The organism is Borreliella californiensis (genome assembly GCF_014205885.1).
Lineage (GTDB): Bacteria > Spirochaetota > Spirochaetia > Borreliales > Borreliaceae > Borreliella > Borreliella californiensis.
The window spans coordinates 57,672-173,014 of record NZ_JACHFB010000001.1 but is presented as its reverse complement, the minus strand read 5'-3'; the positions used below and the strand labels follow the sequence as shown (position 1 = coordinate 173,014).

At 28.4% G+C, this 115,343-nt stretch carries 109 protein-coding genes and 3 tRNA genes (2 of these 112 cut by a window edge); 35 read left to right on the top strand and 77 right to left on the bottom strand.

All coding sequences use genetic code 11. The features are described 5' to 3' along the window. Window positions 1-1,754 carry the 5' portion of an AMP-binding protein gene (locus tag HNP67_RS00870; protein ID WP_184124119.1) on the bottom strand. Its footprint begins 184 nt before the window's first position, so the window shows 1,754 of its 1,938 coding nt (coding positions 1-1,754); its start codon is at window positions 1,752-1,754; its stop codon lies off the left edge, out of view. A 26-nt stretch (window positions 1,755-1,780) separates the two neighbouring features. After that, window positions 1,781-2,494 (bottom strand): CPBP family intramembrane glutamic endopeptidase, encoded by a 714-nt coding sequence (locus tag HNP67_RS00865; protein ID WP_184124118.1) that lies wholly within the window; start codon window positions 2,492-2,494, stop codon window positions 1,781-1,783. Between the two features lie 115 nt (window positions 2,495-2,609). Here HNP67_RS00865 and HNP67_RS00860 point away from each other — a divergent pair, with 115 nt between their 5' ends. Then, complete coding sequence (locus tag HNP67_RS00860; RefSeq protein WP_184124116.1) at window positions 2,610-3,860, top strand: ComEC/Rec2 family competence protein; 1,251 nt, start codon at window positions 2,610-2,612, stop codon at window positions 3,858-3,860. A gap of 35 nt (window positions 3,861-3,895) precedes the next feature. Continuing rightward, a complete protein-coding gene (gene rsmA / locus HNP67_RS00855) occupies window positions 3,896-4,741 on the top strand; it encodes a 16S rRNA (adenine(1518)-N(6)/adenine(1519)-N(6))-dimethyltransferase RsmA (protein WP_184124540.1) in 846 nt (281 codons plus the stop codon). Here the strand turns inward: rsmA and pta are convergent. Both pta and HNP67_RS00845 read right to left on the bottom strand, forming a co-directional pair. Then, window positions 4,724-5,761 (bottom strand): phosphate acetyltransferase, encoded by a 1,038-nt coding sequence (gene pta / locus HNP67_RS00850; protein ID WP_184124114.1) that lies wholly within the window; start codon window positions 5,759-5,761, stop codon window positions 4,724-4,726. The two genes, rsmA and pta, sit on opposite strands and share 18 nt — an antisense overlap. Window positions 5,762-5,810: 49 nt before the next feature. After that, a complete protein-coding gene (locus HNP67_RS00845) occupies window positions 5,811-6,608 on the bottom strand; it encodes a 5'-methylthioadenosine/adenosylhomocysteine nucleosidase (RefSeq protein ID WP_184124112.1) in 798 nt (265 codons plus the stop codon). A gap of 164 nt (window positions 6,609-6,772) precedes the next feature. On the opposite strand from HNP67_RS00845, the gene metG reads away from it, so the two are divergent. Both metG and HNP67_RS00835 read left to right on the top strand, forming a co-directional pair. Further along, window positions 6,773-8,977 (top strand): methionine--tRNA ligase, encoded by a 2,205-nt coding sequence (metG, locus tag HNP67_RS00840; RefSeq protein ID WP_184124110.1) that lies wholly within the window; start codon window positions 6,773-6,775, stop codon window positions 8,975-8,977. A 9-nt stretch (window positions 8,978-8,986) separates the two neighbouring features. After that, complete coding sequence (locus HNP67_RS00835; protein WP_184124108.1) at window positions 8,987-10,030, top strand: lipid II:glycine glycyltransferase FemX; 1,044 nt, start codon at window positions 8,987-8,989, stop codon at window positions 10,028-10,030. Here the strand turns inward: HNP67_RS00835 and murD are convergent. The 3 genes from murD to HNP67_RS00820 form a co-directional block, all read right to left on the bottom strand. Beyond that, entirely contained in the window at window positions 10,027-11,382 is a 1,356-nt protein-coding gene (gene murD, locus HNP67_RS00830; RefSeq protein WP_184124106.1) for a UDP-N-acetylmuramoyl-L-alanine--D-glutamate ligase, read from the bottom strand. The two genes, HNP67_RS00835 and murD, sit on opposite strands and share 4 nt — an antisense overlap. 18 nt (window positions 11,383-11,400) lie before the next feature. Next, window positions 11,401-12,747: an MATE family efflux transporter gene (locus HNP67_RS00825; protein WP_184124104.1), complete on the bottom strand. Its 1,347-nt coding sequence runs from the start codon at window positions 12,745-12,747 to the stop codon at window positions 11,401-11,403. A 67-nt stretch (window positions 12,748-12,814) separates the two neighbouring features. Next, window positions 12,815-14,164: an MATE family efflux transporter gene (locus HNP67_RS00820; RefSeq protein ID WP_184124102.1), complete on the bottom strand. Its 1,350-nt coding sequence runs from the start codon at window positions 14,162-14,164 to the stop codon at window positions 12,815-12,817. A 108-nt stretch (window positions 14,165-14,272) separates the two neighbouring features. On the opposite strand from HNP67_RS00820, the gene HNP67_RS00815 reads away from it, so the two are divergent. Next, window positions 14,273-15,061 carry a M15 family metallopeptidase gene (locus tag HNP67_RS00815; RefSeq protein WP_184124100.1) on the top strand — a complete coding sequence of 263 codons (789 nt, stop codon included), beginning with the start codon at window positions 14,273-14,275 and terminating at the stop codon, window positions 15,059-15,061. Here HNP67_RS00815 and recG read toward each other — a convergent pair. The 5 genes from recG to HNP67_RS00790 all read right to left on the bottom strand — a co-directional run bounded on the left by recG (window position 15,058) and on the right by HNP67_RS00790 (window position 23,291). Further along, window positions 15,058-17,118, bottom strand: coding sequence for an ATP-dependent DNA helicase RecG (gene recG, locus HNP67_RS00810; protein WP_184124098.1), 2,061 nt, complete (start codon window positions 17,116-17,118; stop codon window positions 15,058-15,060). The two genes, HNP67_RS00815 and recG, sit on opposite strands and share 4 nt — an antisense overlap. Before the next feature lie 9 nt (window positions 17,119-17,127). After that, window positions 17,128-17,706: a YggT family protein gene (locus HNP67_RS00805; RefSeq protein WP_184124096.1), complete on the bottom strand. Its 579-nt coding sequence runs from the start codon at window positions 17,704-17,706 to the stop codon at window positions 17,128-17,130. Window positions 17,707-17,717: 11 nt separating this feature from the next. Next, entirely contained in the window at window positions 17,718-21,161 is a 3,444-nt protein-coding gene (gene dnaE, locus HNP67_RS00800; protein WP_184124093.1) for a DNA polymerase III subunit alpha, read from the bottom strand. A gap of 130 nt (window positions 21,162-21,291) precedes the next feature. Next, on the bottom strand, window positions 21,292-22,461 hold the full coding sequence (locus HNP67_RS00795) for a methyl-accepting chemotaxis protein (protein ID WP_184124091.1): 1,170 nt from the start codon (window positions 22,459-22,461) through the stop codon (window positions 21,292-21,294). Between the two features lie 242 nt (window positions 22,462-22,703). Then, entirely contained in the window at window positions 22,704-23,291 is a 588-nt protein-coding gene (locus tag HNP67_RS00790) for a hypothetical protein (RefSeq protein ID WP_184124090.1), read from the bottom strand. 140 nt (window positions 23,292-23,431) lie between these two features. Here HNP67_RS00790 and HNP67_RS00785 point away from each other — a divergent pair, with 140 nt between their 5' ends. Continuing rightward, window positions 23,432-23,956, top strand: a complete 525-nt coding sequence (locus HNP67_RS00785) for a DUF1761 family protein (RefSeq protein ID WP_184124089.1) — start codon at window positions 23,432-23,434, stop codon at window positions 23,954-23,956. A gap of 16 nt (window positions 23,957-23,972) precedes the next feature. Here HNP67_RS00785 and pyrG read toward each other — a convergent pair whose 3' ends face one another. The 4 genes from pyrG to HNP67_RS00765 form a co-directional block, all read right to left on the bottom strand. After that, window positions 23,973-25,574: a glutamine hydrolyzing CTP synthase gene (pyrG, locus tag HNP67_RS00780; RefSeq protein ID WP_184124088.1), complete on the bottom strand. Its 1,602-nt coding sequence runs from the start codon at window positions 25,572-25,574 to the stop codon at window positions 23,973-23,975. A gap of 187 nt (window positions 25,575-25,761) precedes the next feature. Then, the gene (locus HNP67_RS00775; protein ID WP_184124538.1) at window positions 25,762-26,613 is read right to left on the bottom strand and encodes a hypothetical protein; all 852 of its coding nucleotides are present in this window, start codon (window positions 26,611-26,613) and stop codon (window positions 25,762-25,764) included. 24 nt (window positions 26,614-26,637) lie between these two features. Further along, on the bottom strand, window positions 26,638-27,444 hold the full coding sequence (locus HNP67_RS00770) for an ATP-binding cassette domain-containing protein (RefSeq protein ID WP_184124087.1): 807 nt from the start codon (window positions 27,442-27,444) through the stop codon (window positions 26,638-26,640). Window positions 27,445-27,506: 62 nt separating this feature from the next. Beyond that, window positions 27,507-28,583, bottom strand: a complete 1,077-nt coding sequence (locus HNP67_RS00765) for a glycosyltransferase family 2 protein (RefSeq protein ID WP_184124086.1) — start codon at window positions 28,581-28,583, stop codon at window positions 27,507-27,509. Between the two features lie 200 nt (window positions 28,584-28,783). Between HNP67_RS00765 and pyrH the strand changes: the two genes are divergently transcribed. Both pyrH and HNP67_RS00755 read left to right on the top strand, forming a co-directional pair. After that, window positions 28,784-29,473, top strand: a complete 690-nt coding sequence (pyrH, locus tag HNP67_RS00760) for a UMP kinase (protein ID WP_184124085.1) — start codon at window positions 28,784-28,786, stop codon at window positions 29,471-29,473. 8 nt (window positions 29,474-29,481) lie between these two features. Beyond that, window positions 29,482-29,565, top strand: a tRNA-Leu gene (locus HNP67_RS00755). Window positions 29,566-29,722: 157 nt separating this feature from the next. On the opposite strand, the gene HNP67_RS00750 is transcribed toward HNP67_RS00755, so the two are convergent. The 6 genes from HNP67_RS00750 to HNP67_RS00725 are packed head-to-tail and all read right to left on the bottom strand — an operon-like array spanning window position 29,723 to window position 36,156. Further along, on the bottom strand, window positions 29,723-30,097 hold the full coding sequence (locus HNP67_RS00750; RefSeq protein ID WP_002557158.1) for a response regulator: 375 nt from the start codon (window positions 30,095-30,097) through the stop codon (window positions 29,723-29,725). A gap of 39 nt (window positions 30,098-30,136) precedes the next feature. Next, on the bottom strand, window positions 30,137-31,912 hold the full coding sequence (locus HNP67_RS00745) for a BB0569 family chemotaxis protein (RefSeq protein WP_184124084.1): 1,776 nt from the start codon (window positions 31,910-31,912) through the stop codon (window positions 30,137-30,139). 2 nt (window positions 31,913-31,914) lie between these two features. After that, entirely contained in the window at window positions 31,915-33,072 is a 1,158-nt protein-coding gene (locus HNP67_RS00740) for a CheB methylesterase domain-containing protein (protein WP_184124082.1), read from the bottom strand. Between the two features lie 57 nt (window positions 33,073-33,129). Then, a complete protein-coding gene (locus HNP67_RS00735) occupies window positions 33,130-35,274 on the bottom strand; it encodes a chemotaxis protein CheA (protein WP_184124080.1) in 2,145 nt (714 codons plus the stop codon). 15 nt (window positions 35,275-35,289) lie between these two features. Then, on the bottom strand, window positions 35,290-35,601 hold the full coding sequence (locus tag HNP67_RS00730; protein ID WP_071983507.1) for an STAS domain-containing protein: 312 nt from the start codon (window positions 35,599-35,601) through the stop codon (window positions 35,290-35,292). Window positions 35,602-35,613: 12 nt separating this feature from the next. Then, entirely contained in the window at window positions 35,614-36,156 is a 543-nt protein-coding gene (locus HNP67_RS00725; protein WP_184124078.1) for a chemotaxis protein CheW, read from the bottom strand. A 216-nt stretch (window positions 36,157-36,372) separates the two neighbouring features. Here HNP67_RS00725 and HNP67_RS00720 point away from each other — a divergent pair, with 216 nt between their 5' ends. The 3 genes from HNP67_RS00720 (at window position 36,373) to HNP67_RS00710 (ending at window position 38,277) form a co-directional block, all read left to right on the top strand. Next, window positions 36,373-36,975 (top strand): BAPKO_0422 family outer member beta-barrel protein, encoded by a 603-nt coding sequence (locus HNP67_RS00720; protein ID WP_184124076.1) that lies wholly within the window; start codon window positions 36,373-36,375, stop codon window positions 36,973-36,975. Between the two features lie 81 nt (window positions 36,976-37,056). Continuing rightward, window positions 37,057-37,581: a DUF3996 domain-containing protein gene (locus HNP67_RS00715; RefSeq protein WP_184124074.1), complete on the top strand. Its 525-nt coding sequence runs from the start codon at window positions 37,057-37,059 to the stop codon at window positions 37,579-37,581. A 153-nt stretch (window positions 37,582-37,734) separates the two neighbouring features. Further along, on the top strand, window positions 37,735-38,277 hold the full coding sequence (locus HNP67_RS00710) for a DUF3996 domain-containing protein (protein ID WP_184124072.1): 543 nt from the start codon (window positions 37,735-37,737) through the stop codon (window positions 38,275-38,277). 26 nt (window positions 38,278-38,303) lie between these two features. Here the strand turns inward: HNP67_RS00710 and gnd are convergent, their stop codons facing one another. Then, entirely contained in the window at window positions 38,304-39,698 is a 1,395-nt protein-coding gene (gnd, locus tag HNP67_RS00705) for a decarboxylating NADP(+)-dependent phosphogluconate dehydrogenase (RefSeq protein WP_184124070.1), read from the bottom strand. 112 nt (window positions 39,699-39,810) lie between these two features. Here gnd and htpG point away from each other — a divergent pair, with 112 nt between their 5' ends. Next, window positions 39,811-41,661, top strand: a complete 1,851-nt coding sequence (gene htpG, locus HNP67_RS00700) for a molecular chaperone HtpG (RefSeq protein ID WP_184124068.1) — start codon at window positions 39,811-39,813, stop codon at window positions 41,659-41,661. A gap of 38 nt (window positions 41,662-41,699) precedes the next feature. Here the strand turns inward: htpG and crr are convergent, their stop codons facing one another. From crr to HNP67_RS00670, 6 genes are all read right to left on the bottom strand, one after another. Beyond that, on the bottom strand, window positions 41,700-42,269 hold the full coding sequence (crr, locus tag HNP67_RS00695; protein ID WP_184124066.1) for a PTS glucose transporter subunit IIA: 570 nt from the start codon (window positions 42,267-42,269) through the stop codon (window positions 41,700-41,702). A gap of 2 nt (window positions 42,270-42,271) precedes the next feature. Beyond that, window positions 42,272-43,993, bottom strand: coding sequence for a phosphoenolpyruvate--protein phosphotransferase (ptsP, locus tag HNP67_RS00690; protein WP_184124064.1), 1,722 nt, complete (start codon window positions 43,991-43,993; stop codon window positions 42,272-42,274). A 20-nt stretch (window positions 43,994-44,013) separates the two neighbouring features. Next, on the bottom strand, window positions 44,014-44,274 hold the full coding sequence (locus HNP67_RS00685; protein ID WP_184124063.1) for an HPr family phosphocarrier protein: 261 nt from the start codon (window positions 44,272-44,274) through the stop codon (window positions 44,014-44,016). A gap of 136 nt (window positions 44,275-44,410) precedes the next feature. Continuing rightward, complete coding sequence (locus HNP67_RS00680) at window positions 44,411-45,280, bottom strand: FAD binding domain-containing protein (protein WP_184124061.1); 870 nt, start codon at window positions 45,278-45,280, stop codon at window positions 44,411-44,413. Beyond that, on the bottom strand, window positions 45,273-45,740 hold the full coding sequence (locus HNP67_RS00675) for a hypothetical protein (RefSeq protein WP_184124059.1): 468 nt from the start codon (window positions 45,738-45,740) through the stop codon (window positions 45,273-45,275). Before HNP67_RS00675 ends, HNP67_RS00680 begins: the two co-directional genes overlap by 8 nt. Then, the gene (locus tag HNP67_RS00670; protein WP_184124057.1) at window positions 45,727-47,589 is read right to left on the bottom strand and encodes a hypothetical protein; all 1,863 of its coding nucleotides are present in this window, start codon (window positions 47,587-47,589) and stop codon (window positions 45,727-45,729) included. Before HNP67_RS00670 ends, HNP67_RS00675 begins: the two co-directional genes overlap by 14 nt. A 279-nt stretch (window positions 47,590-47,868) precedes the next feature. On the opposite strand from HNP67_RS00670, the gene HNP67_RS00665 reads away from it, so the two are divergent. Then, window positions 47,869-49,362: a coiled-coil domain-containing protein gene (locus HNP67_RS00665; protein WP_184124055.1), complete on the top strand. Its 1,494-nt coding sequence runs from the start codon at window positions 47,869-47,871 to the stop codon at window positions 49,360-49,362. Window positions 49,363-49,384: 22 nt separating this feature from the next. Here HNP67_RS00665 and ligA read toward each other — a convergent pair whose 3' ends face one another. Beyond that, window positions 49,385-51,367, bottom strand: a complete 1,983-nt coding sequence (gene ligA, locus HNP67_RS00660; protein ID WP_184124053.1) for an NAD-dependent DNA ligase LigA — start codon at window positions 51,365-51,367, stop codon at window positions 49,385-49,387. 240 nt (window positions 51,368-51,607) lie between these two features. Here ligA and HNP67_RS00655 point away from each other — a divergent pair, with 240 nt between their 5' ends. Genes HNP67_RS00655 through HNP67_RS00630 form a run of 6 tightly spaced genes read left to right on the top strand, consistent with a single transcriptional unit; the run spans window position 51,608 to window position 56,853 of the window. Next, on the top strand, window positions 51,608-51,988 hold the full coding sequence (locus tag HNP67_RS00655) for a response regulator (RefSeq protein WP_184124535.1): 381 nt from the start codon (window positions 51,608-51,610) through the stop codon (window positions 51,986-51,988). A gap of 8 nt (window positions 51,989-51,996) precedes the next feature. Then, entirely contained in the window at window positions 51,997-52,416 is a 420-nt protein-coding gene (locus HNP67_RS00650; protein WP_184124051.1) for a flagellar export chaperone FliS, read from the top strand. Beyond that, a complete protein-coding gene (locus tag HNP67_RS00645; protein ID WP_184124049.1) occupies window positions 52,406-52,804 on the top strand; it encodes a hypothetical protein in 399 nt (132 codons plus the stop codon). The genes HNP67_RS00650 and HNP67_RS00645 overlap by 11 nt, the downstream gene beginning before the upstream one ends. After that, entirely contained in the window at window positions 52,801-55,527 is a 2,727-nt protein-coding gene (gene polA / locus HNP67_RS00640) for a DNA polymerase I (protein ID WP_184124047.1), read from the top strand. Before HNP67_RS00645 ends, polA begins: the two co-directional genes overlap by 4 nt. Further along, on the top strand, window positions 55,509-56,126 hold the full coding sequence (gene coaE / locus HNP67_RS00635) for a dephospho-CoA kinase (protein ID WP_184124045.1): 618 nt from the start codon (window positions 55,509-55,511) through the stop codon (window positions 56,124-56,126). The genes polA and coaE overlap by 19 nt, the downstream gene beginning before the upstream one ends. Continuing rightward, window positions 56,110-56,853: an SPOR domain-containing protein gene (locus HNP67_RS00630; protein WP_184124043.1), complete on the top strand. Its 744-nt coding sequence runs from the start codon at window positions 56,110-56,112 to the stop codon at window positions 56,851-56,853. The genes coaE and HNP67_RS00630 overlap by 17 nt, the downstream gene beginning before the upstream one ends. On the opposite strand, the gene HNP67_RS00625 is transcribed toward HNP67_RS00630, so the two are convergent. The 5 genes from HNP67_RS00625 to HNP67_RS00605 all read right to left on the bottom strand — a co-directional run bounded on the left by HNP67_RS00625 (window position 56,836) and on the right by HNP67_RS00605 (window position 61,393). Next, window positions 56,836-58,200, bottom strand: a complete 1,365-nt coding sequence (locus tag HNP67_RS00625; protein WP_184124041.1) for an FGGY-family carbohydrate kinase — start codon at window positions 58,198-58,200, stop codon at window positions 56,836-56,838. The two genes, HNP67_RS00630 and HNP67_RS00625, sit on opposite strands and share 18 nt — an antisense overlap. A gap of 3 nt (window positions 58,201-58,203) precedes the next feature. Beyond that, on the bottom strand, window positions 58,204-59,424 hold the full coding sequence (gene prs / locus HNP67_RS00620; RefSeq protein WP_184124039.1) for a ribose-phosphate diphosphokinase: 1,221 nt from the start codon (window positions 59,422-59,424) through the stop codon (window positions 58,204-58,206). Between the two features lie 200 nt (window positions 59,425-59,624). Further along, window positions 59,625-60,275, bottom strand: a complete 651-nt coding sequence (locus tag HNP67_RS00615; RefSeq protein WP_184124037.1) for a hypothetical protein — start codon at window positions 60,273-60,275, stop codon at window positions 59,625-59,627. A gap of 121 nt (window positions 60,276-60,396) precedes the next feature. Continuing rightward, entirely contained in the window at window positions 60,397-60,924 is a 528-nt protein-coding gene (locus HNP67_RS00610) for a tetratricopeptide repeat protein (protein WP_184124035.1), read from the bottom strand. A 241-nt stretch (window positions 60,925-61,165) separates the two neighbouring features. Beyond that, on the bottom strand, window positions 61,166-61,393 hold the full coding sequence (locus HNP67_RS00605; RefSeq protein ID WP_014023757.1) for a KTSC domain-containing protein: 228 nt from the start codon (window positions 61,391-61,393) through the stop codon (window positions 61,166-61,168). A gap of 306 nt (window positions 61,394-61,699) precedes the next feature. Between HNP67_RS00605 and fusA the strand changes: the two genes are divergently transcribed. From fusA to HNP67_RS00575, 6 genes are all read left to right on the top strand, one after another. Then, window positions 61,700-63,781: an elongation factor G gene (fusA, locus tag HNP67_RS00600; RefSeq protein ID WP_184124033.1), complete on the top strand. Its 2,082-nt coding sequence runs from the start codon at window positions 61,700-61,702 to the stop codon at window positions 63,779-63,781. A 23-nt stretch (window positions 63,782-63,804) separates the two neighbouring features. Beyond that, the gene (locus HNP67_RS00595) at window positions 63,805-64,503 is read left to right on the top strand and encodes a Bax inhibitor-1/YccA family protein (protein WP_184124031.1); all 699 of its coding nucleotides are present in this window, start codon (window positions 63,805-63,807) and stop codon (window positions 64,501-64,503) included. A gap of 34 nt (window positions 64,504-64,537) precedes the next feature. Continuing rightward, window positions 64,538-64,936, top strand: a complete 399-nt coding sequence (locus HNP67_RS00590; RefSeq protein ID WP_184124029.1) for a bactofilin family protein — start codon at window positions 64,538-64,540, stop codon at window positions 64,934-64,936. After that, on the top strand, window positions 64,933-65,577 hold the full coding sequence (locus HNP67_RS00585) for a tetratricopeptide repeat protein (RefSeq protein ID WP_184124027.1): 645 nt from the start codon (window positions 64,933-64,935) through the stop codon (window positions 65,575-65,577). Before HNP67_RS00590 ends, HNP67_RS00585 begins: the two co-directional genes overlap by 4 nt. 48 nt (window positions 65,578-65,625) lie before the next feature. Further along, a tRNA-Lys gene (locus HNP67_RS00580) sits at window positions 65,626-65,698 on the top strand. Between the two features lie 109 nt (window positions 65,699-65,807). Next, a tRNA-Lys gene (locus HNP67_RS00575) sits at window positions 65,808-65,880 on the top strand. Between the two features lie 171 nt (window positions 65,881-66,051). Here the strand turns inward: HNP67_RS00575 and HNP67_RS00570 are convergent. From HNP67_RS00570 to HNP67_RS00555, 4 genes are read right to left on the bottom strand one after another with little or no spacing between them, the layout of a single operon-like run. Further along, on the bottom strand, window positions 66,052-68,853 hold the full coding sequence (locus HNP67_RS00570) for a M16 family metallopeptidase (protein ID WP_184124025.1): 2,802 nt from the start codon (window positions 68,851-68,853) through the stop codon (window positions 66,052-66,054). After that, window positions 68,834-69,610, bottom strand: coding sequence for a hypothetical protein (locus HNP67_RS00565; protein WP_184124023.1), 777 nt, complete (start codon window positions 69,608-69,610; stop codon window positions 68,834-68,836). Before HNP67_RS00565 ends, HNP67_RS00570 begins: the two co-directional genes overlap by 20 nt. A 13-nt stretch (window positions 69,611-69,623) precedes the next feature. After that, window positions 69,624-70,391: an exodeoxyribonuclease III gene (gene xth / locus HNP67_RS00560; RefSeq protein WP_184124021.1), complete on the bottom strand. Its 768-nt coding sequence runs from the start codon at window positions 70,389-70,391 to the stop codon at window positions 69,624-69,626. Between the two features lie 20 nt (window positions 70,392-70,411). After that, window positions 70,412-71,170, bottom strand: a complete 759-nt coding sequence (locus HNP67_RS00555; protein ID WP_184124019.1) for an MBL fold metallo-hydrolase — start codon at window positions 71,168-71,170, stop codon at window positions 70,412-70,414. Window positions 71,171-71,365: 195 nt separating this feature from the next. Between HNP67_RS00555 and HNP67_RS00550 the strand changes: the two genes are divergently transcribed. From HNP67_RS00550 to HNP67_RS00535, 4 genes are all read left to right on the top strand, one after another. Continuing rightward, the gene (locus HNP67_RS00550) at window positions 71,366-72,667 is read left to right on the top strand and encodes a hypothetical protein (protein WP_184124017.1); all 1,302 of its coding nucleotides are present in this window, start codon (window positions 71,366-71,368) and stop codon (window positions 72,665-72,667) included. A 2-nt stretch (window positions 72,668-72,669) separates the two neighbouring features. After that, window positions 72,670-73,284 (top strand): glucosaminidase domain-containing protein, encoded by a 615-nt coding sequence (locus HNP67_RS00545; RefSeq protein ID WP_184124015.1) that lies wholly within the window; start codon window positions 72,670-72,672, stop codon window positions 73,282-73,284. Next, window positions 73,268-74,077 (top strand): TIGR02757 family protein, encoded by an 810-nt coding sequence (locus HNP67_RS00540; RefSeq protein ID WP_184124012.1) that lies wholly within the window; start codon window positions 73,268-73,270, stop codon window positions 74,075-74,077. Before HNP67_RS00545 ends, HNP67_RS00540 begins: the two co-directional genes overlap by 17 nt. Before the next feature lie 88 nt (window positions 74,078-74,165). Further along, the gene (locus tag HNP67_RS00535) at window positions 74,166-75,113 is read left to right on the top strand and encodes an aldo/keto reductase (RefSeq protein WP_184124010.1); all 948 of its coding nucleotides are present in this window, start codon (window positions 74,166-74,168) and stop codon (window positions 75,111-75,113) included. Window positions 75,114-75,132: 19 nt separating this feature from the next. On the opposite strand, the gene HNP67_RS00530 is transcribed toward HNP67_RS00535, so the two are convergent. Together HNP67_RS00530 and HNP67_RS00525 are read right to left on the bottom strand one after the other, a co-directional pair. Further along, window positions 75,133-75,921 (bottom strand): type III pantothenate kinase, encoded by a 789-nt coding sequence (locus HNP67_RS00530; RefSeq protein WP_184124007.1) that lies wholly within the window; start codon window positions 75,919-75,921, stop codon window positions 75,133-75,135. Then, complete coding sequence (locus HNP67_RS00525) at window positions 75,914-77,737, bottom strand: hypothetical protein (RefSeq protein ID WP_184124004.1); 1,824 nt, start codon at window positions 77,735-77,737, stop codon at window positions 75,914-75,916. The genes HNP67_RS00530 and HNP67_RS00525 overlap by 8 nt, the downstream gene beginning before the upstream one ends. 103 nt (window positions 77,738-77,840) lie before the next feature. Between HNP67_RS00525 and HNP67_RS00520 the strand changes: the two genes are divergently transcribed. Next, window positions 77,841-78,263, top strand: a complete 423-nt coding sequence (locus tag HNP67_RS00520) for a hypothetical protein (protein WP_184124001.1) — start codon at window positions 77,841-77,843, stop codon at window positions 78,261-78,263. 914 nt (window positions 78,264-79,177) lie between these two features. On the opposite strand, the gene nadE is transcribed toward HNP67_RS00520, so the two are convergent. Beyond that, window positions 79,178-80,716 (bottom strand): NAD(+) synthase, encoded by a 1,539-nt coding sequence (gene nadE / locus HNP67_RS00515; RefSeq protein ID WP_184123998.1) that lies wholly within the window; start codon window positions 80,714-80,716, stop codon window positions 79,178-79,180. 381 nt (window positions 80,717-81,097) lie between these two features. Between nadE and grpE the strand changes: the two genes are divergently transcribed. Genes grpE through rlmB form a run of 4 tightly spaced genes read left to right on the top strand, consistent with a single transcriptional unit; the run spans window position 81,098 to window position 85,425 of the window. Next, a complete protein-coding gene (grpE, locus tag HNP67_RS00510; RefSeq protein ID WP_008882627.1) occupies window positions 81,098-81,661 on the top strand; it encodes a nucleotide exchange factor GrpE in 564 nt (187 codons plus the stop codon). A gap of 22 nt (window positions 81,662-81,683) precedes the next feature. Continuing rightward, complete coding sequence (dnaK, locus tag HNP67_RS00505; protein WP_184123995.1) at window positions 81,684-83,591, top strand: molecular chaperone DnaK; 1,908 nt, start codon at window positions 81,684-81,686, stop codon at window positions 83,589-83,591. After that, complete coding sequence (gene dnaJ, locus HNP67_RS00500; protein ID WP_184123992.1) at window positions 83,591-84,685, top strand: molecular chaperone DnaJ; 1,095 nt, start codon at window positions 83,591-83,593, stop codon at window positions 84,683-84,685. Before dnaK ends, dnaJ begins: the two co-directional genes overlap by 1 nt. Further along, window positions 84,685-85,425: a 23S rRNA (guanosine(2251)-2'-O)-methyltransferase RlmB gene (gene rlmB / locus HNP67_RS00495; RefSeq protein WP_184123989.1), complete on the top strand. Its 741-nt coding sequence runs from the start codon at window positions 84,685-84,687 to the stop codon at window positions 85,423-85,425. The genes dnaJ and rlmB overlap by 1 nt, the downstream gene beginning before the upstream one ends. Window positions 85,426-85,480: 55 nt before the next feature. On the opposite strand, the gene trxB is transcribed toward rlmB, so the two are convergent. From trxB to der, 7 genes are all read right to left on the bottom strand, one after another. Beyond that, window positions 85,481-86,461: a thioredoxin-disulfide reductase gene (trxB, locus tag HNP67_RS00490; RefSeq protein ID WP_184123986.1), complete on the bottom strand. Its 981-nt coding sequence runs from the start codon at window positions 86,459-86,461 to the stop codon at window positions 85,481-85,483. Window positions 86,462-86,531: 70 nt separating this feature from the next. Next, window positions 86,532-88,232, bottom strand: coding sequence for a phenylalanine--tRNA ligase subunit beta (gene pheT, locus HNP67_RS00485; RefSeq protein WP_184123983.1), 1,701 nt, complete (start codon window positions 88,230-88,232; stop codon window positions 86,532-86,534). Next, window positions 88,210-89,781: a phenylalanine--tRNA ligase subunit alpha gene (gene pheS, locus HNP67_RS00480; RefSeq protein ID WP_184123980.1), complete on the bottom strand. Its 1,572-nt coding sequence runs from the start codon at window positions 89,779-89,781 to the stop codon at window positions 88,210-88,212. The genes pheT and pheS overlap by 23 nt, the downstream gene beginning before the upstream one ends. Window positions 89,782-89,792: 11 nt before the next feature. Next, the gene (locus HNP67_RS00475; protein WP_184123977.1) at window positions 89,793-96,293 is read right to left on the bottom strand and encodes a SpiroCoCo family coiled-coil protein; all 6,501 of its coding nucleotides are present in this window, start codon (window positions 96,291-96,293) and stop codon (window positions 89,793-89,795) included. Between the two features lie 19 nt (window positions 96,294-96,312). Next, window positions 96,313-96,999 carry an HAD family hydrolase gene (locus HNP67_RS00470; RefSeq protein WP_184123974.1) on the bottom strand — a complete coding sequence of 229 codons (687 nt, stop codon included), beginning with the start codon at window positions 96,997-96,999 and terminating at the stop codon, window positions 96,313-96,315. Further along, the gene (locus HNP67_RS00465; protein ID WP_184123972.1) at window positions 96,996-98,255 is read right to left on the bottom strand and encodes a hypothetical protein; all 1,260 of its coding nucleotides are present in this window, start codon (window positions 98,253-98,255) and stop codon (window positions 96,996-96,998) included. Before HNP67_RS00465 ends, HNP67_RS00470 begins: the two co-directional genes overlap by 4 nt. Then, entirely contained in the window at window positions 98,252-99,553 is a 1,302-nt protein-coding gene (gene der, locus HNP67_RS00460) for a ribosome biogenesis GTPase Der (protein ID WP_184123969.1), read from the bottom strand. The genes HNP67_RS00465 and der overlap by 4 nt, the downstream gene beginning before the upstream one ends. An 86-nt stretch (window positions 99,554-99,639) precedes the next feature. Here der and HNP67_RS00455 point away from each other — a divergent pair, with 86 nt between their 5' ends. Next, window positions 99,640-100,386, top strand: coding sequence for a GerMN domain-containing protein (locus HNP67_RS00455; protein ID WP_184123966.1), 747 nt, complete (start codon window positions 99,640-99,642; stop codon window positions 100,384-100,386). Here HNP67_RS00455 and HNP67_RS00450 read toward each other — a convergent pair. The 28 genes from HNP67_RS00450 to rplD form a co-directional block, all read right to left on the bottom strand. Further along, complete coding sequence (locus HNP67_RS00450) at window positions 100,383-101,174, bottom strand: TlyA family RNA methyltransferase (protein ID WP_184123963.1); 792 nt, start codon at window positions 101,172-101,174, stop codon at window positions 100,383-100,385. The genes HNP67_RS00455 and HNP67_RS00450 overlap by 4 nt on opposite strands. Beyond that, the gene (locus HNP67_RS00445) at window positions 101,155-101,943 is read right to left on the bottom strand and encodes a TIGR00282 family metallophosphoesterase (protein ID WP_184123959.1); all 789 of its coding nucleotides are present in this window, start codon (window positions 101,941-101,943) and stop codon (window positions 101,155-101,157) included. Before HNP67_RS00445 ends, HNP67_RS00450 begins: the two co-directional genes overlap by 20 nt. Continuing rightward, complete coding sequence (gene rny / locus HNP67_RS00440) at window positions 101,933-103,465, bottom strand: ribonuclease Y (protein ID WP_184123956.1); 1,533 nt, start codon at window positions 103,463-103,465, stop codon at window positions 101,933-101,935. The genes HNP67_RS00445 and rny overlap by 11 nt, the downstream gene beginning before the upstream one ends. 70 nt (window positions 103,466-103,535) lie before the next feature. After that, window positions 103,536-103,907 (bottom strand): 50S ribosomal protein L17, encoded by a 372-nt coding sequence (gene rplQ / locus HNP67_RS00435; RefSeq protein ID WP_184123953.1) that lies wholly within the window; start codon window positions 103,905-103,907, stop codon window positions 103,536-103,538. A gap of 21 nt (window positions 103,908-103,928) precedes the next feature. Further along, window positions 103,929-104,963, bottom strand: a complete 1,035-nt coding sequence (locus tag HNP67_RS00430) for a DNA-directed RNA polymerase subunit alpha (RefSeq protein ID WP_184123950.1) — start codon at window positions 104,961-104,963, stop codon at window positions 103,929-103,931. 17 nt (window positions 104,964-104,980) lie between these two features. Continuing rightward, entirely contained in the window at window positions 104,981-105,373 is a 393-nt protein-coding gene (gene rpsK / locus HNP67_RS00425; protein ID WP_002557092.1) for a 30S ribosomal protein S11, read from the bottom strand. Window positions 105,374-105,400: 27 nt separating this feature from the next. After that, on the bottom strand, window positions 105,401-105,778 hold the full coding sequence (gene rpsM / locus HNP67_RS00420) for a 30S ribosomal protein S13 (RefSeq protein WP_002557091.1): 378 nt from the start codon (window positions 105,776-105,778) through the stop codon (window positions 105,401-105,403). A gap of 17 nt (window positions 105,779-105,795) precedes the next feature. After that, window positions 105,796-105,909, bottom strand: coding sequence for a 50S ribosomal protein L36 (rpmJ, locus tag HNP67_RS00415; RefSeq protein ID WP_184123946.1), 114 nt, complete (start codon window positions 105,907-105,909; stop codon window positions 105,796-105,798). A 12-nt stretch (window positions 105,910-105,921) separates the two neighbouring features. Next, window positions 105,922-107,226, bottom strand: coding sequence for a preprotein translocase subunit SecY (gene secY, locus HNP67_RS00410; RefSeq protein WP_184123943.1), 1,305 nt, complete (start codon window positions 107,224-107,226; stop codon window positions 105,922-105,924). A gap of 12 nt (window positions 107,227-107,238) precedes the next feature. Beyond that, window positions 107,239-107,676: a 50S ribosomal protein L15 gene (rplO, locus tag HNP67_RS00405; RefSeq protein WP_184123940.1), complete on the bottom strand. Its 438-nt coding sequence runs from the start codon at window positions 107,674-107,676 to the stop codon at window positions 107,239-107,241. Then, window positions 107,676-107,981 (bottom strand): 50S ribosomal protein L30, encoded by a 306-nt coding sequence (gene rpmD / locus HNP67_RS00400; RefSeq protein ID WP_002661415.1) that lies wholly within the window; start codon window positions 107,979-107,981, stop codon window positions 107,676-107,678. Before rpmD ends, rplO begins: the two co-directional genes overlap by 1 nt. Before the next feature lie 3 nt (window positions 107,982-107,984). Next, a complete protein-coding gene (rpsE, locus tag HNP67_RS00395; protein ID WP_184123937.1) occupies window positions 107,985-108,482 on the bottom strand; it encodes a 30S ribosomal protein S5 in 498 nt (165 codons plus the stop codon). A gap of 12 nt (window positions 108,483-108,494) precedes the next feature. Then, the gene (rplR, locus tag HNP67_RS00390) at window positions 108,495-108,854 is read right to left on the bottom strand and encodes a 50S ribosomal protein L18 (protein WP_184123934.1); all 360 of its coding nucleotides are present in this window, start codon (window positions 108,852-108,854) and stop codon (window positions 108,495-108,497) included. 17 nt (window positions 108,855-108,871) lie between these two features. Continuing rightward, window positions 108,872-109,414: a 50S ribosomal protein L6 gene (rplF, locus tag HNP67_RS00385; RefSeq protein WP_184123931.1), complete on the bottom strand. Its 543-nt coding sequence runs from the start codon at window positions 109,412-109,414 to the stop codon at window positions 108,872-108,874. Between the two features lie 16 nt (window positions 109,415-109,430). Then, entirely contained in the window at window positions 109,431-109,829 is a 399-nt protein-coding gene (gene rpsH / locus HNP67_RS00380) for a 30S ribosomal protein S8 (protein WP_184123928.1), read from the bottom strand. 9 nt (window positions 109,830-109,838) lie between these two features. Beyond that, complete coding sequence (locus tag HNP67_RS00375) at window positions 109,839-110,024, bottom strand: type Z 30S ribosomal protein S14 (protein ID WP_002557082.1); 186 nt, start codon at window positions 110,022-110,024, stop codon at window positions 109,839-109,841. Window positions 110,025-110,040: 16 nt separating this feature from the next. Beyond that, a complete protein-coding gene (rplE, locus tag HNP67_RS00370) occupies window positions 110,041-110,589 on the bottom strand; it encodes a 50S ribosomal protein L5 (protein ID WP_184123925.1) in 549 nt (182 codons plus the stop codon). Window positions 110,590-110,594: 5 nt separating this feature from the next. Beyond that, the gene (gene rplX / locus HNP67_RS00365; protein WP_184123922.1) at window positions 110,595-110,900 is read right to left on the bottom strand and encodes a 50S ribosomal protein L24; all 306 of its coding nucleotides are present in this window, start codon (window positions 110,898-110,900) and stop codon (window positions 110,595-110,597) included. A gap of 14 nt (window positions 110,901-110,914) precedes the next feature. Beyond that, window positions 110,915-111,283 carry a 50S ribosomal protein L14 gene (rplN, locus tag HNP67_RS00360; RefSeq protein WP_002557079.1) on the bottom strand — a complete coding sequence of 123 codons (369 nt, stop codon included), beginning with the start codon at window positions 111,281-111,283 and terminating at the stop codon, window positions 110,915-110,917. 27 nt (window positions 111,284-111,310) lie between these two features. Then, on the bottom strand, window positions 111,311-111,565 hold the full coding sequence (gene rpsQ, locus HNP67_RS00355) for a 30S ribosomal protein S17 (RefSeq protein ID WP_184123919.1): 255 nt from the start codon (window positions 111,563-111,565) through the stop codon (window positions 111,311-111,313). Between the two features lie 2 nt (window positions 111,566-111,567). After that, complete coding sequence (rpmC, locus tag HNP67_RS00350; RefSeq protein ID WP_184123916.1) at window positions 111,568-111,768, bottom strand: 50S ribosomal protein L29; 201 nt, start codon at window positions 111,766-111,768, stop codon at window positions 111,568-111,570. Window positions 111,769-111,770: 2 nt separating this feature from the next. After that, on the bottom strand, window positions 111,771-112,187 hold the full coding sequence (rplP, locus tag HNP67_RS00345; protein WP_002656214.1) for a 50S ribosomal protein L16: 417 nt from the start codon (window positions 112,185-112,187) through the stop codon (window positions 111,771-111,773). A 4-nt stretch (window positions 112,188-112,191) separates the two neighbouring features. Next, a complete protein-coding gene (rpsC, locus tag HNP67_RS00340) occupies window positions 112,192-113,070 on the bottom strand; it encodes a 30S ribosomal protein S3 (protein ID WP_184123914.1) in 879 nt (292 codons plus the stop codon). A gap of 3 nt (window positions 113,071-113,073) precedes the next feature. Beyond that, window positions 113,074-113,436 carry a 50S ribosomal protein L22 gene (gene rplV / locus HNP67_RS00335; RefSeq protein WP_071983452.1) on the bottom strand — a complete coding sequence of 121 codons (363 nt, stop codon included), beginning with the start codon at window positions 113,434-113,436 and terminating at the stop codon, window positions 113,074-113,076. A 6-nt stretch (window positions 113,437-113,442) separates the two neighbouring features. Beyond that, window positions 113,443-113,721 carry a 30S ribosomal protein S19 gene (rpsS, locus tag HNP67_RS00330; protein ID WP_002557073.1) on the bottom strand — a complete coding sequence of 93 codons (279 nt, stop codon included), beginning with the start codon at window positions 113,719-113,721 and terminating at the stop codon, window positions 113,443-113,445. Between the two features lie 9 nt (window positions 113,722-113,730). Next, complete coding sequence (rplB, locus tag HNP67_RS00325) at window positions 113,731-114,564, bottom strand: 50S ribosomal protein L2 (protein ID WP_184123912.1); 834 nt, start codon at window positions 114,562-114,564, stop codon at window positions 113,731-113,733. Window positions 114,565-114,585: 21 nt separating this feature from the next. Next, a complete protein-coding gene (gene rplW / locus HNP67_RS00320) occupies window positions 114,586-114,882 on the bottom strand; it encodes a 50S ribosomal protein L23 (RefSeq protein WP_184123910.1) in 297 nt (98 codons plus the stop codon). Between the two features lie 24 nt (window positions 114,883-114,906). Next, window positions 114,907-115,343, bottom strand: partial view of a 50S ribosomal protein L4 gene (rplD, locus tag HNP67_RS00315; protein ID WP_184123908.1) — the 3' portion only. 193 nt of this gene lie beyond the right edge of the window; the window shows 437 of its 630 coding nt (coding positions 194-630); the start codon falls outside the window, past its right edge; the stop codon is at window positions 114,907-114,909.

Sequence of the window (115,343 nt, the reverse complement as noted above, 5' to 3'; positions counted from 1 at the left end):
TTAATAGTGTCTGAGATATGCTTAGAATAAAGTTTATTAACGTCCTCATTGGCCAATAAATCACTTCTAGAAGAAAAAGACACTCCACTAGAATTTGCCCACTTTTCAAGATTATCAAAATTAGGCACAATAACGGCTCCCAAAAATTTTTGATCTTGGCCAACAATCATAATATTTTCAATAAACAAAGATTTACCCAAAACTCTTTCAAGAGGCTCGGGCTCAATATTTTCCCCACCTCTAAGAACAATTGTATCTTTGCTTCTACCAACAATTGAAATTTCATTATTAATTGTTAATCTAACCAAGTCTCCAGTGTTAAACCAACCATCTTCTGTTAAAACTTCATTGGTCTTAGCCTTATCCTTAAAGTAGCCATTCATTATCTGTGGTGACCTTACCCAAAGCTCGCCTTTTTCTCCATAAGGCAAAACATTACCATCAACTCCGACTACTTTGTATTCAATATCTGGCAAAATAGGCCCTACAGTTCTTGCTACGGGGCCCTTAAGACGCCTAACACTCAAAATAGGGCCCATTTCAGTAAGACCATAACCTTCAAGGACCTTAATCCCTACAGCCTTAAAAAAATAATCAACATAATCAACCAACGCTCCACCACCAGAAACTCCAAATTCAAAATTTTGTCCAAGGGCATTTTTTATTTTTTTAAATACTAAAATATCGCCTAATAATTTAATAGGAAAAATTAAAACAATCCCAACAAATAAAAATAATTTTGAAAAAAGTGAAATAAATAAATTGGTTTTTTTATAAATAGGAGAAAGCCCTAAAAATCTCTCCTTAAGCTTTGCATAAACAATTCCAATTTTTAAAAACCCTCCAAACACAAGCTTCTTAATAAAAGATTCTGATACCTTTTTAATAATACCTATTCTTATACCTTCCCAAATTCTAGGTACAGAAATAATCATTTGAGGATTTAAAAGTAAAAAATCTTTTAATAAAATAGGACCTATAGGCTTTGAATATGCAATCGCTATACCCTTTAAAGCAACTATATACTCACAAGCCCGCTCAAAAGAATGCCAAAGGGGAAGAATAGAAATCATTATCTTGCCGGGTTTAAGCGTTGGAAGATAATCATAAAGCCTATCTAATTGAAAAATAAAAGATTCATGTCTCAACATTACTCCCTTTGGCATACCTGTTGTACCAGAAGTATATATTATAGTTGCAATGTCTTTTAAAGAACCTTTTTCAATCTCTATATCAAATGATTTTGGATTAGCTCTTAAATACTCAGCTCCAAGTTCTAGTAATTTTTTATAAGAAAATACAGCAATATTGCCTATTTTTTCATCATAAGATTTATCATCATCAATAACAACAATGCATCTCACCAATCTAAGATCATGTTTTTTGGATAAAACTTTGTGAAGTTGCTTATTGTTTTCAACAAAAATAAAAGTGGATTCAGAATGGTTAATAATATAAGTTAATTCATCCTCAGAAGAATCATTTCCCCTAGGAACATCAATGCAGCCCAACCCCAAAGTAGCAACGTCGATTATTATCCATTCTCTTCTAGAATCAGAAATAATTACAACCTTTTCTCCCCTTTTAATGCCACAATGCAAAAGTCCAGAAGCCACTCTTTTTGTCTCATTCCAAAAATCAGCGTATATTTGCTTCTTAAAACTTTTCGATTCCCCTTCCTTATATATAAAAATATCAAGCTCACTATAAAGAGCCACCACCTCTTTAAAACGCTTGGGCACAGTATCACTCATAAAATCCCCCTCATAACATTTTAAAATTAATTTAAAAAAAGCAACAGACTGCTAACAATAATATTATAAAAACTATGTATAAAAATCACATAATATACATTTTTATACCTTAAATAGATAAAAGCAAAAATTATCCCTAATATAAATGTAATCAAAAATCCCAAAATTCCATAATATAAATGCCCATAAGCAAAAAACATGCTACTAAGAATAGCAGCAACTACAACAGAAAATCCCATTTGTGTAAACTTAGTAATAACAAAAGCCCTGTAAAAAAGCTCTTCAAAAGCCCCTGTAAAAAAAGAGGTAAAAGACATTAAAAAAAATGTTTTTTTACTGCTAATCTTCCAATTAAATCCAGTATTGTTTTGGAAATAATAGACAAGTACCGATTCTGGCAACAGATATTCAAGTAACAAAGCTAGTAAAAAAATAACTATCATTGCAGTCAATACTGTTTTAATAAAAATTAAAACAGACTCCCAAATAAAAATAAATTTAAATTTAGGAATAAAAAACTCTACTCTAAAATCATCATAAGAACTGGTAAGTTTGAAAAAATAAATTATAAAAATAATTAAAAAAGATCTTGAAAGCCAAAAATAAAAATGATTTTTATCAACATTCCAAAATTCTGAATTAACATTTTCAAAAGGAGATGCCAAATAAACAATCGTGTAAGCCAAAAAAAGATCAAGCAAAGCCCGATTTAATGAATATTTATTTTTTAACAATTGCATAAAGTATTCTAATTAAATAATTATTAATTGTCAACGAATGAGTATTGATTGATTAATAAAAACAAATTAAAATTCAAAATATAATTATTTCTAAATAAAAATAGGAATATTATAAATGATTTTAATATTTGTACTTATTTCACTTAACTTATCAATTCAATACTATTTAAAACTCAATTTAATTTATTTTAACACAATAATAGCATTATTTTTTATTATAAAAAATAACAAACACTTAGCACTTAGTTTTATTTTTTGCACAATATTATTATTGGGCTTTCAAGCTAGATTAAATTTCAAAACATTTAAAAAAAATATTTACCAAATAACAACTATTAAAAATTTTAAAAAATATTCAAAAACCATTATAGAAGTAATTGATAATAAATCAAATATATATAAATTTAGCTTCAAAAATATTGAAAATATTTACAAAATAGGAGATATCATTAAAATTGAAAATCGAAAAATAAAACTTATTAAAAGACCCTTTTTTGCCAAGCTTAGAGAAAAATACATAAATACATTAAACAATTTTTTTACTACATTAAATCCTAGTTATTCCCATTTTTCAAAAGCAATAATTTTGAACATAAAATCAGAAATAACAAAATATGAAAAAACATTATTTCAAAATGCAGGAATTGCCCACATTTTAGTAGTATCTGGACTGCATTTTTATCTAATAAGCTTAATAAGTTACTATTTGCTTTTAATAATCACAAATGAAAAATTAAAATACTTAATACTAAGCATAATTTTATTAAATTATCTAATATTAGCTGGATTTGCACCCTCAACGCTAAGAGCATTTCTAATGACAGAATCTCTTATAATATACAAACTAATTTACGGCAAAATTAATTTAATAAGCTGCACATCTATTAGTTTTATAATAAATGCTTTTGTATTCCCTGAAACACTAAATTCAATAGGATTTAAGCTCTCCTATCTTGCAACAATAGGGATATCAGCATCAGTTCATCTAAAAAATAGATATGGTCTTAACAGGCTAGCATCATCAATGCTTACAACATTTTTTATTCAAATATTCACCTCACCAGTAATTTATGTTAATAATTTTGATCTAACACCAATATCAATATTGTCAAATTTAATAATTATTCCATTAATATTAATTTTCTTAGCAATAACAATATTAAGCCTAATAACTTACTTTTTAAGCTTAAATTTGTTTTTTCTCCTTGACCTTATAAATGCCTACATATTCCAAACAATAAAAATTACAGCAACATTTTTTAGCAAATTCTTTATAGTCAAGCACCACCAAATACCTTTATTTTTAATATTAAGTATTCTTCTTATAACTTACATTATTTATAATAACGAAACTAAAAAAAATTAAAATAATTTTAAAATAGCTGCATTATGGAAAATAATATGGTACTATCTCTTTTATCTATGAACATCAACTATAACAGCATAGCTAGCATAAAACAAACATTAAAAGAAAGAAAAATCGCCCCAAGAAAATTGTGGGGACAAAACTATCTAATAAACGAAAGCATAAGGCAAAAAATAATAGAAAGCTTAGATATAAAAGAAAATGAAAAAATCTGGGAAATTGGTCCAGGCCTTGGCGCAATGACTGAGATTTTACTAAAAAAACCTAATCTTTTAACCGTATTTGAAATTGACTTAAAATATTCAGAAATATTAAATGAAAAATTCGGAAAATTAAAAAACTTTAAATTGATAAAAGGGGATTTTTTAAAAAAATACAAAAACGAAAATCAAAACATTGATAAAATATTTTCAAACCTGCCATACAATATTGCATCAAAAGTAATATCTAAATTAATTGAAGAAAACTTTTTAAAAGAAATGGTATTCACAGTGCAAAAAGAATTAGCCGACAGAATAACTGCAAAAATAAATAGCAAAAATTATTCTTCATTTACAGTCTTAGTACAATCACACTTCAGGACAATTAAAATATTAGATATAGGAGAAAACAATTTTTATCCTACACCTAAAGTTAAGTCTACAACACTAAAATTAATTCCTAAAAAAAACAACATAAAAGACTTCAAAGAATTCAACAAATTGGTTAGAACTGTATTTTCAAGCAGAAGAAAGAAATTAAAAAACACCATTATTAATTTCGTCGCAAATAAAGCTACTCTAAGGGAAAATTTTTTAGAAAAATATCTAGACAAAAGGCCTGAAAACATTTCTGTTGAAGAATTTATACAAATTTCCAACACTTTAAATGCTTATCATTAAAGCACTTGCAAATACAATTTCATCAACAGAGCAGCCCCTTGAAAGATCGCTAATGGGTTTGGAAAAACCTTGTAAAAAGGGACCGTAGGCTTTAGCAAAAGCGAATCTCTCTACTAATTTATAACCAATATTGCCTGCATCTAAATTAGGAAATATTAAAACATTAGCAGAACCTGCTACCAAAGATTTGTTACATTTTTTCTCTGCAACGTCTTTTATTATGGCTGAATCAAGCTGAAGCTCACCATCAATAAGCAAATCACTCTCTTTATTCTTAACAATATTTAAAGCATTCTTTACTTTTTCAGTTTCTTTAGCTCTAGAAGACCCTTTTGTTGAAAAACTTAAAAGAGCAACCTTGGGCTTGGCATTTAAAATATCTTTAAAAGATTTAGCACTTTGCAATGCAATTTCTGCAAGCCCTAAAGAATCGGGATTGACTACTACAGAACAATCTGCAAAGAATAAGATTCCATTATGTCCAAAACAAAAATCAACATTACGAGCAATACTTAAAGTATCCATAATCATAAAAGATGATATAATCTTAACACCTTCTAACTTGGGGATTATTCTTAAGGCATTAGACAAAACCTTGGCAGAAGTTGAAATCGCTCCACAAACACAAGATTTAGCATAACCAAATCTTACCATAAGCATAGCAAAAGTAATTTCATCTAAAACCTGGGCCCTTAAGCTTTGCTTAGTAGCGCCTTTTAGCTTTAGCAAAGTCCAATATTCATCCAAATACATTTCAATATCTGAAAAAGAATTTGGATCAACAACTTCTATTCTTTCTAAAATACCATTACAATTAGAAAATTCTTTTAAAGAATTAATAACAGGATCTTTTTTGCCTATCAAAATAATCGAATCTGCAAGATTTTTTTGCAAAATAACAACAGCTGCCTTTAAAACTCTAGAATCACTACTTTCAGGGAAAACTATATTGGCCCTGGACTTATTCTCTTTTACGAATATCCTTGCCTTCTTAAAAACATAATCTTTTAAACAAAACACCTTTAAAAAAATACAATATAAATTATAAATGCAAGAATTTTAATATTTTTTAAAGAATTCTTAAAATTTCTTGTACAACTTTAGCTGCATTAAAAGCTGCCAATTTAGTAAATTTGCTATACTCAACTTCATTTCCTTCTTTATTTACAATGTCAGATATTGACCTAATAACTATAAAAGGTACATTAAACATATGAGCAACATGCCCTATTGCTGCACCTTCCATCTCAACAGCTATTACATCTTTAAAGTTTCCTATAATTTTATTAATATAAGCCGGGTCAATAAACTGATCTCCTGTTAGTATTAATCCTGAATATGCATTAGAATCTCCAACCTTTGATTTAACGGCCTCTGTAGCTTTCTTGATTAAATTCTTATTGGCAATAAATTTTTGAGGGAATCCTCCCGCAAGCTGTCCCACTTTGTATCCAAATTTAATCAAATCAACGTCATGATATGCAACCTCTGAAGACACTACCACATCTCCCACTTTAATATCTTTGTATTTAGCACTAACAACACCACCAGCAACCCCAGAATTAATTATATGACTTATATTGTATTTTGACAAAATATAGCTAGTCCACACGCCTGCATTAACCTTACCAATCCCACAAACAATAGTCATAACATTACGATTAGACAACTTTCCCTTTACAATCTTTTTATTAAGACCATACTCCTTAAACACTATTTCTTCCTTATTAGACATAAGCTTATTTATCTGCTCAGCCTCAGAGTCCATAGCAGTTATTATTAAAACATTAATATTTTTAGAAAAAGCAACATAACCGTTTGAAAAAACTAATAAAAAAAGAAAAAGTTTTATTAAATAATTATTCATAAAATTGCACTCCTTATAAATAATAGTAAAAGAATATTTATATCAATTTTATACAAAAACAAGTCAAAACAAAATTGCTTTTTAAAGAATTTTTGTAAAAGGTATTGAAAAAAAATATCCTATCCGTATTACAATATTAATAACCTAAAAAAGGGGAAAACTGAATGAAAAAAATAAATCTAGTTACAGCTGCTCTACCCTATGTTAATAACATACCTCATCTTGGAAATTTAGTCCAAGTACTATCAGCTGATGCTTTTGCAAGATATTCGAAAATGTCAGGAATTGAAACTCTTTATATATGCGGAACAGATGAATATGGAACAGCCACAGAAACCAAAGCCTTAATTGAAAAGACTACCCCTTTAGAACTTTGCAATAAATATCATGAAATACATAAAACAATTTACAAATGGTTCAATATTGAATTTGATATTTTCGGTCGCACAACTAACAAACACCATCAAGACATTGTACAAAATTTTTTCCTGCAATTAGAAAAAAACGGTTATATAAAAGAGAGAGAAACTGAACAGTTTTTTTGCAATACAGATTCAATGTTCTTAGCTGATAGATATGTAATAGGAGAATGCCCAGAATGCCAAAGCATGGCAAAAGGAGATCAGTGCGACAACTGCTCTAAGCTTCTAAATCCAACAGACCTAATAAATCCAAAATGCATAATTTGCAATAATAAACCTATTTTAAAAAAAACCAATCATCTTTATTTAGATCTTCCTAAAATAAAAACAAAACTTGAAAAATGGATAAAAAATCCAGATACTAGTAAAAATTGGAATACTAATGCCCTTAAAATGACAAAAGCTTTTTTAAGAGATGGGCTTAAAGAAAGAGCAATTACAAGAGACCTGAAATGGGGAATTCCCGTGCCTAAAAAGGGTTATGAAAATAAAGTATTTTATGTATGGTTTGATGCTCCAATAGGATACATTTCAATTACCAAAAACATTATCAAAAATTGGAAATCTTGGTGGAAAAACAATGATCAAGTAAATCTTGTACAATTTATTGGGAAAGATAATATATTGTTTCATACAATTATATTCCCTTCCATAGAAATTGGAAGTGAAGAAAATTGGACAACATTAAATCAACTCTCATCAAGTGAATACTTAAATTACGAAAATCTTAAATTTTCAAAATCAGAAGGAACAGGAATTTTTGGAAACGATGCTATTACCACAGGAATCCCTTCTGATATTTGGAGATTTTACATTTATTATAACAGACCTGAAAAATCTGATTTTCAATTTATGTGGCAAGATCTCATGGAAAGAGTAAATACAGAGCTTATTGATAATTTTTCAAACCTTGTAAACAGAGTGCTAACATTTCAAAGAAAATTCTTTGGAGATGTAATAGAAACAATAGAAATTCAAAATAAATTTTGGAAACAAATAACACCAAAATATAGTAAAATACTAAATCTTTTTAAAAAAACAGAACTAAAATCCGCACTCAAAGAAATACTTAAAATTTCATCCCTTGGAAACAAAATATTTCAAGATAACGAACCATGGAAAAGAAAAGACAACTCTCCACAAGAAACAAAAGAACTAATCTCAAACTTAATATACCTAATCAGAGACTTATCTATTTTAATGATGCCATTTATTCCCGAAACAAGCAAAAAGATACAACAATTCTTTGGCAACAGTTATCAATTTTCAACCAAAATTCTTGGAACTAAATCGGGAATTAACAAAATTGAATTTATAGAAATATTATTCAATAAACTAGAGCAAAAAAAAATTAACAATTTAAAGCTAAAATATTCAGGAGAGAAAAACATGAAAGAAAAAGAACAAGCGGAAAGCCTGCTTAGAGAAAAAGAACAGCCAGAAAACTTATTTAGAGAAAAAGTGCTCTTAAGAGTTGTAAAAATAAACAAAATAGAAAGAAACCCCGAGGCTAAAAACTTATTCATATTAAAACTAGATGACGGAACTAACAAGGACAAACAAATAGTAAGCAGTCTTGAGGGGTATTACACAGAAGAAGAGCTTTTGGAAAAACATATAATAATAGTAGATAATTTAAAGCCTGCAAAGTTCAGAGGAATAAAATCTGAAGGAATGCTAATAGCTGCTGAGGACAAAAATAAAAATTTTAAAGTTATAATTGTAGAAGATTCAATCAAAAATCCTATTGCTGGAGAGAGAATAATACTCGAAAACGATCAGAATAAAGATCTTGCCTACCCACCTAAAATTGACATAAATAAATTTTTAAAAGCTAATATAGTAACAGAAAACGGAGAGCTTAAAATAAACGGAATAAATTTAATATTAGAAAATTCTAAGCACAAAATTTTATCTAAAGATATTCCAAACGGAACAGTTTGCTAAGAGCTATTAATGACTATTAAAAAAATAAAAACAAAAGAAATGGAAGAAAATTATCTTCAAAGCGAACTGTGGGCATTAATAAAAACAACAAAAAACAACAATTGGAAAGCCTTAGCATTTGAAAGTAATGTTCTTGGTAAAATTGTTGTAATGCAAAGAAGACTGTTTAAAAATTTTTACTTAGCATATATTCCACATCCGGAATTCTCAAACAAAACTCTTGAGAACATTAATATTGATAAAATCAGCAAAAGTATTAAAGAATTTAGCATAAAAATAAAACCATACTTACATAAAAATACAATTTTTTTAAGATTCGATTTAATGTATTACTATCAAAGAACACTAAATGACAAATACTTTCCACTAAAAATTAAAATCAAATACCTAAAAAAATCATTCGATGACATACAGCCTTCAAACACAACAATACTAAACTTAAATAATTCTCTTGAGAATATTTTGCTTAACATGAAAAAAAAAACAAGATACAATATAAAGCTCAGCACAAAAAAAAATCTGAATATAATAATAGATGATAAATTTGTATATTTAAATGAATTTTACAAACTTTACAAAGAAACTAGCGAAAGAGATAAATTTACTATTCACTCAAAAGAATATATACAAAACCTCATTAAAATATTCAAACAAGACAAAAATGCCCAAATAAAATTGATAATTGCATTTTACAACAACATAATTATTTCTGGCATAATAGTTGGAATTTACAAGGAAAAAGCAGTCTATCTTTACGGGGCTTCAAGCAAAGAATACAGAAATTTAATGCCCAATTACGCAGTGCAATTTAAAGCAATACAAATCTTAAAAAATTTAGGAATAAAAGAATATGATTTATTAGGAATTCCCCCAATTGCAAATAAAAAACACCCCTTATATGGGCTTTATGGTTTTAAAACAGGATTTGGAGGAAATATTATTCACAGAATTGGCTGTTATGATTTTACTTACAAAAATTTTATTTATAAGATTTATGCAAATCTTGAAAAACTCAGATACTTTTATTACAAAGTAATAAGAAAAAAAATTTAACCAAGCATATTAACCAAATTTTTGAATTGCAAGCCTCTATCAAACTCATTATTAAAAAGCTCAAAAGAAGCACTAGCGGGGGAAAATAATACAATGTCACCTGGAATTGAAATTTTTAGAGAATAATTTACTGCACCTTTTAAAGAATCAAATACAAAATATTGTATACTACTTTTTTCTAAAATCTTAATAATTTTTACAGTTGCACTACCTTCTATTAAGATCCAAGTTTTCACAACATTTATTATCTTGCTAAAACTTGAAAAATCAAGTTCTTTATCAGTTCCCCCAACAATTAAGTTAATGTGATTATCATTTGTTTTTAAACTTTTAACAGACAAAACCGTAGACTCAGGAATAGTTGAAGCTGTATCGTTATAAAACATTACATTTTGAAATAATCTAACAAACTCTAATCTATGCTCAATGCCTTTAAAATTATTTAAAATTTGAGATGTATGATTAAGGTCTATATTTAAATAATGCGAAGCAAAAAAAGTAATAAACTTGGGGATCATAAAAATAACTTGTGACTCAGAAAAACTTCCAATTAAATTGTCATTAAAATATACTTTGCCTTTACTACAATAAAAAATATCTTGATCAAAATCACAAGGATTGGATTCGGAAAATAAAATAACTTTGGCTTTTGATTTAAATTTTGAAAAATATTTGTAATAAGCCTTATCCTGAATAATAACAATTCCTGAAGTTTGATTTACAAAAATTTTCGACTTATCGATAATATAGTCATCAAAATTTAAATAGTAGTTTTGGTGATCGTTGTAAACATTTGTAATAATGCTAAGAATAGGATTAAAATTATCTAAAGATTGCAATTGCCAAGAAGAAAGCTCTAAAATCACGGGAGATCTTCCATCAAGTTGATCAAAAAAATTCAAAGGAGACACACCAATATTTCCTCCAAGTTTTGCTCTTGGATATTTTTTTTTCAAAACCTGATACAAAAGAGACACAAGAGTTGATTTGCCTTTAGTACCCGTTACTGCTATTATAGGATTCTTGTTAAATATTAAAAATAAACTAATATCTGTCTCAACTCGTTTTGCAAACTTTAAATATTTGTTATTGGGCTTAACACTAGGATTTTTCACAACAATATCAGCGTTTTTAAAATCGTTTATATCGTGCTTACCTAAAGCATACCTAATTTGATTATCAAAATCTTTTAAAGAATCAATACTTAAAGCTAATTCTGCCTCACTTTTAAGATCAGTAATTACCAACTTTGCCCCACGCTTTAATAAAAATCTAGAAAGAGCTACTCCTCCCCCATTAATACCTAACCCCATTACTAAAAATTTTAAATTTTTAATTTCGTCTAAGCGCACAATAAGATTATATCAAACCTACCAACCTGTTTTAATAGATTTAATCCACCTTTCACTATAAAAATAAGGAAGTGAAATAGCAAGTTTGATTGCATCCTCAAGAGCTGGAATAAAAACAATAATTTCAAAAGGCAAATTTGTATAATTTGCTAAAACAAAAGCAATAGGAATAGTATAAACAAAAGTTACAGAACCTTCCATAATAGCACCAAAACTTGGAGATGCTCCTGCACGGAAAAATCCAAAAAGATACTGAAAAGCAAGGGCCATAAAAAAGGCAGAAACAGAAGAATACCTTAAAATAGTTCCTATAAGGTGTGAATATTTTAATGTATAAAAAATATAAGGAGCAAAAAATGAAAACAAAAACAATGCAAAAGATGTTAAAAAAGCAAGTTTTAAACCAATTTTACCTAAATAAATTGCAACTTTCATGACTTCTTTTTTACTATTATGCATTTCATACCCCATCATAATATTTAAAGAAATACAAAAGGAATTAATTATATTAAAGATAATAAAATAAACAGAAAAAGATATGCTGTAAGCAGCATATCTATGAATATCAATTCCTATAAAAATTGACGTCAACACAAGATATCCAAAAAACCAAATAAAATCATTTAAAAGGATTGGAATAAAAAATTTAATTAACTGAACAAAGAGCTTAATGTTAATATTTAAATCATTAAGCTTAAGGTTTAAAATTGATTTCTTGTTAAATACTGTATAAACAAGATAAACAACAAGCTCTAAGGTACGAACAACTGTTGTTGCAATAGCAGCCCCAACGACACCCATATGAAAAACAAAAATAAAAATATAATTAAATATAAAATTCAAAAAAACTGCAAAAACAGAAATGTATACTTGAAATTTAACAATTTCAACAACCTTAAGAGCATTAGCAACAAGCCCTTTTATAATTGCAAATACGAAAGAAAAAATAGCTATGTTTAAATAAATAGCACCATAATAAACTGCCTGCACATCATTAGAAATAAATCTAAGTAAAAAAAAAGGGTTTGCTCTAGAAATAAATACAAACGGTAAAGAAAATAAAATAATAGTAAATATACTAATAAAAAATGTATTTCTAAAGCTCTTAAAATCCCCCTGATTGTATTGCCTTGTGGCTATTATATTGTAAGCCCCCACCATAGCAAACCCAATAGTAACAAACAGCTCAAAAAATTTATTTGCAAGAGAAACTCCTGCAACAGGATAATCACCAAGATATGCAACCATAGCATTATCTGTAAGGGAAATAAAATTAAATAAAAAAAACTCAATAGCAGTTGGAATTGCAATTTTTAAAAGATCTTTATAAATTTTATCCTTTTTTGATGCACTTAATGAATACATAAACTTCTCCAAATAAAAAATCAATTTTTATTAACACTAAATACACCAAGCTGCCATTCCTCCATACTCAAGCAAGCTTTTCATACTCAATCTCTCGTATCCAATCATCATGAAAAAATTCAATTATTATAAATATATTTTTAATGATCTCTTCCAAATTTACAATAAAAACCACTATTGGCAAACTTAAATTTGTATAAAACACTAATAAATAAGCAACCGGAAGCGTATAAAAAACAATTACCCCTGATTCAATAAAAAAACAAACATTTGGTATGCCACTAGCTCTAAAAACTCCAACAAGAACCTGTGCTGTAAAAGCTTTAAAAACTACAATACTTGCAAAAACATAGATAAACACGCTAACAAGTTCGGGAGAATCTAAATTACTAAAAATATAAGGTGCAAAACCCGATATTCCAATAAGCAAAATAACTACAAAAATACCTAAAAGAAATCCTAAAAAAGATAAAAAAAATCCAACCGACCTGACATGTTTCTTATCATAAATCATTAAATGGCCAATAACAACCCCTGTTGCAAGTCCCATGCCATGAAGCAACACAAAACAAATGTCAAAAAGATTTGATGCAACAGCAAATGAAGCGTATTCAATGCTCCCAACACGGGCATAAAATGCATGTAAAATAGTTATACTCAAAACCCAAAAAATCTCGTGAGACAAAATAGGTATAATCAGTTTTAAATTAGCTCTAGTAACTACCTTTGAAGCAAAAAAATCACTAAACTTAATCCTATAATATGAATTACTGTTTATCAGACTATATAAAAAATAAAAAACAAACTCAACAATTCTAGCAAGCACAGTGGCATATGCAGCACCTTTTATTCCCATGCCAAAACCAAAAATAAAAATATAATTAAAAATAATATTTATTAAAACAACAATGGAAGTAACATATAAAGGTATTTTTACTTCTTTAGCACTTTTAAACCCCATAGCCGATAAAAAAGAATATGCCATTAACACATAAGATAATGAAATAATTTTTAAATACTCTGATCCAAAATTTATAGAATTCTGATTAGCTGTAAATAGTTTGATAATGTTTTTTGGAAAAAGAAATGAAAATATAAAAAAAATTATTCCTATTGTGGTTCCAATTGATAATATATAAGCAAAAGATTGTCTTATTTGAAGAAACTTCTTTTTTGCAATTGCTTGAGACACATAAGCGCTTAAAGCTGTGCCAAGTCCAAATACAATAATAAAAAAAAGAAAAGTTACTCTATTTGCTAAAGAAACTCCTGTAACATGAAAAGAACCCAAATAAGAGATCATGAAATTATCAAAAAAAGTTACCATTTGAAATAAAAGCGATTCAAAAGCTGTAGGAATAGCTATAATAAATAGCTCTTTTATTATCTGGTCATAATTTTTAAACTTTTTTATCATATTCCTTATATACAATCTCCTTTATTTATTACTTTCAACTAAATTTAATCCAATCTAGAATATATAATTAACTATTAATTATACTAAAATACATTATAATTAAATAATATGAAATCCATTTATGTTTTATTGCTTCTATTTATTAACCTATCTTTGTTGGCCAACAATATTTCAAAAAAAGATTTAAAAATACTGCTAAATATTACCAAAACAATGAATAAAGAGTTTGAAAATTTTATTGAAAAAAATCCTATTCATTTCTTAAAAGAATTAAAGCCTTTAGTAGATGCAGAAAAAAATAACCTATTAACTCTAATAAACAAAAAAATACCAATTCCTGGAGATTATAAAATACCTGATCTGGTATATGTTAATGATTTTAAAGATCTTAAGAATCTTGGAGCAAAGAATATTAAAGTAAGAAAAATATTAATCAAAGATTTAATTCAATTAATAAAAGATGCAAAAAAATTTGGAATTGAAATTAAAATCAAATCCGCTTACAGAACTAAAGAATACCAAAAATTTTTATTTGATTACAATGTCAAAACTTATGGAAGAAAAGTTGCAGAAACTCAATCAGCAATTCCAGGCCATTCTCAACATCATATGGGAACAGCAATAGATTTTATAAATATAGATGATAATTTACTAAACACAAAAGAAGGAAAATGGCTTTACGAAAATTCTCTAAAATATGGATTTTCTATTTCATACCCAAAAGGATATGAAATAGAAACTGGATATAAAGCAGAGCCTTGGCACTATTTATACATAGGGCCTAAACCATGCTCTATTCAAAAAAAATATTTTAATAATTTACAACATAAGCTTCTTGAATTCTGGAACCATAACAAAACAATCCTTATTGGGCTAATTGAAAAATACGCAAGCTAAATACTTCTTCCAACATTCAAATAAGAACAAAAAAGATTATCTAATAAATCAATATCAAGCTTGTCATAAACAGAATTATCATAAAAAAATAAATCGAGTTCTTCTCTGATCAACACTATGACATCTCTATCATCAACAAAATTAGCTATTTTTAATTTCAAATATCCTGCTTGCTCAAGTCCAAATAAATTGCCAGGCCCTCTTAATCTTAAATCTTCCTCTGCTATTTTAAATCCATCCAAATTTTCTTTTATAGTTTTTAATCTAAATTTTCCAGAACTTGTCAAAGGCTCTTTATAAAGTAAAAAGAAAAAAGATTTTAAATTACTTCTACCAACACGACCTCTAATTTGGTGTAAAGTAGAAAGTCCAAAACGCTCAGCATGCTCTACCACCATACAAGTTGCATTTGGACAATCAATTCCAACCTCAATAACACTAGTAGCCACCAAAATATCTACTTTTTTTAAATAAAAATTTTTCATAATTTCTTCTTTTAAATCGGATGGCAACTTAGAATGAAGCATATCTACGACATATTCGCCAAATACTTCCTTCAATTTTAAACACATATTATTAACATCTTTTAATTCAAATTTCTCTGAAGACGAAATTAATGGATAAACAAAATAAACCTGATGACCTTTTAAAAGCTCTTTTCTTAAAAACTCATAAACTTTATCTTCATTGCCATGCTTTGCTAAATAAGTCGTAATGGGCAAACGACCCTCAGGCAAGGTTTTAATAAACGAAATTTCAAGATCACCAAAAAGTGTTAACGCAAAACTTCTAGGAATAGGCGTTGCAGACATTAAAAGTATATCAACACCTTCTCCTTTGTTTTTAAGCTCTTCTCTTTGGATAACTCCAAACTTATGCTGCTCGTCAATGATAACATATGCTAATCTTTTAAATTCTGTGCTTTCATAAAAAATAGCATGTGTTCCAACTATTAAACCGGAAGTTCCATTTCTAATACTTTCTAATGCTTGCTCCTTATCCTTCTTTTTTAAACTACCAGTCAAAAGAGTTACTGAAATGTTAAAAGACGACAATATGTTGGATAAATTATCATAATGTTGACGAGCCAAAAGATCAGTAGGTGCCATAAACGCTATCTGATATCCCGCTTCAATTAAAGGAAGTCCCGAAAGCAAGGCAACAAGGGTTTTACCGCTTCCAACATCACCTTGAAGCAATCTATTCATTGGCTTAGAAGAGCTAAGATCAAAGAATATCTCATCAACAGAATTTTTTTGATCTTCTGTAAGTTCAAAGGGCAAACTTGAAACAACCCTTTCAAGCAAATCTCTTGATAAATTCTTTTTCTCTCGGAAAAGAACCCTAGAAGATCTATACCTTGAAAAAAACTGAAGCAAGAAAATTTCTCTGTAAATTAAAGTTTTTTTTGCCTTTTCAAGCATTTCTAATGAACTTGGAAAGTGAATCTCTTTTAAAGCATCGCTTAACGACAATAAAGAATACTTTTCTATTAAAAATTTAGGAATATCTGCTTGCCCAAACTTAAAAAAATATTCAAGAGCTTCCTTTACATATAATGAAACTTTCTTTGATGTTAATCCCTCTGTCAAAGAGTAAACCGGAAAAATTTTCTTAAACCTTTCGGGCTTGTCACTGTAAACTTCACTGTCAAAATTAGAACAACTCCATAAACCACTATAATCGTTATAAGTAAATTTAGAATAAATATAGAATTTTTTATCTATTTTAAAAACATTCTCTAAAAAAGCTCTATTAAAAAGCAAAATTTCAAAAGGCTCATCATTTACACTTCTAGCCGTTAACTTTAAATTTTTTTTAGAACTATCCCCAAATTTTTTTTGCCCCACAACAGTAAACACCGTCATCATATCACAACTTTTCACCTTAGAAAAATCCGGAAAAGTTTGCATATTTTGACGATCTTCATATTTTACAGGAAAAAACTCAATAAGATCTTTAACATTAAAAATTTGCAGATTATTTAACCTTTCAACCCCTTTCTCACCAAGACCACCTATATCTTTAAGCTCATATTCAAACTCATGTAAAAACATTTTAATCTCCTAAAAAGGCAAATATGTTCCTAAAACTCTAATAGCAAATACAACTTGTTCAATAATAATTATAAATGCTACCATTAAAGCACTTCCAACAATCAAACGCAAAGCGTAAGACATATGTTTATCAGTAATTACACTACTTATCTTAGTAGATAAAGGAAGTAAAAATGAATCGACTGTTTTTAATAAGTCTGAGCCTTGGAACAAATTCAAAAGCAACAAAATCAATCTCAATAATAAAAAGAAAACTATAGCAATAAAAATGCTTCTAAATATCCCCCAAACTTCAACAATAAATAAAATGATAAATGTAGAAAGCTTATAATTCCCATAAGCTAACATTCTTTCAAAAATAGTTAAAGTTATTAAAGCTGCAATTGGAGAAAAATCAAACATGCCAAATGTAAAAAAAGGAATTTTTCTGAAAAAAGATAAAAATGGTTCTGTGACAATATGTATAAATCTGAAAAATACATTGGTATTAATCCCTGAAGACACAAGCCAGCTAAGAAGGATCCTAATTAAAATTAAAATCCTATAAATCTGCAAAAATACCATTAAAATTTCTATTAAAACAATCAATACAGCACCTCCTAATCAACCCAAACATCTTCAACTATTACACACTTTCTCAACTTATCAAGCTTGTCCTCATCTGGCACAAAATTTAAAATTGAATTCATTTTTAATTTTAAATCCTTACCATTTTCCCTTAAATAAAAATAAACATTTGAAAATCCAGAATTGTCCTCAAAATTAATTATACTTTCCTTTAAAGAATTAAGTAGTTGTAGGTCATTTAATTTATTATTTAAAAATTTAATATGAATATTATTTATTTTATCTTCGGAAAGTCTCTCAATATTTACAACTTTTTCAACTACAATTGAAAATTTGTCTCTATTAAACGTAAGCCTGCCTATAACCCCAATAACATTACCTTCAAATAACAAATTTCTATACCTTTCATAGCTTTCTGTAAAAACTACAATATCTATTGCACCTTTAAAATCTTCTATAATACCAAAAGCCATTTTTGCATTATTTCTTTTAGTCTGAATAACTTTTACTGAATTTAAAATGCCAGAAAATTGGACAATGCTATCTTTTTTGGCAGCAAGATCTTTTAAAACATTTAAACTGGAAAAACTATCAATTGCCTTTTTATAAGGATCCAGGGGATGCCCCGACACATAAAATCCTAAAAGCTCTTTTTCAAATCCTAAAAGCTCAGAATAAGAATACTCTTTAAAAGTTTGATAATTAAAACTTTGCTGAATTGGATCTTGACTTTCAAGGGCCCCAAATAAGCTATTTTGACCAAGTTTTTTATTATTTTTATCTTCTGAAACAACTTCAATCAAACGATCAAGATTTTCAAACAAAGTTTTTCTATTTTGATCCAAACCATCAAAAAGTCCAGATTTTATTGCAGATTCTAAAAATTTCTTATTAATTACTTTATCATCTACACGTCTTATAAAATCTTCAAAAGAACTATATTTGCCATTTTTTTCTCTCTCATCAATTATTAAATCAACAACAATTCCTCCAAGATTTTTAATCCCATTAAGCCCATAAGAAATTCCAAAATCAGTTACACGAAATTCCCTAAATGATTGATTTATATCGGGTTTGAGCACATTTATACCTATAGCTTTTGACTCTTCAATATAATAAGAAAGTTTATCATTATTATTAATTTCATTAGTCAAATTGGCAGCCATAAAATATTCAGGGTAATTGGCCTTAAGATAAGCAGTTTGATATGCTATTAAAGAATACGCCGCTGCATGCGATTTGTTAAATCCATATCCCGAAAAAGGCTTTAAAAGTTCAAAAATTTCACTAGCAATTTCTTTGTCATATCCTTTCTCAATAGCGCCTCTTAAAAAGTCGACCTTCATTTCATTCATCTCGTCTTCTTTCTTTTTGCCCATAGCACGTCTTAAAATATCAGCTTTGCCAAGAGAAAAGCCTCCAATTATTTTTGCAACTTCCATTACTTGTTCTTGATAAACAATAACCCCATAAGTTGGCCTTAAAACTTCCTTTAAATCTGGATGAGGATATTTAATTCTCTTAACACCTTTTTTAGCAGCAATAAATTGAGGAATAAATTGCATAGGACCTGGCCTATAAAGAGCATTTAAGGCTATTAAATCTTCAATGCTATCAGGCTTTGCGTCTTTTAGGATTTGCTGCATTCCTTCAGATTCAAACTGAAAAACAGACGCACTTCTTCCTTCTCCTAACATCTTAAAAGTCTTAGAATCATTATCTGGAATATTTTTTATTTTAAAATCTGGATTTACACTTCTAATAAGATTTTCTGCATTCTTTATTAACGTCAATGTTTTCAAACCAAGAAAATCCATCTTAACAAGCCCACATTCTTCAAGCAAATCCATTGTGTATTGAGTAGAAACAGAACCTTGCTTATAATCCTTATAAAGAGGCACATAGTCGGTCAAAGGGGTTTTAGAAATTACAATTCCTGCAGCATGAGTTGAAGCATGCCTATTCATTCCCTCAAGAACCAATGCAGCATTCATTAATTCTTTATAAACAGGCTTGCTAGTAAAATACTCTTTCAAAGAATTGTCGTCTAAAACCTCTTTTAAAGAAACTTTAGGCCCATCAGGAATAAACTTAGTAAGTTCATTTGATTCAGCAAATGGAATATCTAAAACTCTAGCCACATCCTTAACTACAGCCTTAGGCTTTAAAGTTCCAAAAGTAATTATTTGAGCTACCTTATCTTCTCCATATTTGTTGGTAACATATTTTATAATCTCATCTCTACCTTCAAAACAAAAATCAATATCAAAATCGGGCATAGAAATACGCTCAGGATTTAAAAATCTCTCAAAAAGTAAATTATACTTTAAAGGATCAATATCAGTAATCCTAAGAGCATAAGCTACAATTGAACCAGCACCAGAACCACGCCCAGCTCCAACAGGAATATCGTGATCATGAGCAAATTTAATAAAATCCCAAACAATTAAAAAATAGCCTTCAAAACCCATTCCAATTATTATGCCAAGTTCATAAAAAGCTCTATCTTTTATTTTGCTTGTCAAAGTTTTATATCTAAATTTCAACCCTTCAAGAGTGAGATGTTCCAAATATTCACCAAGAGTATTAAATTCAACAGGAATTTGATAATCAGGCAAAATAGGACCTGGAAAAGTTATTTTAAAATCATCACATTTTTCTGCAATCCTTACAGTATTTTCTAAAGCTTCGGGCAAATCCTTAAAAAGTTCACACATTTCCTCTTGAGATTTAATATAAAATTCATTGGTTTCCATTTTTAATCTATTCTCATCGCTTTTCTTAGCACCAGTACCAATACAAACAATGATGTCTTGAGCAGTTGCATCTTCCCTGTTAACATAATGAGAATCATTAGCTACCGTTAAAGGAACTCCAAGCTTCCTAGAATACTCAACCAGCCTTTCATTTACAATGTCTTGATCTTTAATGCCATGCCTTTGAAGCTCAAGATAAAAATCATTACCAAAAACTTTTTTAAACCAAATAATTTCATTCTCAGCATCTTTAAATCTATTGGCCAAAATAAGTCTTGGAATAAGCCCCCCAATGCAAGCTGAAGTACAAATCAAACCTTCTGAATATTTTTCAAGATCCTCTTTATCTATCCTTGGACGATAATAAAACCCTTCAAGATAAGAAATACTTGTTAACTTTAATAAGTTTTTATAACCTAACTCATTTTTGGCAAGCAAAATTAAATGGTAAGACATTTTCCCAAGATCATCCTGTTTTCTTAAAAACTTAGAAGTTTTTGCCATATAAGCTTCAATGCCAATTATCGGCTTAATTCCCGCTTTTTTAGCTTCTTTATAAAATTTAATAGCTCCAAAAAGATTACCATGATCTGTTAATGCAATATGCGACATATTGCATTTTTTTGCTTTTGAAATAATATCTGATATTTTTGCAGCTCCGTCTAAAAGAGAATAATCTGAATGCACATGGAGATGAATAAATCTAGCTCTAAAACTCATACCTAAAATTATTTTATCAAAATAAAACTTGATTTTTAATAAACCTTAGTTAAATAAATAAAAACTTAAAAAGCCATAATAATTTTTAAATCTCTAATTTAAATTAATGCAATCAATCTTATCAAAATAATCAAGAAAAAATACTAATTCCTTGATTATCCAATTCAATTACCATCTTTTTAATGTGCTCAAGCTTTCTAACAATTTCTTCAGATAAACTTTCAGCTTGAGACAAAAAATCTTTAGCTTGCCTTAAACTGCTATCATTACGATTCTCTACCCTAAATATAATCAAAATTTCAGCTGCAAACTTATTAATATTTAAATAAGGAATGTATACTTCTTCCCACAACTGCCTGATGGCATCATTCTTAGGAGACAGTCCTTTATAAAACAATCCAAACCCATGTTTGGAAGAATCTGTTTGAAGAAATATTGACCTTTGTCCCTCAACAAGTAATCTTAAATTATTAATCCAAGAAAATTGCTCTGAGAGAATAAATTCCAGCTCCTTTAAAAATTCATCATTAGACAACATAAAAGTAGCAGAGCTAATCAAGGAATCACAGTTTCTTGTATAATAAGCCATATTAGCATCTATGCTTTCAAGATTTTCAATCAAAGAAGAAAATTCTTCTTGACTTCTTGAAAAACGCTTAAATATGCTCTCAAGATAATTAAGCTGTTCAAGAATCTCAGCAAAGAACTTATCAATATCAATCTGCAAATCATTAAGGTTGTGAGAAATTAAATCTTTAGAAACCTCTTCAATTTCCTTTACAGAAATCATATTCATAACACCTTTTGCCTGATCAGAAAGCCGCTTAATCTCATCTGCAACAACAGAAAATCCTTTACCATATTCTTTGGCTCTTGCAGCCTCAAGCTTTGCATTAAGAGAAATCATATTGGTAGCACCCAGAAAATTACTTATTGTTTCCAAACTGCCCTGAATTCCAACAATAACAGAAGATATTTGATTTAATTTTTCCTTATTATTTTTACCAAGATCACTAAAAATAACGCTTATCTGATCACGAGCATTATTTGTCATCTCAACAAAAGTGGAAAATATCTGATCAAAATCTTCTATTCCAGAAAACAAAATTCTTTGTAATGACTCAAATCCTACTTTTAGAGTAGAAATGGAAGCCTTGGTATGATAAAATCCCTTTAGCATTTCCTTAACAGGAGCTTTATATTCATAAGTACTTAAATCTTTTTTGTCATTACCGACATCATTTAAAAGATTTAAATCAACAACTTTTTTCTTTTTTTTAAAAAACGAAAATTTTTTCATAAGGGGATTCTACCACAAAAACTTTTTTTTGAATAGAGCCCCAAGTACTTAATTTGACACATTATTACAACTTCAATATCAAATCAAATACATCACTAAACAAAAAAATATTTTTACATTAAAATGGTAAAAATTAACTACTTTGAAATAAATTTAAGCTTTCATATTAAACCACAAAACCATCTAAAGATACAAATCATTCTCCTCATTTAATAAAATTTAAAACTAATTTTAAATTAAATTTACTTTCTTTTTACCCAAGAGTAACGCCCACTAACCTCATTATACTCGAAAAGAATATCTCTGTAAGAAAAAAAACATAAAAAAATATCTATAAACTCTTCTAATTTGGCCTTAACTTTTGGCAAGTTAAAATCATTATCAAAATTAAAAATATCGTCTGATTCTGCTTTAAATAATTTATCATCTTGTTTGAGAATAACTTTTTTGGGCTGCCAAAAAAGAACATTGATTTTCTTGTCCTGAAGAAAAAATCTATTAAATTCATAATCAAGATCAACTTGATCCGTTTTTGCTTCAATAATCCCAACAATAACGCATCTTTCATGATCAATTCTTTTAATCAAAACAGCATCTGTAAGCACAACTCTCTCACCAACTTCAAGAGCAAACTGCTCTTCTATCTCATATTGCTTATTAAAAGGAAGATTTGCAATTTTCCTGAAAAGATTAAGAAGTATGTACTTGGTGCTTATCTCCTTATTGCCTATTCTCAGACAAGGAATCTTCATTCTATACTTAAGCTCATCAAAAAAATATTTAACTAGCCTTTTCATTAAAATTGTTTTTCTAATGTCTTCTTCTTTCATTCAATCCTCCTAATAAAAATTGCCAAAAATTAAAGCTATTATATAAATATAATAAAATTCGAATCTTATTAAAGAAATAAAAACATTTTATTATTATACTAATTATAATTAAATCATTGCCTAAAATGAAAGGAAAAATTATGTTAATCAAATTTATGTTCTCAAATATCAATCTAATATTAATAATCAGTATGACTTTATTTAAAATATTATTAGAAATAATATACCGAAAGATATTATTAAAAAAAATAATTAACAATACCAACGCATTAAATACTCAAAAAAAACAATATAAAATAATTGTTGTCTTTATTTTAGCTTTAAATCATTTATTACAAAGTTTTTTAGTAAATGCTCTTATCAATTTATTCAATAATTTAATAACTCTTACTAACAACTCTCTTGGAAACTTAACAGACTTGAATTACAACATATTATCTGCAATACTAATATCTAGCATAACTTGGCTTGCATTTAGCTTGCCCAAAGTAATAAACGATATAATCTATGAAAAAAGACCATTTAATTTAACAATAGCTAATGCTTTTTTTGACCTCTTAATAATAATATTACTAACCATATTCTCTAAATTATTTTTAAGCTACAAAATATTGCAATTTGAGAACACTACAAACATTAATTTTGAAAACCTGCCTACTCATTAGACAACCAAATAGACACTCAAATGCAAGCTTTAATTAGCCCCATAAAAAGTTTGGCTGGATTTTCTATTCTTGTAATAAGTTCTGGATGAAACTGGCAAGCTACAAAAAATTTATTTTTAGGAATTTCTATTAATTTTGCCATTTTAAAATCACTTGAAAATCCAGATACTATAAGTCCATTTTTTTCAAATAAATCTATATAATCATTATTAACTTCATACCTATGTCTAAATCTTTCAATTATCCGACCTTGACCATAAAGCTTAAAAGCTATTGTATTCTTTTTAAGAATTACAGGATATCCCCCAAGCCTCATTGTAGCACCCTTATCTTCAATTCCCTTTTGCTCAGGAAGTAAATGAATAACAGGGCTTTTTAAAGGTTCATCTTTTACTAAATTTTCTTCCGTATCAGCATCAAGTATTCCGCAAACATTACGAGCAAATTCTATTACAGCAAGCTGCAAACCAAGACAAATTCCAAGAAAAGGAATATTATTCTCACGAGCATATTTAATAGCCATAATTTTACCCTCATATCCTTTGCCCCCAAAGCCGCCAGGAACAATAATACCGTCAAACTCCTTTAAACAGCTCTCATTCAAATCATTAGAATCAATTAAAGTGCTTTTAATAAGCAAATCTAAATTAGCTGCAACATGAACCAAGGACTCTCTAATTGATGCATAAGAATCATCAAGTTCAGCATATTTACCACAAACAGCAATATTAATAATTTTTTTAGGCGCAAAAAAATTGGATTTTATAACTCCTACAAGCTTTGAAAGCTCTTCTATTTTTGGATCAACCTTAATATTTAACTTAGAGCTTAAAATTTCATGTACCCCTTGTTTGTAAAAAGATATAGGAATTTCATAAATAGTAGAAACATCAACATTGTCAATAATAGAAGTACTCTCAACATTACAAAACATTGCCACTTTTTTTCTGATTTGATCTGTCAATACTTGAGAGCTTCTAGCAATAATTAAATCAGGAAAAATGCCCGCTTTATTTAGGGTTTTAACACTCTGTTGAGTAGGTTTAGACTTTTGCTCATTAATTCCAGCTGGACTTGGTACATAGGTTAAATGAATAAAAGCAATATTGCCACTTCCAATCTCCTGTCTTATTTGCCTTACTGTCTCAATAAATAAAATATTTTCCATATCTCCTACGGTTCCACCAATTTCAATTATTAACATATCGCTACTCTCAGAACTTGCAATCTGAAAAATTGTAGACTTGATCTCATCAGTAACATGAGGAATAAGCTGAACTGTTCTTCCTAAATATTTACCCTTTCGCTCATTTTCAAGTATCTTTTTGTATATTTTGCCCATTGTAATGTTCCAACTAGACTTCGCATTAAGATTTAAAAACCTCTCGTAATGACCAAAGTCCATATCAACCTCTCCTCCATCATCAAGCACAAAAACTTCTCCGTGCTCAACAGGATTAATAGTCCCAGGATCAGTATTTAAATACCCATCACATTTAATTGGAGTAACTCTAAAATCATATCTAAACAACCGTGCAATACTTGCCGATGTAACTCCTTTGCCAATTCCAGAGATCACTCCCCCTGTTATTACTAAAATCTTTAAGTTTTTTTTCATGTATACCCCAAAATTAAACCTTTAACTTTCAATCCAATTAAGCTTACGCTTAAAAAGAATTCACAAATTATAATAAAACATACTTACTTGCATTAAAACAAACAAAAATATTAAACTAAAATAAAAATTATTAATACTTAGCTAAAAAGCCATTCCTAAGCCATTGTTTTAAATCTTTCAAACTATTTTAATTATAATTAACAAAACAATATAATGATCCTTTAGTCAAATAGTAATAATTAAACATTGCTAAAAAAACTAAAAATCCAAGAATAGCAAACAAATTACTTTTTTTTCTAATACTTCCAAACTCTACTATCCTAAAATATGAAGCTAAATATAAAAAAAATCCCAAACTATAAACTATTTTAAAAAATAGGTCGCCTAAAAATCTATCAAAAGAAAAAATTAAATCTGAAGAACATGGCACATATTTAAAACCCCAATAAAAAAAAGATGTGAAAAAAAACAATAATACAATGGCCCCTAAAAAGAATATAAAAACCTTAACAAAAGGATGCGTTTTAAAAGCTATTCTAAAAAACATAAAGATTGGAAAAATAGATAAAAAATTAAAATAGCGAAAAAATAAAAAATCAGAAAGATATCTTAATTCTAAGAATGCGGCACCTTCACCTCTTAAAAAGAATGCACTATCTAGGAATAGAAAAATATTAACCCCTAAATAATAAATAATTATTAAAATCAAAGGCATAGCAAATAAATATTTAATTAAATTGAAAAAATAATGCTCAAAAGTTGAAACGGGTAAAGATAAATAAAGAAGATTTCTAAATGGATCGTGAATTACTTTGTAATAATCACACATGGTAAAAATTGATATAATCAAGGTTAAAATAAAAATTTTAGGAGCAAAAAATTTTAAAAAATCAGTTGCTGAAAAATTAAAATAAAATCTAACAAGCAAATAAGATATAAATATCATTCCTAAAATTTGAATTATTAATAAAGTGTAGAATTTTTTATTGTAAACAAAATCAAAATAAAATAAATTCAAAAATCTTTTTAAACTAAACATCTTTTTTAAGCTAAACATTTTTTACTACCTCTCCTTTTTATTTCTAGTAATATATAAAAAGAAAAATTCAATATCAACAGCTTCGTCTCCATTACTATTCTCAAAATAAAGCGCCTTAAATCCATTTTTATTTTTTTCATAATATAATTCATTTCCATTTAGTTCGCTATTAATTTTAATCTTATAATTTTTATTAATATAAGATACTGAATTGGAAAAAAGAATTGACTTTTCCCCAACAATAATTAAATAATCCACAGCTCCAGCCAAATCCCTTACATTGTGACCTGTAATAAAAATGACTCTATCATTTAAATTAGAAAGCATATTTCTAAAAACATTTTTTGAAACAATATCAAGACTATTTGTTGGCTCGTCAAACAACAAACAAGAAACATTTGTGGCTAGGGAAAATGCAATAATACTTTTTTTCTTCTGCCCAAAAGAAGCTGAAGATAGATCAAGAGAAATATCAAGATCGAAATCTAATAAATATTTTTTAAAATCTGCCTTATTAAAATTTGGATAAAATATCGATAAAGCTTTGCTATATTCAGCTAAAGACAATCTAGGAAGTGAAAATTCCTCAGGAATAAAAAACAAATTAACTAAATTCAAGGGGTCTCTTGGAAAAGCTGCTAAAGAGTTAAACAAAATTTTCCCTTTTAAAGGCTCTAAAAATCCACTTACAAGTTTAAGTAAAGTTGTTTTTCCAACCCCATTTTTGCCAAGAAGCAAATAGACTTGAGGGGTCTCAATGTTTAAATTTAAATCTGAGTAAACTTCTTTCCTACTATAGGAAAATTTTACATTAACAGCCTCAATGGCCATAAACACTCCTTAATATATTAAAAGTCAAAATATAAAAAAATAATTAAATCAAAAATATAAATTTAATTTTTTATAAAAAACTTATAAATAAATATAGAAAAATTTACATAAAGTCTTGAACTAAAATTCCAAATTTTTAGCATAACTCTAGGCAAAATTTGAATTTCATTAAATCCAAAACTTTTTGCATATTCATAACAATCTTGAAATTCAGACAATCCTTTAATCTCATCAAGAACAGAAATAAGCTTTTCTTTATAAGCCCTATAAACAAGCTTATCTGGAATATTCCAACTAATAATATAAATTTGTTTAAAAGAAATAAAATAATAAAATTGCAATAAAAATCTTTTATACAAATGCTGACATTCATCAAAAATACCTTCTTTTTTTAATAAAGTTTCCATTGTATTAAGAGATAATTTAGATTTATGTAAAACACTAATAGAAGAACTCATGCTTCCCATTCTTTGGAAATTAGTATAAAAATAATTATTTACAAAAGAAACTTTAGAGGCTTTTAAAAAAATTTGCATAACAAAAACTATGTCTTCAAATACAACATTTTGCTGACGAATATTATTCTTTAAGATTAATTCTCGTCTAATCAATTTATCCCATAACGTTCCAACAACAAAATTTTTCCTTCCAAAAGTCGCATAAACAGTAAAAAGCAAATTTTTAAACGCCTCCTTGCCTGTTAATGGATAATTGGGAAAAGGAAGTAAAGATTTTCTTTTTACATTTATTGCAAGAAAATAAACATAAAATTGAGAACAAACAATATCAGAATTATCTGCTTTTGCTCTATTATATAGAACTTCAAGCATGGTGCTCTCTACAGAGTCATCACCATCCCAATAAATAACATATTCCCCTTGAGCTTCAGAAAGTCCCCTGTCTCTAGAAACAGAAAGTCCCATATTTTTTTGACTAAAAATCTTAATAAAGCTGTACTTATTGGCATATTTTTCTGCTATCTCTAAACTACCATCATAAGAACCATCATTAATTAATATAATTTCTTTATCTTTTAATGTTTGATTAACAGCATCCTTTATCATTGCATCAAGAGTTTCAGCCGAATTAAAAAAACAAATAATAACAGAAACTTTATACTTATGCACAATATCCTCCAAAATAAAAACTGCTAAGCAAAATCAAAGCTAAAATACTGAACAACAAACTCTTTTAATTTTTTGCATAACAATTAAATTGTAATATATAATTAACAAGTTTATATTTTTTCAAACTTATTTTTAATGAAAAGTTTAGCAGAAATTGCTATATTATTAAAAGTAAAAAATTTAAAAAACATTAACCCAAATAAGGAGCTTGAATGCTTGAAATAATAAGTCTTGGAGGAGGAGTAATAAATTCAAATCAAATCAACATAGAATTCATTAAAAAATTTAAAAACTTTGTTTTTAAATGGCTGCTAGAAAATGAAAAAAGAAAAATCATTTTAATAGTTGGTGGAGGAAGAGTTGCAAGAGAATACCAAGACGCCTATAAAAATATCAACCCTGATTTTAAAGTTCATGAGCTTGATGAGATTGGAATAATGTCAACAAAGTTAAACGCAGAATTTCTGTGTAAAGTAATGAATCCACTTTGTAAAGACAAAATTGTCACCAATCCCTTAAAAAATTTTTCTTTTAAAGGGAAAATACTAATTGCTTCAGGATGGAAATCAGGATTTTCAACAGATTACATTGCCGTAAAATTTGCAGAAAAATTTAATAAAAAAGATATTATAAATATAACAAATGTAAATCAAGTTTATGATAAAGATCCAAAAAAATTTAAAAACGCAACCGCTTTTAAAAAATTAACTTGGAAACAATTGCAAAACATTGTGGGCCAAAAGTGGAATCCGGGCTTAAATTTACCTTTTGACCCAATAGCAACAAAACTATCTTCAAAACTTGGACTTACCCTTTACATAGTAAATGGAAATAATATTGAAAACTTAGAAAAAGTTTTTAACAAAAATAATGATTTTTTTGGCACTGTTATAGTAAAATAAAACTTGATGCCGGTATGGCGGAATTGGTAGACGCGCCAGACTCAAAATCTGGTGGAGGCAACTTCATGTCGGTTCGACTCCGACTACCGGTATTTTAATTACTTTTTTAGAAAATTTAAAATTATCAAGCATTACTAATAAAAATTTAAATGCCCCTCAATGTGCTATCTTTATTCTAAAATGAAATATTGAAAATCATTTTAACTATAATAAAACTTTAAAGTCTGCAAATTAATTAAAAATATAAACTTAAAATATCTTTGAGATTGTTTTCATTAAAGCTTCAGGATTAAAAGGCTTAACAAGCCAACCAGTAGCACCCGCTTTACGACCCTCATCAACCTTAGATTGCTCAGACTCAGTAGTAAGAACAAGTATAGGAACAAAGCTACCAAATTCCCTTATCTGTTTAATAACACCAATGCCGTCTAAATTAGGCATGTTTATATCTGTAATAACAAGGTCAAAATCTTTATCTCCTTGCCCAACTGCTTCTTTAAACTTTAAAACCCCTTCTAAGCCATCCTTTGCTTCTGAGACACCAAAACCATTTTGTTCTAAAATATAAGCAACGCTTTGCCTTATTGCTCTATTGTCATCAATAACCAAAATTCTTTTTTTCATCTAATTTTCTCCTAAAACCCTCCCAAAAGTATATAAAAATTAAAACAAAATTACACTACCTTCATCAAAGGAATGAATATCCTTGGCTTCCTCTATCAAAGATAATAAATGTTTTTTATGAACAAATAAAGTAAATCGATTAGCAATTCTATTAACAAATTCCTTATCTTCAATCTCAACAGATTGAATTCCAACTTTAGATAATTCTAGATTAAGATTGAAATTTATTTTGCTTTCCATATTGCTTAAAAAGTTGTCTATATCCAAAAGAGAATTTTTTAAATTTCTAACATTATAGACTTCTAATTTCATTTCTTCAAATATTTCCATAAATTCAATTGAAAAAACTTCATAAGACAAAATATTATCAATAGCTATATTTTTAATATCAAGAATATCATTTTTAATTTCCATAAATAATTTTTTAAATTTATTAAAATAATTTTTTTCAAGATAAAATCTATTATCATAATCCTTGACAACTTTTTCAAGAAAAAAGATTATTTGATCTAAAAATTCTATTCCCTTGGTAATATTAAAATCAATTTCTTTGATAATCTTAGACATTTCTGAAATATTACCTTCCATAGCTTTAAGTTCTGATCTTTTGACAACTTCTATCTTTGACGCTATATTAATATTTTGAAACCTAGCAGAAATAGCTGAAATATTTGAAAACATTAATTCTAATGATTTTATAAGCTTAACCTGTTCATAATATAAATTCAAAAAATTAGAATTATTCTTCTCAACATCATCAATTCTTCTAAGCAGATCAGACAAAATGCTAGAAAATTGTTCTATTATTTTAGGAATGTCTATGTACAAAGAATTATCAGACCTTAAATCGTTAATGGTTTGAATAGAGCCAAGAGAAGAATCAATAAATTTTTCAAAAACAGTATAATTTTTTTCAAGCTTTTCAAGAACATCTTTTACTATGACTTTTGATGTATCAGTAAAAACTGATAAAATTTTTAATTTTTGGATCTCGCTTATATCTCTAAATTTAAAAACATCAATATTAGAATACATAATATTTAAATGTTGCAAAGATTGAGTTAGCCTGTCTTGAAACTGAAGATAAGAAATAGAATTTACAAGTTTAAACTTAAATTCAGATAAAACTTTTAAAATATTATCATAAAGAGCAATAACGCTTCCTATTCCATCTGAAAAAGCATCTATTTTTTTCATTAAATTATCTCTAAATTCTTCAAGAATTTTATTTTCAGCCGTATTGCTTTCATATACCTGATTTTTAGCCCTATCTAAACCAATTTTAACTTCGCGCCCCTTACTTGTAAGTTGATCTGCCTGTTTGATCATAGATTGGGTTAAAACCTTAATTTCACTTGTAATATAAGAAAAGGCTCCACCAGCCTTACCCGCTCTCATAGCAACTGTTAAAGTATTAATAGACATTATTTCCATGTCAAGAGAGCTTTTTTTCATTTTTTCAATTACATCCTCAAGTATTTCTATATCTTTAACCTTACTCCGTATTATACTAAATTGAGATTCAAGAGAAGTTGTTGAAGAATTAAAGTAAGCAACAAAATCATCTAATGCCCCTATAATTTTAGCTATAAAATTATTCAAAGAAGCATCATTATCAAGATCAAGATTGGAAATCAAATCAATACTAAAAGATAAATCATTAGAATCTTTATAAATTTTTTCTATTAATTTAGGAATTGATTTGCTTAAATTTGAATAAATATGCCTTGCACTCTCATCAAAAACTTCAAGTTTATGAAATAAGGCTGCCAAACAATCATTGACATCAAAAAAACCATTATTGTCATTATCCATTACTAAGATCTCCTCAAAACATGATTAGCTATTTCGCTTAAAGGAAGGATTTTGTCTATGGCTCCTATTTTTATAGCTTCCATTGGCATACCAAAAACAACAGAAGTTTCTTGATCTTGGGCAATAGTATAAGCGCCATTTTTTTTCATTTCAAGCATACAAACAGCACCGTCATCTCCCATGCCTGTAAGGATAACTCCAATAGCATTAGAGCCTGCATACATTGCAGCAGACCTAAAAAGCACATTCACAGAAGGCTTATGTCTACTAACAAGAGGTCCATCTAATAAGTTTACAAAATAATTTCCGCTACTATATTTTACAATCAAATGATAACTTCCATTAGCAATTATTACAAGACCTGGACGAAGAATGTCTCCATCCTCAGCTTCTTTAATATCAATATTAAATTCATTGTTTAGGTTTTTTGCAAAAGATTTTGTAAACCCTCCCGGCATATGTTGAACAATAATAATTGGAGGAGAATCTTTTTTAAAAGACCTTAAAAAAATTCTTAAAGCCTCTGTACCGCCTGTCGAAGAGCCTACAACAATAATTTTGCCTGTTTTGCGCTTATTGAGAAGACCTTGATATTTAATAATAACATCTGGATCATTTTTGGGAGCAAAATTAATAACATCAGAAACTCTATAGCTTTTTCTTATACTTGAATCTTTTAAACTACTTTCACTCAGCTCTACTTTAGAATTACTAGAAAAATCGGGTGCTTGAATCCTTTTAACTTCAAAAGAAGATATTAATTTATTTTTGCCTAGATTTTTCAACTCCAGTTTTATTAAAGCTAAATACTTACTGCGGAATAAATCAACTGTAAGCTTAAAATTAAGCTTATTTATTATTAATCTAACCTTTTCTTTGCTTTGCTCAAGACATCCAAAATTTGGAAACATTTCATTTTGCGCAATAAATACAACCGGAAGAGATATGTTATTAAGAACATTGTTTAAAGAATTCCCAAAATTAGATCTTGCTGTATTCTCATCAATAATAACTAAATCGGGAAACTTTTGTAAAAATACATTAATAAGATTTAAAGAATTAAAACCAGCATTTAATATCTCAACATCATTATCTTTAGAAAAAGCTCTAACAAAAACCTGCTTTATAAGACCTTGAATGTCAATTACTAATATCTTCATTGTTATATTTTAATATTTTTAACCTTTAAAACCAAAAACCTGCATTTTCTATTTTCTTTATTTTATAAGTTTGGTTATTGCATCTATATCAATAACTAAAGCTAAACTTCCATCGCCAAGTATAGTAGCTCCAGAAACACCTTCTACTCGAGAATAAATTTTACCTAAAGCTTTTATAACGGTTTGATGTTGCCCTAAAACTTCGTCAACCACAATGCCCATTTTCCCGCTATTTGTATTTACAACAACAACTTGCTCATTTAAACTCTTCTCGTTAGAAACCTGGAAAAACTCTCTAAGCTTAATATAACTAATCATACTGCCCCTATAATTCATTACATTGCTTTTAGTCTCAATCCCATCTACTTGAGGAATCAACTTATTAGATTCTAAACAAGACTCAACATTAGAAAGAGGAACAATAAAGTGCTCATCTTTTACTCTGACAAGCCAACCTTCAATAATAGCCAAAGTCAATGGAAAAATTAACTTAGTTCTCGTATATTTGCCAAATTCACTTTCAAGTACAACATGTCCTCTTAAGGATTCAACCTGTTTTTTAACAACATCCATGCCAACTCCACGACCTGATATACCAGTAACAGAACTTGCAGTTGAAAATCCAGGTTCAAAAATCAAATTATAAACATCAATATCTGATAAAGTTTTGGCAACTGAGTCAGAAATTATATTACGCTCTATAGCTTTTTTAAGTATTTTATTTTTATCAAGCCCTCTTCCATCATCCTCAATAATAACAATAACAGAATCTCCAGATTGACAAGCTGAAAGCTTAATAATACCTTTAGGATCTTTTCCTAAACTTTCTCTCTCTTTAGACGATTCAATTCCATGATCTATTGAGTTGCGAACTAAATGAACCAAGGGTTCATTTAGCTTTTCAATAATACTTTTGTCAAGAACAGTGTCACCTCCATAAGCATGATAAATAATTGACTTACCAAGGCTAGTAGATAGGTCTTTTACTATCCTTTGAAATTTTACAAACAAAATCTCAATAGGAACTGTTCTAAGCCCTGTTGTATAATCCCTAAGCTCATTAATAAGTAAAGAAAATTCTGCTGATATTGAATTTAAAATATTGCTATTTCTATTTTCAGCTTCTTTTGAAAGTTTTGATTGTATTGTAACAAGCTCTCCAACAAGATTTACCAAATGATCAAGCTTTTTGGAATCTACCTTAATACTAGCAATATTAACCTTGCTTCTAGCAGTATCATCTTGAACATTAGATCTATTTTTATCTCCATTTAAAAAGGATTTCCCAACAAATTGCGATTTTTCAAATGAAGAATTAGCAGAATCTTTGCTATCTCTGTCTAGGCGCAATAAATTAAAATTTTTAGGCTCTACATTATCGCCCTCATCTGCCTCTAAACATTTATCCAATTCTTGAACATCAATTTTTGATTGAGAATCTAAAAATGTAAAAATATCTTCAATACTCTCTCTACTCTCTTCTGTGTCTAGTCTTATTTCCCAAGCAACATAAACATTATCAGGAGAAATAAGATCTAAATCAGGAATGTCATCTACCTTTGCTCTAACATAACCACTACCTAAATTAATCAACTTACTCAATAAATTTATAGGCTTGTGCCCATGAAATAAAATACCCTTAGCCGGAGAAAAAAGAATTTTGTAACTCTTAAATTCAGACTGCAAAGCCTCATCATCAAATTTATTCTCTGAATTTACTTTAACAGACTCTTCTAAAACCAAGCTGCTATCAGACTTTAAAAAATCATTTTCTAAAGTTTCTTGAAAAATACCCTTAACATCATTAGAAGTCTCAAGAACCTTTTTAATTTCATTTATCAAAAACTGTTTACGCTTATCAAAGTCGATCTCAGAAATTACTTCATCGCCTTCAATAAGCTCTCTAATAAAATCAACAGACATTAAGGCAGCATCAATAACAGCCTGATTAAAAGTGGCCTTACCATTTTTTACAACATCAAGAACTGTTTCTATTTCGTGGACAAGCGATGCTGTAAAATTAAAGCCAAACATACCAGAGCTTCCCTTTATGGTATGCAAATTTCTAAAAATAGAATTAATAATCTCTTGATCTGAGCTTACTTCAAGCTTAAGAAGTGCTTGCTCAATATCTGAAATATTTTCTATTGATTCTTCCTTAAAGGAATTCTTAAATTTATCAATAACATCACTACTATCCATAAGCTTTCCTTAAATCTAAAATCCAACTAAATTAAGTCCCAAATCAAAACTATCAACATCTTCAATATCTACTAAAAACCCGCCATATATTAATGAACTTAAAACCTCATCAGATGGATACTCAATTTTTACAAACAAATTTTTATTCTTAGCATACTTATTAGATGCATACAAAATTTGTATAAAAGTAATATCTATTTTTTCAACATTTGAAAGATCAATAATAAGAGTATCCCCTTCTTTCATCTTTTTAAAAATATGCAACAAATCTTCTTTTACCTTAAAAATACTATTTATTACAAGCTCTCCTTCCGGCCTATAAATCATGACTAAAAACTCCTATTGCTGCTGATATTCAGGATCATATATTGTTGTATTTCTAAATTTAGAAAGCTCTCTAACATCAAATAAATTTTCTACATTTAAAATAATAATAAACTTATCATTACTCTTGCCAATTCCTGAAATAAATTTTGAATTAAACCCTGATCCAATCTTAGGAGCATCATCAATACTAAATGGATCTAATTCAAGAACTTCATTGACATAATCTACTAAAATTCCAAGATTAAATTCATCTCCCCCGTAAACTAAATTTAATATAATAATATTTGAAATGTTAACTCCCTTATTTCTCTTTTTATCATCCTCATCAACAGCACGATCACTCATTCCAAATTGTTTTCTAATATCAATTATTGGAACGATTTTACCCCTATTATTTATTATTCCTGCCATATAATTGGGAGTTCTTGGAATTTTTGATATCTTAGTGTATTCTAAAACCTCAACAACATATTTAATCTCAATAGCATAAAGTTCATCCAAGCTAAATAAAAGATACTGACTTAAAGAATCTTGCACATCTGAATCTGTGCCCATAAACGCCCCTTTAATATAATTTAAATCGCAAATAGAATGCTAATATCAAGATTAATATTACCTCATATATTCATAAATACAAATTAGAAGTTAATAAAATTTAACTTCTGATAAACAATAAAAAATATAATTTTAAAAGAATTCTATCTTATAATTTAAGGTAGAAAGTTGTAGTTTGTAGTTTATTAAGTTAAATTTAACGTAAAAAAGTTAACAATGCAAAGCAAAAACAAACTAATCAGATTATTAATAATTATTATATTATTTTTCAATGCTGAGAATATTTTCACAAACGAAAAATCTAAAAACAACATAACCAGTCAAAACAGTAAAGCTATTCCAAAAATAGAAAGCTTAAAAACAAAAACTAAAATAAAATTTGGCTTTATTCTGCCTTACCCTACTGCAATAGAATTCAGTATCAATAACTTTGACATTGGGGTAGGAATAACAATATTGAGTGTCTCGGAATTTTTTCCAAAATCACCAATAGCATTGCTATTTAAAACATATTGTGACTATATATTTTTAAATTCAAGAATTAAAAATTCAAATTTTATCTTTTTCTTGGGATCTGGTCTATTTTTTGAAATAGGTAAAATTACAAACTCAAATTTAACAAATGTTTCTTCAGGGATTACTTATAAAATTGGAGTGGGCTTGCCCTTAGGAATAATATATGAGGCTTATTATGACATTATTGAAATTATAATAAAAACAACACCATCAATTTTTATTGGCCAAATGCCTAACGGAAATTTAATATTTCCAATAAAAGGCAACTTTTCTATTGGAATAAAAGGCGCTTTTAAGATATAGTTTTCACTTTTTAGATAAAAAAAATTATTGAACTAAAATTGTTTAAAAACTAAAGTGTTGTACTTAGGAGACAATGACGCAATGAAAATAAAAATAATTATTATGTCAATTATTATTTTACTTTTATTAGCCCCAATCTCGGGATTTGCTAATTCAAAAGAATCCTCAAGGGGTAAATTTGGAGCAGGGATTATACTTCCATTACCAATTGCTCTACACATTAATCTAGGAAGCTTTGATCTTGACATTGGTCTTTACAGCGGAGTAAACAATTTATTTTCAGACTGGAAAACGCTGTTTATAGCATTGGACTATATTTTCTACATATATACATTCCCAGGAGCTGCTAATATTTTGGATTTTTCAGTTGGCGCAGGAGGATATGGAACAATATGGTTTTCAAGATTTGGAGGCAGTAAATCAGGCTCAGGACCAATTAGCATTGGAGCAAGATTGCCTTTGGCTTTAAATATTGCAGTATTTAGAAAGAAATTCGACATATTTTTACGAATAGCACCGGGACTTGGAATGAACGTTTGGAGCAATGGCGTTGGATTTAGGTGGGAAGTATTTGCAGGTTTAGGACTAAGATTCTGGTTTACTTAATAATAAGATTCTTTTTTTAAAAAATAGTAGTTGTTAAAAAATCAAACCGCTCCCAAAAACTTTAACATAAGATTTAAGATAAAAGATCTTGTTTTTATTGTTTTAAAATTCAAAAATAAAATATAATAATAAGACAAAATTTGGGAGACAGCGGTGAAAAAAATCTTTATATTATTTATCATGATTGCAAACATATCTACGAATAGTTTTGCAAAAGATTCATATTTAAATAGAGGAATTGGCTTTGGAGCAAGTATTGGAAATCCAATTATTAACTTAATAATGTCACTTCCTTTTATTGATTTTGAAATAGGCTATGGTGGCAGTAATGGAATAAATTTATCAGGCCCCAAACTTGAATCAAAATTTTATGATTTTAATTTATTAGCAATAGCAGCGCTTGATTTCATTTTTACAATATCTTTGATAAAAAATTTAAATTTAGGAATTGGAATAGGAGGAAATATAAGCATGTCGTCTTCCACATCTAAATTAATAAATGTAGAATTGGGATTTGGAATAAGATTTCCATTGGTTATTTTTTACGACATTACAGAAAATTTAGAAATGGGTATGAAAATAGCACCTTCAATAGAATTCATCTCAAATACAAGATCTCTTGCACAACACAGAACCTACTCGGGCATAAAATCAAACTTTACCGGAGGAATATTTGCTAAATATTATATCTTCTAATACTAATTCTTTCTAATTCATTTAATTTATTGCCAATCGCTATGAAAAAATTCACCTCGTTTTGAGTCTAATCTCTCAAAAGAATGAGCACCAAAAAAATCTCTTTGTGCTTGAATTAGATTGGAAGGTAGATAATTAGTAGAATAAGAATCTAAAAACGAAAGGCTGGCATAAAATGCCGGCAAAGGAATTCCAATCTCACTAGCCTTTGAAATTATTCTTCTTAAAGATTTGTGATTATTTTTTAGCAAATCTAAAAAATAATCATCAAAAAGCAAATTAATAAGATGAGGATTTTTATCATAAGCCAATTTAATCTTATCTAAAAAACTGCTACGAATAATGCAGCCTTCTCTCCAAACCAAAGAAATTTTACCTAAATTTAAATCCCAACCATAATTCAAAGACGCAGTCTTAAGCATCATAAAACCTTGAGCATAAGCTACTATTTTTGAAACTAAAAGAGCATAATAAAGATCTAAAATCCAATCACTAAGCTCAAACTCAAAAGAAGAAGTATCCATCTTAAGCAAGTCGCTAGCAATAATCCTTTCGTGCTTCAACCCCGACATAAATCTTGAAAAAACGGATTCAACAATTAAATTTACAGGCATACTAGATTCAAGAGCATCAATAGATGTCCAAACACCAGTACCTTTTTGATTTGCAATATCTAAAATCTTATCAACTAAATATTCATTATTTTCTTTATACCTAAGAATCTTAAAAGTTATTTCTAGTAAATACCCTGAAAGATCGCCTTCATTCCATTTCTCAAAAACTTCAGAAATTTTTAAATTATCTAAGTTGAAAGCTTTTTTCATGAAAAAATAAACCTCACTGATAAGCTGCATATCAGCGTATTCCACCCCATTATGTATCATTTTAACATAGTGCCCAGAACCGTTTTCGCCAATATAAGTCGAACAAATATCATTGTTTTTGGTTTTAGCTGCAATTTTATTTAACATGGGCTCAAGAATTTCATAAGCTGATTTACTTCCTCCATACATTAGCGCAGGACCAAATCTTGCTCCTCTCTCCCCTCCAGAAATTCCAAGTCCTACAAAATAAATGTCCTTAGCAAACAATTCTTTTTCCAATCTCATTGTACTCTTATAGTGAGAATTTCCACCATCAATAATTATGTCTGATTTATTCATAAAGGGCAAAATTTGTTCAATAACCTTTTCTACAGCCGAACTTGTTACCATTAAAATGATTTTTTTTGGAGTTTTTAAGCTTTTAATAAAAGATTCAATATCCTTAAAGCCATTTATCTTTTTATGAGAATTTTGTTTAACAAAAATTTCAGTTTTTTCACTATCTCTATTGTAAACAGAAACATTAAAACCGTTATCAGCAATATTTAGAGCTAAATTGCTACCCATAACGCCAAGCCCATAAATTCCTACATCCATTGCATTCTCCTTGATTCTAATTTTCTATTTTAAACAAATTGCTTTATTTATTATTTTTAGATTATGTTATATTATAAAAAAAGTAAAGATTAAATTGAAAAGGAAAAACTATATGAAAAAACAATTTGATACAGAAGTAAATGATTTGCTTTATTTAATCATCCACTCTCTTTACTCACATAAAGAAATATTCTTAAGAGAATTAATATCAAATGCGTCTGACGCCATTGATAAACTCAAGTTTTTAAGCTTAACAAACGAAAAATTCAAAAACATCGTTTTAGAACCAAAAATAGAAATATCATTTGATGATAAAAACATCCTAATTAAGGATAATGGAATTGGAATGGATGAACAAGATTTAATTAATCATCTTGGAGTAATTGCAAAATCAGGAACTAAAGAATTTATTAACAATTTAAAACAAGATGAAAAAAAATCTGCAAGCCTAATTGGCCAATTTGGAGTTGGATTTTACAGCGCATTTATAGTATCAGAAAAAGTAGAAGTTACATCAAAAAAAGCACTAGAAAGTGAGGCTTATATTTGGTCTAGCGACGGTAAAACAGGATATGAAATAGAAAAAGCTAAAAAAGAAGAGCCGGGCACAGAAATAAAGCTTCATCTTAATAAAGAAGGTCTTGAATATGCCAATAAATGGAAAATTCAAGAAATTATCAAAAAATATTCAAATCACATAAATTATCCCATTTATATTAAATACAACGAACCTATAATGAAGGACGGAAAACAAGAGGGAGTAGAAGAAAAAGAAGAAAAATTAAATGAAACTACTGCTCTTTGGACAAAAAATAAAAGCGAAATTAAATCAGAAGAATATAGTGAATTTTATAAAAATACAACCTTTGATTATGAAAATCCATTGATGCATATTCATACAAAAGCCGAAGGAAATTTAGAATATACCAGTTTATTTTACATCCCAAGTAAAGCTCCTTATGATTTATATTACCCAAACACTAAACCTGGGGTAAAACTATTTATAAATAGAATCTTTATTACAGATTCTGAAGGCAGCTTGCTTCCAAACTATCTAAGATTTATAAAAGGAGTTATAGACTGCCAAGATTTACCGCTCAACGTAAGTAGAGAAATTTTACAGCAAAATAAAATTTTGTCTAAAATAAAATCATCTTCTGTAAAAAAAATTCTAAGCGAGCTTGAAAAGCTAAGCAAAAAAAATCCTGAAAAATTTTCAGAATTTTCTAAAGAATTTGGGAGATGTATTAAAGAAGGCGTTTATTCTGACTTTGAAAACAGAGAAAAGCTTATTTCATTAATAAGGTTTAAATCCTCAAGTGTAGATGGGTTTGTGTCTTTTAAAGAGTATAAAGAAAGAATAAATGAGAGCCAAAAAAGCATTTACTATATAACAGGTGGTAAAGAAAATATATTAAAAGAAAACCCAATAGTAGCTGCCTATAAAGAAAAAGGATTTGAAATCCTAATCATGGACGATGAACTTGATGAGGCTATCTTAAATCTAATTCCAGAATACGAAGGGTTAAAACTAAAAGCAATAAATAAAAACGAAACCAGTAATGAATTAAAAGATGAAAATTTCAAAAAAATTGAAGAAGAATTCAAAGACACCCTTATAAAAGTAAAAGAAATCCTCAAGGATCACGTAAAAGAAGTCAATCTATCAGCAACATTGATAAAAGAGCCTTCAGCAATAATAATTGATAGCAACGATCCAACTTACCAAATGCAAAAAATCATGCTGTCAATGGGACAAGAAGTAAAAGAAATTAAGCCAATACTTGAATTAAATCCTAATAATAGGATAGTCCAAAATTTAAAAAATCTAGAGCCTGAAAAATTAGAAAAAATAAGCATACTCCTTTTTGAGGAGGCCATGCTAACTTCAGGAATGCCTAGCAAAAATCCAGGAAAATTTATAAATATAATAAACGAATTTATAGAAAAAGGATTCTTATAAATTAAAAGTAAAAAGAGAGAGCTCAAAACTCTCTCTTTTTACTTTTTAACTCGCAACACCAAATCTTTGCCTGCTATAACAGGCTTTGTTTGAGATATTTTATGCCTAATTTCTTCTGTCAAAACAGTTGAAGACAACAAAACATATTCAGAATCATTTTCAAGCCTTCCAAAAGAATATTCTATGCTTGAAACTTCATCAGAATTTGCAATAACAACTGGAGTAATAACGGATTCTGAATGCTCTTTCAAATATTCAAGATCAAGTCTAATAATAACTTCACCTTGTTTAACATTAATACCCTCTTCAGCAACTCTTGTAAAACCCTTGCCATTTAAATTAAGAGTATTAATTCCAAAATGAACAAAAATTTCAACGCCCTCTTTAGTTTCAAGGCTAAAGGCATGATTGGTTTTAAAAATTTTACCTATTTTCCCATCACAAGGCGCTAACAACTCATTACTTGTTGGAAGAATTGCAATTCCATCACCAACTATTTTTTCAGCAAAAGCTTCATCAGGAACCTTATCAATTGACATAACTTTTCCACTAATCGGAGCAATCAAATCCAATGTAGCGGTTTTTTTAAAAAAATCTAAAAACCCCATAACTAATCTCCTATAAATTTATCAAAATAACTTAAAGTTTCTTGCTCGGAATCACTATTTAAAACCTTATTTGCCAACTCTTCTAACTCCATTATTGTATACTTTTTAAGCAAATATTTAATTCTAAGTGTAGCACCAGGAATCATACTCAAAGACCTAAATCCAAGACCTACAAGAATTAAAGCTCCAGCATCATCTCCTCCAAGTTCACCACAAACAGACACATCAATTCCAGAACTAACTCCATCATCAAGAACCTTTTTGATTAATTTCAACACAGCAGGATTATACTTATCATATAAATTTGATATTTTTTGATTCCCGCGATCAACAGCTAAAACATATTGGGTTAAATCGTTAGTCCCTATACTAAAAAATTTTAATTTATTGGCAAGTTTAGAGGAAATTAAAGCTGCAGAAGGAACTTCTATCATGCACCCCACTTCCAAATTTTCATCAAAAGGCAAGCCTCTAGACTTTAAGTTGATTTTTGCATTATTCACAAAATACTCTATTGTTTCAATCTCTTCATATCTGGTAAGCATAGGCACCATTACCCTTATCTTCCCATAATGACTGGCCCTAAAAATTGCATTAAACTGCGCCTGGATCAATTCCTCATATTCCTTGTACATCCTAAGCGCCCTAAAGCCCAAAAAGGGATTTTCCTCTTTCTTAAAATTAAGATAGGGAATTTCTTTATCCCCGCCAACATCAAGAGTTCGAATCGTAACAACCCCCTTTTTTTCCATTGTTTCTATAACTCTCTTATAAGTTTCAAACTGATCATCTTCTGTTGGGGGCTGTAAAGATTTCATATATAAGAATTCTGTTCTAAAAAGGCCTATCCCCTCAACACCATATTTATTAACATAGGTAATATCAATAGGCGTTCCAATATTTGCCTTTAAAAACACCTTTACTCCATCTTTTGTTTCAGCATCTTTATCTTTTAAAGAAAAAAGCTCTTTTTCCATCTCTACTTGACGCAAAATCTTACCCTCATAAAGATCAAGCTCAACAGAAGAGGGATTTTTAATAACAATAGAAGATATTGCATCAATTACTATTTGATCACCATCCTTTAACGCATCAATATCTAGCAAAGTCATAACAAGCGCTGGAAGCCCCATTGTTCTTGCTAAAATAGCAGCATGAGAAGTTTCTCCTCCAACCGCAGTTAAAAACCCTTTAACATAATTTAAGTCAAATTGCATGGTATCAGATGGGGTTAATTCCTCGGTAACAAGAATAATATCTTTATTAATCTCAGAAAAATCAGTTACTTGGCCCAAAATTATAGAAATTAATCTATTTCTAATGTCCTTATAATCAGACGCCCTTTCTTTTAAATAAGGATCTTTATAGTTTTCTACACTTTTAACCAAATTTTCAAACGCTAAATAAATAGAATAAGCGGCGCTATAATTTTCCTTTGTAATAAACTCAACAACAAGCTCAGAAAGCTCATCGTCTTCAACGATCAACACCTGACCTTCAAAAATACCCTTTTTATCATCTCCAAATTGCAATACAGCTTTTCTCTCAAGATCCTTAAGCGCTCCAATTGCTTTTGACTTCGCTTTATTGAATTTTGATATTTCGCTATCAACTTGAGAAAAGTCTATTTTTTCCCTGCTTATAATTTTATCAAAATTTTTTCTAATACAAAGAACTTCTCCAATGCCTATCCCTTTGGATATTCTTTTGCCCGATAAAGTCATAACTTAAATCCCTCTAAAATTCATTCCTTAAAAGATTCGACAAGCTCTGCAAGCTCTGAAGCAGCGATCTCCTCATCCTCACCCTCAGCACATATCAAAAGCCTTTTACCTGCTGATAATTCTAAAGTTTGAAGCCTGAACAAACTTTTACCGCTAACAGACTTTCCATCAGATTCTATTGTTATCTCACTAGAATATTCTTTAGCTTTTTTTACAAAAGTTGATGCAGGCCTAACATGTAAACCATTTACAGCCTTAATAATTGCTTCTTTTTTTACCATAAGTACAGAAACCCCTCATTATGAATATTATTTTTTGATTAACTTTTTACATTATAATACATAAAAATAAATTATATATTCCCTTTATATAAGAAATATAGCATAATAAACATAGTAATTAAACTTATTCGAATAATTAAAAATTAAAATTCATTAATATGTCTAAATAAAAATTCTTTATTAGCTTTAAATTTCTCTCTCCTATATTGAAATTTTTAGAATCTCTTATATTTTTATCCAACATTTTAAGAGAATTTTCTATCTCAGAAAATGAAAGCGGCAAAGATTTGTTTAAAAGCAAAACCTGAAAATCCTTTATGACTATCACCTTGTCATCATAAAATATTTTTAACAAAAAATCATTTATAATGTCTCTTTTTATATTTAAAAGAATGCATATAAAAATAATGTCCGCTTCTTCTAAAATATCAAAAGACAAGGTATTGAAAAATATCTTATGATAAAAACTTCTGTTCCATAAATTCATCATTGGAAATTTAAATTTAGTAACAAGAATAGTGCTTCTATTTGCAATATACTCAGCTCTATTCAAATTATAAGCACTAAAAACATAAGTTTTTTTGGTTAAAATATTTTTAAACTCAATTTGAGCATCAAGACTTATCAACAAAGGATAAATATCAAAAACGGTGTTTTTATAATAAAACCCATTTGCAAGGTTAATGCTATTTAAATATATTTTATCATTAAATTTTGAAATAAATTCATAAAACAGACTTGGAATATTTTTCTTACCAATCTGAAGTATCTCGTTGTAAGTAACACACGGCCCCATCTCAAGAAAATTACCCCTTAAAGATACCTTATTAAATTTTTCAAAATTACCAACAATAAAAAAATTATCAATAGATGTTTCTCTATTAAACAAATTAGGATTTTTTTTAAAATCTAGCTCATTATAAATGATATAATTATTTAAATTTTTGTTAAATAAATTAGATAGTATATTAAAACTTTCAGGATAATAAACCTTAACATTAGCCATTTTTTCTATACAATTCTTCAGCTTTCAAATAAAGAGACAAAAAAGTATTAACATCCATACAATTACATTTTAATGAATTTCTATAGCATAAAATATCTGATTTACTTACAATCTCGTTTTCCAAAAAATAATAAAACAGCAAAACATTAGATTCAAAACAATTGCTACAAAAATTAAAATCGTCTTCTAATAAAATCTTTTGCATATGCTTATAAAAACTTTTTTTCTCAAGCCCTTCAAGGGTGACTATACTCCGACCATTTAAAATAAAAGCCGGAATTAACTCAGAATAAACAAGTTTGAAATCTAATAAAATTAAAAAAAATCTGTTATTAACAATGTATTCCAAACTATTGCTCTTAGCAAAAAAAATAGAATCCAAAAGATTTCTAGTCCCCAAAGAAAGACTAATCCTTTTTGAAATACTCTCACCATTTAAATTAAAATTAATTAATGTCAATTTTTATACTCCAACTATTTAAAATTTCTTCAAAATCAAGAGGCGTGCTGCTTGCATTAAAATCAAATACTTGAATCATAGCAGTTCGAATTGCAGAAACAGAAACAATAAAAACACTTCTAAAAGAAAACACAAACTCACCGTCTTCAACAAACTCTAAGCTTAAACAATCTTTAATATCGCAACTTACATTAGCGCGGCAAAATACATAATCAACCGCTAATCCAAATATCGTACAAATTCTCTTGTTATTTAACTTAAGCTTGGTAAATTTGCCTTGCTCTACAAAAAAGCTTACATTACTAAAAACAGCACTAAGAGAATAAAATTCAAATTTAAGTTCAACAGAACACCCAAGCATGCAATCATTAACATCGCCAATAGCTATTTTTTCTTTAACAATAACAGGATATTCATTTGCGAAATCTGCATCTATCATAGAAGAAAAATTGTCCTTAATACTTAAAATTGATTTTTCAATCAAATAAGGATCTTTAAAAAGAAGATTATAAAAATTAGCAAAATCCAATACGCTCTCGTCTATCAAAAATTTTATACTACTATAGGTCAAGCCCAATGCTTTAGCCAAACTATTTTTCAAATAGTTGCTTAAATTGTTGTCAATAATACTGTAGGGCAAAAATACACTTAATCCGTCCTTATACAAGAAAGCAACAACATATTGCTCTTCACTTAAAAAATAAGTGTTTGAATTCAAATAAGCAAAACCCACTCCCCTTCGACTAGTATCAAAAATATCATAATCCTTATTAACACTTAAAACAGAAGATTTCTTTATTAAAGAATTTTTTATATCTAAGTTTTTAAAAATTTTTAAAAGGCTACTATAATCACCCTTAATCTGAGTAAGCAAATAACCTATTGGCTCACAAGACATCGACAAAGCAAGATTATAAAAATTAGAGTAAATAAAATTATAAACAGAGGTCTCAAATGCCAAAAGATTGTCATAAAAAAAGATAAAATCACTTTTATTCTCAACAAAAAAAATTTCTAAAAACCCATCAAAAAACAAATTTTTGAAAATATTATTAATAAATTTAAAATAAAATTTGTATAAAAAATTTAAAGGTCTATTTATTATAATTTCTAAAATAATCTTTGAAAGCTTATTGTCTGCCAATAAACAATTAGAAACTGAAAAAGTTAAATTTAAATTATCTAAAATTCCAAAATGTCTTTTATAGTAAACAACATTAACCCTTTTATTAATCTTTTTTGAAATTACAATACCTTGTAAAATTGCATTAAAAGAAATAGGGAAAATAGAGCTAGACCAATAATTATTAAGAGAATTGATTTTTATTTTGTCTTTACTTACACCAAAATTTTCACTAATAAAAAATTTTAAAAAAGAAATATTGTCTACATTAGCATCAATAATTAAATTTTCAGAATCAAAAAATATTTTAACTAAAATAAAGTCGTCTGAAAAACTATTGTAATCACTAAATTCATAACAAGCATTCAAAACATTGTAAGTTCCATATTCTTTCTTTGTAAATCCAGAAGAATAACTATTGTCCACATTACCAGCTCTTAAATTAAAAAGAACACTTTTTTCTGCTTTTAACAAATAATCCAAATTGTCTGAATATAAAACCAAAGGAATTTGACCTTTAAAGCTTATTTTATTATCAAAAAGCTTTAAATTAAATTCATTAGAATCAACAAAATCTCTAAACTTTAAAGTTATATTATCTTTATAACTGATACTAAAAATTGAACTTACACATTCATCTACAAAGCTAAAATCTTCAATAAAAGAATCTTTAACATTGCAGCAAACTGGCAAAGCCCAAAATTCATGCATATCCACATTTGCCAAACTTCCAAACTCCACTAAACAAAAAAATTAAATTAATAAAAACTTAACATTGCATAAATAAAAAGGATTAAAAAATAAAATTCCAGAAACCGCTGCCCTTACCAACATATGCAACAATCTTAAAAACAACTTAATAAAAAATCCACTTAAAACTAATTTGAAATCAGCACTATTTGTCAATAAAAATAGCCCCGACGTTTATTTATCATTTTTGATAAATAAACAAATTATGATAACATTATAAATTATAGATGTTTTCTAAATAAAAACAAGGATCTTATGAATAAAACAAAAAATCAAAGCTTTAAGTATTTTCTAATCCTTTCATGTATGTCATTATTTGGAGCTAATAATACAATAAGCTACTCCAGCATTGAAATTCCCTTAGAAGACTTAAGCGAAGAATTTAAAAGTGCTGAGAATAAAAGCAATCAAATAAATGCCTCAAAACATTCAAACAAAAACATAGTTTCTTATAAAGACCCCAAAAAGGGTAAAGATCTGAAATTACCAGAAAATATAAGAGACAAAAAACTGCCCAAAAAAAGAATGAACGAAAATGATCTAAAATCTGTAATTGAAAATTATGAAAATAAAATTAAAAATATAGAAAGGCTTTTAAAAACCAAAAATCACAAAGCATCGGAAAATGAAAATAAAAAAATAGAATCAATCGAAAAAAAAACAAAAAAATATGAAATTTTAACCAATAAATTAAAAAACGAAATCGTAGAAATAAAAAAGCTCCTTAATAAAAAATCCAGGCCCAAAGAAGATGAAAATTACGAAAAAATAGATATGGAAAACATTGAAGATGAAGATGATGAAGATGATTTTGAAGAAAATTATGAATATAATGATGAAATTGAAGAAGCAAATGAGGATAATTACCCCTCTAATGAAGGAATAATAAACAATCTAAAAGAAAATCTTAATGAGAATGAAAAATATTATGCTATTAATGAAAAAAAAATAGATGAACTTGAAGACAGAATCAACGAAAATGAAAATACTATTTTAGACTTGCAAAGAGAACTAAGAAATTTTAAAAAAAAAGATAACTCAGATAAAAACTTAGAAGAAATTGAGGAAAGCTTATCTTCAATAGGAAAAATAATCAATGATCTAAAAAGAAAAATCAGCGCAAATGAAGCAATAAACAAAGAAAATCAAAAAAAAATAAGAACCGATAAACACAAACTCAAAGAATTAGAAGATAAAATAAGGGAAAATGAAGAGACTATTTTAAAACTTCAAAAAGAATTAAACAATTTTAAAAAAAAAGAAATTTCTCAAAAACCTTTAAACGAAGAAATTTTCACTCCAAGTATTTCAAACAAAAATGACGATTTAGAAGAAAATAAGAAATTAGAAAAGGAATATTTAAAGCCCATAGAAAAAAATGAAAACCAAGATCTAGAAGAAAATACTAAAAGCACTCCAAAAACAACTATGATCAAAGCAGCGGATTTTCAAATCTACCCTGACATATATCTTAATAACTATAAATTTAAAGAAAAAGGGAATCAATTTGCATTTAAAAAAGAAAACACATACTATATTGAAATAGATCCAACTAATAATTTAGATGAAGCTTTAAAAAATCATGAAATAATCTCAAAATATAAATTTGAAAAATATTTCATTAACCCTACTCTAAAAAATAAAGAAGAATTTTTTAGAAACTTAATAGAGGTCAAAAATATCCACGAACTAGGAATTATGTATAAAAATTTAAAGCCTGAATTTAAGCAAATAAAAATAATTAAATAAAAATAAACACTTTTAAATCAAACTAATCTAAATAACTTTTTATGTCCTCAAAAGACATAATTTTTATATTTAAACTCAAAGCTTTTTTAAGCTTTGATCCAGCTTTTTCTCCTACAATAAGAAAATCTAAACTCCTAGTCACACAAGTGTTAAAAATTGCTCCTTTATTTTTCAGCTTGTCAATAACAATAGACCTGGAATAACCATTAAAAGTTCCAGTAATGCAAAACCTTTTACCGACTAATAATTTATTCTCATCATCAATCGTAATAAGCTCTTCCATTTTAAATTCCAAATTTTCAAAAAATTTAAACTTATTAAGCATTATTGAATCATTAAAAGCTCCAATAATATTTAAAGCAATTTTTTCTCCTATGCCTTTAATTTTCAACAATGTTGAAAAGGCAAGATCTTTATCTTGGCAAAGCTTAAAAAGCTTTGAAAACGAATTTAAATTATTAAGGAATAATAACCTTATTGTGTTTTCTCCTAAATCTTTAATTCCCATGCTAAGAAGCAATTTGCTAAATGGCTTTTTTTTACTAGATTGAATTGAATTTATCAAATTATTTATCTTTCTATCTTTAAACCCTTTAAATTCAAGAAGTTTATAAAAATCAAATGTATAAAGGTCAATTTCTGAAGAAATAAATTTTTTCTCAAAAAGAAAAGAAATTATCTTGTCGGAAAACCCTTCAATATCCATACAATTTTTACTACAAAAATATTTTATCCTCTCGACTGCTATTGAAGGACAATTATTATTTGTACAAAAAAAATGTGCCCCCTCTTTTACTACAACGGTTTTGCAAGCCGGACAATTATTAGGGACTTTGAAAAATCCTGAGGAAAATTTATTTATCACCATTTCAACAGCAGGAATTACATCTCCTCTTCTTGAAACTTTAACAACATCGCCAACATTCAAACCAATAGACACTATATAATCTTGATTGTGTAATGTTGCGCTAGTAATAAAAGCCCCCGAAACAAAAACTTTATCAATATTTGCAACCGGAGTAATTTTACCACTACGTCCAACCTGAACAACAATGCTATTGACCCTACTAACACCTGAAAGCGCTTCAAATTTGTAGGCCATTGCCCATTTAGGATGATGCGTAGTATACCCCAATCTTTCTCTCAAAACAAAATCACTAACCTTAAGAACAACGCCATCTATTTCATATTCAAAAGAATCTCTTTTTTTTGTTATATCTGCTATATAATCTAAAACTTCTCCAATTGAACTTTTTTGATCAAAAAACCTAATCAGAGGATTTACTTTAAACCCCAATTTCTTAAGTCTTGCAGTAGCTAAATCATTGGTTTTAAACTCCATTCCAGCATTCAAAAAATCATAAATGAAAATATTTAAAGGAAAATTAGCAACCTCTCTACTATCAATCCTTCTAAGTATTCCCGAAGCCAAATTTCTAGAATTAGTATAAGGCTTTTCTAAAGATTTATTTATTTTTAAAAAATTTTCTTTAGTAATATAAACCTCACCCCTTAATACTAAATCAACCTTTTCATCAAGAAATAAAGGGATATACCTAATAGTTCTAATGTTTTTAGTAACGTCATTACCAAATTTTCCATTACCCCTAGTAAGAGCTTTTTCAAGAATACCATCCTTATAATAAAGAACAATAGAGCATCCATCAATCTTTGGCTCAACAGAAACATTAAAAGAATTATTAAAATCAATCTTATCTATCCATGATTTTAGCAAATTAAGATCATAAACCTTATCAAGACTTAATATAGGAGCAGAATGTTCAACCTCTTTAAAGTCATTTAAAAGATCGCTGCCAAATTTAAGAGTAGGAGAATCTAAGGTCTTATATTCGGGATACTTATTTTCTAGCTCTTTAAGTCTTAAAATATGCTTATCATATACAAAATCTTCAACACTAGGCAAAGAATCGACATAATACTCTTTATCCCACTTTCTAATCAACTTCTTCAAATCTGCAATTTCTTGCTGTACTTTGATGCTCATAGGGTAAAATTTAACATATTCTTTATTATTTTATCAAACAATCTAACAAGCAAAAACCGACTTTATAATACAAACCATAAAATGTCACCAAAAATACATATTATTTTACTTATGTTCAAATTAAAATAATATTCAAAGAAAAATATCAATCAAAAAGACAATATTATAAAAATGTGAATTATATTTTAATTATCGTTAAAGATATTTTAATATGTTAAAATGGACAAAAGGAGTGCTAGTTTGGAAGAAAGCAAAAAAGCTTTAATAGCTGATGACTCGCTTTTTATGAGAAAAAACCTAATAAAAATCTTAAGTCAATTGGGATTTAAAGAATTTTTAGAAGCCGAAGATGGCATTCAGGCTGTTAAAGAATTTGAAAAACAAAGCAATATTGATTTAATAACACTCGATATCACAATGATGGGAATGGATGGAATCACAGCTCTTGAGAGAATGTATGAAATTAATAAAAAATTGCTTAAAAAAGTTAATATATTAATGGTTACAGCTATTGGAAAGCAAGAATTAATAGAAAAAGCTTTATCTCTTGGAGCTAGAGGATATATTACAAAACCTTTTAAAAAAGACCAAATACTAGAACAAATTAAACTTTTGGATTAGAGGCAATTTTGATAGCAAAAGAAAAAATATACAAACAAACACAAATAAACACTTCAAATCCCCTCTCAATATTGATAATGCTTTATGAGAAAGCAATACAGGATTTAAACGTTGCAAAAGAGCTTATAAAAGATGGAAATTGGCAAAATACAGTTAAAGCTAATGAAAAAATCTTTCATGCACAAGAAATCATTACTGAATTAATGTCAACTTTAAATTTTGAACAAGGTGGAAACATCTCTACAAACTTACTCTCAATATACTTGTTTCTAAATAAAGAGCTAGAAAATGTTCTTTTAAAAAAAGAAATACACAAAATTGACAATGTTATAAAACAATTGCAAATATTAAACTTTACCTGGAAAGAGTTAAGAAAAAAAGAAAATAATGTTACTCACAAGAAATTAGGAATCAATATTGTCAGCTAATGAAATTTTAAAGAAATATTTTAACAATTTGTTATTAGAATTAAAAGAATTGAAATTAATACTAACAATAGAAAATAACGAATTGCAAAGAGAAGAAATAAGAATATTAAACATAACCAATCCTAAAAAAGATTTGATCTTAGAATCAATCAAAAACTATTATAAAACAATAAATGCATGGTTGAAATCTAAAAACCAAAAATTGGATAATTTCGAATACTTGATTAAAGAAATTAATCTACTAAAAGAAGAAATATACATTAAATATCAAATTTGTTGCGAAATCTTACAACAAATTGCAAATGCAAAAAGAAAAATTCAAAAAATTAAAAACCATCACAACCTTGCGATATACAATTCACCTATAATGCTAGATATTAAAATATGAAAGAAATTTACCTAATTGACGCACTAAACATAATATTTAGAAATTATCACGTAATGAAAAATTATCCACTTTTAAACACACAAGGAGAAAATGTAAACGCATTTATTGGCTTTTTTAAAACATTATTTTTCATAATAAAAGAAAAAAATCCTGAACATTTGATTGTAACCTTTGACTCAGAGATACCAACCTTTAGAAAACAAAAATATCCAAGCTACAAAGCAACAAGAGATTCGCCTCCAGATGATTTAATACCTCAAATCGGATGGATAAAAGAAGGCCTTTTAAAGGCAAAAATACCAATATTTGAGATCGAAGGCTACGAAGCTGACGATCTTTTAGCTAGTTTTGCTAAAAAGGCTGCAAAGAATAACTATTTAACTTACATTATTTCTCCTGACAAAGACTTACTGCAAACAATGTCAGAGTATATAAAAATACTTAAAATTGAAAACAACAGCTTTATTGAAATGGATAATGAATACGTAATAAAAAAATTTGGAGTAAATAGCTTTCAAATACAAGATTATTTAGCTATTGTTGGAGACAGATCTGATAATATTCCTGGAATAAAAGGCATTGGCCCAAAAGGAGCAGCAAATTTATTAAAAGAATTTAAAACCTTAGGCGGGATATATTCAAATTTAGAACTAATAAATAAAAACCACCGAGAACTTTTAATCAAAGAAAAAGAAAATGCTTTTTTAAGCTACGAACTTGTAAGTCTTGAAGAAAATTTAACAATTCCAGAAATTGAAAATTTCGCCTTAAAAAATTTTAGCGAAGAGATAATATCTTTGTTTGAAAAGCACTCAGCAATTGCTTTAATAAAAACTTATAAAAAGGACATCTTAAAACAAGAAAAAGAAAATGCAGACCAAAAAAGCCTATTTAAACAAGAACCTAATACTAACAACTTAGATGGCATAAATACAATTGACACAGAAAATGTTAAATACCGCGCAATAACAACAAAAATAGAGCTTGACGATTTAATGGAAACCCTTAAAAAGGCTAAATGCATATCAGTAGACACAGAAACATCTTCGCTTGACACTTACACAGCAAAATTAATTGGGATTTCCATTTCATTTAAAGAATTTGAAGGTTACTATATTCCAATCGAAGCCAAAGGAAAAAATTACATAGAAAAAAATTACATAATACAAAAATTTAACAATCTTTTTAAGTCAAATCCAAAAATAATTGGTCAAAATTATAAATTTGACTATAAAATACTTAAAAATAATGGATTTAGCCCTATAGCACCTTATTTTGATACAATGATTGCCGCATACCTTATCGACACAAACTCAAAAGTATCGCTTGATTTTCTTGCAGAAAAATATTTAATGCATAAAAATATTAAATATGAAGATGTGATTCAAAAAAATGATAACTTCGCAAATATATCTTTAGAAATGGCAACAAGCTATTCATCTGAAGATGCTGATATTACATTTAGATTATTTAATATATTTACCAAAAAATTAAAAGAAGACAAACTAGACAAGTTAATGCACGAAGTAGAAATGCCTTTTAACAAGGTAATTATAGAAATGGAAGAAAATGGCATTTACCTTGACAAAGAATATTTAAAAGAATATGGAAAAGAACTTGGAAAAGAATTAGAGCTAATCGAAAACGAAATAATAAAAAGCATAGGAATTGATTTTAATCTAAATTCTCCAAAACAAATGCATGAAATTTTATTTGAAAAATTAAATCTAAAATTGCCAGAAAAAATGAAAAAAGATTCAACTGATATAAAAGTACTTGAATCTCTTAGAGGACAGCATGAATCAATTGAAAATCTAATAAAATACAGACAAATTGCAAAATTGAAGAGTACTTACACAGATAATTTGATAGAACTAATAAACTATAAAACAAATAGACTACACACAAGCTTCATACAAACAAAAACAGCAACTGGTAGAATCACTAGCATAAACCCCAACTTGCAAAACATACCAATAAAAGATGAAAAAGGGCGAAAAATAAGAAAAGCATTTAAACCAGAAAATGGAAATATTTTCATTTCAGCTGATTATTCTCAAATTGAGCTTGCTATACTTGCTCATTTATCACAAGATGAAGTCCTTATTAAAGCATTTGAAAACAATAAAGACATTCACACAGAAACTGCTTCTAAGCTTTTCAAAATAGAGGAAAAAGAAATTACTCCTAACTTGAGAAGAATAGCAAAATCTATTAATTTTGGAATAATTTATAGAATGTCAGATTTTAGACTTGCAAAAGAACTGGGAATTACAAAAGAAAAGGCAAAAGGATTTATAAACTCTTACTTTGACTCTTATCCAAAAATCAAAGAGTTTATAATAAATCAAATAAACTTTGTAAGAAATGCTGGATATAGCGAAACCATCTTAAAAAGAAGAAGATATATAAAAGAAATTAATAGCAATAATTATCTAGAAAGATCTGCCGCTGAAAGAATAGCAATAAATAGCACAATTCAGGGAAGTGCCGCTGACATCATGAAAATTGCAATGGTCAAAGTATTTAATGAATTTAAAAGTAAAAAAATGGAATCAAAAATATTGCTACAGGTACATGATGAAATGCTAATTGAATCTCCTATTGAAGAAAAAAATGAAGTGAAGAAAATATTAAAAATTATGATGGAAACCGCTTACACATTAAATCTGCCCTTAAGAGCAAATATTGAAACAGGTAAATCGTGGGGAGAAATCCATTAATAATTGGAATAACAGGAAGAATTGCATCTGGCAAAGATACTGCTTCAAAAATAATTGGCAATAAATATGGATTTTACGAAATAAATGCAGATAAGCTTGGACATTTGGTATTACATGAAAAAAAAGAAGAAATAGTTGAAATATTTGGTCAAAAAATATTAAATACTAAAAATGAAATAGACAAACTTATACTAAGAAATCTTGTATTTAATGACAATAAAGAATTAAAAAAACTTGAAAGCATATCACACCCAATCATACTCAGAAAAATAAAAAAAATTTTAATCCAAAACCAATCTACAAAAATAATAATTAATGCTGCTTTACTTTTTAAAATAAATTTAGAAAAACTTTGTGACTATATAATTGTGCTTAAGACAAAGAATTCTATAATAAAAAATAGATTATCATATTCTATGCCAAACATTGACTCAAATATAATCAATAAAATGCTCAAAATCCAAAAAGATATTTTTTTTAAAAAAAATATTATAAACTTAAAAATAATCAATATAATTAATAACAAGAACTATGCATATCTAGAAAAAGAAATTGAAAAAAAAATGCAGGAGATAATGAACTATGAAAGATTTGAATGAAAACAATGATAATAATAAAGGATTTTTTGTAGCATTAACCTCGATTGCAACAGTTTGTATCATAATATTTCTTGGGACAATTATTTTTTTTCCAAACAAAAATTTGGCCTCAGACATTGCAGAAAAAAATATTATTTTAGAAGAAGAGAAAGATCAAAACACCTTAGAAAACGTTGACCAAAATGAAAAATCTTTAAAGGTATCTGAAACTCAAAATGAAATAATCATAGATTTAACACAAGATTTAAATAAAGAAAAAACCCCTGCAAACAAAACAACTAGTACTTCTCAGAAATCAAAAACTATTAAAAAGCCTCAATCCACAACTCAAAAAATACCTAATACTTCTCAGAAATCAAAAACTATTGAAAAACCTCAATCCACAACTCAAAAAATACCTAATACTTCTCAGAAATCAAAACCTATTGAAAAACCTCAATCCATAGCCCAAAAACCTTTAAATATTGATAACATATATGATCCTAATACAGAATATTACATACAATTTGTATCACTCTCAGACCCAATCAATGCAGACAACTATATTCAAAAATTACTTAAATATAATATAGTTGCTAAAATATATTCTGCAACAGTAGATAACAAAGATATTTACAGAGTAAGATCTGGTCCTTATAAAACAAAATCAGAAGCAAAAGCGGAATTCAAAAAAATAGCAGGAATAGGCGAATTTAAAGAAACTTATATATTACCCGTTAACAAATAGACTATAATTATTAATATATTTTTGATATTTTTCTAAATATTCTTCATGAATCTCAATAATGGGCGAAACAACATGCTTAATCTTTGTAAGTTTTAAAAAAGAATCATTTAAGCTACCAAATTCTCTTAAAGAATAAAATGCTTGAATTGCTCCCCCAATAATCTCTGAATGCTTGAAATCAAAAATCTTTAAATCTTTGCCAAGAATATTTGCTTTTATTTGATTTAAAAGCAAATTATCAGAATTAGATCCACTAACAAAAATACTCAAAATTTCTTTTTTACGGTCTTTTAGCTCTACCAATCTATTGTAAAAAGCAAAACATACAAACTCAAGCATTGATAAACCAATCTCTAATGGATTTTTAATACTACCAAAAATTCCTTTACTTAAATCTTTATAAAGACAAGAATCCAAAATAAATAAATCATTAAAAAGTTTAATTTTGCTTGGATAAAAGTATACATTATTTAAAGAGGGACTTTTAACAATCTTTTTTAAGAGTAACTCAAAAGTTAAACTTTTCTTATAAAAACTGTCTTTCAATAATTGAATCAAATATCCAAAAGGAACAATTCTCCCAATAATAAAAAATCCTTCTAAAAAATAAGGATATTCTAGAGAAAATCCTGGTAAATATGTACTTGAAACAAAATTAAACCCCTCACTTGTACCCATTCTATTTGAAACAATTCCTTCCTTAAAAGCGCCGCTCCCCACCAAAACACTCAAATAATCTGATCCCGCATTAATTACACTAATTCCACTATTTAGCCCAAATTCAACCCCGGCTTTATAAGTTACAACACCAACATTTTCTCCCATTTTTATGAACGGAGGAAATTTGTTCTTGTCAAGCCCATATTTTTTTATCTCTATATCATCCCAAATAAAAGGAATATACTCTATGCTCGGAAAGCTTGTAAAAAGCTTTTCTGTAAGCAAATAAATAAAATACTCAAAACAAGAAACAAAATAGCTTATTTTAGAATATGTTCCTCTCTCAACCGTACTAAGCACATAGGGTAAAAATACAGACTTACCTCTATAATAAGGTTTAATTTTAAGGGAATTCCAATGCAAAACTTCTAAAGGAATTAAATTTGAATTTAAAGCAATTAAACATGGTGAAATACCACTAATAGAAATGCAATCTATTTTGTTAGACTTAAAATTGGATATGGCTTTCTTAAAAGAAAAAAGCCATATATTAAAGTCAAAATTTTCGAAATCAACTTCAAAATAATCTGAATAACTAACATCAATATAACTTAAAACACCGCCTTCAGAACTAACTAATGCTGCCTTTAAAACACTGCTGCCAATATCAATACTAAGAGCATTCATAAATTAACCCTTAGTAATCAATTTTTGAATATCATCCTTTCTATCAAGAATTTTTTCTAAACCAACTTTATTATATATTGCAAATATTGCCTCCGCAAAAAGAGGCGCAACATTAGCCTCATGATACCAGGACTTATTTATTAATTCATCATTATGACAAACGGCATTCGTTCCAATTATCTTATAAAAATATCCCTCCTCATAAGCTTTATCAAAATATTTAATAGCGTCTCCATTAAAAAACGGCAAACTAATCCCACATATAATCTTTTTAGCACCCATGCTTTTAAGCAATTTCATTGCCTTAATTAAAGTACTCCCAGTAGCTAACATGTCATCACTCATAAAAACATTCTTACCTTCAACATCGCCTAAAAGCTTGGTTACAGAAATATTTGAATCAGCAACATCATTTGAAACTCTTAAATAATCTCTCTCCTTATAAAGCAAAGCAAGAGGACTCTTAAGGCTTGATGCAAAAAATTTATTTCTACTTACAGCACCCGTATCGGGTGAAACAATAACCAAATTAGAATCTCTAATGTCTATTAAATCCTTAAGAGAATTAAAGATTTCATAAGAAACATTTAAATTCTCAAAATAAACTTTCCTAAATACATTCTCAATGGCCTTTGAGTGAATATCCAAAGTTAAAATATGTCTAATACCCAGCTCTTCTAAAAATCTTCCAATAAGACTTGCTGTTAAACATTCTCTTGAATGCTTTTTGTCTTGCCTTGAATAAGGATAAGACGGAATAATAACACTAACAGAATTGGCCTTGGCCTGCATACAAGCATCTATTGTTGTCATTAAATTCATTATGTGATCATTAACTGTCATAATTATTTTTTCACTATTGCTTATCTCAACTTCATAAGCATTAGCAACATCTTGAACAATAAAAATATCCTTATTCCTGATTGTTTTTAAAATTTCAGTTTTAAATTCACCATTGGCAAATTTAACAAATTTTACAGGAATTTCTAAAGGTTCTTTGCTTTTAAGAGTAGATAAACTAAGCCCTTCTAAAAAAGGAGATAAAACTTTTTCAATCTTAAAAATTTCTTCCTTTAAGGCCTTAGAATCTTGGCATATACTTTCTACAATTTCATTTTCAATATTTATAAATATTTTGTCAAGCTCTTCTATTATTTTGCTAGCAAAAACCCTACCTCCAGGACAAGCAATAATTCCTATTGATTTTTTTTTAAGTAAATTCACCCAGTTCCTCGTTCTTTTTTAAAAATCTTAACAATCTTAATTTAATAATTACTAAAACTTATACACACAAAAATAACTAAAATTTTTTAAAGTAAAGTCATTAAAATATTTTAGCTTTAATAATAAAAATTAAAATTAAAAAATTCTATTAATAACAAAAACAAATATTATACATAATCATAAAAACAAAATTAACTAAACTACACAATTCCAAATTCAAAACCTATTCCAAACTTGAAATCAGAAAATTTAGGGTTTTTAATATTCCAAACATAATAACCTTCAAGAATTACAAAAGAAAATGAAAGCCTAGCACCAATATCCCAGCCCATTGTTCCTAGTTCTGCTAAAACAGAGTCTGCAGAAGAAGTCACTATATTAACTTTAGGACCTGTGAAAAACGCTAAAGCTAAAACAAAAAAATCTAATTTGGTATAAAATCTTGGCGTTATTGCCATAATAAACGAGAAATTTTCATTTGCAGTTCCATCTGAACGCTTTATTGCTTTAAGAAGATTCATGTCAAACAAAAGCTCAAATCCAATAGAAACAAAATCATCAAATTTAGCACCAAATTGAGCGTAAGATCCATATTTTATTCCAGCTTTAGCAATATTGGCTAAATCAGAAAAATTTTGGACTATCTCTTCTTTTTCTATTGGGGATAAATTTGAAGGCAAATTTTGCTTAAGCTTTGCATTAATCTCTAAAGCCTCATTGTAAAAGCTTGAAAAGGGACTAACAGGAAAAGCAACCCCACCACCAAAATTGAATTCAAAATTAGTATCTGTAAAACCATTGACCACAAAAGTACCAAACAAACATAAAATTAAAACTTTAAACCTAATCATATACAAACTCTCCTACAAAAATTTATGAAAGATAAAACAGGGTTTATATTGCATACCTTAATTATATAATAATTAACATAAAGATTGCCACAAAGTAAAAAGCAAACAAAAAACTAAAAAATTAACTCTTAAGAACCGAAGACACTATTTCTTCCACACCACTTGGTATAGGATGATTTAGCTCTTTATATTTTGAGAGATATTTTTTTGCATTTTTTTTGTCGCTCTTTAAATGGTAAATGTAAAAAATATTAAATAGAGCCTCTTTATTTGCAGGAGCAAATTCTAGAGTTTTCAAATAATTAGTCAAAGCATTGTCTAAATCATTTTTCTTAAATAGCAAATATCCTTTAAGATTAATTAACAAAATATTTTCTGGATCTTCTTTTATAATAGAATTAAGTTTCACCTCAGCCTCTGAATATTTTTTCAAATTAATGCAAGCTAAAATAAAATTGTAGCTTGCATCATCACCAGCATTAATATTAAATTTAATAGATTTTTCATAAAGCAAAACAGAGGTCTCATCATTACCAAGCTCTTCATTTAATTTAGCAAGCTTAAAGTATTCACCTGATATGTTTTGATATTCCTTAAAAATAGAACTGCAAGACAAAACAAAAACAATAATAAATAACAATTTATACATAAAAAATTTACTTGAATCCTTAATACTTATTTATACTATTTAAATTATTCAAAGCAGCAAAATAACACTAAATCTAATAATAATCAAAATGTAAAACTTCAATGCTGCTGAATTTTAAAATTAAATAAACCATCTTGATGATTATAAAACAAAATTTATCACTCTAAAAGCTAGTTATAAGCATAAATAAGCCCTCCTGCTTTAAAAACAAAAGGGCTTTTAATACTATCTAAAAAACAAATTAAAGCTTTTCTTGGTCATATTTGTTAAATACATTTTCTGTTAAATATTTACCAACTGATCTTCTGTCCTCAACAAGTTTAGATATTGCACTAAAATGTCTTGGTTCAATCTTAAAATACTTATAAGCTCTTCCATCCTTAAAAAACACAGAAAGCTCAGACACAGAAGAATCGTAACCTACCTGTGATATTTTACTCAATTCATTAGATATCGTTAAAGTTTCCAACTCAAATTCCTCCAAATTAATTATCTAAGGAGTATAATAATAAAGTAAGAGTTAATTCACTAAATAAAAAATAAAAAGTTTTAATCAATAAAATCAAAATCTACTAAATGATATATTCCCTAGTGTAAGGATATACATTAATACAAATTTAATCAAGCAACCTGTCAAATATCATACAAAATAGTCTAAACTTCCAAATATTTAATAATATAAAACGGTATAAGATAGATTTTTAAAAAAAAATTTTGTAGAATTACTAAGATAGTTAATCTTCTACGCACATATCATCAGGAGGAACAAAGTCTAATGGACTACAATAAATTGCGAAACATAGGTATTAGCGCACACATCGACTCAGGAAAAACTACTCTTACAGAACGCATTCTTTTTTATTGTAATAAAATTCATGCAATTCACGAAGTAAAAGGCAAAGATGGCGTTGGTGCAACAATGGATTCAATGGAACTTGAAAGAGAAAGAGGAATCACAATAGCATCAGCTGCAACACACGTTGAATGGAAAGATTTTCCAATAAATATTATTGATACACCCGGTCACGTAGATTTTACAATTGAAGTTGAAAGATCTCTTAGAGTGCTTGACGGAGCAATATTGGTTCTTGACTCTGTTGCAGGAGTTCAATCCCAATCAATCACTGTTGATCGACAACTTAAAAGATACAGCGTACCGCGCCTTGCATTTGTAAACAAGTGCGATAAAACCGGAGCAAATCCCTACAATGTAAAAGATCAACTAAGATCAAAACTTGACTTAAACTCCGTTTTAATGCAAATCCCAATTGGATTAGAAGACAAACATATTGGAGTCATAGACCTTGTATTAATGAAAGCCTACTATTTTGAAGGAAAAGATGGAACAGAAATAATAGAAAAAGAAATACCCTCAGATCTCTTAGAAGAAGCAAAAAGCAAACGAGAAATAATGCTCGATACTCTTGCTGACTTTAATGATGAACTTATGGAATTACATATGGAAGAAAAAGATGTCCCCACTGAAATAATATACAATGCAACTAGAACAGGAACATTAGCTTTAAAGTTATGCCCTGTATTTATGGGATCTGCTTATAAAAACAAAGGAGTACAATTGCTCTTAGATGCTGTAACTAAATTTTTACCATCCCCTCATGATATAAAAAACACCGCTCTTGACCTCAATAATAATGAAAAAGAAATCGATCTTAAAATTGACAACGAACTCCCAACCGTTGCTCTTGCATTTAAACTTGAAGACGGACAATATGGACAGTTAACCTATGTCAGAATCTATCAGGGAATTTTAAAAAAAGGGCAAGAACTTATCAACTCAAGAACTTCTAAAAAATTCAAAGTCGGAAGACTTATTAGAATGCACGCTAATAATACAGAAGACATTGAATTTGGGGGAAGTGGTGACATTGTTGCTTTATTTGGAATAGAATGTGCATCAGGCGATACGTTTTGCGATCCATCGATCAACTATTCAATGACATCAATGTTTATTCCAGATCCAGTAATTTCTCTTTCTGTAAAACCCAAGGACAAAAAATCTGCTGACAATATGGCTAAAGCCCTTGGAAGATTTACAAAAGAAGATCCAACATTTAAAACCTATGTTGACAGTGAATCAAACGAAACAATAATTCAAGGCATGGGAGAGCTGCACTTAGAAGTTTACATTGAAAGAATGAAAAGAGAGTTCAAGGCAGAAGTCGAAACCGGAATGCCGCAAGTAGCCTATAGAGAAACAATTACAAGAAAAGCTGAATTTAACTATACTCACAAAAAGCAATCTGGAGGAGCTGGACAGTTTGGACGAGTTGCAGGGTTTATGGAACCTCTTAATAAAGAAGGAGAAACATACGAATTTGTTAATCTAATAAAAGGGGGAGTAATTCCAACAGAATATATCCCATCATGTGACAAAGGATTCCAAAAAGCAATGGAAAGAGGAACATTAATTGGCTTTCCAATAGTTGACATAAAAATTACAATCAATGATGGCCAATATCACATTGTTGACTCATCTGATATTGCATTCCAATTAGCAGCAATTGGTGCTTTTAGAGAGGCTTATGAAAAAGCAAAGCCTACAATCCTTGAACCAATAATGAAAGTTACCCTTGAAGGACCTACTGAATTCCAAGGCAATATGTTTGGACTTTTAAACCAAAGAAGAGGAATAATAACAGGTTCGCTAGAAGATGGAAGTTTTTCAAAAGTTGAGGCTGAGGTGCCTTTAAGCGAAATGTTTGGATTTTCAACAGTCCTTAGATCTTCTACCCAAGGAAAAGCAGAATTCTCAATGGAATTCTTAAAGTATGGAAAAGTTCCAAGCACTATATTTGATGAACTTCGCAAAAAATTTAACGATCAAAACAAATCTTAATAAAATAATAAGGAGGCTTTATTATGATCGATTTAACACAAGAAAAACAAGAAATACTAATAAAAAACAAGTTCTTAGCCAAAGTTTTCGGGCTTATGTCAATTGGACTTTTAATCTCAGCAATGTTTGCATATGCAACCTCAGAAAATCAAACAATAAAAGCAATAATATTCTCAAATCCAATGTCATTTATGGCTATAATACTTATACAATTTGGACTTGTATATGCAATAAGTGGTGCTCTTAATAAAATATCAAGCAATACTGCAACGGCTCTTTTCTTGCTATACTCAGCACTAACAGGGGTAACATTATCTTCTATATTTATGATTTATACACAAGGATCAATAGTATTCACATTCGGAATTACTGCTGGAACATTTCTTGGAATGTCTGTTTATGGATACACTACAACAACAGATCTAACAAAAATGGGAAGCTATCTAATAATGGGCTTATGGGGAATCATTATTGCATCTCTTGTTAATATGTTTTTTAGAAGCTCAGGACTTAATTTCCTTATATCTATTTTGGGCGTAGTTATATTTACAGGCCTAACAGCTTATGACGTTCAAAATATTTCTAAAATGGATCGAATGCTACAAGACGAAACTGAAATAAAAAACAGAATGGCGGTTGTAGCCTCACTTAAACTTTATTTAGATTTTATAAATTTATTCTTATATCTTTTAAGATTTTTGGGCCAAAGAAGAAACGACTAAAATCATAAAAAATTCATAAAAAATTCAATCAAAAATGAATGCTTTAAAGCTAAAGCATTCATTTTTAGAGGGTTCAATGAACATAGATAGCTTAGAATTTGAAGAAAGTAGTACTCAAAATGTCATAAAAAAAAATTTTGAGTTTGAAGGATATATTGAAAGCAATAAGCCAATAATAATAGAAGGAAAACTCAAAGGCTTAATAAACTCATCAAACTCAATCTATCTAAGGGAAAAAGCTGATGTTGAAGCTGAAATAAAATGTCAACATTTACTAAATCATGGCAAAATAAAAGGAAATATTGAGGCTTTAAAAACAATTAAAATTTATAAAACCGGCAAGTTAATAGGAAACATTAAAACCAAAGAACTTTTTATTGATTCTGGAGCAATATTTAAAGGGAATTGTGAAATGGAGGATTTAGAAGAATGAAATTCTATTTTCTATTACAAATAATTTTAATTTTGTTATCCAATTCAAGCTTATTATTTGGACAATCACAGCTTATAGAAAAAGAAGACTCTCTTCTTCTATATAAAGAAGGAAAATTTAAAGAAGCTATTTTAAACACGCTAGAAGAAATTCGACTAAATCCTAGCAACTTAGATGCTAGAACAATATTGATATGGAGCTTAATAGCTATAGGAGAATATAAGAGAGCTGAAAAAGAAGCGATTATAGGGCTTGGTATTAAAAAATATGACATAAGAATTATTCAAGCATTAGGAGAAGCTTATTTTTTTCAAAAAAATTATGAAAATGCATTAAAATATTTTCAAGAATACATTAGCCTTGATTCTAAAGGAGCAAGAATAATAAAAGTTTATAATTTGATTGCAGATTCTTTCTATGAACTAAAAAGATACAATGAAGCAGATTTTGCATACGAATATGCATTACGATTTTCTCCTAACAACCAAAATCTATTAATAAAATTAGCAAGATCAAGAATAAATGCAAAAAATAAAATATTAGCGGAAGAAGCACTAATTAAACTTCTTACAATATCTCCTAATAATCTAGAAGCAAAAAATTTACTAGAAGAATTAAAAAAAAGCAACAACAAACCTTGACATTCAATTTATAAAAACTTATTCTTATTCTTAGTAAATTAATAAACTGGGCTGCTAGCTCAAGTGGTAGAGCATCGGACTCTTAATCCGCTGGTTACAGGTTCAAGTCCTGTGCAGCTCAAATTGTTAAATACATTTTTAATATAAATTATTAATTTTTATGCCAATTTAACTTGACATTATTAGAAAATAAATATACCATTATTCTTAATGGTCATAAAATGACTTTTGGGCTCATAGCTCAGGTGGTAGAGCAGCGCCCTTTTAAGGCGTTTGTCGTAGGTTCGAGTCCTACTGAGCTCACTTTTGTCCTCTTCGTCTATCGGTTAGGACTCCAGGTTTTCATCCTGGCAAGAGGGGTTCGATTCCCCTAGAGGATGTATTGCTTGCTAATAAACAATAGGTTAAAAACATTCTTGCTTTCTATTATTACCCCCCCCCAGTAAACAAGAATGTTTTTTAAGTAAACACAAACTATTCAGGTATTAATAATATCTCTGCTCTTTCCTCAAGATGAATTTTCTTAAAAAATTCATTTATTAAATCTTTGTTTAAGCTTGTCTCTATAAACTTAACCCCAAAATTATTTTTAAATACTCCGTACCAGGATAATGACCCCAATATATTTGAAATCCAATAACCATTCTTCTCTGAATTTATTTTTGTATTTTTAACATAATTCTTCTTAACATAAGAAAAATCTTTATCATTAAAATCTATTTTTTGCCTTTCGATCATATAGCGATTAATAGAATTTAAAACATTGTCAAGCTCCTTAGGCTCGGTAGTAAAAAAAATAGACAAAATACCATCGGAATCTATATTTTTCCTTAAATTGGAGTCAAAAGAGGCTTGAATTGCATAAACACTAGACATTTTTTCTCTAATATTTTTTATAAGGCCATCCGTTAAAAGATCTGCTAAAGCATTTAAATTTAACGAGGTTTCTGCTAAATAATTAAATTTAAAAGGATAAACTACATAAGCAAAACTAGTTGAATTTTTTCCCTTCCTTACAACTATTTTATTAAAATTTTTACTGTAAGAGTAATCTAAATCTTTATACTCGCTTATTTCTTTAAAGTTAAGATTGCCTAAATATTTCTTTGAATAAGCCTTTATTGTCTGAATATCTGAGTCTCCAGCAAATACAAACTTGAAATTATTTGCATAGGTAAACCTTTTCTTATAAAAAGACAAAATATTTTCTTTTGTAAGATATTGTAAATCACCATCTTTTACATCTTCAAATCTAGGATCATTATTGTTTAAAAATTTACTAATAGCTTTTTTAAAATGATAATTAGAACTATTTTCATTACTCTTTATTAATGCTTTTATATTATTAATAGCATTTTGCAAAAAAACATCATCAATTTTGGGTTCCTTAAAAGCAAAATATATAAGCTGGAAAAGAGTTTCAAGATCCTTTTTATCTGAACTTCCAGTAATATATGATTCTTGAGCTCCAACACCAACACTTAAAGAAACAGCTTTATCTGATAAATATTTTTCAATCTGTAATGCAGAATAATCACCGTATCCTGAACCAGATACTATTCCAGGCGCAAAAGATAAAACGGGAATAAGTTTTAAATCCTCATTAAGCAAACCTCCCCAAGAAGTTGCACTAAAATCAATTACACCCTTTTTTTGATCATTATATTTAAAATAAACTTCAACCCCATTTTCAAGAACAAATGATGAAATTTCATTTTCAAGCTCATTTTCTCTAATAATATCCTTATCATCTAAAGACTTCTTAAAAAATTTACCTTCAATTGAAGAATTCTCATAAGACTTTAATTCTCCTTTTAAAGCTATCTTTTGAAGATTGCCAATATCTTCAAAAGTCAAAACGGGGTGTGCTCCTCTATGGTAAGAATAAAAAATTGCACAATTTTTTACATCAAACTCTCTTTCTACAAGATTGTTTATTGTCTTTAAATCAATTTTTTCCAAATATTGAACGGAAAGGTCATAATATTCATTCATATCAAATTTATCAGAACCATTAATAGCAATTTCTATCAAATCTCGAAAAATAGCCCATGAATTTGTTTTATTTATATTCTTTTTCCTTAATTCTAAAGATTTGAAAAATTGAGATCTAACTTTTTCAAACTCACCCTGAGTAAATCCAAATTTCCTTATCCTCTCAAGCTCATAAAAAAAGTCTTGTATTCCTTCGTTCAAATGATCTGGATTAAAGCTTAACGAAATCGATCTTGCAACAACAGTATTGTTATCTGACTTAAATGAAAAAAAATCTTTATTTGAAACATTTTTAAAATGCTTTACCCCAGCAGTCTTTAATTCAGAAAATCTATTTTTAAAAAGAGCAGACAATAAAGACCTTTTAATATCATTTAAAACATCATTTTTGGTCTTTATAAAGTTAATAATTTCCTTTTTAAAGAACATTAAACTAGGCTCTGCTACTTCCAAATCTTCTAAAAGTAAAAATTTATCTTTAAGCCCCACATCTAAGTTTACTTTTGCCTTTTTAATTTTATCGACTGGATTTTCCCAAGAAATAAATTGCTTCTTTATTTTCTCTTCAATTTCTAAAGGATTAACATCTCCTACCACAATAACACTTGCAAGTTCTGGCCTATACCACTTTCTATAAAATTTTTTAAAATCTTCTGACTGAAAAGAAAAAATCTGCTCTTCAAGTCCAATGGGATTTCTAAATTCATAAAGACTCCCGCTTGTCAAAAACTTATACATTTTTTCATAAATTCTACTAGGATAAGTCTCACCAAGCTTTTTTTCCTCAATAATAATATTTCGTTCCAAATCTATTTCTTCTTTCATGAAACTGATTTGAGAAGCCCAGTTTCTCAAAATATTTATAGATTCATCAACTTCATCTTTATTATTACCATCTGACAAATCAAGTCTATAATAAGTGAAATCAAAACTAGTAGCAGCATTAATGTCAGCACCAAATTGCATTCCAAATTTCTTAAGAACATCAACAATAGAATTCCCTGGATAATCTTTTGTACCATTAAAAGCCATATGTTCAAGATAATGAGCTATTCCCCTCTCATTATCTTCTTCATTAAGAGAGCCTACATTAAAAACAATTCCAATATTAACAGCATTTTTTGGAGTTTGATTTTTATAAATATAATATCTTAACCCATTAAGAAGTTTTCCTTTTACCAAGCTTTGATCTAACTTTATGCCATTAGAAACACAAGAAAACAAAAAAAATAGCAAAACACTTGTAAATTTACAATAATTTTTAATTCTTTGATAATTCATTTGCATGCCCCCTTATTGAATTTATTTTTTCAGAATAAATTTTATTCAATGCTTTTAAAATAGATGAAAATCCAAAATCATTCCAATCTTTTAAACTCTTTAGCTTAGAAACTGGAAATAGTTCATAAAATAAAAACAACAACTCTTCTTTGCTTAATTTTGGAATATCATTTAAATAAACGCTTTTATTAAAATCTTCAAGATAAATAAAAGGATTTAAACGCTTATCTAGAAGAAATTTATTTAAATTAGGCATTAAAATACTTTTATTATAAATTTCAATAGTGGTATATTCGCTTGGAATATCATCATAAAAATCGTTATTCAAAAAAGAATCTAAAATAATAAATTTATTATCCTTATTAACCCCTACGCTTCTACCATCTAAAGTCTTTAAAAGCCCACCCTCACTAATATGAACCAAAGTGTTTAAATCCTTTGTAGCCTTAAAGATAAGTCTTGCATTGTTATATGTCTTAGATCGTCTTAAATGCTTGGTATTACGATCTACTGCTAATTCTTTATCATTTTTTAATAATAAATTTATGTTTTTTTCTTTTAACGCCTTATAAGCTAAGTCAATATATTCTAAAGCACAACTATTTGCCAAAACAAGTTGCTCTCTCTTTAATAGGTTGATTAAAAATATCAATTCTTCCTTTTCAAGATTGCGATAAAAATTAAAATCATTTAAATTAATGCCAAAACTAAAATTAACACTAAACATTAAATAAAAAATTGCAATGTTTTTTTTCAATCTAACCTCCCCTTTAGCTAACTACATCAGCCAGCTCTAAAAAAACAGGACAATGATCGCTACCCATTACTTTGTCTAAAATTAGAGATTTTTTAACATTTCTCTTAAAAAATTCATTAACAATAAAATAATCAATTCTCCAACCCATATTCCTCTCCCTAGCTCTTGTTCTATAGCTCCACCAAGTATAATAACCGGGCTCCTTATTAAATATCCTAAATGTATCCACATATCCTTTGTTTAAAAAGCTATCTAGCCAAGTGGTTTCTTCAATATAATATCCAGGAGAATCTCTATTAGAATCAGGACTTACAAGGTCAATCTGAGTGTGAGCAATATTAAAATCACCACAAATTACTACATTTTTTCCACCATCCACAAGAGAATCTATAAAATTCTCAAAATAGGATAAAAAATCGAGTTTATAAACAAGTCTTCTTCTTAAAGCTTGAGAATTGGGAAAATAACCATTAATTAACACAAAATTATCATAGTACGCTACAAGCCCCCTACCTTCATTGTCAAAAATTTCTTTTCCAAGTAAATTTACAGCAATAGGCTTAATTTTAGAGTAAATACAAACACCACTATAACCTTTAATTTTTGACCTTGAAAAATAAGAATAATAATTTTCAAGAATTAAATCCTTTGGCAGCTGTTCTCTTAAGGCTTTAGTTTCTTGAACACACAAAATATCTGGAGTATATTCTTTTACAAACTCAAGAAAACCTTTCTTTAAAACAGCTCTAATTCCATTTACATTCCATGAAATTAATTTCATAAATCCTCTTTAAATTTAAATCAAATAAAAATCTTTAATCCATCATAAGCTAAATAAATATTGTCTTTTTCTAAATAATCAAATTCTTCATGCATTATATCGTGTGCAATATGCGTAAAGTAAGAAATTTTGGGATTGATTTTTTTAATCTCACGAATAGCCTCTGAAAAATTTAAATGAGCTGGATGAGGCTTAATTCTAATAGCATCTATTATGAGTAGATCTAAATTTTTTAAATAATCATAGGACACTTCTGGAATAAATTTAACATCAACAAGATACGCTAAATTGTCTATCCTATAACCCAAACTCACTATCTCTCCATGAATCAAAGGAATTGGCACTATCTTTAGACCTTTAAAAAAAATAGGCTTAAAATCCTTAACTACATTAGGAATAACATCTGCCTTACCACTTAAAGAAGGTTTGGATGAAAAATTGTGCGGGAAAGCATTCATTATGTAACTCATGGTAGTATCTCTGGCATAAATGTTTAAAGGAGCAGCTCGTGTATAAAACTTAATATCATCAAAACCCATAACATGATCATAATGTTCATGAGTGTAAAGCACTAAATCAAGCTTATCTATATTCTCTCTTAAAAGTTGTTGTCTAATATCAGGACCCGTATCAATCAACAATTTGATGCCAGAAGCCTCAAGAAAAAAAGAACTTCTCAATCTTTTATTTTTACTAAAACTTGAAGTACAGACTCTACAGCTACAATTTAACATAGGAACGCCACTTGAAGCACCAGTTCCTAAAAAGGTTCCAACCATATGTTACTACCTTTCGCCTGTAAAACATAATCTATTTTAACATAACATTTTATATTAAACAAAAATAAACTCTATTAATCAAACACTCTCTTATTAAATCCAAAATTAGATTAAAGCTATTTAATAATCAATTCTGTAAACTATTTTGGAAAAATTGCTTTTATGCTTATAATTATTTAAGGAAAAATTATTTTTATGGATACGCAAATTTATGAACTCATTTTCTTAACCAGTTTTAGTATATTTTTAATAGTAAATTTATTTAATTTTAAAAAAGAATTTACTTATGAAGACTACTTCATAATATTCCCAGGTACATTTTTTGTAATAACTTTATACTTTATAGAAATTAGGCCATTAATGTTATATATTGGCAGTATATTCTTAATCTTTATGCTAATCATCTTCTTTAAAAACATAAAAACAATAGTAAATAACAGAAGAAGAAAAAGCAACAACAGGGTTATAAAACAATCAAAGGGTATATTTCTTTCAATTTTGCTAAAAACAATACTTGTAATGCCTGCTATTTTAACCGTTATTATTGCAACTATTTTTTCATACTTAGCACTTTTTATAAATTATCCCAAAGATGAAAACAATAACTATCAAATTGGATTTGCAAGAATTAAAGATCACAAAAATGATTTAAACTTATCGATTTGGTACCCTGTAAGCTCAACATTGGGTCTTAAAAAACAAAATCCATTTCTTTTGTACGAATTTAATCCTTTTTTCATAAACGAAATGAATTATTTACCAAAAGAGAATAACATATATAAACAAGCCTTTATTAGCAATAACCAAAAACTATATGATTCTGCTTTACTTATACTTCCTTATTATTCTCACGATTCAATGTTTAAATCCCTGGTTAGTGGGCTTGTTAAGAAAGGAAAAGTTGTTTATTTATATTCACCAAAATATAAACATATGAAAAGCTACGATTTTATTAAAAATAGCCATAAAAGTATATTTAGCTATGTAATCAATAAAAGCATTAGTTATTTAATTGAACCTGCCAATATCCTTAATGAAAAAGCTGATATTGCATCTACTGAAAATGACATTCAAAACATTATTGAACTAGCAAAATCAAGTCAAAATTTAAAATTTTTAAATTCAAAAATTAACCTTAATAAACTAACGTTAATTACACTAGGAAATCAAGCAAATATTGCTAATTTTATCCTTGAAAAAAACACAAACATAACAAAATATATCAATGTAGGGGGGAAACCGCAAACAATAAGAAATTTAAAAAACTTACAACTAATTCTAAAAGAAAAAGAAAATGGAAAGAACCTCCACACAAAAATTGCTAATACAAGCTCTATAAAGCTAACAAACATAAGCAATATTGCAGAAATTTCTGATCTTATCTTTAGCAGAAACTATTTAAAAAGTTTTAATTTTTTGAAAAATAAACAATCAATGTTATCAAAATTTAATTCTATAGTTAATGAAATTAATAAATTTATTGAAGAGGAAAAATAATAATGATAAAAAAATTCTTGCTATTTGCAATGATCAACATCTTTCTAACAAATAAAGCTCATAGCAATGAAGAGATAATCGAAATAAGTACCGAAATACAAAAAGAAAAATATATTCCCTTTTTAATAAGCAGGGGAAAAACTCAACTGGAAGACCTTGTAAAATATACTCTAGAAATAAATCCAGACCTTGACAAAAACTATGTAAATACTGTTGCTAAAACCTATATAGACGAATCTTTGATTGAAGGGGTTAATTATGATATTGCCTATGCTCAAATGCTACTAGAAACAGGAGCTCTAAAATTTAATGGAATAGTTTCAAAAGAGCAACACAATTTTTCAGGAATAGGCGCTACTAATAATCTCACAAAAGGAAATTCCTTTTCCAATATTACAGAAGGAATTAAAGCTCATATTCAACATTTAAAAGCTTATGCATCAAAACAAAATATCAAATCAAATATGGTTGATCCTAGATTTTATCTTGTTAAAAGAGGATCTGCTCCAACAATATATGATTTGACTGGGAAATGGGCAAAAGACAAACTTTACGATAAAAAACTTAAAAAGATATTATTAGAACTATTAGAATACAATAATGCAAATAAAAGCTAAAAGCTCACTATATGATTTTCTAGAAAAGATATATTCAAAATATAATAAAAAAAAATTTATACATCCTGATCCTTTAGAATTTTTATATAGGTATAAAGAAAAAGAAGACATTGAACTTGTAGGCCTAATTAGTTCCTCATTGTCACTTGGAAGAGTAGAAAAAATTTTAGAAGCAATCGAAATAATACTCAAACCACTTGGCAAATCCCCTTCTGATACCCTTAAGCTGGTAAATGAAAAAGACTTAAAAGAGATCTTTAAAGGATTTATTTATAGATTTTTTAAAGCAGAAGACATTGTAAGACTATTATACACCCTCAAAATAATAAAAGAACAGCACCACACACTTGAAAATCTTCTTTACAGTATTTATTATAAAAACCAAAATTTTATACTCAGTGTAGATGAATTAATAAAGTATATGGAAAAAATAAATGGAAGAGAATTCGGAATGCTACTTCCAAAGCCTTCAAAAGGAAGTTCTTGTAAAAGGCTTTTTTTATTTTTAAGATGGATGATACGCAAAGATGACGTCGATTTGGGCATTTGGAATAAATTCAATCCTAATAACCTCATAGTGCCAATGGATACTCATATGACAAACATTGCCTCAAAACTATTTAAAATCAAAGAAATAAAAAATGTAAATCTTAAAAAAGCAATAAAAATTACAAGCTACTTTTCAAAAGAAAATAAAGAAGATCCTGTAAAATACGATTTTTCTTTAACTAGATTTGGAATAAATAGAGATTTTAATAAAGAAAAATTACTAAAAAACATTAACAAACTATAAAATTTTATTTATAAAACATTTAAAATAATACATACTTAAATCATTAAAATAATGATATCAATTTATCATAAAATAAAAAGGAAAACCTGTGAATAATTTTAAGGAAAAGATAAATACTTATAGCAAACTAATTTTGGGGTCTTGGCAATTTGGGGGAGGATATTTTAAACAAGTTGAAAAAGAAACAGCCAAAAAAATATTAAAAAACGCATATGAACACGGGCTCAGGAATATTGATACCGCAAGAGCTTATGGAAATGGAATTTCAGAAAAAATAATTGGTGAAATAATAGAAAAAGATCCAAGAATAAGAGAAAATATTTTAATTGCAAGTAAATGCTATCCAATGGAAATTTCAGAATATACAAAGAACTTTAATGAAAGTCTTGAAAATTTAAAAACTGATTATATAGATATTTACTATATACACTGGCCTAAAACCGATTTTGACCTACGGCCAATCGCATCATTTCTTGAAGAAATGAGAGCAAAAGGAAAAATAAAATATGTAGGTGTAAGTAATTTTGAAATATCACACATGGAAAGCATAAAGAAAGTTTGCAAAATTGACGTAAACCAAATAGGATACAACCCCTTATTTAGAAATAAAGAAAAAGATGTAATTCCTTACTGTGAAGACAACAATATTGCCACCATATCATATTCAACAATTGCTCAAGGACTTTTATCTAAATCTAATATAAAAGACAAAAACCAATTTAATGATATTAGAACAGAAAAACTTATACTTTTCAAAAAAGAAATCTGGCCCTATACTTTAAAAACCATAAATAAACTTGAAGAGATAGCAAAGATAAATAACTTAACAATTTTAGAATTAACATATTCATGGCTTAAAAAAACAAAATTGAGTGGATTTATCGTGGGTTTCAGCAAGGAAAATTATGTAGAATCAAACTTGAATTCATTTAAAGCAGAAATTAACGATAAAGTATACAAAGAGATTACATCAATTCTAGATAATTTTAATCACCAAACAAAAAACTTCCCAAATTTATTTAACAAAAAAATTTAAAACTTTAAAAACAAATATTTCAATTAACAAACTTAAAATCAATAGAATTTCCTAAAATTCTAATACCTTCTACGGTTAAATGAATATTAAAAATAAACTCTATCTCAATTAATGGCAAAATTAAGTTAGCATTACCACCAGCAATTATTAAATTAAATTCTTTTTTATACATCTTTTTAATATCGCAATAAACACCTTCTATTAAATACTTATATTGATAAAACAAACCACTGTTTATGCTCCCAGATGTAGTTCTCTCTAAAAGACTATTTGGAGTGCTAATGGGAAATTTCTTGAGAAGATAGGCATTATCTATTAAAGAATTAAAATTTATCAAAGGACCAGAATTTATAAGACCACCAAGTATTCCATCTTGCCTACTAACAGCAAAAATGGTACAAGCTGTTCCAAGATCTACTACCAAAACATTTTCAAATGAATAATTTTCAATAGCTGCAACAAGATTGGCAAAAACGTCTGAACCTAACAAAAATTTACCATTTTTGTAAGGATTAAATGTCAAATCATAATTTAAATCAAAACTAATAAACAAGGGCTTTATCTTAAAAAAAGAAAAAATAACATTTTCAAATATTCCATTAAGAACAGGAACAACGCTGCTTATAAAAACTTGATTTACATTAAAATCAAAATTTTCTTCAAAAAAGCTATAAGTCTCATCATACCTTAACATAAGATTAGTTTTTATTTTAATAAATAAATTAACTTGATTATCTTTAAATAAGGCAAAAGCAATGCTAGTATTTCCAATATCAATTATCAATTCTGATAATAAAGGTTTATTCATAAATATTTATTTTTTTTGCAATTTTGTCAAATCTTAATAAAAGACTAAAAGTCCTCTTTTTCTTAGGCGTTGCTTTAATAACCAAAATTTTGCTCAAAGGATAATACTTCCAACCATCAGAATATACGTAAAACCTATAATCTGTAAACCAATCAATTTCTCTAAATCTAACTAAAGTCGGATTAAAAATATTTCCAAAAAATATGTAGCTTGAATAATTAATCTCTTGATCAAAATCAATTGCAACCTTGGCATCAGTAATTTCACGATTTAAAATCCTAGAAGCAGCATATATCCAACTAATAGATCCATGGCCAGAAATAAAGATAAATTGAGGCATATATTGGTTATCAATAATATCAGAATAACAGCTTTCATGAGGAATTCCTTTGGCATAATCACTCATTAAAGAATAATAAATCACATTAAATGAAAGCTTTAATATTAAATTATCTCTTAAATAAGATGATATTCTTTTAAGAACCCCAGAAATCTTTAATGCATACTCAACAACATCAGCTGAATTAATATTATTATTTAATATATATACCTTTCCTTCATCTGTAACACCAAATAAAGTAAATACAAATTTATAAAGCTCTTTTTTAAAACTTGAATTAAAAGAATCGTCGCCTCTAATCTTAAGAAAAGTAAGATAATTAGAGAGAATATTGTAGGCTTGACTAAAATTAAAATTAGAACTTAATATTTTTTTAGGATCTTTGAGAAGATTTAAAGTATTATTTAATTTGGAACCGTTTTCTGATAAAAAAATTTTTTCCAAAAGACGAGAATCCTCCTTTAAATAAACTATAAGCTTGTCTTCTTCAAGAGAGTCAATAAAAGTTTTATTTCTTGATAAATAAGAAAAAAATTTATCGAATTGATCTGAATTAGCAAAATAATTTAAACTTAAATAGGTCAACTTATGTTCATTTTCAACTAATAAAGATTCTAATTTTAAAAAAATTGACTCGTGATTACCTCTGATTAAAGACTCTGCTAAAAAACAAACCATTAAATTTTCATCAAAGCTATAATCACCATATTTAAGCCATCCTCCCTTTGAAACATTAAAATTAACAGGATTGTTCCAAGAATCATAAGCACTTTGTCTAAAATTGTTTAAAGCATTATTAAAAACTTTATTATCTACCTCTTTAATTTTTGACTGTATAATAGAATAATCTAATACATTACTTTTATTGTTTTGATTGCTTTTTGTAATGGAATTTGAAATATTTTTATTTGATGAATCGATATAAACAGCATTGCCAATTCTAAATGCTGCTTGAGGAGAAATCAAAATATCTTTTTCTCTTATCTTTACATTTTCTCCTAAAAAAATTTTATATTCCAAATTCTCCCCTTGTCTTATTGAAATATTAGGCTTATCTAATAAAACTTTATAATGATCTTCAACTTCATAACTTAACAAAAAGCTCTTAGAGAGATTTGATTCAATGCTAAAATTATTTTCTGAATCAAGCAAAAATCCGAGAAAAATATTATTCTCAAAATAAATATAAATACCCATGTCTTGCACCTTATAAGAGATGGGTAAAAGTTTCAAACCCGTTTCTAAAACAACAAGTGGATTAAGTTTGGACAAAAATATCCTAAGTCCCCTAACATTAACAACAATATCATTTAAAATATATTCACTATTTTCAACCTTATTATTTACTTCTAATTTTATATCTTTTAAAAAAAATATATTTAAGTTTAAATTCTTAAATTGTAAAAAAATAACAAAAAACAATATTAAAACACCAAGCAATAAATTAAAAGCCCCTGCCCTTAAAAACTCCTTCATATGATGATTCTAATCATAAAAAATCAAAATATCAATATTGATTGCATAAAAACAAAAAAAATAATAAAATTATAGGTTAGCTAGTTAAATAGGAGTGAAATATATGAAAATTCCTAAAAATTATATTCCAGGAACAAACCCTTACAAGTCTTTGCCTAAAAAACCTATTATTGAAAACAAGAAAAAAATTACTAAAAAACAAGAACAAATTAATTCAGAAATTATGAAATCTCAAGAGCGTATTTTGAAGCTATATATGAGGCGCCTACAAAAAAAAGATCAAATAACTCTTCAAAATTTTATTCTAGAAGGACATAAAGTCGGTTCCAAAATTTTCAATAATTTGCCAAAAACACTAAAAGAAATAATAGCCTTAATGAATATAGAATCCTTAAAAGTGCTAAAAAAAAATACAAAAAATCCAATTAAAATGCTTTACATAAAATTTTCAAGCTGGACCTTAAACAAGCTAATCAAAACACTCAACATTGAATCTAATAACAACAAAACCGTAAAACATAAATAATAATTTTCAAATTATTTCTATATTTTACTTATTAATTTTTTTATTTGCATCTTTCCTTACAGTATCTATTGTTGATTTATTATCAAAATAAATAAAAAAATCTTTTTTTTAAAAGGATAGCTACCAATGTTTTTTTAGCATAAAATACAATACCTTTAGAAATAATAAAAACTCTCCGCCTAAAGGAAGAAGAAATAGCTCCTTCAATAATTTTGCCGCCGTTAGCATACGCTAGCGATATTCTACATGAAGGAAAACCTGCTGCAAAAAGAAGAAGTTCCAGCAATAAAATTAATAATAAAAGTACTCTCTAACATTAAAGCATCTTTGATATACTCTTTTTCTTCATAAGTAGATATTGTCTCTTATTTAAAAACAAAATTACCAGGCTTTTTGATTTCTTTGAATAAGAATTGCTCAATTTAGTTATCAACCTGAGTTACAATAGGACCCATCAGATTTAAAATCTAAAATTAATTTAGCACAACTACTTAATACTAAAGTAGTTGACTCATTTAATAAAAACATAATTTTTTCAAAATCCCTGTCCATTTTTATCTTGATTATATTATATATTATTAATAATAAATTCTAAAATTAAAAAATCATCTCTAAAAGCATCATACTTTAATAAATTCAATCTTTTTTCAAAAAGCACGTCTAAAAAAAATGCCTTAAATTAGAATAACTTTTATTTAAAAAAGTATAAAAATCATAAATATCCATGCTCACATTTTTTTATTTTCAATATCATAAACTCTATACTACAACCAAATATGTCTATTAAATAAATTTAAAGGTATAAAAATTCAATTTGAATTTAAAAAGCTATTTTGCAATTTTTCCAGTAAAAAATTTTATTAATAAAATTCTATTACGAAAAGAATTTGAAAACCTAATCTTCAATGTCTATTTTAAATCATATTATTTAAAATAGACATTGAAAGCTCAAAACCAAAAGTTTTTTCAGAAACTTTAACTATAGGAGCTCCCTGCCTTCTTTTGTATTCATTTTTAAAATAAAGATTTAAAACTTTATCAACTATACCTTTTTCAAAATTAAGATAAATTGAATCTATAGATTCATTGCTAATCAAATATCTATTTAAAATATCATCAAGGATTTCATATTTTGGAAGATAATCACTATCTTTTTGATCAAACCTTAATTCAGCCGAAGGCTCCTTTAAAATAATATTAACCGGAATAATACATTGGTCAAGCTTTGCATTAATATACTTTACAAGATCATAAACCTCCGTCTTAAAAAGATCTCCAATCAAAGCAAATCCTCCACAAGTATCCCCATAAAGGGTACAATAACCAACTGCAATCTCGCTTTTGTTGCCAGTATTTAAAAGCAAAGAATTTTGAGAATTACTATAAGACATTAATAAAAGCCCCCTTAACCGAGCTTGTAAATTTTCTCCAGTAATACCTTTAACATCAAAATACCCTTCAAAAAATCTACTGCTTACCTCAAATAAATCTTTTATTGGCATTTCAATCAATTTAAAACCTAATTTTCTAGAAAGTTCTTTAGCATCAGAAATAGAATCTGCTGATGAAAATTTACTAGGCATAGAAATTCCAACAACATTCTCAGCGCCCAAAGCAAAACATGCAAGACACGCAACAAGAGCAGAATCAATACCCCCAGATATCCCTAAATGAACTTTAGAAAATCCTGAAAAAGAAACATATTCTTTTAAAACAAGAGATATTGCCAAAATAATTTTTTCAAAAAGCTCATTACATGTATCAAATTTTAAATCTTGAAATGTATCATTAGATATAAAATCAAATTCAAATCCTTTGGCTTGTTTTATCTTGCCAAAACTATTAATAAAAAAGCTACATCCATCATAAACTACAGAATCTTCAGATCCATAAAAATTAGAATAAACAACATCCAGATTATTCTCAATAGCAACTCTTTCAAAGAACTTTAACCTAAGATTATTCTTTTCCTTAGTGAAATAAGATTTGGACGGTACTATCAAGTAATCAACCTTCTTTAAATTCTCGCCAAATTTGGAAATTAATTCTTTAAACAATAAATCATCCCCAAAATTTAATACAGCAAATAAATTGTCCTTATAACTAAAAACCCCAGGCAAATTGCCCTGTGATACAGTTAGAATAACCTTATGATTATTAATGACAGAAACAATATCTACAAATTTGCCACCCTTATAAACACTATGCCCGAAAACAATTAAAGTGTTATCATTAACCTGTTCTTTCATAAATTCAATGAACTTACATATATTTTGAGAATATTTAGAACTCCCAAACAAATCACTATGCTTAGTCTTGCTTAAAAACATAGAAGGAAAAACTAAAACGTCTGATCCTCTTAGCAAGGCTTCTTCATAATTAATTTTAAAATCAGCAATATATTTATCAAAATCTAAAGCTCTGTATTTCGTTTGAGCAATGCTTATTTTCATAGGTAAATGATAAGAAATAATACATTAAATTACAACAAAAAATTAATAGCCTCAAAAAACCAATACTCACACACATTTTAATAATACCTTAATATTAAGGATGTCTATAAAAACACTAAAAACAAACAAAATCAAAAAAAAAAATGATTCCAAAAATATTCTCATAAATAAAAAAATAAAATTTTTTATTTTGACAAAAAAATACACACGAACATTTTACCAAATAACAATATGTGTCAATACAACACTATTACTGAAAGCTTAAGAAAAATATACATCTTGCAAATGATCAAAATGAATCAATTTTATTAAATTTTAAGAAAGAAAAAAATTTGTAAAATATTTTTTTTAAAGATAAAATGCTTTATCAAAGGAGGAAAAATGGAAAAAAAAGAAACTAAAAGCGAATCTGAAAAAACCAATAAACAAGACAACAAAAATACAAAATCTCAAAAAAAAGAAAACTTAAATTTAGTAAATTCTGATAAAAAAATTACTGAACTTGAAAATGAAATCTCCAATCTTAAAGATTTATATTTAAGAAAACAAGCAGAATTTGAAAACTTCAGAAAAAGATTAGAAAAAGAAAAAGATAATTTTGTTAAATTTGCAAATGAAACCATAATGAAAGATGTCGTCAATTTTCTTGATAACTTAGAACGAGCTATTAACTCTTCAAAAAAATCCAAAGATTTTGATAACTTATTAACAGGAATCAGTATGATTGAAAATGAAATACTGTCAATCTTTGATAAAAAATATAATTTAAAAAAATTTGGAGAAAATGGCGAAAATTTTGATCCAAGTCGTCATGAAGCAATAAGCATTGAAGAGAAAGAAGGTCTTAAAAATCCAGAAATAGTAGAAGTATACCAAAAAGGATATTGCTACAATGACAGAATATTAAGAACAGCAAAAGTTAAAGTTGCTCAAAGTAAAAATTAATTAGAAAAAGGAGGTTTATAATATGGGCAAAATAATAGGTATTGACCTAGGAACAACAAACTCATGCGTAGCTATAATGGAGCATGGAAAACCAGTTGTAATACAAAACTCAGAAGGAGGAAGAACTACTCCATCTATTGTTGCTTACACAAATAAAGGCGAAAGACTTGTGGGACAAGTCGCAAAAAACCAAATGGTTACAAACCCTGAAAACACAATTTATTCTATCAAAAGATTTATGGGAAGAAGATTTGAAGAGGTTGCAAGCGAAATAAAAATGGTTCCTTATAAAATAGAAAAAGGATTAAATGGCGATGCACGAGTAAACATTTCCAATATAAAAAAGCAAATGTCACCGCCTGAGATTTCAGCAGCAACTCTTACAAAAATGAAAGAAACAGCAGAGGCGTACTTAGGTGAAAAAGTTACAGAGGCTGTAATTACAGTTCCTGCTTACTTTAATGATGCTCAAAGACAAGCCACAAAAGATGCCGGTAAAATAGCAGGTCTTGAAGTAAAAAGAATTGTTAACGAGCCAACTGCTGCTGCTCTTGCTTATGGAATTGAAAAAAAACACGAAGAGATTGTTGCTGTTTATGATCTTGGTGGAGGAACATTTGACATTTCAATATTGGAGCTTGGAGATGGTGTTTTTGAAGTAAAATCAACCAACGGAGACACACATCTTGGTGGTGACAATTTTGACGATGAGATAATAAAGCATTTAATTTCAGAATTCAAAAAAGAAAGCGCCATTGATTTATCAAACGACAAAATGGCTCTTCAAAGGCTCAAAGAGGCAGCCGAAAAAGCCAAAATAGAACTCTCAGGCGCTCAAGAAGCTTCAATAAATCTTCCATTTATTACAGCAGATGCAAATGGTCCAAAACACTTACAACATACTCTAACAAGAGCAAAATTCGAGCAAATGGTAGACCATTTGGTTCAAAAAACAAAAGAACCATGCCTTAAGGCTATTAAAGATGCAGGTCTTAAAGCTTCTGATATCAATGAAGTAATACTTGTAGGTGGATCAACAAGAATTCCTGCTATTCAAAAAATTGTAAAAGATATATTTGGACAAGATCCTAACAAAGGAGTAAATCCAGATGAAGCCGTAGCAATTGGAGCTGCTATTCAGGGTGGTATTTTAACAGGAGAAACTAAAGACATGGTACTTCTTGACGTTACTCCACTATCACTAGGAATAGAAACACTAGGCGGTGTTATGACTAAACTTATTGAACGAAACACTACAATTCCTACAAAAAAAAGTCAAGTATTCTCAACAGCTGCAGACAATCAAACCTCTGTTGATATTAAAGTCCTTCAAGGTGAGCGTGAAATGGCAGCACAAAATAGAATACTAGGTAATTTTATACTTGATGGAATACCAGCAGCGCCAAGAGGAGTGCCTCAAATTGAAGTTAGCTTTGACATTGATGCTAATGGAATAGTTCATGTGTCTGCAAAAGATATGGGAACAGGCAAAGAACAAAAAATTAGAATTGAATCATCATCAGGGCTCTCTGAATCAGAAATAGATCGAATGGTAAAAGATGCAGAAGCTCATGCAGAAGAAGATAAAAAATTAAAAGAAAATATTGAATCAAAAAATACAGCTAATTCTTTAATTTATCAAACAGAAAAATCACTAAAAGAATATTCTGAAAAAATTTCAAGCGAAGACAAAGAAGCTATTGAAAGCAAAATAAAAGAATTAAAAGAAAGTCTTGAAAAAGAAGACATTTCACTTATAAAATCTAGAACAGAAGAACTTCAAAAAGCTTCTTACAAAATAGCTGAGATGATGTATAAAGATTCTGCCCAGCAAAATGCAAGCAGCCAACAAGAAAATGGTCCCCAAAGCAATACAAGCGAAGAAGGCAAAGAAGCTGATTATGAGGTTGTTGATGAGGATAAAAAATAGTGAAAAAAGATTATTATGAAATTTTGGGGCTCTCAAAAGGAGCCTCAAAAGATGAGATTAAAAAAGCCTATAGAAAAATAGCAATTAAATATCACCCAGACAGAAATCAAGGGAATGAAGAGGCCGCCTCTATCTTTAAAGAAGCTACTCAAGCTTACGAAGTTTTAATAGATGACAATAAAAAAGCTAAATACGACAGATTTGGACATTCCGCTTTTGAAGGAGGAGGATTTGAAGGATTTTCAGGCGGATTTAGTGGATTTTCAGACATCTTTGAAGATTTTGGCGATATTTTTGATTCATTTTTCACTGGCAACAAAGGACAAGAAAAAAATAGAAAACATGCAAAAGGTGAAGACTTGGGATATAACATAGAAATATCTCTTGAAAATGCATACTTTGGGTACAAAAATAATATAAACATAACAAGACAAATGCTTTGCGATTCTTGTTTAGGGAAAAAATCTGAAAAAGGTACAAGTCCTTCAATATGTAATATGTGCAACGGCAGTGGAAGAGTGGTACAAGGCGGAGGATTTTTCAGGGTTACAACAACATGTTCTAAATGTTATGGTGAGGGCAAAATAATATCAAACCCTTGTAAATCTTGTAAAGGAAAAGGAAGCCTTACAAAGCAAGAAACCATTCAATTAAACATTCCCCCAGGCATTGATAATAACCAACAAATAAAAATGAAAGGCAAGGGAAATGTTAATCCAGACAATCAAGAATACGGTGATCTTTATGTAAAAATATTGATAAGATCTCATAAAATATTTAAAAGAAATGGCAAAGATCTCTATGCAATGCTTCCAATAAGCTTCACTCAAGCAGCCCTTGGAAAAGAAGTAAAAATAAAAACAATCTCTTCAAAAGAGATTAAAATACAAATTCCAAAAGGAATAGATAATGAAGAACAAATTTTAATTAAAAACGCAGGAATGCCAATTCTTCAAACCGAAAAATTTGGAAATTTAATATTAATCACTAAAATAAAAACACCTAAAAATTTAAATTCTACTGCTATTAAACTTTTTGAAAATTTGAGCAAAGAATTAAAAGATGGTGATGAAATAAATTTACTTAAAGTATAATGTATATAACTCATGCCAATTCAATAATTGAAAGCATTAAAAATAATAAAGGATTTGAACTTTATATATCAAAAAAAAGTTCAAAAACTATAGAAATTGAAAAGCTGGCTAAAACGCAAAATATAAAAATAATAAGAATAAGTCCAAATGAACTTAACAAAATTCTTAAAAATAAAGACCACAGAGGATTTGCATTAAAATTAAAACTTGAAAAAAATAAAAATGCAAAAACACAAACCAAAGATTTTGAAAACTTGCTAGAAACATTTAAAAAAAAAGAAAATGCTTTCATTTTACTTCTAGACGAAATAGAAGATCCCCAAAACTTTGGAGCAATCCTTAGAACAGCAGAACAGTTTAATATAGATCTTGTAATTACTACTCAAAAACGTAGTGCAAAAGACAATTATACAGTTTTGCGCACTAGCTCTGGTGCAAGTCAATATGTAAAAAAATTAACAGTGACAAATATAAACAACACAATAAATCTTTTAAAAAATCATGGCTTTTGGATATACACTAGTGATATAAAAGGACAAGATATAAACAAAATCAAAATAAGCGACAAAAAAATTGCACTTATTTTAGGAAATGAAGGGAAAGGTGTACACAGGCTAATAAAAGAAAATTCTGATTTTTTAATAAGGATCCCAACTAGCGGAAAAATAGACTCACTTAATGTTTCTGTATCTACAGGAATTTTAATCTTTGAAATCAAAAGGCAATCAAATCTACTCTAAAGCATTAAATTAAATAAAAACTTCATTTAAAAAAACAAAAACATTTTAATAAAACCTATTTTAAAAAATTTCCTAACTCAACAGATGCAATAAACCCCTCAGCAGCAGCAGTAATTGCTTGAGCATAAACTTTATTACTAACATCTCCACATGAAAAAACACCATCAACACTTGTTTTAACAACATCTTTAGTGACAATAAATCCTTCTTCATCCAAATTTAAAAATCCCTTTAAAAATTCTGTATTTGGCTTATAACCAACAGCCATAAATACAGCACTCACTTCTAATTCATAAAAAACATTATTTTTTTTATTAAAAATCTTAACCGAAGAAACAGAAGATTTACCATCTACTTCTATGGCTTCTGAATTATATAAAATTTCAATATTAGGCAACTTAGCAACACTATCTCTTAACATAGCAATAGCTCTAAGATTATCTTTTCTTACAATAAGATAAACCTTGTCCACCAATTTGCTTAAATAAATTGATTCTGAGAGAGCAGTGTTACCTCCACCAATTACTGCAACCCTTTTCCCTTTAAAAAGATGCCCATCACAAATTGCACAAACCGAAATACCCTTATTCCAAAATAACCCCGAATTTTTAAGAGTTTCAAGTTTTTTGGGTTTTGATCCCACGGCAATAATAACAGCTTTACTTTTATAAATATAATTTTCTGTATAAAGATAGAAAATATTATTCTCCCTTTTTATAGAAAAAACAGTTTCTAGAAAAGCTTTAGCTCCAAGATTTACTGCTTGCTCTCTCATATTTGACATCAAATCTCTACCACTTATTCCATTTTTAAAGCCAGGATAATTATAAACTTCTGTGGTTGTAGTAAGCTGTCCTCCAGGTTCAGGGCCTTCTAAAATAGCAGTCTTATAATTGCTCATAACAGAATAAATCCCAGCTGTTAGTCCAGCCGGGCCAGATCCTACAATTATTACATCTTCAACAAATTCTACCTCTTTTTGAGATAAATTTTCCTTTTTGGGCAGATTTATATCAATAGTTTCAAATTTTAACATATCTAAACTTCAAGCCTCTCTTAAAAATTTGAATATTAATCTTAACGTTGCTAAAACTAATATTCAATACTTAAGACCAATTCATAAGTTTACTAACATTAACCTCAAAAACAGAACATGGAATAAAAATACCAAAATTATTTAATACATAAGGTGAAATTTCGCCAAAACTACCTATATTAAAGCCTCCAATCAAAATATCTGCTCCCCTACCATTAATATAAAAAGTGGTTTTTGATTCTATTAAATTAATCTCAATATTTAAATAATAAAAAAGCGTTGCAACAATTGAGTTAATCTCATTAAAAGAAATTTCCTTGCCAGACATTAAAAAAGCTAAATTGGTAAAAGTACTTGTTCCTTCAATAGTATCCAAATTCTTTAAAGCTACCTTGCCAACTTCAAAAATTTTATGTGGATAAGGAAAATTAGAACTAACGCTTTCTGATTTTAATAAATTAGGAATTATTGATGCTCTAACATATTCATAATTTTCTGTGATTGGATTAGATACTTTTAAAAAATTTTGATCATTAATATTCATTCTATCAATAAAATCTTTCTTAGAGCCCATATAATTATAAATCATCTCTTGAAATCCCATACCCACCATTAAATTTCTAATATTCCTTGAAAACTCTTCTAATCGGCTAAGCCTTCCCACTGCAAAAGCCTTAGGAAGCTCTGGATGAAAACTTAAAAGACCTTCCCCTATCATTACATCTTCAATTACATCAACCTCATGAAGAAAATCGTTTCTATAAAAAGGTGGAATAATATAGTTTTTCAAATCTCTAGAATAAGAATTTACTCCCATTTTTTTTAAACTAAGGCAAATGCGCTCTAATGTTAAATTGCTTCCAAGCAATCTATTAATATTTTTAACATTAAACTCCACTTCTTCTTGAAAATAATAAGGACATACTAATTCTTTAAAATCCAAACCAGAAGGCTCTCTAAACACAGTTTTTACAGGCAAAATTTCAAAACCCATATCATAAAAATCACAGGCTGCTATAGATAACGCTAACAAAGTTGATTCAAAATCAATACCCGTAACCTCAACAAATAAATCAGTATCACCAACCTTTAAAGATCCAATATTGTTAGAATTAATTATTGGGGGATAAGAGACTACATTATTATTATTATCTAATAATAACGGATACTTATCAAAATTTTTAATAATATGTGAATATTCCAATCCTTTGGGATGCTTTTCATTTATTTCTAAAAGAGAAAGCTCAAAATCCATTCCCAAGGGAACAAACTTGTGATTAGGAGATGCAGCGACATAACTTATTGGAAATTTAATAAAATTAGAATTATACATCCCCATTGCAATTCTTTTTCTCTTTTGTCCATAATTTTGACAAAGTTTTTCTTGAAATTGAATTAGTGTCTCAAGCATTCTATCATCAATAATCAATCCTTTTGCTAAAAATCCAAAAATAAAAGGTCTGATTTGAGACATTTTGCCATCCACCAAAATTTCACCATAAAATTTTTTAAAGTTTCCCCTTTTTGAAAAAAAATCATAATAGGGCATTTCTCCAAAAAAATACGTTTTTATCTGACGAGCAAGTCCTAAATAAGACCACAAATCTGGTCTATTTGTATCATTAAATTCTATTTTGATTTTTCCTGAATTTTCATCAAACTCATCAAATTCCGCTTTAAATGGTTCAAGTAATTCCGAAATCTCTAAATTTGTAAAATTTTTTCCTATTTTATCTAAAAAAAGATTTTTATAAATTTCTACCTTTGGCATCTATCTTTCCTCGTCTTAAAATAACATCACCAATATCATAAGTAAATAGATCTCTCAAATCATTTAGGCCTAAGTGCATTAAAGCCATTCTATCTATTCCAATCCCCCAAGCAATAACAGGTAGATCAATGCCCAAAGGCCTTGTAACTTCCGGCCTAAAAATTCCGCTTCCTCCAAGTTCAAACCAGCCAAGAACAGGATGTTTTACATGTATTTCAATCGAAGGTTCCGTAAAGGGAAAATATGCAGGAACATATTTAACTTCCGTAGCACCTGCAAATTCTTTGGCAAAAATTTCAAGAAGACCCAGCAAAGTTTTAATGCTAACACCATCTTCAATAACAATCCCCTCAGTTTGATAAAAATCTACTCCGTGAGTTGCATCTACCTGATCATATCTAAAACATCTAATAACTCCAAAATATCTGCTTGGGCTCTTGGCATTAATTAATTGTTTTGCAGAAAGAACAGTACCATGGGTTCTTAAAACCAATCTCTTAGAAAGATCTTCGCTAAAACTATATCTCCAGCCCCTTGAACCTGTTGCGTATCCTGTTTCATGGGCTAATTTTACATTAGAAAAATAAGGTTCGGGTAAAGATTCTTGCATGCTAGGATCTGAGATGTAATAAACATCCTTAATATCACGAGAAGGATGAAATTGAGGCATAAAAAGAGCATCGTTGTTAAAAAATTCTGTTTCTACTAAAGGCCCATCAAACTCTTGAAAACCAAGACCTACTAATTTGTCTTTAATTTTAGAAATATAATCTAAATAAGAATTGGCACGCCCAATAAAAGTTTTAGCTGATGGAATATGAATATTGTAAGCTCTAAATTTTTTATTCTCATATGTTTTATTTTTTAAAATTTCAGGAGTAAGCTTAGTAAGCTCATCCCCAATCAATTTACTTTTCATTAAAAAATTTTTAACTTCCAATCCAAAACTTGATAATCTAAACTTTAAATCAAGTTTTTCTATTATTTTAAAAAATACAGAATCTGCTCCTTTTTTCTTAGCAAAACTTGATATTAATAAAAGCTCTTCAGCTGTCAAACTTTCTCTAAGAAGATCACTATTTTTTGCTCTTTCTAATAAAACACGTATTTTTTGATAATTAGCCTCTATGCCGTCTAAACAATTTATAATAATCCGTTTATTTAAATTAAGAGAAAGAATGCCCTCTTTTAACAAATTGCCAAAAGCTTTTCTCACTTCTTTAACATCAATATCAAACTCTAAGGCTAAATTTGAAGCCAAAACTTCTTTTCGAGATACTAGATTTATTATTTTTTCCTCAACAAACCCATCTCTTAAAGCGCTAAGACCCTTTTCTGTTGTTTTATAAAATACATTTAATTTTCTATAAATCTCTTCAATAATCCCCTTAGAATTTAACCATTCAACTGTTTTATTTGCCTGACCTTCATTAAACCCTAATTTTTCAATAATAATTGAAGCAGAAATATCATCCCCTTCTTTATTGTTTGCAATTACTTTTACCTCAAGAGGATGCAATGTTTTTATTAAATTTAAATCTGCCTTCATAAATATAACCCTTAATCACCTTTATTGCTTATACCAAGCTCTAAAATAAGCTCAACTTCTCCAATAGATAATTTGGTAGCTCTAGAAATTTCTTCAGCACTCCATCCCTGCCTCATTAATTTTATTACAGAATTCCTAACAGTTTCATTATTAAGACCAACATTATCTTGATATTTAGAATCGGTTTTGACAAGAATCCCAAGAGTTTTTATTCTCTCTTCTGCTGCAATATTTAAATTCTCCAACCTTGTCTCAGATTTCACCACCTTCTCTCTCATGGTCAAAGTATTTTTCAACTTATTTTCAATATCTAATAGCATTGCCTTTAAATTCTGAGCATTAATCAACACTTCTTCTGATAACCCTTTGTTTGATAAGAGGCTTGAAACAACATTTTCCATATCCTTGAGATTTTCTTGAAACTTTGCACTCTCTTTGCTTAAGTTATTAAATCTTTTTTCTACTTCATTTATTAAATCAAAATTTTTATCAACAGACTCTATAGTACTCTTTAATATACTCTCTTTATTACTAATTCTTTCATAATTATCAAGAATAGTTCTCTGCTCATCAGCTATCTCTTTTATTTTAGCTTTATAAATTTGAATTTCATCATAAGATTCCACCAAACTCTTATATCTACTATCAAATGAAGAGTAAAATTCAAAAAATCTATTAAAATCATCTTTAATAGATTTAATTGATTCTTGTTCTAACTTTAACTCATTAAAAGTTTCAATAATGTCCAATGTTTCTTTTTGAATATTATAGAATTCTTTATTAACGTTTTCAAAATTATTTTTATATTCCTGAGCAAGATCTATCTCATTTTTTAAAGTTTCCCATAATTTTTCCAACTTGTCCTTAAGAGAATAAGCCTCCAAAAATATTGAATTATTTCTTTCAAGCTCAGCATCCAATTTTTTAAAATTTTCAATTTGATTTTTAAATTGAAAATTTATTTTATCATAACTATCTTCAAATTCTGCCTTCAAATCAGATTTATATTCAACCAAATTGTCTTTAATCTCACTAATAAATTTGTTAAATTGAATATCATAATTTAATATTTTAGATTCAAGTTCTAAAATATTGGTATCAACTTCTTTCAACAATTCTTTATGATTTTTTTTAAATTCAATCTCAAATTTATCAATTTGTTCCTGTAAGCCATTCTTTATCGTTTCAATCTCTAGTGTTGAATATTTTAAATTTTTTTTAAGCTCATCCTCAAGTAAACCAAACTCCGATTTTATAGATTTAGAAAAGGAATTATATTCATTCTCAATTGATGTCTCAATATTATTTCTATATAAACTAATTTTTTCAGAAAATTCTGAGATATTTTTATTAATTAATTCAATTTGTCCTTCAAAGCTTTCTTTATCACTAGAAATTACATCAACCATTTCACGCCTTGCTTTATCAAGATTAGAAGACAAAGTTGTAAATTCATGCTCTAATTTGTGATTAAGTTCAAAAATCTTATCCTCAAGATCCTTTTGCTGAGTTAAAAATTTCACTTCTGCTTGAATTAAGATATCTTCAGTTTTCTTATTAACCTTTTCGTCTATCTTTTCTACTTTAAAATCAACAAATTTTTCAAGATCTAAAACTTTAAGATTTAATGACTCACCAATATTTTTAAAATCAAGATGAACTGATTGTTCGATTTTTTTAGCCTCGTTTTGCAAATTGCTAAAAATCTCTTCAGCCTTACTCTCAAAACCATCTTTAAAAGATTCTAAACCAATCTTAACATTAAAAATGTCATTCTCAAATGATCTAATTCCAAGTTCAGCAAGATTTATTTTCTTCTCTATTGCACTATAAGATTTTTCTTGCCAATTTTTTACATCATCTTTAATATTTAAAAACCAAGAATCAATAATACTTTGCTTATTATTTATAAAATCAACAAATTCATCTACTTTCCCAGTAATATTGGTTTCCATTAAAGCTATCTCACTCTGTATATCTTTTTTTTTAGAAGAAAATTCTTTAGCAAAATCCAAATAAAAATTTTCTTTATCATATTTCATTTTTTGTTCAATATCTAAGCGGAAATTTTGAATAAGTTCTGTTTTGTTTTCCAAATTTTTAGACAAATCATATTCTAAATTTTGAATTTTATCATTATGTGCGGCAATAAAGTTTTCCAAAGAATATTTAAGCTCTTCGCCTCTAACTTTTAAATCTTTAAAAAAGTCTTCTTCTAACAGTTTAAGATGCGATGAAACATTCTGATAAGACTCTTCTTTTAATCTAAGAACATCCTTTTCAACATTATTTAAATCAGATTCAAGATTTTTAAGATTTTTCAGTTGAGATTCAAGTTCAAAAATCATCTCTTTATTAGAACTCTTAAACTCTTCACTTAAAGTTGCAATATAAGAATTTAATCTCTCTAAAAACTCATCGTACATATCAGCGTACTTCTTTTCAAGTCCATCATATTGACTTAAAGCCAAATTATCAATGGATTTAATTTTGTTGTCAATTTTATTCTCTAAATTTAATTGCCCTTCATTACACCTTTCTTCAAGTTCAATATACTTAAGATCAAAATCATTGACTATTTTATCAACACAATCACTCACTTTATCATTCAAATTTTTCTCTATGCTATCAAAAGTACTTTCAATAGATTTTAAAGAATCAATTCTCTTGTGAATTTCATCTTCATACTTTACAATGCCCTCATCAATTAAAGTGTTTGCCTTCTTTATACAAACCTCAAAATGATTTTTTATATTCTCTTCAGCACTTACCTTAATCTCTCCAAATTGAGAATTTATAACACCGTAACAATCTTTAATTTTATCTTGCAATTCTTTTTCAAAATCTAAAATATCTTTTGATCTTTGCTCTACTATCTCAAAATTATGATCCATTTCAGAAATCTTAATTCTCAAATTTTCATCATTGCTTGTAAGTGTTTTATAGATTTCATCTCTAATTTTTGAAATAGCCCCTTCACTTTCAATTAAAAATGTAGAATATCTCTCTTCAAAATTATTCTCAATAAGTTTGAACCTTTCCCTATAAAGATCGTTTAAAAACTCAGCCTTACTCTCAATATTATTTTTAAGCTCATTTGTTATCTCTCCAAATCTCTCTTTTGCTTGCATAATATCACTATCAATCGTTCTTCTATAATCAATTGCTTCTTCTAATCTAGATTTATAATACTGTTCAATCTCTTTAACAAGCTCATTAATTTTTGCTTCTCCATCATCCGTTAAATCTTTAACTTTCAATTCAAATTTTTCAACTTGATATTTTGATACATCAAAAGATTCCTTAAGTTTTTGAAGATTTTCATCCATACCTTTGCTAAGACTATCTATTCTATCTGTCAATCTTCTACTTAGATTTTCAATTTCATGCATTATTTCATTTTCAAGTTTACTAGAAATATTTTCTGAATACCCCCTATAATTAGATATCACCTCATTATATTTTCCATTAATTTCTTTGTTTATATCATTAAACTTAACACTAAGAGAATCAAGAGTAATATCTATATTGGCCTGAAAAGAAGCAATATCGGTTCTTTTATCCTGCAATAAACTGTCAACCTCTTTAACAAATTCCTCTGAATTATTTAAAACTGAGGCAAATTTCTTTGATAAATTTTCTTCAAGTTCTCTAGTCTCTTTATTAAAATGGTTCATTATGTCTTGCAAGAGCTCATCAGAATATATAGCACCTTGATTTCTAAACTCATCTATTTTCTCAAGATAATAACTCTCAAGACTTTCCATAGAAAATTTAAGCTCTTTAATTTTTGTAGTCACCTCAGAATCTATTAAATCCAGATCAACTTTACCTGAAGACAATAAATTTTCAATTTTAACAGTTATTTCGTTTAATTTACTTTGCCAATCGCTAAGCTTACTGTCTACTTCATTGTTAATTGAATCCTTCCTGCTTAAAATATCCTTAGAAATTCTATCTAAAAAATCATCAATTTGCTTTTGATTGTCTGATTTTATGTTAGAGACAATTTGTAGTTTTGACTCAATAAATTCATTAAGATCAGATTTAAAATTATTTAAAATATCTTCTGATTCAATCTTGAAATCTTTTAATTTATAATCACATTCTTCAATCTTGCTTATAACAAAATTATTTTTATCATCAAATTTTTTGTTCAAATCTTCAAGCATAAATACACTTTTATCTTTAATTATTTCTGTTTGCCTATCAATAAACTCTTTAATTCCTAATATGGCCTCATCACTTTGTGAATATGACATGTCTTTTAATTCTTTGTATTTTTCTATCACTAAACTCTCAATATCACCTGTTTTTAATAAAACATATTCCATTCTATCGTTAACATCTTTTTCTAAATTTTCTATTTTTAAAGTAGCAGATGAAAGTAGCTCTTCACTAGAAATCTTAATATCAAGCAAAGATTTATTTAAAGCAATAAGCTCATCTTTCCAACTGCCATGCATATCAATAGCTTTTTTTTGAATATGATCTGAAAGATCATTAAAAACGCTCTCACTAAGCTCTATTCCTTTATCTTTTTGAATTTGAATTAAGCTTAAAAATTCTTCATTTGTTTTATTTATTTGAGATTCAATATTTTTTAAATTAGAATCCATTTCATCTTGCCACTTTGAATATTGAAGCTTACTTTCTTCTAGCTGAGTAACAAAAATATTCACTTCACTGTAATAACGATCCTTAAACTCTACTATATTTTTACCAATTTCATCTTTAATATTAATTAAACTAGCATTAAAATTTTCCTTTAAAGTCTCCTGGGTTTTTTCAAAAATATTATAAAAAGATCCAACTTCATTTTCTAATTTTTTGTTTAAATCCTGAAATTCTTGATAATTATTGGCTGCCTCTTGAGAGAGTGTATCAAATTTCTCACCATAAATTAAAGAAAATTCATCCATTTCTACTGTTAATTTATCCGTAAAGCTCTTATATTTGGACTCCATTTGATCTTCAAATTTAGTGCTACTAGAATCCAAAGATTCAAAAAGAGCCTTGTACTTGGCATTTATACTATCACTTAAACTTGAATAATTATTATTAAACCTACCATTAATTTCTTCAAAATTAGAAATCAAATTATCATTAAGCTTAATAAGCTTGTCTTGAAGATTTGAATCAACATCCAAAAGATGAGATTCTAACTGCATTTTAAGTTGATTAATATCACCTTTAAAACTTTCACTAAATACTTCAATATCTGATCCAAACTTGCCTTTAAATTCAAGATATATTCCATTAGAATCATCCTCAAGCCTCTTTATTAAATCAATAACACCTATCTGAACACTTTCCATTTTAGAATTTAAATCTAACAAAGTAAGCTCCACCCTTTCTCTAATGTTATTATCAACTTGATTTATTTTATCTTCATAATCCTCATAAATATTTTTAAGATTTAACTCAACTTGAAATCTAAATTTATCAAAAACATCATCGACTTGCTCCTCATACTTTCCCATCTCTATTCGCATTGACTCCTCAAGTGAATTAATTCTTGAATAAACATTGTCTTTAAAATAAGAACTCATAGAAGAAATTTCATTGTCCACCAAAATCAATTTATCCTCAAGCTTATCTTTAATTTCTTTAGAGCGATCATCAACATATGCAAAAATATCCTTAAATTTATTTTGTAATTCTTCATTCAGTCTATTTAGAATAAAATCTTCTTTTTCATTAATTTTATTCTTTACACTCTCCATAATAAGCTCTATAGAATCTTCTATTAACTTATATTTGTTTTCATAAAAATTAAAAGAACTTTCAATCTCTTTGCTATATTTTTCAATATTAAATTCGACCTTTTTAAGAAAATCGTTGAATTCTAAATCTAATTTCTCATTGCCCTTAACTAAAATATCATTTTTTCTCTCTTCAATATTTGCTAAATCTTTTTCATAAAGACTAATCTCTTTATTCAAAGTATCCATTTTAAAAACAAGTTCCTTAATATTAGTATCAAACTTTTCCCAACTAGCAGTTTTAATAGATTCGAGATTTTCTTTATTAGTCTTGTCAAATTTTTCTAATACTAAATTTAAATTTGATTCAACTGAATCAATCTGAGTATTAAATCCTTTTAAAGTTTTTGAAAGCTTATCTACTATTTTCCCATCAACTTGCAATCTTTGTATATTCTCTTGAACTTTAAAAGTCATTTCATCAAGATCCTTAAGCATAGAATCATGATAAGCTATCTTTTTTTCAACCTCTGCAAAATCATTGCTTTTATTTTTAATCTTTTGCTGAACTTCCTCAATCTTTTTTATTATTTCTATACTAGATCTTTGATAAGCTTCCATATCAACAGCAAGATCATTAATCTCTTTTGTCTTATCTTCAATAAAATCTTCAAGATTAATCTTTGTAAGATCAACAAACTTTTTAATTTTATCTAATGCTCTAGAACGCTTATCATATTGCCTATAAACAAATAAAACTATTGAAACCAAAAACAGGTTAACTAAAATAGTCGCAAAATCTATCATAAAATATTTTACCCATATTCTATATATTCAAACGTATATATTCTCTTAAATCTTTATAATCATGAAAAATAAAATCAATCATCCCCTTGTAATTTACATTCTTTTTTGAAAAAAAAGCTGCTTTCATTGAAACATTTTTAGCACCTAAAATATCATATTCATAAGAATTCCCTACATACAAAATATTATTACTACTTAAATTTAAATCCTCAATAACTTTTAAAAAAGGTGCTTTATGTGGCTTTAAATATCCAGTATCTTCTGAGGAAAAAAGAACATCCCAAAAACTGTCTTGAATGCCCAATAAATTTTTGACACGACCCAAAATAGGAAAGTCTGACATTACACCCAATTTTATTCCCTTAAATTTAAGCCAATAGATTAAATCTTGAACTCCAAGATATGGCTTAAGTTTTTTAAACTTATCACTAAAAATCTGACTGTAATATATTTTATTTAATAAAAACGCACACCGATTCTCATCAAGATTTAAATGCTCAGAAAGCATTTTAACTTGAAGAGAAAAAAGTTGGCCCCTATTTGAAGGGAAAAATTGATTGCTTTGTAAAATTCGTATTTTTTTTCTAATATGCTTGAAAGCTAAAAAAAACTTAACATTAGTTAAAAATTCAAAAAACATTAGTTTATTTCTATCCGCCTCAGGATACAAGGTGCCATCTAAATCAAATACTACAGCTTTAATCATGATGATTGATTATTTGCCTTTATAGGTATAGGTACTATCGATAAATTTTCAGGAACCTTAACTCTAACTAAATGAATATAAGATTTTGGATATCTTTTCTGGAGAGACTTGATTGAAGTTTCAGAATTAACCTCATTAACAGAAACCCTAAAAATCCTATTTTCATCAAGAAATGGAAGAAACAAAACAACATGCTTATGAAGCACCATACTTGATAAATTGCTAATACCCGTGCTAATAGATCCTAAATAAATATATCCAGGCTCATCTAAAGCTAGACTATATAATAAAAACTCTAAATTTTCAATTTTATAACCACGATTGTTGACATAATCAAAAAACTTAATATTATTAACATCATTTTCCTTGATTTTAAATAAATTTAAATCTGCATTAATATTATTTATCCTATAAGCAATATTGCGAATCCAATCAAGACCAAAAAAAGGATCCTTATTAAATTCTTGACTTCTAGTAAAACCACTGCCTCTAACACCAATATGTCTAAGCTTAAGATCATTAATTCTTAAAAGTCGTCCCGTCATTGATTTATAAATCGAATCCGCCACCCATTTAACAAATCCTGAGCAATTAAATCCCACAGGATCTTTTTGCAACAACCCAGTTTCTATATGCACCATTTTGCCATACTCATCCATTGCACCATCAACAACCTCAGCAATGGGAAAAGATGCAAGAGATTTCCTTAAACTAATTGCCATATTAGAAATATCTTTATAAATATCAAAATATTCAGGAATAAAATATCTAAAATCAATAACCCTGCCAATATAATTTATTATATTGGCAAGAGAAATTACTGCAATATCTTCAATCTTAAACGGCAATTTAACGTCTTTATAAATTAAAGTATTTACTAAATAAAAATCAGCACTAGAGGAAAATTTTGAAGACTTTATTCTAATAAACGTATCCCCTCTGTTTATAAAAAATATTTTTATCTGCTCAATACCATCTTTGCCCACTTTAATTACATAAGATCCTGGGAAAATATAGCCCACATTCTTTTTTTTATTAAAAAAAGAATAATAAACATACCCAGAAGAAACTTCACTTGAAACTTCAATGTAATAATCTTGTGTAATAAAATGTTTTACTGGACTTATTTTTTTTTGCACATAGCTTGAATTAAAATATTTTGAATATTTAGTCCTTACGTCAAAATCATAAAAAAAACTCTCAAGCGCAAAAAGGTTTAAACTCTTAAATATTAAGAATAAAAATATATATCTCACTTTAAATCTCTTATTTTTTCCTTTAATTCTACTAAAATTGGTATATTTTTATATCCAATTTTACGCAAATTATTTATTAAATAATTATAATAAGAATTCGGAAAATTCTTTATTTTATTTGCAAAAAGAATAAACTTAACAGGATTAGTACTAACCTGTGTAATATATTTGATTTTATGAGAAATATTTAAATGATAATCCTTGATCCATAAATTCAACATTTTATTTAGATCTGGAGTACTGGTTTTAAGTTCAAGCTGATCTTTTAACTTAAAAGATTCTTTAAAAAGAGAATCTAAGCCTGTCTTTTTATGAACAGAAATTCTAAATATAGGAGCAAAATTTAAAATAGGGAAAAAAAACTTCACACGACTCTTTAAGGCTTCAAAATAACCTTTGGACTCCTCCACAAGATCCCATTTGCTAAACACAATAATAATTCCTTTCCCTTTTTTAGTAACATAATGAGCAATTTTTTTATCCTGAGAAGTCAATTCTTCTTTAACATCAATCAACAAAAACACAATATCTACCATGTCAATTACTTTTAATGCCCTATTAACAGAATAATATTCAACAATTTCATTTACTCTTGCTTTTCGTCTTATTCCAGCTGTATCAATAACCTCAAAAACTTTCCCATTCCTAGTGAACTTAGTTTTAATAAAATCTCTAGTAGTACCAGGCTGATCTGAAACAATTGCAATTTCATTTCCAGATAAATAATTAATAAGGGTAGATTTGCCTGAATTGGGCTTACCTATAATACCAACCCTAATATCAACTCCACTCTCAATATTAGCTTCACCAACTTCTACTTTTAAAAAATCTCTAAGCTTATTAATGCCTCGACAATGAGCTGCACTAACCAGAAAATAGCGCTTGAAACCTAAATTATAAAATTCATAAGCTAAACATTCCTTATCTTTAGTATCCACTTTGTTTAAAACCAAAACTACCTTGTTACTATATTTTCTCAGCCTTTCAATAATCTGATAATCCTCAAGTAAAATTTCATTAATATCTAAAACCAATAAAATTAAATCAACTTTTTCTAAAGAGCTTAAAACCTTTTGCACAACAATTTTGCTAATCTCATCTTTTAAGATCGTAAACCCACCAGTATCAATTAATTTAAAACTAAAAGAATCAATCTTACAAACCTCCTCAACTAAATCCCTAGTAACACCATAAGTACTCTCAGTAATACTTCTTTTTGTATCTAAAATTCGATTAAATAAAGCAGATTTACCAACATTTGGTCTACCAACAATAAGAACCTTTTTATAACTAAGCAAAGCAAATACACCTCTTTATTTATTTCGATATTTCCATTATAATAGCAAATATTAGTATTTATGCCAATTACACGTGAGTGTTTACATTGAAAAGAAAAAAAAAATCCAGCTCAACCAAATCAGACATACTTTTAATTTTAATTGCTATTGTTTTAACAATAATTAGTGTGCTATTAATAATAAAAAATTCACTTATTATGCATGTTTTTAAAGAAAAAAATTACGATAACAGTTTATTCGAATCAAGCCAAACACAAGATAATAAATTAATTGAAGCTAAAAAAACTACCAATAAAAATACAAATATAAAAATACTTAAAAATGAAAGTTTTTTAATCCAACCACCAGAAATAAAAAAACTTGAAGAAGAACTCAAACAAAACCAAAGAAATAATAACCTTAAAAACAAAAAATTTATTAAACTTTATTTTATAAAAGTAACCCCAGAAGGTTATTTTTTAAGACAAACCGTAAAAAGAACTATATATTACGACAAAAATATTCTTGAAGAAACACTAAAATCTTTAATCAAAGGACCAAATGAATACGAGCTAAAAAATAATTTTTTAAGCTTAATCCCTATAAAAACCAAGCTTTTAAATTTAAGCCTAAGTGAAGGAATTGCCAAAATAAACTTATCTAAAGAATTTTATGAAAATAGTTTTGGAATTGAAGGAATAATTAATCAAATCGCTCAAATAACCTTAACATGTCTTGAGATTAAAGGAATTGATGGAATAATTTTAACAATAGAAAATAATCCAATAATACTTGAAGAATTAAACTTAAATTTCTCAGGAATATTAAATAAAAAGACTTTATACAAATATTAAAATTCAATATTATTAAGCAATTGCATGGAACTTACAATATTTAAAACACTTGACTTAACAACTAAAAACATGAATTCTTGATTACCTTTTCTACCTTTGGTTTTTAACTTTAATATATTTTTAACCTGTAATTTATTTTTATAGAATTTTTCAATTACACTTTGCAAAATTATCTTCAAATACTTACAATTCACAACACCATTAAAATTTTTTATATCTAAATTCAAACCTTTAAACTCAAACTGGGGCTTAATTAAAACTATAATAAAATTATCAGAAAGTTTATCTATTAAATTTACACATATACTTATTGATGATCTAAAAGAAACATCTACAACGGCAAAATTGGGAACAACCCTAAATTCTGTAACATCAAAAATATTAGTTCTCTCTAAAACTTTAACTCTTGGATCAATCCTCAATTTATAAGAAAGTTGGTTAATGCCTACATCAATTGAATAAACAAAATTAGCGCCACACTGTAATAGACAGTCGGTAAAACCGCCGGTTGAAGAGCCTACATCAACACAAATTTTATTTTTAACTTCAATCTCAAAATCCTTAAGCGCCTCTAAAAGCTTGGCCCCCCCCCTTGATACAAATGTTTGACAAGCATCTTCAACTAAATCTATTTTACTTGTTTTATTTATTAACATTTTAGGATTTTTTTCTTTATGAGAATTTACATATATATTCCCTTTTAAAATCAAGATAATTAATTCTTCTCGTGTTTTTTCTGGATACCTTTTGCAAAGTATATTTAATAAATTATTTCTGAATCCTTTCAATTTTTAAAGCACGGCCTGTCTTTAAATTAGAAGTAATAATAACTCCTTGTAAAATTGTATCATCTTCTACAACTTCAGCTTTTAAAGAGGTATATTCAAGCAAGCCTTTAAGAGAAATATCGGGATTAAATCCTATTACAGAATTTAATCCACCTGTCATCCCAATATCACTAATATAGGCTGTCCCTTTTGACAATATTCTTTCATCTTGAGTCATAACATGAGTATGAGTACCAACCACACCTGTTACAAAACCATTTAAAAAATATCCAAAACTTTCCTTTTCATAATTACTCTCAGCATGAAAATCCACAAAAATGGTTCTAGTCTTATTACTTAGCATATTAACCAATTTTTTTGTATTATCAAAAGGATTCTTAACAATAAAATTCATATTTAAAACCCCTTGAACATTAACAACAGCAACCTTTTCATCTTTAATAGTTAAAAAACAATAACCATGACCATCTAACAAATCTGAAAAATTATTTGGCCTTAAGATATATGTTTGCTTATTTAGGTAATCATTTATTTTGTAATTAGAATACACATGATTGCCAGTAGTAATAACATTAACACCTGATCTAAAAAGATTATTTGCTATTTCTGGAGTTATCCCAAAACCATTTGAAGAATTTTCTCCATTAGCAATTACCAAATCTATTCTATATTTGTTCTTAATGTTTTTAAGATTAAAAAAAACTTTTTTTAATCCACCCTCGCCTATTATATCCCCAATTATCAAGGTTTTAATAGTACTATCTTGCATATTCAATAACTCTGGTTTCGCGAATAATTGTAACTTTGATTTTCCCAGGATACCTCATTTCAGCTTCTATCTTCTTAGCAATGCCTCTTGCAAGTAAAATTGATTTTTCATCATTAATCAAGACATTGTCAACAATAATTCTAACTTCACGACCAGCCTGAATAGCATAACATTTTTGAACACCTTCAAAACTACAAGCAATGTCTTCAAGTCTTTTAAGTCTATTTATATAGTTATTTAAACTTTCCCGTCTTGCTCCAGGACGAGATGCCGAGATGGCATCTGCTATTTGCACCACAATGGCCTCAAGACTCTCGGGTTTCACCTCATTATGATGTGCAGCAATAGCATTAACAACAATTTCGCTCTCTCCGCAACTTTGAGCAAGTTCAGCACCAGTAATAGCATGCCCCTCGCTATTATCAGAAATACTTTCCATACCTTTACCAATATCATGTAAAAGACATGCTCTTTTTACCACAACAGGATCTAGCTTCATCTCTTTAGCTAAAATTTCTCCTATTATAGCTGTTTCTTTAGAATGGCTTAAAACATTTTGACCATAACTACTTCTAAAGTAAAGCCTTCCCAACCCTCTAATAAGCCTCTTATCAAGCCCATGTATATTTAGGTCAAAAACTACCTTCTCACCTTCTTCTTGAATAATGCTATTTATCTCATTGGTAACATTATACACAACTTCTTCAATCCTAGCAGGATGAATTCTGCCATCTGTAACAAGTCTTTCTAAAGTCCTCTTAGCAAGCTCTTTTCTTATTGGATCAAAGCAAGATATAACAACGGCTTCAGGCGTATCATCAATAATGATATCCGCTCCTATTAAAGTCTCAAGAGCCCTAATATTGCGCCCTTCTTTACCTATAATCCTACCTTTCATCTCATCATTAGGTAATTCAACAGAAGCTACTGTAAACTCAGAGCTCACCTCTGTAACAATACGCTGCATAGTAGATACTAAAATATCTTTTGCAACCTTATCTGCTAATAGCTGTGCTTCCTGTTCACTTTTATTAATAATAACTTGAGCATCTCTTTTAGACTCATGCTCAACTTTTTCAATTACAATTTTCCTTGCGTCTTCTCTTGTAAGACCAGAAATATTTTCCAATCTTTTAACAAGATCGGCCTCTTTTTCTCTTATTACTTTTTCTTTTTGTTCAAATTCTTTAATTTTAAAATCAACTCTGGACTGCTGTTTATCAAGAGCAGATATTCTCTTATCTAAGGTTTCCTCTCTTTGTAATAATCTTTTTTCTAGATTAACAATCTCATTTTTCCGATCTCTTATATCCCTATCTTGCTGGTTTTTTTCTTTAAGCATTTGAGATTTTGCATTAGCAATAACTTGCCTTCTTTCATTTTCTATCTCTAATTGTGATTCTACTCTTACTTTTGTCAGATTTTTTTCTAAATCTAATAAAGACAATCTACCTAAAAAAACTCTTACTAAAAATCCTAATATAAAGCCAGCAAAAATAGAAGAAAAAATAATATATATCATATCATTTAACTCCTATGCTGTTTAAAAGCAATTTAAAATTTAATCTTTAAACAGTGCGCTCAATTATTAATTATTCATCTTTTAAAGGCTTTTCAACTAATTCTAGGATAGCCATCTCAGCTGCATCTCCATATCTTTTTCCTAATTTAATCATCCGAGTATACCCACCACTTCTTTGTCTAAAAACAGGAGAAATTTTGGTAAACAGCTTATTTAAAATATACTTATCATGTATAAATTTTGATAATTCTCGCCTATTATGCATAGTATCAACTTTTGCCCTTGTAATTAATCTTTCAGCAAATCTTTTGACTTCAAACAATTTTGCCTTAGTAGAAGAAATTTTTTCATGCTTTAAAAAAGAAATTACCATATTCTTTAAAAGTGCTCTCCTGTGACTGGACTTCCTACTTAATCTATTAAAACCCAATTTTGTTTTCATGAAACAGCCTAAACTCTCCTTTTATTCAGATATTTTAACATTCTTACTCAATACAGATAGAGCATCTTCTTTGGACATTCCTAAATATAATCGATAAGAACCAAGTTTTTCGATTATTTCTTCTAAACTTTTTTTCCCAAAATTTCTAGCTTTAGAAAGCTCTTCTGCGTTTTTACTAATAAGTTCCCCTAAAGTTCTAACATTTTCTTTGGCTAAACAATTTAAAGATCTGACTGATAAATTTAATTTCTCAATGCTCATATCAAGCAAATTAAAACTTTCTGATTTTGATTTTTCAAAAGATGTATTAACATTGTCTTCAAAATCAACAAGGGGAAATAAAAATTCTCTTACTATTGATGCAGCCTTTTTTATTGCATCTTTGGCAGAAATCACACCCGTAGTCCAAATTTCCATTACAAGCTTGTCATAATCTGACCTTTGACCAACTCTAGTATCTTCTACAGAATACGAAACTTTCTCTATAGGAGAAAATATAGAATCTAAAGCAATAGCATTGACTTCTTCTAAATACTTAGAATTTTGCTCAGAAGATACATAGCCTCTACCATAATTAATTTGAAATTCAAGATCTAAATTCACATCATGTGATAAAGTAGCTATAATTAAATCTTTATTAAAAACCTCAACCCCATCTCTTTCAAAATGAGAAGCTTTCAAAACATTGGTATCTTTTCCGCTAACACTAAAGCTTATTGTCTTCCTTTGCTCTCCTTCTCCAAGTTTCAAATGGATATTTTTAATATTAGCAATAACCTCAAGAGTATCTTCAGAAACTCCAGGAATCAAATCAAATTCACTTGAAATAACCTTTGAGGAAGAGTCTTTATTGTTAGACTGAACTCTCATAGCAGTAATAGCATACCCTTCAATAGAAGAAAGTAATACACGCCTTAAAGTATTACCTATAGTAATTCCAAAGCCTCTTTCAAAAGGATATATCGTAAACTTACCATAAGACCCATCACCTTGGCTTTTTAAAAATTCAATTTTTTCAGGTATAGTGAAATCTTTTAAAAATTTTTCTACAGGCATTATAACTCCCCTTCTAGCTAAACTCGTCTGGTTTTTTTCGGTCTGCATCCATTATGAGGAATAGGAGTAATATCTGAAATCGATTTTACAGTCATGCCAATCGAACCAATAGCTCTTATTGCAGACTCTCTACCAATGCCTGGCCCTTTTATATACACATGAACATAATTAATTCCAAAATCTCTCACTTTATTTAAAGCAGACTCTGCTGTTATTTGAGCAGCATATGGAGTCGACTTTTTTGCCCCTTTAAAACCCATTCCACCAGCACTTGCCCAAGCTAAAGCATTTCCCTTTATATCAGATACAGTAACTATAGTATTATTAAAAGTAGCTTGTATATAAACGTTTCCTTCTCCGATATTTCTTTTAATTTTTTTTTTACTATTAGTTGATAATTTTGCGCTCAACTTACCCTCCAAATATTAAAAACTATTTTATTTGCTAGCTATTTTCTTATTAGCCACAGTCTTTCTTTTTCCTTTTCTAGTTCTTGCATTCGTTTTAGTTCTCTGGCCCCTCAAAGGCAATCCTTTCCTATGCCTAACACCCCTATAACACGCTATATCCATAAGTCTTTTAATAGACATTGCAACTTCACTTCTAAGTTTCCCCTCTACAACATAATCGCTCTCAATTACCTTCCTAAGTCGATTAACCTCATCATTATCTAAATCCTTAGCAATTTTGCTTGGAGAAATACTTGATTTATTGCAAACTTCCAAGGCTCTTGTTCTACCTATACCATAAATGGAAGTAAGCGCTATTTTTAATTGTTTATTATTTGGTAAATCTATTCCCGATATTCTAGCCATTTCATTTCCTCTAATTTTTACTTTTGTCTTTGTTTATGCTTTAAATTATCACAAATAATTCTTAATACACCTTTTCTTTTTATAATCTTACATTTTTCACAAATTGGCTTTACACTTGCTCTAACTTTCATAATCAAACACTCCTAAATTTTTTGCAAAAATGCATAATTCTTTCTATTTCCATGAGAAAATCCCTGAGTTTTTAAATAAGCATCAATATGAATTAATGTATCAAGTGCAACTCCTACCATAATAAGCAAAGAAGACCCCCCCATTATCCTAGAAACATCGTGTGGAAATCTAAAAATATTTTGCACTAAAAATGGAATAATTGCAATAATTGACAAAAAAATAGATCCTGAAAATAAAGTTTTATTCATAATTTCATCTAAATACTTTTCCATCTCATCAGACTTTATTCCCGGAATAGCGCCCCCATTCTTACGAATATTATTACTTATATCTTTAGGACTTAGTTGAATCTTAGAATAAAAATATGTAAATCCAATTATCAAAATTACATTCAAAAAAGTATAATAAAAACCATTGGGCCTTAAATAAGATAAAATTTGCCTAGCTATGGAAGAAGTTTCTGCAAAACCACTTAAAATTTGTAAAGGTAGAGTAATTAAAACAGAGGCAAAAATAACAGGTAAAACACCCGACGGATTCAACTTGATTGGTAAATATGAACTAACTGTACTATTAGAATTTGCCCTAGCATAATGAATAGCAATTCGCATTTGAGCCTTATATTCATATATAATTAATATAACAACTAAAATAAATATACTTATAATAAGTATAACAAAAACAGGATTAACATTTTGAGAAGGATCCTGCATACTTTGGAATAAGTTAAACAAAGCCGCTTGAAGTCTAACCACTATGCCAGAAAAAATTATCAAAGATGTTCCATTGCCTACACCTCTTTGATTAATTTGCTCTCCAAACCACAAAAGGATAAATGTCCCCGTAGTAACTGTTAAAATAGCGATAAATATATATCTATAAAAGGGAATGGTAACAGCACCCGGAATACCCTTAGCATAAAGGCTTGTTGCGTATCCTTGAACTACAGCTGCAACTATTGTTAAATATTTTGTATATTTTTTAGTCTTTTGTCTTCCACCATCACCTTCTTGCATTTTTTTCAAAGAAGGAAAAGAATAAACAAGAAGCTGAACAATAATAGATGCCGAAATGTAAGGTCCTATACTAAGCATAAATATAGAAAAATTGCTAAAAGCTCCCCCTGAAAAAAAATCAAAATAATTAGCAATTGAAAAATCTGATTGCGCCTTGAAATAACTTTTAAGCGCCACAGAATCTATTCCTGGTATCGGCAAATATGAACCAACTCTAAAAAGGAAAAGAACAAACAAAGTAAACAGGAACTTATTTCTTAAATCCTTAACAGTAAATAAACTTAAAAACAATTCTTTCATTTTTATTCCACTTTAAATCAATTTAATAGTACAGCCAATTTTTATTACAAGGCTTTCAGCCGATTTAGAAATTCTAGAAATTTCAAAGGAAACTTTTTTTGTAAGCTTACCATTAGACAAAATCTTAATTTTTTTATTTTTCTTTTTTATAAGTTTATTTTCAAGCAAAGTATCATAATTAACAACTTGTCCATCCTTAAATTTTTTATCTATATCTCCAAGATTAACAATTGCATATTCCAATTTATAATCACTATTAGAAAAACCTTTCCTCGGCAATCTTCTATAAAGAGGAGTCTGCCCACCTTCAAATCCAAGTCTTGGCGAAGTATTTCTTGCTTTTTGCCCCTTTTGACCTCTCCCAGAAGTTTTGCCAAGTCCTGAACCCGGACCTCTGCCAACAATTTTACGTTGCTTGCTAGCTCCCTTAGGCTTTAACAGGTTAAACATTACATTACCTCGCTTAATACAATCATATTAATAGTCTCGTTCAGCATGCCCTTAATAGATTCATTTAAAAAATGTACCTTTTTATCGCCTATTTTATTTAAACCTAATGCTTTTAAAACTTTGACCTTTTTATTTAATTTTCCAATAAGACTTCTTACAAGAAAAACTTGCACATTAATATTGTTTTTAGAAATAATTTTTCTATTATTTTCCATTCTTCTAATAAAACATTTATTCTTAGACCTAGACCTTGAAGCATTAAACCTAGCTTTCTTTAGTTGTAATCTTAATTTCCTTTTAATCATACATTAACCCCATAAAGTTTTCAAAGTTTTTTCTCGCATTTCTGCCACTTTTTCAGCATTCAAAACTAAATCAAATGCCTTAAAAGTCGCCTTTACCACATTCATAGAATTATTAGAACCAAGAGATTTGCTCAAAATATCATGCACTCCTAAAGCCTCCATTACAGCACGAACAGGGCCCCCCGCAATAACACCAGTACCATGAGTAGCTGGCTTGATTAAAACTTTGGCTTTTTTAAAGCAACCAATAACCTCATGTGGCAATGTTCCTTTTCGAATAGGAACAAATCTTAAATTTTTCCTAGCACTTGTTAAACTTTTTTTTATTGCATCACTAGCATCATTAGCTTTACCAAAGCCCCAACCAACATGTCCTTCACCATCTCCAACAACCATAAAAGCAGCAAAAGAGAATCTTCTCCCGCCCTTAACAACCTTAGTAACTCTGTTGAGTGATATTAACTTTTCTATCTGCTTTTTCTGAGCCTGAACATCTACCATAAATACACTCCCTTAAATATTAATACCAAACTCTCTCAAAGAAGTTGCAAAACTTGCAATAAGTCCATGATACTTATAACCATTTCTGTCAAAAATAAGATTATTTATATTTTTCTCCTTAAGCCTTTTAGCAAGAACTTCTCCAAGTTTTTTTATATCATCAATATTTTTGCCTAAATTAAGACTTTTTTCAATAGTAGAAATACTTACAACAGTATGCCCCTTAGTATCATCTATAACCTGCGCATAAAAATACCTATTAGATTTAAATATGGTAATTCGTGGCCTACTAGCTACCCCGCGCCCTATTTTGTCCTTTATTCTTTTTTTACGTCTAAGCTTTCTCTGTTCTGCTTCTTTTATTTTTTTCATAACTATTAACCCAAAATTTATTTTTTTACACCAGATTTTCCAACTTTTCTTCTAATAACTTCATTATCATATTTAATGCCCTTTCCTTTATATGGCTCTGGTTTTTTTAAACTTCTAATCTCAGCAGCAACCTGACCAACCTTAAACTTGTCTATTCCTTCAACAGAAACTTTAGTATTCCCGTCAAGCTTTACGCTAATACCATCTGGAATAACATATTCAAACTGAGTTGAATAACCAAGGCTTAAAAAAAGGCTATTGCCTTGTTGCTCTACTCTATATCCTATACCATTTATAGTAAGAGACTTAGAAAATCCTTCAGTCACTCCTTTTACCATGTTAAAAATTAAACTCCTGTAAAGACCGTGATAAGCTTTTGCTTTTTTATCATTAACAACTCGATCAACAATAACACTGCCATTCTCAACTTTAACATTAATACTTTCTTTTATATCTTGAACTAATCTTCCCCTAATGCCTTCAACTATTACTAAGTCGCCTTTAACATCAACCTTAACAGCATCTGGAATCTTTATCGGAAGTCTTCCAATACGTGACATACATCCCCCTATTAAACTACCAAACTGAGCAAATCAACTCACCACCTATTTTTTTATCTTTAGCTTCCTTGCCAGTAATAACACCTTGAGAAGAAGATATAATTAATATTCCATACCCATTCTTTATTCTTGGCATATTTTTATATGAAGAATAAATTTTTCTACCCGGAGTGGAAATAGCATCTATTTTATTTATAACAGGATTTCTTTTGCTGTCATACTTTAGTAAAACCCTAATAAAAGAAATTCCTTCCTTTTCTAAAAAATTAAAATCCTTAATATAACCCTCTTCCTTAAGAATGTTTAATATTGATTTATTCATATTAGACATCTTTAAATCTACAGATCCATGTCTAACTCTGCTTGCATTTCTTAATTTAGTTAGCATGTCTCCTACTGAATAAGTAATCGCCATAAAATTCCCTTACCAACTTGATTTTGAAACGCCAGGAATTAATCCTTCAGACGCATACTTTCTAAAACATATTCGACACATACAAAAATCCCTCAAATATCCTCTTGGACGACCACACAACTTACATCTATTATTTTGCCTTGTTTTATACTTAGGCTTTCTTAAAGCCCTAATAATCATTGATTTTTTTGCCATATACTTTACAAATCCCCTAATTACTAAACGGCATTCCAAATTTCAAAAGCAAAGCTTTACTTTCTTTATCATTTGAAGCTGTTGTCACAATTGTAATATTCAAACCAGATATTCTCTCTATTTTATCATAGTCTATCTCAGAAAATATTATTTGCTCTGTTATCCCAAAAGAATAATTTCCATTACCATCAAAAGCATCTCCATTGATTCCCCTAAAATCCTTAACTCTTGGCAATGCTAAATGAATAAGTTTATATAAAAATTCATACATTGCATTGCCCCTAAGTGTAACTTTAGCGCCTATTTCTTGCCCTTGTCTAATTTTAAATCCGGCTATTGCTTTTTTTGCTTTTGTCTTTACAGCTTTCTGACCAGTGATATGAGCAAGCTCCAAAACAGCAGAATCTAATAACTTCTTATTTCTAACAGCCTCCCCAACACCTACAGAAACTACTATTTTCTCAAGCTTGGGAACTTGCATTATAGATTTATATTCAAATTCCTTAACAAGCTCTTTTATAACACTGTCTTTATAATATTTCTTCAATTCAGGAACATAATTCATAAACTCTATATCCTCTGTCCATTTTTTTTAAGATATCTTATTTTTTCATTATTTTCAAATCTAATGCCCAATCTTGAAGAAGTTCCCTTAACAAATATCATCACATTTGAAATATCTATAGCGGCCTCCTTATCTATTATTCTACCCTTTTCTTGGGGTGTCCTAGCTTTAATAACTTTTTTAACCATATTGCAAGACTCAATAATAACTTTATTTTTTTTTCTATTTATACTAGAAATCTTACCTACTCTTCCCTTATCTTTTCCAGAAAGAATTTTTACGCTATCCCCTATCTTGAACTTTGTCTTCACAAAACCCCCTTTTGCTATATAACCTCTGAAGCTAATGATACCACCTTCATAAAATTAGCATCCCTAAGTTCTCTTGCAACAGGTCCAAATACCCTTTTGCCCCTAGGACTTAAATTAGCATCAAGTATCACACAAGCATTATCATCAAACCTAACATAAGTCCCGTTCTTGCGTCTTACTTCTTTAGAAGTCCTAACAATTACAGCTTTATAAACATCTCCTTTTTTAACAGAAGAATTAGGAATTGCTTGTTTTACTACAATAGTTATTATATCTCCAATTTTGGCATAACGCCTTTTACTACCACCAAGAACCTTAATACATTGAGCCACCTTGCCACCAGTATTATCCGCAATTGTTAAATAAGTCTGCATCTGAATCATAATCAACCTCCTTTAGAAAAATCAAAACTATTTTAATTTTTCTAAAACCTCAACAAGAGACCATCTTTTATCTTTACTAATAGGTCGAACCTCAATAATTTTTACCTTATCGCCAACCTTTGAAATTTCTTTTTCATCATGTGCTTTAACTTTTTTACTAACCTTTAAATACTTGCGATAAATTGGATGCATCTTTCTTTGAACAATTTCTACTACTATAGTCTTAGACATCTTGTCACTAACAACTTTGCCAATTAATTCTTTTTTATTTTCTCTTGCCATATCTAAACCTTTCTAATACCTAATTTATATTCACAAATTATTGTATTAAGTCTTGCAATATCACGCCTAATCTCTCTTTTTTTTAAAGGATTTTCAACATGACCAACAACAGATTTAAATCTTAAATCTAAATATTCTTTCTTTAATTCTAGCCTTTTAGCCTTCATGTCCTCAAGAGTAAAACTTTTAAAATTTTTTAACATAATTACCTCAAATCTCGCCTTACAACAAACATGGTTTTTACTGGAAGCTTAGAACTTGCAAGCGACATAGCTTCTTGAGCAAGCTCTTCTACAACTCCTGACATTTCAAACATAACAGTACCAAGCTTAACAGGAGCATTCCAATGATCAACACCCCCCTTGCCCTTACCCATTCTAGTTTCAGCTGGTTTTTTAGTATAAGGAATATCAGGGAATATTCTTATCCAAACCCTTCCACCTCTTTTTATTTTACGAGTCATTGCAATACGAGCAGCCTCAATTTGACGAGCAGTAATAAAATTTGTTTCCAAAGAAACAAGTCCATATTCACCAAAAGAAATTTTATTGCCCTTCTGGGCCTCTCCGGACAATCTTCCTCTCTGCTTCTTCCTATATTTAACCTTTTTTGGACTTAACATCTAATTATCCTCCAATATCCTGCTCATTAAAATCGACTCTTCCTTTAGAAAAAGGCTCACTATTTTTTTTATTTAAAAGATCTAATTTATCTTTAGATAGCCCATCTTTTTTATTCAAAAGCCTAGTTTGCTTTTCATCGATCTTTTCTCTATTATTTAAAATTTTATCAAAATTTTTAATAGCATCGCCTCTTTCCCTAAAAGACTTTTTATTTATTACCTGACCAGCATCAGAATTGGTTTGTCTCCCTAAAACTTCACCTTTAAATAACCAAACCTTAACTCCAATAATTCCATAAGTAGTTTGAGCCTCAGAAAATCCATAATCTATATTAGCTCTAAGAGTATGCAAAGGAACCCGACCTTCCTTAACCTCAAAGCTTCGAGCAATCTCCGCCCCACCAAGTCTACCGGCAATCTTAATTTTGAGCCCTTGAGCACCTTTTAACATAGAAGTAGAAAGGGATGATTTTAAAACTTTTCTATAAGATGCTCTATTTTCTACTTGCTTTGCAATCCCATTAGCAATAATTTGAGCATCAAGCTCTGGCCTTTTAACCTCTTTAATCTTAATGCTAATCTTTTTAGAAATTTTTTTAGTTAACAATTGACCAATCTTTTCAAGATTAGAGCCTTTAAGCCCTATCACAGAACCAGGCCTTGGAGTAACAATTACTATTGTTACTTTTTGAGGATTATTTCTAATTATTTCTATATCAGAAATATCAAATTTAATCCCTTTAAGAAACTTCATAATTTCTCGTCTTATTAAAAAGTCTTCATGAAGAATTGCAGAATACAATTTTTTATCAAAATACCATTTTGACTTCCAATCCTTATTAATTTTTACCCTTAAGCTATATGGATGTACTTTTTGACCCATACTTTATCCTTTAATATCTTTTTTTTCATCAACTTCAACAAAAATATGACAATTTCTATTAACAAGCCTATCAGCCCTACCCCTGGCTCTAGGCCAAATCTTTTTACGACGACGCCCATCATCAACCATAACTGTTTTTACAAATATCATGTCTTCGGAAAGATTTTTATTGTGATACATTGCATTTGATGCTGCTGATTTAACAACTTTTTCTAAAAGCTTAGCTCCTTTATTAGGCATAGAACAAAGCACTGCAATAGCTTTAATATAAGACTCCCCCCGTATATTGTCAGCTATTGGCCTAACTTTTTTTGGAGAAGAGGGCAAATTTTTACCCCTTGCTGTATATCTTCTATTTACCAACATAACTACTTATTTCCTTCCCTTTTTGTCTGACTTAGCATGGCCTCTAAAAATCCTTGTAGGTGAAAACTCGCCAAGCTTATGCCCCACAAGATCCTCAGTAATATAAATAGGTATAAAAGTTTTGCCATTGTAAACAGATATAGTAAGGCTTACCATTTCAGGAATTATTGTTGAAGATCTGGAGTAAGTTTTAATAACAACCCTCTTCTCACTTCCAAAAGATGATAAAACTTTTTGATAAAGACTCTTTTCTATAAAAGGCCCTTTTTTAATAGATCTTGCCACTATACTCTCCTATTTATTTCTTCTTTTAATAATAAACTTATCTGAATATCTCTTCTTCTTGCGAGTCTTATAGCCCTTAGTGGGCTGTCCCCAAGGAGACACAGGATGGCGACCTCCAGAAGTTTTTCCTTCACCACCACCATGCGGATGGTCAACAGGATTCATAGCAACGCCTCTAACCTTAGGCCTTCTACCAAGCCACCTACTTTTACCAGCTTTACCTATAGAAATATTGGCATAATCTTCATTTCCAATTTCACCAATTGTTGCAATACATTTTTTAAAAATCAATCTCACCTCACCGGATGATAATTTTACAGTAACATAATTCCCGTCAGAAGCAAGTATCATAGCATATCCACCAGCACTTCTTATAAGCTGTCCACCTTTTCCCACATTAAGCTCAATATTGTGAACAGTTCTTCCAATAGGAATATTTTCAAGAGGCAAGGCATTGCCAATTTTAATTGGGGCATTTGGACCACTTTCCAAAACATCTCCAACCTTAATGCCTTTAGGAGAAATAATATACCTTTTTTCTCCATCTTTATAAATAAGCAAAGCTATATTAGCACTTCTATTGGGATCATATTCAATAGAAGAAACTCGAGCAGGAACGCTAAATTTATCTCTTCGATTAAAATCGATCAACCTATACCTTCTCTTATGTCCACCACCTCTTCTTCTAACACTAATTCTGCCAGAAGAATCTCTGCCCGATCTAAATTTCTTACCTTTTGTTAAAGATTTCAAAGGATCGTTACCTTTGCTCAAATCATCAAAAGATAAAGTCGTCTTATAGCGCAAAGAAGAAGTTTTTGGCTTATAAGTCTTAATACCCATATTTATTTTTCTCCAAAACCACTAAAAAATATCTATTTTATCTTCCTTTTCGAGATAAACATATGCCTTCTTCCATGAAGAAGTTTTTCCCTTACCTATAGGATACCCCTTTCTAGACATCACAACCTTGGCCTTACTTTTAATATTGAGCAAATTACACGATACTGGAGTAACATTGAAAAGTTCTTTTATTGCTGCACCAACCTCTTTTTTATTTGCCCTTTTATTAACCTTAAAAACATAAACATTAATACTTTCCCTTTGAGTATTGGTTTTTTCAGTAAGCATAGGTGAAACTATTATATCATAAGCCTTCATACTTATCCTCAACATCCTTTTTATTTAATTAATGTAAAACTCATTGAGCTTGTTAACAGCAGATTCTAAAGCTATTAAATTCTTAGCATAAAACAAATCAACAACCCTAAGTTTATCAAAAGACAAAATCTTTAAATCTCTTATATTTTTACCAGCCCTTTTTATCATCTGATCATCATTGCCCAAAAGAATAACTACCTTACCATTAAAACTTGCAAAATTTTTTATTATTACCGCAAGATCTTTAGTTTTTCCAGATTCAACATTAAAATTCTCAATAACTTTAAAACTATTTTCATCAGCAGCACGCAAACTTAATACAGACTTAAATGCAAGCTTTTTTACCTTTTTAGGCAATCTATAGCTATAATCCCTAGGCTTTGGCCCCAATGCTACGCCTCCGCCAATCCAAACTGGATTTCGCTTTGTACCAACTCTAGCTCTACCGGTTCCTTTTTGCT

Excerpts from the sequence above, each read along its gene's own strand:
- xth (WP_184124021.1), bottom strand. The coding sequence starts at position 70,391 with ATGAAATTAATTTCATGGAATGTAAATGGAATTAGAGCTGTTTTAAAG.
- rlmB (WP_184123989.1), top strand. The coding sequence starts at position 84,685 with ATGTATATAACTCATGCCAATTCAATAATTGAAAGCATTAAAAATAAT.
- rpsQ (WP_184123919.1), bottom strand. The coding sequence starts at position 111,565 with ATGGCAAGAGAAAATAAAAAAGAATTAATTGGCAAAGTTGTTAGTGAC.
- HNP67_RS00815 (WP_184124100.1), top strand. The coding sequence starts at position 14,273 with ATGAAATCCATTTATGTTTTATTGCTTCTATTTATTAACCTATCTTTG.
- rpmD (WP_002661415.1), bottom strand. The coding sequence starts at position 107,981 with ATGATTAAAAGGAAATTAAGATTACAACTAAAGAAAGCTAGGTTTAAT.
- HNP67_RS00740 (WP_184124082.1), bottom strand. The coding sequence starts at position 33,072 with ATGAAGATATTAGTAATTGACATTCAAGGTCTTATAAAGCAGGTTTTT.
- HNP67_RS00375 (WP_002557082.1), bottom strand. The coding sequence starts at position 110,024 with ATGGCAAAAAAATCAATGATTATTAGGGCTTTAAGAAAGCCTAAGTAT.
- ligA (WP_184124053.1), bottom strand. The coding sequence starts at position 51,367 with ATGAGCATCAAAGTACAGCAAGAAATTGCAGATTTGAAGAAGTTGATT.
- rplQ (WP_184123953.1), bottom strand. The coding sequence starts at position 103,907 with ATGAAAACAAAATTGGGTTTTAATAGATTAAGTAGGAAGTCCAGTCAC.
- trxB (WP_184123986.1), bottom strand. The coding sequence starts at position 86,461 with ATGTTAAAATTTGAAACTATTGATATAAATCTGCCCAAAAAGGAAAAT.
- HNP67_RS00550 (WP_184124017.1), top strand. The coding sequence starts at position 71,366 with ATGGATACGCAAATTTATGAACTCATTTTCTTAACCAGTTTTAGTATA.
- HNP67_RS00725 (WP_184124078.1), bottom strand. The coding sequence starts at position 36,156 with ATGGGCACAGATTCAGATGTGCAAGATTCTTTAAGTCAGTATCTTTTA.
- rpsH (WP_184123928.1), bottom strand. The coding sequence starts at position 109,829 with ATGGCGATTACTTATTCAGTAGGAGACATGCTAACTAAATTAAGAAAT.
- HNP67_RS00790 (WP_184124090.1), bottom strand. The coding sequence starts at position 23,291 with ATGAAAGAAGAAGACATTAGAAAAACAATTTTAATGAAAAGGCTAGTT.
- HNP67_RS00795 (WP_184124091.1), bottom strand. The coding sequence starts at position 22,461 with ATGAAAAAATTTTCGTTTTTTAAAAAAAAGAAAAAAGTTGTTGATTTA.
- secY (WP_184123943.1), bottom strand. The coding sequence starts at position 107,226 with ATGAAAGAATTGTTTTTAAGTTTATTTACTGTTAAGGATTTAAGAAAT.
- dnaK (WP_184123995.1), top strand. The coding sequence starts at position 81,684 with ATGGGCAAAATAATAGGTATTGACCTAGGAACAACAAACTCATGCGTA.
- HNP67_RS00845 (WP_184124112.1), bottom strand. The coding sequence starts at position 6,608 with ATGAATAATTATTTAATAAAACTTTTTCTTTTTTTATTAGTTTTTTCA.
- HNP67_RS00680 (WP_184124061.1), bottom strand. The coding sequence starts at position 45,280 with ATGGCTAATGTTAAGGTTTATTATCCTGAAAGTTTTAATATACTATCT.
- ptsP (WP_184124064.1), bottom strand. The coding sequence starts at position 43,993 with ATGACTTTATCGGGCAAAAGAATATCCAAAGGGATAGGCATTGGAGAA.
- rpsC (WP_184123914.1), bottom strand. The coding sequence starts at position 113,070 with ATGGGTCAAAAAGTACATCCATATAGCTTAAGGGTAAAAATTAATAAG.
- HNP67_RS00775 (WP_184124538.1), bottom strand. The coding sequence starts at position 26,613 with ATGTTTAGTTTAAAAAGATTTTTGAATTTATTTTATTTTGATTTTGTT.
- HNP67_RS00770 (WP_184124087.1), bottom strand. The coding sequence starts at position 27,444 with ATGGCCATTGAGGCTGTTAATGTAAAATTTTCCTATAGTAGGAAAGAA.
- HNP67_RS00585 (WP_184124027.1), top strand. The coding sequence starts at position 64,933 with ATGAAATTCTATTTTCTATTACAAATAATTTTAATTTTGTTATCCAAT.
- pheS (WP_184123980.1), bottom strand. The coding sequence starts at position 89,781 with ATGAAGGCAGATTTAAATTTAATAAAAACATTGCATCCTCTTGAGGTA.
- HNP67_RS00545 (WP_184124015.1), top strand. The coding sequence starts at position 72,670 with ATGATAAAAAAATTCTTGCTATTTGCAATGATCAACATCTTTCTAACA.
- rpsM (WP_002557091.1), bottom strand. The coding sequence starts at position 105,778 with ATGGCTAGAATATCGGGAATAGATTTACCAAATAATAAACAATTAAAA.
- rplO (WP_184123940.1), bottom strand. The coding sequence starts at position 107,676 with ATGTTTAACCTGTTAAAGCCTAAGGGAGCTAGCAAGCAACGTAAAATT.
- HNP67_RS00820 (WP_184124102.1), bottom strand. The coding sequence starts at position 14,164 with ATGATAAAAAAGTTTAAAAATTATGACCAGATAATAAAAGAGCTATTT.
- HNP67_RS00785 (WP_184124089.1), top strand. The coding sequence starts at position 23,432 with ATGTTAATCAAATTTATGTTCTCAAATATCAATCTAATATTAATAATC.
- rpsE (WP_184123937.1), bottom strand. The coding sequence starts at position 108,482 with ATGGTAGATGTTCAGGCTCAGAAAAAGCAGATAGAAAAGTTAATATCA.
- HNP67_RS00715 (WP_184124074.1), top strand. The coding sequence starts at position 37,057 with ATGAAAATAAAAATAATTATTATGTCAATTATTATTTTACTTTTATTA.
- HNP67_RS00555 (WP_184124019.1), bottom strand. The coding sequence starts at position 71,170 with ATGGTTGGAACCTTTTTAGGAACTGGTGCTTCAAGTGGCGTTCCTATG.
- grpE (WP_008882627.1), top strand. The coding sequence starts at position 81,098 with ATGGAAAAAAAAGAAACTAAAAGCGAATCTGAAAAAACCAATAAACAA.
- rplE (WP_184123925.1), bottom strand. The coding sequence starts at position 110,589 with ATGAATTATGTTCCTGAATTGAAGAAATATTATAAAGACAGTGTTATA.
- HNP67_RS00445 (WP_184123959.1), bottom strand. The coding sequence starts at position 101,943 with ATGCAAGATAGTACTATTAAAACCTTGATAATTGGGGATATAATAGGC.
- pyrH (WP_184124085.1), top strand. The coding sequence starts at position 28,784 with ATGCTTGAAATAATAAGTCTTGGAGGAGGAGTAATAAATTCAAATCAA.
- HNP67_RS00610 (WP_184124035.1), bottom strand. The coding sequence starts at position 60,924 with ATGTATAAATTGTTATTTATTATTGTTTTTGTTTTGTCTTGCAGTTCT.
- HNP67_RS00745 (WP_184124084.1), bottom strand. The coding sequence starts at position 31,912 with ATGGATAATGACAATAATGGTTTTTTTGATGTCAATGATTGTTTGGCA.
- HNP67_RS00665 (WP_184124055.1), top strand. The coding sequence starts at position 47,869 with ATGAATAAAACAAAAAATCAAAGCTTTAAGTATTTTCTAATCCTTTCA.
- HNP67_RS00730 (WP_071983507.1), bottom strand. The coding sequence starts at position 35,601 with ATGATTTATAGGCCGGAAGGAGAGCTTGTAATAAATAGTATTTTTAAG.
- HNP67_RS00475 (WP_184123977.1), bottom strand. The coding sequence starts at position 96,293 with ATGATAGATTTTGCGACTATTTTAGTTAACCTGTTTTTGGTTTCAATA.
- rplF (WP_184123931.1), bottom strand. The coding sequence starts at position 109,414 with ATGTCACGTATTGGAAGACTTCCGATAAAGATTCCAGATGCTGTTAAG.
- rplP (WP_002656214.1), bottom strand. The coding sequence starts at position 112,187 with ATGTTAAGTCCAAAAAAGGTTAAATATAGGAAGAAGCAGAGAGGAAGA.
- metG (WP_184124110.1), top strand. The coding sequence starts at position 6,773 with ATGAAAAAAATAAATCTAGTTACAGCTGCTCTACCCTATGTTAATAAC.
- HNP67_RS00865 (WP_184124118.1), bottom strand. The coding sequence starts at position 2,494 with ATGCAATTGTTAAAAAATAAATATTCATTAAATCGGGCTTTGCTTGAT.
- HNP67_RS00615 (WP_184124037.1), bottom strand. The coding sequence starts at position 60,275 with ATGATTAGGTTTAAAGTTTTAATTTTATGTTTGTTTGGTACTTTTGTG.
- HNP67_RS00595 (WP_184124031.1), top strand. The coding sequence starts at position 63,805 with ATGATCGATTTAACACAAGAAAAACAAGAAATACTAATAAAAAACAAG.
- pyrG (WP_184124088.1), bottom strand. The coding sequence starts at position 25,574 with ATGAAAAAAAACTTAAAGATTTTAGTAATAACAGGGGGAGTGATCTCT.
- HNP67_RS00570 (WP_184124025.1), bottom strand. The coding sequence starts at position 68,853 with ATGAATTATCAAAGAATTAAAAATTATTGTAAATTTACAAGTGTTTTG.
- rplR (WP_184123934.1), bottom strand. The coding sequence starts at position 108,854 with ATGAAAAAAATAAAAGAAGCAGAACAGAGAAAGCTTAGACGTAAAAAA.
- crr (WP_184124066.1), bottom strand. The coding sequence starts at position 42,269 with ATGGGGTTTTTAGATTTTTTTAAAAAAACCGCTACATTGGATTTGATT.
- rpmJ (WP_184123946.1), bottom strand. The coding sequence starts at position 105,909 with ATGAAAGTTAGAGCAAGTGTAAAGCCAATTTGTGAAAAATGTAAGATT.
- HNP67_RS00540 (WP_184124012.1), top strand. The coding sequence starts at position 73,268 with ATGCAAATAAAAGCTAAAAGCTCACTATATGATTTTCTAGAAAAGATA.
- rplN (WP_002557079.1), bottom strand. The coding sequence starts at position 111,283 with ATGATTCAGATGCAGACTTATTTAACAATTGCGGATAATACTGGTGGC.
- HNP67_RS00685 (WP_184124063.1), bottom strand. The coding sequence starts at position 44,274 with ATGGTAAAAAAAGAAGCAATTATTAAGGCTGTAAATGGTTTACATGTT.
- rny (WP_184123956.1), bottom strand. The coding sequence starts at position 103,465 with ATGATATATATTATTTTTTCTTCTATTTTTGCTGGCTTTATATTAGGA.
- dnaE (WP_184124093.1), bottom strand. The coding sequence starts at position 21,161 with ATGAGTTTTAGAGCTAGATTTATTCATCTCCATGTGCATTCAGATTAT.
- rplB (WP_184123912.1), bottom strand. The coding sequence starts at position 114,564 with ATGGGTATTAAGACTTATAAGCCAAAAACTTCTTCTTTGCGCTATAAG.
- HNP67_RS00835 (WP_184124108.1), top strand. The coding sequence starts at position 8,987 with ATGACTATTAAAAAAATAAAAACAAAAGAAATGGAAGAAAATTATCTT.
- gnd (WP_184124070.1), bottom strand. The coding sequence starts at position 39,698 with ATGGATGTAGGAATTTATGGGCTTGGCGTTATGGGTAGCAATTTAGCT.
- HNP67_RS00625 (WP_184124041.1), bottom strand. The coding sequence starts at position 58,200 with ATGAATGCTCTTAGTATTGATATTGGCAGCAGTGTTTTAAAGGCAGCA.
- rplV (WP_071983452.1), bottom strand. The coding sequence starts at position 113,436 with ATGTTGGTAAATAGAAGATATACAGCAAGGGGTAAAAATTTGCCCTCT.
- HNP67_RS00750 (WP_002557158.1), bottom strand. The coding sequence starts at position 30,097 with ATGAAAAAAAGAATTTTGGTTATTGATGACAATAGAGCAATAAGGCAA.
- HNP67_RS00590 (WP_184124029.1), top strand. The coding sequence starts at position 64,538 with ATGAATGCTTTAAAGCTAAAGCATTCATTTTTAGAGGGTTCAATGAAC.
- HNP67_RS00825 (WP_184124104.1), bottom strand. The coding sequence starts at position 12,747 with ATGTATTCATTAAGTGCATCAAAAAAGGATAAAATTTATAAAGATCTT.
- HNP67_RS00525 (WP_184124004.1), bottom strand. The coding sequence starts at position 77,737 with ATGAAGGAGTTTTTAAGGGCAGGGGCTTTTAATTTATTGCTTGGTGTT.
- pheT (WP_184123983.1), bottom strand. The coding sequence starts at position 88,232 with ATGCCAAAGGTAGAAATTTATAAAAATCTTTTTTTAGATAAAATAGGA.
- HNP67_RS00720 (WP_184124076.1), top strand. The coding sequence starts at position 36,373 with ATGCAAAGCAAAAACAAACTAATCAGATTATTAATAATTATTATATTA.
- HNP67_RS00735 (WP_184124080.1), bottom strand. The coding sequence starts at position 35,274 with ATGGATAGTAGTGATGTTATTGATAAATTTAAGAATTCCTTTAAGGAA.
- polA (WP_184124047.1), top strand. The coding sequence starts at position 52,801 with ATGAAAGAAATTTACCTAATTGACGCACTAAACATAATATTTAGAAAT.
- rsmA (WP_184124540.1), top strand. The coding sequence starts at position 3,896 with ATGGTACTATCTCTTTTATCTATGAACATCAACTATAACAGCATAGCT.
- rpmC (WP_184123916.1), bottom strand. The coding sequence starts at position 111,768 with ATGTTAAAAAATTTTAAAAGTTTTACTCTTGAGGACATGAAGGCTAAA.
- recG (WP_184124098.1), bottom strand. The coding sequence starts at position 17,118 with ATGTTTTTACATGAGTTTGAATATGAGCTTAAAGATATAGGTGGTCTT.
- HNP67_RS00430 (WP_184123950.1), bottom strand. The coding sequence starts at position 104,963 with ATGCCTGTAGAAAAATTTTTAAAAGATTTCACTATACCTGAAAAAATT.
- HNP67_RS00520 (WP_184124001.1), top strand. The coding sequence starts at position 77,841 with ATGAAAATTCCTAAAAATTATATTCCAGGAACAAACCCTTACAAGTCT.
- HNP67_RS00530 (WP_184124007.1), bottom strand. The coding sequence starts at position 75,921 with ATGAATAAACCTTTATTATCAGAATTGATAATTGATATTGGAAATACT.
- htpG (WP_184124068.1), top strand. The coding sequence starts at position 39,811 with ATGAAAAAACAATTTGATACAGAAGTAAATGATTTGCTTTATTTAATC.
- HNP67_RS00470 (WP_184123974.1), bottom strand. The coding sequence starts at position 96,999 with ATGATTAAAGCTGTAGTATTTGATTTAGATGGCACCTTGTATCCTGAG.
- fusA (WP_184124033.1), top strand. The coding sequence starts at position 61,700 with ATGGACTACAATAAATTGCGAAACATAGGTATTAGCGCACACATCGAC.
- HNP67_RS00630 (WP_184124043.1), top strand. The coding sequence starts at position 56,110 with ATGAAAGATTTGAATGAAAACAATGATAATAATAAAGGATTTTTTGTA.
- rplW (WP_184123910.1), bottom strand. The coding sequence starts at position 114,882 with ATGAAGGCTTATGATATAATAGTTTCACCTATGCTTACTGAAAAAACC.
- HNP67_RS00860 (WP_184124116.1), top strand. The coding sequence starts at position 2,610 with ATGATTTTAATATTTGTACTTATTTCACTTAACTTATCAATTCAATAC.
- nadE (WP_184123998.1), bottom strand. The coding sequence starts at position 80,716 with ATGAAAATAAGCATTGCTCAAACGAAATACAGAGCTTTAGATTTTGAT.